The sequence below is a fragment of the Gluconobacter cerinus genome, assembly GCF_002723935.1.
Lineage (GTDB): Bacteria > Pseudomonadota > Alphaproteobacteria > Acetobacterales > Acetobacteraceae > Gluconobacter > Gluconobacter cerinus.
Genome location: NZ_BEWM01000003.1, coordinates 456,054 through 571,396 on the forward strand (window position 1 = coordinate 456,054; position 115,343 = coordinate 571,396).

98 protein-coding genes, 2 tRNA genes and 2 pseudogenes (2 of these 102 cut by a window edge) are annotated in these 115,343 nt (G+C 55.3%); 46 read left to right on the top strand and 56 right to left on the bottom strand.

Translation table 11 applies throughout. From position 1 onward, the window contains the following. Together GCE01_RS09435 and GCE01_RS09440 are read right to left on the bottom strand one after the other, a co-directional pair. Nucleotides 1–771 carry the start of a hypothetical protein gene (locus tag GCE01_RS09435; protein WP_099212620.1) on the bottom strand. 1,104 nt of this gene lie to the left of the window's left edge, so the window shows 771 of its 1,875 coding nt (coding positions 1–771); the start codon lies at nt 769–771; its stop codon lies off the left edge, out of view. Nucleotides 772–782: 11 nt separating this feature from the next. Then, nucleotides 783–1,715: a mitochondrial fission ELM1 family protein gene (locus GCE01_RS09440; protein ID WP_099212621.1), complete on the bottom strand. Its 933-nt coding sequence runs from the start codon at nt 1,713–1,715 to the stop codon at nt 783–785. Here GCE01_RS09440 and GCE01_RS09445 point away from each other — a divergent pair. Beyond that, nucleotides 1,699–2,937 (top strand): DEAD/DEAH box helicase, encoded by a 1,239-nt coding sequence (locus tag GCE01_RS09445; RefSeq protein ID WP_064272880.1) that lies wholly within the window; start codon nt 1,699–1,701, stop codon nt 2,935–2,937. The two genes, GCE01_RS09440 and GCE01_RS09445, sit on opposite strands and share 17 nt — an antisense overlap. On the opposite strand, the gene GCE01_RS09450 is transcribed toward GCE01_RS09445, so the two are convergent. Further along, nucleotides 2,934–4,001 (bottom strand): glycosyltransferase family 4 protein, encoded by a 1,068-nt coding sequence (locus GCE01_RS09450; protein WP_099212622.1) that lies wholly within the window; start codon nt 3,999–4,001, stop codon nt 2,934–2,936. The genes GCE01_RS09445 and GCE01_RS09450 overlap by 4 nt on opposite strands. After that, on the bottom strand, nt 3,998–5,194 hold the full coding sequence (locus tag GCE01_RS09455) for a glycosyltransferase family 4 protein (RefSeq protein ID WP_099212623.1): 1,197 nt from the start codon (nt 5,192–5,194) through the stop codon (nt 3,998–4,000). Before GCE01_RS09455 ends, GCE01_RS09450 begins: the two co-directional genes overlap by 4 nt. Nucleotides 5,195–5,363: 169 nt before the next feature. Between GCE01_RS09455 and argE the strand changes: the two genes are divergently transcribed. After that, a complete protein-coding gene (gene argE / locus GCE01_RS09460) occupies nt 5,364–6,539 on the top strand; it encodes an acetylornithine deacetylase (RefSeq protein WP_099212624.1) in 1,176 nt (391 codons plus the stop codon). After that, nucleotides 6,536–7,585, top strand: coding sequence for a M14 family metallopeptidase (locus GCE01_RS09465; RefSeq protein ID WP_099212625.1), 1,050 nt, complete (start codon nt 6,536–6,538; stop codon nt 7,583–7,585). The genes argE and GCE01_RS09465 overlap by 4 nt, the downstream gene beginning before the upstream one ends. Here the strand turns inward: GCE01_RS09465 and glyA are convergent. After that, nucleotides 7,582–8,886 carry a serine hydroxymethyltransferase gene (glyA, locus tag GCE01_RS09470; RefSeq protein WP_099212626.1) on the bottom strand — a complete coding sequence of 435 codons (1,305 nt, stop codon included), beginning with the start codon at nt 8,884–8,886 and terminating at the stop codon, nt 7,582–7,584. The two genes, GCE01_RS09465 and glyA, sit on opposite strands and share 4 nt — an antisense overlap. Before the next feature lie 92 nt (nt 8,887–8,978). Between glyA and GCE01_RS09475 the strand changes: the two genes are divergently transcribed. The 3 genes from GCE01_RS09475 to GCE01_RS09485 are packed head-to-tail and all read left to right on the top strand — an operon-like array spanning nt 8,979 to nt 11,804. Beyond that, nucleotides 8,979–10,412: an APC family permease gene (locus GCE01_RS09475; RefSeq protein WP_099212627.1), complete on the top strand. Its 1,434-nt coding sequence runs from the start codon at nt 8,979–8,981 to the stop codon at nt 10,410–10,412. 25 nt (nt 10,413–10,437) lie between these two features. After that, nucleotides 10,438–11,436, top strand: coding sequence for a porphobilinogen synthase (gene hemB / locus GCE01_RS09480; protein WP_167386146.1), 999 nt, complete (start codon nt 10,438–10,440; stop codon nt 11,434–11,436). 56 nt (nt 11,437–11,492) lie between these two features. Further along, a complete protein-coding gene (locus GCE01_RS09485; protein ID WP_264786295.1) occupies nt 11,493–11,804 on the top strand; it encodes a YraN family protein in 312 nt (103 codons plus the stop codon). Between the two features lie 2 nt (nt 11,805–11,806). On the opposite strand, the gene GCE01_RS09490 is transcribed toward GCE01_RS09485, so the two are convergent. The 9 genes from GCE01_RS09490 to purB all read right to left on the bottom strand — a co-directional run bounded on the left by GCE01_RS09490 (nt 11,807) and on the right by purB (nt 18,720). Further along, complete coding sequence (locus GCE01_RS09490; RefSeq protein ID WP_099212630.1) at nt 11,807–12,106, bottom strand: hypothetical protein; 300 nt, start codon at nt 12,104–12,106, stop codon at nt 11,807–11,809. A gap of 192 nt (nt 12,107–12,298) precedes the next feature. Beyond that, nucleotides 12,299–12,634, bottom strand: coding sequence for a Grx4 family monothiol glutaredoxin (gene grxD, locus GCE01_RS09495; RefSeq protein ID WP_099212631.1), 336 nt, complete (start codon nt 12,632–12,634; stop codon nt 12,299–12,301). Between the two features lie 88 nt (nt 12,635–12,722). Beyond that, on the bottom strand, nt 12,723–12,953 hold the full coding sequence (locus GCE01_RS09500) for a BolA family protein (RefSeq protein ID WP_046901639.1): 231 nt from the start codon (nt 12,951–12,953) through the stop codon (nt 12,723–12,725). A gap of 3 nt (nt 12,954–12,956) precedes the next feature. After that, nucleotides 12,957–15,161 (bottom strand): phosphoribosylformylglycinamidine synthase subunit PurL, encoded by a 2,205-nt coding sequence (gene purL / locus GCE01_RS09505; RefSeq protein WP_099212632.1) that lies wholly within the window; start codon nt 15,159–15,161, stop codon nt 12,957–12,959. Then, the gene (purQ, locus tag GCE01_RS09510; RefSeq protein ID WP_099212633.1) at nt 15,158–15,859 is read right to left on the bottom strand and encodes a phosphoribosylformylglycinamidine synthase subunit PurQ; all 702 of its coding nucleotides are present in this window, start codon (nt 15,857–15,859) and stop codon (nt 15,158–15,160) included. The genes purL and purQ overlap by 4 nt, the downstream gene beginning before the upstream one ends. Beyond that, complete coding sequence (locus GCE01_RS09515; RefSeq protein WP_064272889.1) at nt 15,856–16,245, bottom strand: Rap1a/Tai family immunity protein; 390 nt, start codon at nt 16,243–16,245, stop codon at nt 15,856–15,858. Before GCE01_RS09515 ends, purQ begins: the two co-directional genes overlap by 4 nt. After that, nucleotides 16,242–16,484 carry a phosphoribosylformylglycinamidine synthase subunit PurS gene (purS, locus tag GCE01_RS09520; RefSeq protein WP_046901643.1) on the bottom strand — a complete coding sequence of 81 codons (243 nt, stop codon included), beginning with the start codon at nt 16,482–16,484 and terminating at the stop codon, nt 16,242–16,244. The genes GCE01_RS09515 and purS overlap by 4 nt, the downstream gene beginning before the upstream one ends. Further along, complete coding sequence (purC, locus tag GCE01_RS09525; RefSeq protein ID WP_046901644.1) at nt 16,484–17,245, bottom strand: phosphoribosylaminoimidazolesuccinocarboxamide synthase; 762 nt, start codon at nt 17,243–17,245, stop codon at nt 16,484–16,486. Before purC ends, purS begins: the two co-directional genes overlap by 1 nt. Nucleotides 17,246–17,388: 143 nt before the next feature. After that, nucleotides 17,389–18,720: an adenylosuccinate lyase gene (gene purB / locus GCE01_RS09530; RefSeq protein ID WP_099212634.1), complete on the bottom strand. Its 1,332-nt coding sequence runs from the start codon at nt 18,718–18,720 to the stop codon at nt 17,389–17,391. A gap of 81 nt (nt 18,721–18,801) precedes the next feature. On the opposite strand from purB, the gene GCE01_RS09535 reads away from it, so the two are divergent. The 3 genes from GCE01_RS09535 to GCE01_RS09545 are packed head-to-tail and all read left to right on the top strand — an operon-like array spanning nt 18,802 to nt 21,740. Beyond that, entirely contained in the window at nt 18,802–19,413 is a 612-nt protein-coding gene (locus tag GCE01_RS09535) for a YjbE family putative metal transport protein (protein ID WP_099212635.1), read from the top strand. Next, a complete protein-coding gene (locus GCE01_RS09540; protein ID WP_099212636.1) occupies nt 19,394–21,268 on the top strand; it encodes a lytic transglycosylase domain-containing protein in 1,875 nt (624 codons plus the stop codon). The genes GCE01_RS09535 and GCE01_RS09540 overlap by 20 nt, the downstream gene beginning before the upstream one ends. Continuing rightward, nucleotides 21,255–21,740, top strand: a complete 486-nt coding sequence (locus GCE01_RS09545; RefSeq protein ID WP_099212637.1) for a CinA family protein — start codon at nt 21,255–21,257, stop codon at nt 21,738–21,740. Before GCE01_RS09540 ends, GCE01_RS09545 begins: the two co-directional genes overlap by 14 nt. Before the next feature lie 61 nt (nt 21,741–21,801). On the opposite strand, the gene GCE01_RS09550 is transcribed toward GCE01_RS09545, so the two are convergent. The 12 genes from GCE01_RS09550 to GCE01_RS09610 form a co-directional block, all read right to left on the bottom strand. After that, the gene (locus GCE01_RS09550) at nt 21,802–22,122 is read right to left on the bottom strand and encodes a hypothetical protein (protein ID WP_046901649.1); all 321 of its coding nucleotides are present in this window, start codon (nt 22,120–22,122) and stop codon (nt 21,802–21,804) included. A gap of 94 nt (nt 22,123–22,216) precedes the next feature. Next, nucleotides 22,217–22,687, bottom strand: a complete 471-nt coding sequence (locus GCE01_RS09555; RefSeq protein WP_046901650.1) for a type II toxin-antitoxin system RatA family toxin — start codon at nt 22,685–22,687, stop codon at nt 22,217–22,219. Further along, nucleotides 22,687–23,655, bottom strand: a complete 969-nt coding sequence (gene lipA, locus GCE01_RS09560) for a lipoyl synthase (RefSeq protein WP_086633185.1) — start codon at nt 23,653–23,655, stop codon at nt 22,687–22,689. The genes GCE01_RS09555 and lipA overlap by 1 nt, the downstream gene beginning before the upstream one ends. A gap of 5 nt (nt 23,656–23,660) precedes the next feature. Then, nucleotides 23,661–25,067 (bottom strand): dihydrolipoyl dehydrogenase, encoded by a 1,407-nt coding sequence (lpdA, locus tag GCE01_RS09565; RefSeq protein WP_099212638.1) that lies wholly within the window; start codon nt 25,065–25,067, stop codon nt 23,661–23,663. Nucleotides 25,068–25,070: 3 nt separating this feature from the next. Continuing rightward, nucleotides 25,071–26,303, bottom strand: a complete 1,233-nt coding sequence (locus GCE01_RS09570) for a pyruvate dehydrogenase complex dihydrolipoamide acetyltransferase (RefSeq protein WP_099212639.1) — start codon at nt 26,301–26,303, stop codon at nt 25,071–25,073. Between the two features lie 6 nt (nt 26,304–26,309). Next, the gene (locus tag GCE01_RS09575) at nt 26,310–27,677 is read right to left on the bottom strand and encodes a pyruvate dehydrogenase complex E1 component subunit beta (protein ID WP_099212640.1); all 1,368 of its coding nucleotides are present in this window, start codon (nt 27,675–27,677) and stop codon (nt 26,310–26,312) included. 5 nt (nt 27,678–27,682) lie between these two features. Continuing rightward, nucleotides 27,683–28,687: a pyruvate dehydrogenase (acetyl-transferring) E1 component subunit alpha gene (gene pdhA, locus GCE01_RS09580; RefSeq protein ID WP_086633189.1), complete on the bottom strand. Its 1,005-nt coding sequence runs from the start codon at nt 28,685–28,687 to the stop codon at nt 27,683–27,685. A 166-nt stretch (nt 28,688–28,853) separates the two neighbouring features. Continuing rightward, nucleotides 28,854–29,777, bottom strand: a complete 924-nt coding sequence (gene trpC, locus GCE01_RS09590; RefSeq protein WP_046901656.1) for an indole-3-glycerol phosphate synthase TrpC — start codon at nt 29,775–29,777, stop codon at nt 28,854–28,856. Beyond that, a complete protein-coding gene (trpD, locus tag GCE01_RS09595; protein ID WP_099212642.1) occupies nt 29,774–30,865 on the bottom strand; it encodes an anthranilate phosphoribosyltransferase in 1,092 nt (363 codons plus the stop codon). The genes trpC and trpD overlap by 4 nt, the downstream gene beginning before the upstream one ends. After that, on the bottom strand, nt 30,862–31,458 hold the full coding sequence (locus GCE01_RS09600; protein WP_099212643.1) for an anthranilate synthase component II: 597 nt from the start codon (nt 31,456–31,458) through the stop codon (nt 30,862–30,864). The genes trpD and GCE01_RS09600 overlap by 4 nt, the downstream gene beginning before the upstream one ends. A gap of 48 nt (nt 31,459–31,506) precedes the next feature. Then, nucleotides 31,507–32,919 carry an anthranilate synthase component I gene (gene trpE, locus GCE01_RS09605; protein WP_099212644.1) on the bottom strand — a complete coding sequence of 471 codons (1,413 nt, stop codon included), beginning with the start codon at nt 32,917–32,919 and terminating at the stop codon, nt 31,507–31,509. After that, complete coding sequence (locus tag GCE01_RS09610; RefSeq protein ID WP_244591157.1) at nt 32,919–34,925, bottom strand: peptidyl-prolyl cis-trans isomerase; 2,007 nt, start codon at nt 34,923–34,925, stop codon at nt 32,919–32,921. Before GCE01_RS09610 ends, trpE begins: the two co-directional genes overlap by 1 nt. 54 nt (nt 34,926–34,979) lie before the next feature. On the opposite strand from GCE01_RS09610, the gene tpiA reads away from it, so the two are divergent. The 4 genes from tpiA to kdsA all read left to right on the top strand — a co-directional run bounded on the left by tpiA (nt 34,980) and on the right by kdsA (nt 38,636). Then, the gene (tpiA, locus tag GCE01_RS09615) at nt 34,980–35,774 is read left to right on the top strand and encodes a triose-phosphate isomerase (RefSeq protein WP_099212646.1); all 795 of its coding nucleotides are present in this window, start codon (nt 34,980–34,982) and stop codon (nt 35,772–35,774) included. Beyond that, nucleotides 35,771–36,121 (top strand): preprotein translocase subunit SecG, encoded by a 351-nt coding sequence (gene secG / locus GCE01_RS09620; protein WP_099212647.1) that lies wholly within the window; start codon nt 35,771–35,773, stop codon nt 36,119–36,121. The genes tpiA and secG overlap by 4 nt, the downstream gene beginning before the upstream one ends. A 62-nt stretch (nt 36,122–36,183) precedes the next feature. Further along, entirely contained in the window at nt 36,184–37,815 is a 1,632-nt protein-coding gene (locus GCE01_RS09625) for a CTP synthase (protein WP_099212648.1), read from the top strand. Continuing rightward, nucleotides 37,812–38,636: a 3-deoxy-8-phosphooctulonate synthase gene (gene kdsA / locus GCE01_RS09630; protein ID WP_099212649.1), complete on the top strand. Its 825-nt coding sequence runs from the start codon at nt 37,812–37,814 to the stop codon at nt 38,634–38,636. The genes GCE01_RS09625 and kdsA overlap by 4 nt, the downstream gene beginning before the upstream one ends. Here kdsA and GCE01_RS09635 read toward each other — a convergent pair. Then, complete coding sequence (locus GCE01_RS09635; RefSeq protein ID WP_244591158.1) at nt 38,624–39,109, bottom strand: DUF3429 domain-containing protein; 486 nt, start codon at nt 39,107–39,109, stop codon at nt 38,624–38,626. The two genes, kdsA and GCE01_RS09635, sit on opposite strands and share 13 nt — an antisense overlap. A gap of 102 nt (nt 39,110–39,211) precedes the next feature. Between GCE01_RS09635 and eno the strand changes: the two genes are divergently transcribed. Both eno and GCE01_RS09645 read left to right on the top strand, forming a co-directional pair. After that, a complete protein-coding gene (gene eno / locus GCE01_RS09640; protein WP_099212650.1) occupies nt 39,212–40,492 on the top strand; it encodes a phosphopyruvate hydratase in 1,281 nt (426 codons plus the stop codon). A gap of 147 nt (nt 40,493–40,639) precedes the next feature. Then, nucleotides 40,640–40,969, top strand: coding sequence for an FtsB family cell division protein (locus GCE01_RS09645; RefSeq protein ID WP_046901667.1), 330 nt, complete (start codon nt 40,640–40,642; stop codon nt 40,967–40,969). Between the two features lie 115 nt (nt 40,970–41,084). Here the strand turns inward: GCE01_RS09645 and rpmG are convergent, their stop codons facing one another. Further along, nucleotides 41,085–41,252, bottom strand: a complete 168-nt coding sequence (gene rpmG, locus GCE01_RS09650) for a 50S ribosomal protein L33 (RefSeq protein ID WP_046901668.1) — start codon at nt 41,250–41,252, stop codon at nt 41,085–41,087. 307 nt (nt 41,253–41,559) lie between these two features. Between rpmG and lexA the strand changes: the two genes are divergently transcribed. After that, nucleotides 41,560–42,285 (top strand): transcriptional repressor LexA, encoded by a 726-nt coding sequence (gene lexA, locus GCE01_RS09655; protein WP_099212651.1) that lies wholly within the window; start codon nt 41,560–41,562, stop codon nt 42,283–42,285. A 52-nt stretch (nt 42,286–42,337) separates the two neighbouring features. Here the strand turns inward: lexA and GCE01_RS09660 are convergent, their stop codons facing one another. The 4 genes from GCE01_RS09660 to GCE01_RS09675 form a co-directional block, all read right to left on the bottom strand. After that, nucleotides 42,338–42,946 carry a hypothetical protein gene (locus GCE01_RS09660; RefSeq protein ID WP_086633198.1) on the bottom strand — a complete coding sequence of 203 codons (609 nt, stop codon included), beginning with the start codon at nt 42,944–42,946 and terminating at the stop codon, nt 42,338–42,340. Nucleotides 42,947–43,047: 101 nt separating this feature from the next. Continuing rightward, entirely contained in the window at nt 43,048–43,650 is a 603-nt protein-coding gene (gene pgsA, locus GCE01_RS09665; RefSeq protein ID WP_086633199.1) for a CDP-diacylglycerol--glycerol-3-phosphate 3-phosphatidyltransferase, read from the bottom strand. A gap of 109 nt (nt 43,651–43,759) precedes the next feature. Further along, entirely contained in the window at nt 43,760–45,679 is a 1,920-nt protein-coding gene (uvrC, locus tag GCE01_RS09670; RefSeq protein WP_099212652.1) for an excinuclease ABC subunit UvrC, read from the bottom strand. Nucleotides 45,680–45,993: 314 nt separating this feature from the next. Next, nucleotides 45,994–47,001, bottom strand: a complete 1,008-nt coding sequence (locus GCE01_RS09675; RefSeq protein ID WP_099212653.1) for a dipeptidase — start codon at nt 46,999–47,001, stop codon at nt 45,994–45,996. Between the two features lie 80 nt (nt 47,002–47,081). On the opposite strand from GCE01_RS09675, the gene GCE01_RS09680 reads away from it, so the two are divergent. Beyond that, nucleotides 47,082–47,879, top strand: coding sequence for an exodeoxyribonuclease III (locus GCE01_RS09680; protein ID WP_174694830.1), 798 nt, complete (start codon nt 47,082–47,084; stop codon nt 47,877–47,879). A gap of 17 nt (nt 47,880–47,896) precedes the next feature. On the opposite strand, the gene GCE01_RS09685 is transcribed toward GCE01_RS09680, so the two are convergent. Next, nucleotides 47,897–48,631, bottom strand: coding sequence for a response regulator transcription factor (locus GCE01_RS09685; RefSeq protein ID WP_086633203.1), 735 nt, complete (start codon nt 48,629–48,631; stop codon nt 47,897–47,899). A 157-nt stretch (nt 48,632–48,788) separates the two neighbouring features. Here GCE01_RS09685 and GCE01_RS09690 point away from each other — a divergent pair, with 157 nt between their 5' ends. Then, nucleotides 48,789–49,298 carry a L,D-transpeptidase family protein gene (locus GCE01_RS09690; protein WP_099212716.1) on the top strand — a complete coding sequence of 170 codons (510 nt, stop codon included), beginning with the start codon at nt 48,789–48,791 and terminating at the stop codon, nt 49,296–49,298. On the opposite strand, the gene GCE01_RS09695 is transcribed toward GCE01_RS09690, so the two are convergent. After that, on the bottom strand, nt 49,295–51,118 hold the full coding sequence (locus tag GCE01_RS09695) for a cation:proton antiporter (RefSeq protein ID WP_046901675.1): 1,824 nt from the start codon (nt 51,116–51,118) through the stop codon (nt 49,295–49,297). The genes GCE01_RS09690 and GCE01_RS09695 overlap by 4 nt on opposite strands. A 97-nt stretch (nt 51,119–51,215) precedes the next feature. Here GCE01_RS09695 and GCE01_RS09700 point away from each other — a divergent pair, with 97 nt between their 5' ends. Continuing rightward, nucleotides 51,216–51,746 carry a GNAT family N-acetyltransferase gene (locus tag GCE01_RS09700; protein WP_099212655.1) on the top strand — a complete coding sequence of 177 codons (531 nt, stop codon included), beginning with the start codon at nt 51,216–51,218 and terminating at the stop codon, nt 51,744–51,746. On the opposite strand, the gene GCE01_RS09705 is transcribed toward GCE01_RS09700, so the two are convergent. The 3 genes from GCE01_RS09705 to GCE01_RS09715 form a co-directional block, all read right to left on the bottom strand. Continuing rightward, a complete protein-coding gene (locus GCE01_RS09705) occupies nt 51,688–53,022 on the bottom strand; it encodes an RsmB/NOP family class I SAM-dependent RNA methyltransferase (protein WP_099212656.1) in 1,335 nt (444 codons plus the stop codon). The genes GCE01_RS09700 and GCE01_RS09705 overlap by 59 nt on opposite strands. 56 nt (nt 53,023–53,078) lie before the next feature. Continuing rightward, nucleotides 53,079–54,572 (bottom strand): IMP dehydrogenase, encoded by a 1,494-nt coding sequence (guaB, locus tag GCE01_RS09710; RefSeq protein ID WP_099212657.1) that lies wholly within the window; start codon nt 54,570–54,572, stop codon nt 53,079–53,081. Nucleotides 54,573–54,722: 150 nt separating this feature from the next. Continuing rightward, nucleotides 54,723–54,796 (bottom strand) — tRNA-Gln (locus GCE01_RS09715). A 158-nt stretch (nt 54,797–54,954) separates the two neighbouring features. On the opposite strand from GCE01_RS09715, the gene GCE01_RS09720 reads away from it, so the two are divergent. From GCE01_RS09720 to GCE01_RS09730, 3 genes are all read left to right on the top strand, one after another. After that, nucleotides 54,955–56,079: a Ppx/GppA phosphatase family protein gene (locus GCE01_RS09720; protein WP_046902098.1), complete on the top strand. Its 1,125-nt coding sequence runs from the start codon at nt 54,955–54,957 to the stop codon at nt 56,077–56,079. After that, nucleotides 56,076–56,876, top strand: coding sequence for an RlmE family RNA methyltransferase (locus GCE01_RS09725; RefSeq protein WP_046901679.1), 801 nt, complete (start codon nt 56,076–56,078; stop codon nt 56,874–56,876). Before GCE01_RS09720 ends, GCE01_RS09725 begins: the two co-directional genes overlap by 4 nt. Nucleotides 56,877–56,961: 85 nt before the next feature. Further along, nucleotides 56,962–58,323 (top strand): sodium:solute symporter, encoded by a 1,362-nt coding sequence (locus GCE01_RS09730; protein WP_099212658.1) that lies wholly within the window; start codon nt 56,962–56,964, stop codon nt 58,321–58,323. On the opposite strand, the gene GCE01_RS09735 is transcribed toward GCE01_RS09730, so the two are convergent. From GCE01_RS09735 to hpnD, 4 genes are all read right to left on the bottom strand, one after another. Next, nucleotides 58,291–58,923 (bottom strand): phosphorylase family protein, encoded by a 633-nt coding sequence (locus GCE01_RS09735; protein WP_099212659.1) that lies wholly within the window; start codon nt 58,921–58,923, stop codon nt 58,291–58,293. The genes GCE01_RS09730 and GCE01_RS09735 overlap by 33 nt on opposite strands. Continuing rightward, nucleotides 58,923–60,911 carry a squalene--hopene cyclase gene (gene shc, locus GCE01_RS09740; RefSeq protein ID WP_099212660.1) on the bottom strand — a complete coding sequence of 663 codons (1,989 nt, stop codon included), beginning with the start codon at nt 60,909–60,911 and terminating at the stop codon, nt 58,923–58,925. The genes GCE01_RS09735 and shc overlap by 1 nt, the downstream gene beginning before the upstream one ends. A 73-nt stretch (nt 60,912–60,984) precedes the next feature. Beyond that, entirely contained in the window at nt 60,985–62,280 is a 1,296-nt protein-coding gene (gene hpnE, locus GCE01_RS09745; RefSeq protein ID WP_099212661.1) for a hydroxysqualene dehydroxylase HpnE, read from the bottom strand. 5 nt (nt 62,281–62,285) lie between these two features. After that, the gene (hpnD, locus tag GCE01_RS09750) at nt 62,286–63,161 is read right to left on the bottom strand and encodes a presqualene diphosphate synthase HpnD (RefSeq protein ID WP_099212662.1); all 876 of its coding nucleotides are present in this window, start codon (nt 63,159–63,161) and stop codon (nt 62,286–62,288) included. 136 nt (nt 63,162–63,297) lie between these two features. Between hpnD and GCE01_RS09755 the strand changes: the two genes are divergently transcribed. Both GCE01_RS09755 and GCE01_RS09760 read left to right on the top strand, forming a co-directional pair. Beyond that, a complete protein-coding gene (locus tag GCE01_RS09755; RefSeq protein WP_064272913.1) occupies nt 63,298–63,741 on the top strand; it encodes a cupin domain-containing protein in 444 nt (147 codons plus the stop codon). Nucleotides 63,742–63,824: 83 nt separating this feature from the next. Then, nucleotides 63,825–65,000 carry a pyridoxal phosphate-dependent aminotransferase gene (locus tag GCE01_RS09760; RefSeq protein ID WP_099212663.1) on the top strand — a complete coding sequence of 392 codons (1,176 nt, stop codon included), beginning with the start codon at nt 63,825–63,827 and terminating at the stop codon, nt 64,998–65,000. A 39-nt stretch (nt 65,001–65,039) separates the two neighbouring features. Here the strand turns inward: GCE01_RS09760 and hpnC are convergent, their stop codons facing one another. From hpnC to hpnA, 3 genes are read right to left on the bottom strand one after another with little or no spacing between them, the layout of a single operon-like run. Then, the gene (hpnC, locus tag GCE01_RS09765) at nt 65,040–65,900 is read right to left on the bottom strand and encodes a squalene synthase HpnC (protein ID WP_099212664.1); all 861 of its coding nucleotides are present in this window, start codon (nt 65,898–65,900) and stop codon (nt 65,040–65,042) included. Then, nucleotides 65,897–67,039 carry a glycosyltransferase gene (locus tag GCE01_RS09770; protein WP_086633216.1) on the bottom strand — a complete coding sequence of 381 codons (1,143 nt, stop codon included), beginning with the start codon at nt 67,037–67,039 and terminating at the stop codon, nt 65,897–65,899. The genes hpnC and GCE01_RS09770 overlap by 4 nt, the downstream gene beginning before the upstream one ends. Continuing rightward, entirely contained in the window at nt 67,039–68,034 is a 996-nt protein-coding gene (hpnA, locus tag GCE01_RS09775) for a hopanoid-associated sugar epimerase (protein WP_099212665.1), read from the bottom strand. The genes GCE01_RS09770 and hpnA overlap by 1 nt, the downstream gene beginning before the upstream one ends. Before the next feature lie 138 nt (nt 68,035–68,172). Here hpnA and GCE01_RS09780 point away from each other — a divergent pair, with 138 nt between their 5' ends. Next, entirely contained in the window at nt 68,173–69,342 is a 1,170-nt protein-coding gene (locus GCE01_RS09780) for a lysylphosphatidylglycerol synthase domain-containing protein (protein WP_099212666.1), read from the top strand. Beyond that, a complete protein-coding gene (locus GCE01_RS09785) occupies nt 69,342–70,220 on the top strand; it encodes a prephenate dehydrogenase/arogenate dehydrogenase family protein (RefSeq protein WP_099212717.1) in 879 nt (292 codons plus the stop codon). The genes GCE01_RS09780 and GCE01_RS09785 overlap by 1 nt, the downstream gene beginning before the upstream one ends. Before the next feature lie 47 nt (nt 70,221–70,267). Here GCE01_RS09785 and pyk read toward each other — a convergent pair whose 3' ends face one another. The 4 genes from pyk to GCE01_RS09805 form a co-directional block, all read right to left on the bottom strand. Next, nucleotides 70,268–71,698, bottom strand: a complete 1,431-nt coding sequence (gene pyk / locus GCE01_RS09790) for a pyruvate kinase (RefSeq protein ID WP_086633219.1) — start codon at nt 71,696–71,698, stop codon at nt 70,268–70,270. Between the two features lie 24 nt (nt 71,699–71,722). After that, entirely contained in the window at nt 71,723–72,655 is a 933-nt protein-coding gene (locus GCE01_RS09795; RefSeq protein ID WP_174694826.1) for an SH3 domain-containing protein, read from the bottom strand. Between the two features lie 79 nt (nt 72,656–72,734). Further along, nucleotides 72,735–73,112, bottom strand: coding sequence for a DsrE family protein (locus GCE01_RS09800; protein ID WP_099212668.1), 378 nt, complete (start codon nt 73,110–73,112; stop codon nt 72,735–72,737). After that, a complete protein-coding gene (locus GCE01_RS09805; RefSeq protein WP_099212669.1) occupies nt 73,109–73,882 on the bottom strand; it encodes a HesA/MoeB/ThiF family protein in 774 nt (257 codons plus the stop codon). The genes GCE01_RS09800 and GCE01_RS09805 overlap by 4 nt, the downstream gene beginning before the upstream one ends. Nucleotides 73,883–73,979: 97 nt before the next feature. On the opposite strand from GCE01_RS09805, the gene GCE01_RS09810 reads away from it, so the two are divergent. Then, nucleotides 73,980–74,513, top strand: coding sequence for a DUF2939 domain-containing protein (locus GCE01_RS09810; protein WP_099212670.1), 534 nt, complete (start codon nt 73,980–73,982; stop codon nt 74,511–74,513). An 11-nt stretch (nt 74,514–74,524) separates the two neighbouring features. On the opposite strand, the gene GCE01_RS09815 is transcribed toward GCE01_RS09810, so the two are convergent. Beyond that, nucleotides 74,525–74,749 (bottom strand): DUF3126 family protein, encoded by a 225-nt coding sequence (locus GCE01_RS09815; RefSeq protein ID WP_046901696.1) that lies wholly within the window; start codon nt 74,747–74,749, stop codon nt 74,525–74,527. A gap of 189 nt (nt 74,750–74,938) precedes the next feature. On the opposite strand from GCE01_RS09815, the gene GCE01_RS09820 reads away from it, so the two are divergent. After that, the gene (locus GCE01_RS09820) at nt 74,939–75,538 is read left to right on the top strand and encodes a hypothetical protein (RefSeq protein ID WP_046901697.1); all 600 of its coding nucleotides are present in this window, start codon (nt 74,939–74,941) and stop codon (nt 75,536–75,538) included. Nucleotides 75,539–75,571: 33 nt separating this feature from the next. On the opposite strand, the gene GCE01_RS09825 is transcribed toward GCE01_RS09820, so the two are convergent. From GCE01_RS09825 to GCE01_RS09850, 6 genes are all read right to left on the bottom strand, one after another. After that, nucleotides 75,572–76,273 carry a pyridoxine 5'-phosphate synthase gene (locus tag GCE01_RS09825; RefSeq protein ID WP_099212671.1) on the bottom strand — a complete coding sequence of 234 codons (702 nt, stop codon included), beginning with the start codon at nt 76,271–76,273 and terminating at the stop codon, nt 75,572–75,574. Beyond that, the gene (gene pdxA, locus GCE01_RS09830) at nt 76,270–77,268 is read right to left on the bottom strand and encodes a 4-hydroxythreonine-4-phosphate dehydrogenase PdxA (RefSeq protein WP_099212672.1); all 999 of its coding nucleotides are present in this window, start codon (nt 77,266–77,268) and stop codon (nt 76,270–76,272) included. The genes GCE01_RS09825 and pdxA overlap by 4 nt, the downstream gene beginning before the upstream one ends. Before the next feature lies 1 nt (nt 77,269). After that, nucleotides 77,270–78,691: a M20/M25/M40 family metallo-hydrolase gene (locus tag GCE01_RS09835; RefSeq protein ID WP_099212673.1), complete on the bottom strand. Its 1,422-nt coding sequence runs from the start codon at nt 78,689–78,691 to the stop codon at nt 77,270–77,272. Nucleotides 78,692–78,695: 4 nt separating this feature from the next. Further along, a complete protein-coding gene (locus GCE01_RS09840; protein ID WP_099212674.1) occupies nt 78,696–81,896 on the bottom strand; it encodes a glycosyltransferase in 3,201 nt (1,066 codons plus the stop codon). Nucleotides 81,897–81,945: 49 nt separating this feature from the next. After that, entirely contained in the window at nt 81,946–82,461 is a 516-nt protein-coding gene (locus GCE01_RS09845; RefSeq protein ID WP_046901702.1) for a protein-export chaperone SecB, read from the bottom strand. A gap of 127 nt (nt 82,462–82,588) precedes the next feature. Further along, a complete protein-coding gene (locus GCE01_RS09850) occupies nt 82,589–82,879 on the bottom strand; it encodes a hypothetical protein (protein WP_086633226.1) in 291 nt (96 codons plus the stop codon). A 165-nt stretch (nt 82,880–83,044) separates the two neighbouring features. Between GCE01_RS09850 and GCE01_RS09855 the strand changes: the two genes are divergently transcribed. From GCE01_RS09855 to GCE01_RS09910, 11 genes and pseudogenes are all read left to right on the top strand, one after another. Then, nucleotides 83,045–83,377, top strand: a complete 333-nt coding sequence (locus GCE01_RS09855) for a lipopolysaccharide assembly protein LapA domain-containing protein (RefSeq protein WP_086633227.1) — start codon at nt 83,045–83,047, stop codon at nt 83,375–83,377. Nucleotides 83,378–83,385: 8 nt separating this feature from the next. Continuing rightward, on the top strand, nt 83,386–84,096 hold the full coding sequence (pyrF, locus tag GCE01_RS09860) for an orotidine-5'-phosphate decarboxylase (RefSeq protein WP_099212675.1): 711 nt from the start codon (nt 83,386–83,388) through the stop codon (nt 84,094–84,096). After that, nucleotides 84,093–84,722 (top strand): phosphoribosylanthranilate isomerase, encoded by a 630-nt coding sequence (locus GCE01_RS09865; protein WP_099212676.1) that lies wholly within the window; start codon nt 84,093–84,095, stop codon nt 84,720–84,722. Before pyrF ends, GCE01_RS09865 begins: the two co-directional genes overlap by 4 nt. A gap of 40 nt (nt 84,723–84,762) precedes the next feature. Then, nucleotides 84,763–84,853: transfer RNA gene (locus tag GCE01_RS09870), tRNA-Ser, on the top strand. A 414-nt stretch (nt 84,854–85,267) separates the two neighbouring features. Beyond that, a pseudogene (locus GCE01_RS09880) lies at nt 85,268–86,023 on the top strand (transposase); the annotation flags it as partial. Nucleotides 86,024–86,254: 231 nt separating this feature from the next. Further along, a complete protein-coding gene (locus tag GCE01_RS09885; protein WP_099212677.1) occupies nt 86,255–87,484 on the top strand; it encodes an acyl-CoA dehydrogenase family protein in 1,230 nt (409 codons plus the stop codon). After that, nucleotides 87,484–88,851 carry an LLM class flavin-dependent oxidoreductase gene (locus GCE01_RS09890; protein WP_099212678.1) on the top strand — a complete coding sequence of 456 codons (1,368 nt, stop codon included), beginning with the start codon at nt 87,484–87,486 and terminating at the stop codon, nt 88,849–88,851. Before GCE01_RS09885 ends, GCE01_RS09890 begins: the two co-directional genes overlap by 1 nt. A 52-nt stretch (nt 88,852–88,903) precedes the next feature. Further along, nucleotides 88,904–91,354, top strand: a complete 2,451-nt coding sequence (locus tag GCE01_RS09895) for a TonB-dependent receptor (RefSeq protein WP_167386147.1) — start codon at nt 88,904–88,906, stop codon at nt 91,352–91,354. Nucleotide 91,355: 1 nt separating this feature from the next. Continuing rightward, the gene (locus GCE01_RS09900; protein ID WP_158092984.1) at nt 91,356–92,651 is read left to right on the top strand and encodes an MFS transporter; all 1,296 of its coding nucleotides are present in this window, start codon (nt 91,356–91,358) and stop codon (nt 92,649–92,651) included. Then, complete coding sequence (locus tag GCE01_RS09905) at nt 92,648–93,541, top strand: TauD/TfdA dioxygenase family protein (protein ID WP_099212679.1); 894 nt, start codon at nt 92,648–92,650, stop codon at nt 93,539–93,541. The genes GCE01_RS09900 and GCE01_RS09905 overlap by 4 nt, the downstream gene beginning before the upstream one ends. 335 nt (nt 93,542–93,876) lie before the next feature. Next, nucleotides 93,877–95,934 (top strand): phosphocholine-specific phospholipase C, encoded by a 2,058-nt coding sequence (locus GCE01_RS09910; protein ID WP_099212680.1) that lies wholly within the window; start codon nt 93,877–93,879, stop codon nt 95,932–95,934. A 68-nt stretch (nt 95,935–96,002) separates the two neighbouring features. Here the strand turns inward: GCE01_RS09910 and GCE01_RS09915 are convergent, their stop codons facing one another. Beyond that, a complete protein-coding gene (locus GCE01_RS09915) occupies nt 96,003–98,420 on the bottom strand; it encodes a TonB-dependent receptor (RefSeq protein WP_244591161.1) in 2,418 nt (805 codons plus the stop codon). Between the two features lie 247 nt (nt 98,421–98,667). On the opposite strand from GCE01_RS09915, the gene GCE01_RS09920 reads away from it, so the two are divergent. The 7 genes and pseudogenes from GCE01_RS09920 to lldD form a co-directional block, all read left to right on the top strand. Continuing rightward, the gene (locus tag GCE01_RS09920; RefSeq protein ID WP_167386148.1) at nt 98,668–99,906 is read left to right on the top strand and encodes a YdcF family protein; all 1,239 of its coding nucleotides are present in this window, start codon (nt 98,668–98,670) and stop codon (nt 99,904–99,906) included. Nucleotides 99,907–101,424: 1,518 nt separating this feature from the next. Further along, nucleotides 101,425–108,873 carry a GH36-type glycosyl hydrolase domain-containing protein gene (locus tag GCE01_RS09925; protein ID WP_244591163.1) on the top strand — a complete coding sequence of 2,483 codons (7,449 nt, stop codon included), beginning with the start codon at nt 101,425–101,427 and terminating at the stop codon, nt 108,871–108,873. A gap of 494 nt (nt 108,874–109,367) precedes the next feature. Continuing rightward, a pseudogene (locus GCE01_RS09930) lies at nt 109,368–110,245 on the top strand (transposase). Nucleotides 110,246–110,461: 216 nt separating this feature from the next. Beyond that, nucleotides 110,462–111,769: a DUF1800 domain-containing protein gene (locus tag GCE01_RS09935; RefSeq protein ID WP_099212683.1), complete on the top strand. Its 1,308-nt coding sequence runs from the start codon at nt 110,462–110,464 to the stop codon at nt 111,767–111,769. Between the two features lie 3 nt (nt 111,770–111,772). Beyond that, on the top strand, nt 111,773–112,981 hold the full coding sequence (locus GCE01_RS09940) for a DUF1501 domain-containing protein (protein ID WP_099212684.1): 1,209 nt from the start codon (nt 111,773–111,775) through the stop codon (nt 112,979–112,981). Between the two features lie 197 nt (nt 112,982–113,178). Further along, entirely contained in the window at nt 113,179–114,201 is a 1,023-nt protein-coding gene (gene mgrA, locus GCE01_RS09950; RefSeq protein ID WP_099212685.1) for an L-glyceraldehyde 3-phosphate reductase, read from the top strand. Nucleotides 114,202–114,848: 647 nt separating this feature from the next. After that, nucleotides 114,849–115,343 carry the 5' portion of an FMN-dependent L-lactate dehydrogenase LldD gene (lldD, locus tag GCE01_RS09955; RefSeq protein WP_099212721.1) on the top strand. It continues 654 nt past the right edge of the window, so the window shows 495 of its 1,149 coding nt (coding positions 1–495); its start codon is at nt 114,849–114,851; its stop codon lies off the right edge, out of view.

Sequence of the window (115,343 nt, forward strand, 5' to 3'; positions counted from 1 at the left end):
GGCGTCATGCGTGACGGACAGGCTTGGGTCACCGTTTCTGCCCCAGACATCCAGCGCGTACTTGACGACGTCATGCCCGCGCGCACCGATCACATGAATGAAAAGCTGCCCCATAAACGGCGGCAGGCTGAAACGTTCACGGATTTGGGCGCTATCGATTGTGATGCCTGCGCCAGACTGGGAAACGGGCTGCTCCCATTGGGCGATGACCTGCCCGGACTGGTCATAAAGACGTAGCCAGTAACGCAGATCCTGCGAACCATAATTGGACCAGTAGTTGGCCGTCACGATCCGCGTGGAGAACTGATCGTCATCCCGGAAAAAAGCAAAATTTGTCGCGAAATTGAGCTTGTCGAGATAGGGGCGACCACGGACGATCATATCATCGGGCAGGCGTGCCGGGGCGAGAGTGTGTAATGTGCGCCCGTTCAGGAGCTTGCCCAGACGACCGCGCATTTTCGCGTCATCGAACGAGAGCGCCAGAATGGTATCTGCCTCAGTGTTGGGCAGTTCCAAAAGGGCTTGCTTCGCCCCACCAAAGCCGTCGGGTTGGCCAACCTGCTCGGTATCATGAACCAGAACGACAGAAGGTTTTAGTCCGGGATAAAGGGCAACCAGCGTTCGGACGGTGTCTTCGGGGTCGTAAATGACGATTGTCTGCCCGGCGAAAGCCTTCTCCATGCGCGTCAGCGCTTCGGCTGCTAGCGGGTGGGCCAGCGCCTTGTAGAGCACGTTTCCACCCTGTGGACCGAAAGTGCGGATATCGAGCATAGAGGGCCCTTTCAGAGCTTCAGTCGTCGGCGCATTTCTCTCGCCACAGTGGGGGTGTCGTCAAGCGGCTGGACAGACCATGATGTCAAGGTCGGGTTGAATATGCGGACGCGCCCTGCTTCCTCAAGGGTTTGCACAAACCTGCCAATGCGGGCTGACTTGCCCGGAAGCGGAAGAACCATCACCGGTGCAGTCGTAGCGGCAGCTTCAGAAATCATGGAAACACTGTCTGTAGTCACGGCAATCATATCTGCGCAGGCAAGCATCCCGAGATAAGGATTGTTATCTCCCTGCCCTTCAAGAATGCGGATACCGGCTGGAACAAGCTTTTCCTTCAACACGGCAAGAGCGGCTGGGTCCGTCCGGCGTGAAGGGGTCAGGACAGCCTGCATTCCATTCCGGTTCACGAAAGCGATCAGTCCTTCTGCCATTTTGACTGCTTCCGCCGCCCCAAGAGAAAAGCGCCCGTTTGTGCCGCCGACCAGAATGGCAAGCAAAGGCCGCTCGTCACGTTTCAGACGATCAGCCCATAAGGCACGGGCATAATCCAGCTTCTGGGGCGTGACGGGGTGCAATGCATTGCGAGAGATCAAAACATTCGGGCCATTAATGCCGTCGTGACTGTTGGCAACAATAAGATTAAATTTTGTGAGGTCAGTTCGGGGATTTTGAAGCTGCACCACGGGCAACCCTTCCCGTTTGGCAACTGCTGCCCCTGCAATGCCTCCCGTTCCACCAATACTGATGATCAGTTTTGTGTCAGGCGCTATGGTGATGGGGGCAATGCGCTTTAAAGGGGACGGCCAGTATCGGGCCGGAATATGATTCCAGGGTTTACGGATCAGAACGGGTTGAAAGTCCCAGTCCATTCCTGCTTTCTCCGCGAGACCGGCACCTTGCGCACGCATCCCGGCGAAGTCTTCGGCGATGATCGTGGCCTTCATGGTTGGACTCCGAAAAAAGACGCTATTTCCCGAAACGGAAGAAATTTGGCAAGAAGCGGATATGACGATGCCTGAAACACCTTCCATTTCCAATTCTGACGGTTTTGCCGAGTTTGGACTGATCCCCCCTCTTCTGGCCACGCTGGAGCAGGTTGGGCACAAACGCCCGAGCGCGATCCAGTCCCAGGCCATACCGCCGCTTCTGGCCGGGCGCGATGTGCTTGTCGCATCCCAGACAGGAAGTGGCAAAACTGCTGCTTTCGTGCTCCCCATGCTGCAGAAGCTGAATGAAGGGGAAGCTGCGCCGGGCCCGCGCGCTTTAATTCTTGAACCCACACGGGAGCTGGCCGCGCAGACTGCGGCGGTCTGCCGTCAGTTAGGGCGTCGCCTGTCTTTGAAAACGCGTGTGATCTGTGGCGGAACACCACGTGATCAGCAGTTGCGCACGATCCGCGATGGCGTTGACATTATTGTGGCCACGCATGGACGGCTGCTGGACCTGGTGATGCAGGGTGAACTGGTTCTGGAGTATTTGACCTACCTCGTGCTGGATGAGGCTGATCGCCTCCTGGATGAAGACTTTTCCGAAAGCATGACGGCGCTGACACCCTATTTCCCCGATGTGCCGCCGCAAACCGTCTTCTGCTCTGCTACGTTGCCGGAGCCGGTCATGGCTCTGGCCAAGCGTGTAACGCGTGATCCGGTACGGGTGGATGTTGCTGCTGAAACCTTCACCCCAAAGAAAATCCGCCAGCGCGCGATGTTTGTAGAAAAAGACGACAAGCCTGAAACTGTCGCACGTATTCTGGAGAGGTTTCCGGGCCGCAGCATGGTCTTCGCCCGCACTAAGGTGAATGTCGATCTGATGGCGAAGGTGCTTCGCCGTCATGACATTAGGGCGGAAACCCTGCACGGTGATCGGACACAGGGCGCACGAAACAAGGCTTTGGACCTGTTTAGACAGGGTCGCGTGCCTGTGTTGGTGACCACGGATATCGCCTCACGGGGGCTGGACATCTCCGATGTTGATCTTGTCATCAACATGGACATGCCGGAAACGCCTGAATCCTATGTTCACCGCATTGGCCGGACGGCCCGTGCCGGCAAGAAGGGCGCTGCGTTCTCTCTCATCAACAGTGATGAGCGTCTGTTCCTGCGCGATATTGAAAAGCACATTGGCTATCGCATTCGTATCGCAACAGAAGACGCACTCGACACTTAAGGGAGATAGCGGTCGAGAATATTTCTCCCCAGTTCCTGCCAGGCCAATGTACTGTCAGGAACTGGAAGGATTGGTGGTGGGTTTTTCAGAAGGCTGGTGATTGCCTCTGCGATAGCCGCTGGCTCCGGCTCACACAGTACCGCCTGTGAATTGTCAGCGAACTGCTCCGTGAGGCCACCCACATTCGTCGCGACGATATAACGCCCTCCTGCCGCGGCCATTGCGCCCACGCCACTTTGAGAGGCTTCCCGATAGGGAAGCAGCAATACGTCCGCCCAGCCAATCAGTTGTGACAGTTCATTTTCCGGAACCCACCGATTTTCGACCTGAACTCCGTTGATCTTCTGAAGCTCGGCTAGTTCAGGGCTATCGGGCCCCTGCCCGATAACGCGACATTCGATAGGAACATCAACCTGCGGGAGTGCCGCAGCCAACAGGTCCAGTCCCTTATAGGGCAGAAGACGTCCAAACATCAGTAGCTTGGGTTTTCCCTGATGGCTGAAAGGCGGAGCGGCGTTCGTCCCGATAAATGGTGGATGGGAAAGCGAGAGGATCCTTTTTCCCTGACACGATGCATCGCCTGAAAGTGTTTTGGCGACGTGCTGGCTAAAGGTGACCAGACTGGATGACTGCCTGATCAAAATGCGTTGAAGAAACATCTGTAACGGGTAACCGTCTCCCGGGTGGGCACGGGCATCGTGAATGATCGTGATGACCGGTACCCCGGCCCGCCGCAGAGCGTGCGCCATGAGAACATCAAGTGGCCCTGGCATTGCACAGATGGCAATATCGGGTCTGTTGCTCAGGATAGCCATGAAAAGACGTGTGATAATCACCGGTGCCTGCAGGAATTTGCAGAACAACCCGAACGCAGAGCGATACGTCCTGAATGTCAGGACATTCGCAGGAGCGTGATGGCTATGAAGGATTTCCGCTTGGTCGGAAAGCGAGAGCTGAACACTGGTTCGGGGAAGTGCAGCAAGCCCATTGGCAAGGTCCACCGCGATTCGTGGCCCCGCGCCTCGTTTTCCCCACTGCCAGACAAAAACTTTCCTGGCTGTCACCCCTGAACTCCTCCCGCCTGTACCGCTTGCAGAAGGCTCTGTCCGTTCAGTCGATCCTCCACACGCTTCATGGCGGCATTTCCCAGGCGTTCCCGAAGAGCGGGATTATCAGCGGCTTCTTGTAATGCCTGTGCTGCGGATTGAACGTCAGGGTTGGCCCAGCTGGTTTGCGGCATGTCGAGAACCCCCCGTGGATCCCGGGCGGGAGAGAGACTGTAAGCGACAGGAAGCCCGCATGAAGTATCCATGAACTCCGCCGTTGCAGACCAGTCCGTGGCGACAACGCAGCACCCCAGCGCCATGGCTTCCGCCACAACCAGTCCGAACCCTTCGCTCCTGTGAAGGGAAAGAACGATATCAGCGCAAGCCATGAGCGCCAGCGTGTCTTCGCTGCTGTAATGCGCTGTATCGAGACGAATATTAGGAGCCCCGCCGATCGCGGCCTGAATGGCGGCCATATCGTCTGGGTAGTTCTCTGTATGGCCAATCTTCAGCAGTAAAATCCGGTCAGAACGGATGCCGAACGCTTCACGAAAGGCCCGAATGGTATCGATGGGGTTCTTCCGAACCATACTGGACGCAAGATTAAACGAAACAAGAACAATGAGGGCATCATCTGGTAGGTTGAATGCCGCCCGGTCTTTCTGAGAGGGTTTTTGACCCGCGAGCCCAACAGGGTGTTCCACCACACGAACCGGGACTTTGAGGGGCGCGATCGCATCCGCGGTAAAGCGGGACGGTACCCAGATTTCATGAACATGTCGCCGGGCGTATGTCCATGTCTTTGGAATGACGGGCAATTCCCATGCCCAATAGCCGATCACTTTCCGGCCGTTCCGAAGAGAGCGCGGCATTCTGAGAAGGACAGAGGGGAGCATTGGCGCATTGACGTGAATGACAAGAGGTGCGCCTGCCCCGACTGCGTCCCCTTCAAGTCGCCGGGTGTCTATATCCCAGGTCGCACAGGGAATGTTCAGCTTGCGCAGAGCCTTCACCATCAGACGGGCGCCTTCGCCCAGTCCTGAACTGCGGCTCAGTTCTCCAGTCACAATAATGCCGGAAGCACGGGATGGATAAGTCTTGCTGATGCTGGGCGCGACGAGGGCTGTTGCCCATGCAAAAAACCGTCGTCTCGGTTCCTGGGGCAGTTTTTGCCAGACCCTGTGAGCAACAGAAAGATCAGGGTGGCTCACGGCATGTCCTTCAAGGCGTGTTTCGTACGGAGAAAAATCTGTTTCAGTTTAAAATCAGCTGCCGTCACGCCTGCTTCTTTACAACATGTTTCCTGCCTTGAGCATCAGCATCATAAAGCCGTTACAAGCTCTATGGCGACTGGCCAGGAACGTGCTTACACTACAATCCATGACCGATCCACGCACCATTCCTCCCCGGGTAGAGACGATTCTTGCGGCATTGGTCTCGTTTGATACGACCAGCCGCCATTCAAATCTTTCGATTATCGAATGGATCGAAGGTTATCTGGCTGCCCATGATGTCTCTTTTACCCGGTATCCGGGTGGAGATGACGGGAAGTGGAACCTGCATGCCGTTATCGGTCCAGAAAAAGCTGGGGGAATGGCATTCGCCGGGCATGTGGATTGTGTTCCGGTTGACGGTCAGGACTGGTCCTCGGATCCTTTTGTTCTCAGGGAAGAGAACGGCCGCCTCTATGGGCGCGGCGCCGCAGACATGAAGGGCTACGTCGCCTGCATGCTGGCCGCAGTGCCCGATTTCAAGGCCATGGATCTCCCCAAGCCCATCCATCTGCTTTTTACCTGCGACGAAGAAATTACCTGTGATGGTGCACGACACCTGATTGAGGACATAAAGCAGGCGCACTTGCTTCCTGACCTTTGCATGGTGGGAGAGCCAACCATGATGACGCCGGTGATCGCTCATAAAGGACGTTTCGCTGTTCGCGTCCGGCTGGTTGGAAAGCCTGGGCATTCGTCCCTGCCTCAAGGCGGAAAAAATGCCTTGCATGCCATGGGGCGAGCCATCGCCATTTGTGCTGATGAAGCTGACAGGCTTTCAATCAAGGGGCGTCGTGTTGACGGGTTTGTGCCGCCTTATACAACCATGCAGGTTGGCCTCGCATCTGGTGGCAGTATCCTCAATATCATTCCTGAGCAGGCCGAATTCGATGTTGAGTGGCGGAATGTTCCCGGCGATGAAGGCTCCGTAGAGTTTGAGAAGTTAAGTGAGGCCCTCTCTCCGCTGGATGAAAGTCTGAGAGAGGATAACCCCGGTGGAGGCATCAGCTACCTGCTGTTGGTGGACCTGCCTCCCTTGGCCCTGTCCGCCGACCATCTCCTGACAGAACTGACGTGCCAGATCACTGGCAGCAACACGACGGGAAAAGTGTCTTATGGAACCGAGGCTGGGATCTACCAGCGTGGAGCCATGGAGAGTATTGTCTGTGGTCCGGGAGATATTGCTCAGGCTCATCGTCCGGACGAGTTTATTGCGAAGGAACAGCTTGAACGCTGTGAAACAGTCATTCGGGATTTTGCACGGAGAGTAAGCGGGGCGGCATGAGTTGTAAGGCAGGACAGAGGCACCATCCGATCCGGCTTCGTCAGCCGCGCCTGACTGAAGACCTGCCCGGAAGCGGCCGTCCGCCTTTCCCACTGACCGTTTGTCTTGATCCACCAGATCTTTCGGCCTGGATTAGTCCCGCATCTGGAGTTCCCGGTGTCATGGTTTTTGACTCCGGCCAAAATGGCCCGGATGTCGTGATTACCGGTATGGTGCATGGGAATGAATATGCTGGTGGCCATGCCCTGGAGAGACTTCGACGTACTGCGCCTGTTCCTGCAATAGGACGGGTCACTCTTATTCTTGCCAATCTGAAGGCGTTTGATCGCTTTGATCGCTCCGCTCCGATGGCTTCGCGCTACAAGGATGAGGATCTCAACCGACTTTGGCATCCATCACGTCTGAACAGTGAGGAGCAGTCCAATGAACTGGAGCGCGCACGTGAGCTTCGCCCATTCATCGAGCGTGCGGATCTGTTGCTGGACCTTCACTCGACACTCTGGCCATCCAATCCGCTTTTCATTGTCCCGCCCAGGCGGCGGTCCAGTGATCTCGCCTGCGCCTTGGCCTCAGAAGCTGGATTGCCGACGCTGGTCCTGACAGATCTTGGGCATCATGGCGGTTCTCGCCTGATTGAACATGCACGTTTTATGGCCGTCGGCGGTACCGGGCGATCCTGTCTGCTGGAAGCCGGGCTACATTGGGAACCACAGACCGTTGATGTCATGGAGAAAGTCAGCCGTCGTTTTCTGGCTGAAGCCCTGAATGTGCATCTACAGGGGGTGGCTCAGGATAAAACGCAGCCAGTGAGGCTTGCGGTGGTGACGGATAATGTTACGGCAAAAAGTGCAGAGTTTAGTTTTGTTGAGCCTTGGGTTGGAAACACCTGTATTCCAAGAGCAGGAACGGTGATTGCCCGGGATGGCCATGACGCTATCTGCACGCCCTACGATGACTGTCTGCTCATCGTGCCCAACCTTCGCCCCAAGCAGGGGCAGCTTGCGGTGCGTCTGGCCAGACGCACCGCAGTCCACCTTAACTCTTAGGCAGAAGCGCGATCATAGATCGGGAAGCGACGGCAGAGCGCCTTCACTTCTTCATGGACACGGTTGGTCGTGTCATTGACGTCGCCCTCTTCCAGAGCTGCCGTCAGAACTTCGTCCATCATGCGGGCAATGGTGCGAAACTCGTCTTCGCCGAAACCACGTGCCGTTGCAGCCGGGCTGCCCAGACGAATGCCAGACGTGACGAACGGCTTTTCCGGATCAAACGGAATGGCGTTCTTGTTGGCTGTGATGCCAGCGCGTTCCAGAATTTCTTCCGCAAGCTTGCCCGTCACCTTCTTCGGGCGAAGATCAACCAGTACCAGATGGCTGTCTGTGCCGCCTGTCACGATATCGAAGCCACGTAGCTGAAGTTCGTCGGCCAGTGCTTTCGCATTGGCTACAACGCGCTTCTGGTAGTCACGGAAGTCATCCTTCAGGGCCTCACCGAAGGCAACGGCTTTGCCAGCGATGACATGCATCAGCGGACCACCCTGAAGGCCTGGGAAGACCGCAGAGTTGATCTTCTTGGCGAGCTCAGCGCTGTTCGTCAGGATGATGCCACCACGCGGCCCACGTAGCGTCTTGTGAGTCGTGGACGTCACGATGTCAGCATACGGTAGCGGGCTCGGATACAGGCCTGCGGCAACCAGACCGGCAAAATGCGCCATGTCCACCATCAGATAAGCGCCAACTTCGTCAGCAATCTTCCGGAAGCGCGGGAAGTCGATCACGCGCGGATAGGCGGAACTGCCTGCGACAATGATCTTCGGCTTATGCTCACGCGCCAGCTCTTCCATCTGATCGTAGTCGATCAGGCCATCCTGCGCGCGCACGCCATACTGAACGGCGTTAAACCACTTGCCGGAATAGTTCGGAGCTGCACCGTGGGTCAGATGTCCGCCAGCCGCGAGGCTCAGGCCCAGAATGGTGTCGCCCGGCTTTGCCATTGCCATGAAGGCTGCCTGATTGGCATTGGCGCCGGAATGCGGCTGCACGTTTGCAAATTCTGCGCCGAACAGCTTCTTAAGGCGCTCGATAGCAAGAGTTTCAACGCGGTCCACGTCAACGCAGCCACCATAGTAGCGCTTGCCAGGAAGGCCTTCAGCGTACTTGTTGGTCAGAACAGAGCCCTGCGCTTCCATCACGGCAAAAGATGCCATGTTCTCGGACGCGATCAGCTCGATACCATCCTGCTGACGGGTCAGTTCGTCATTCAGAATTGCGGCAACTTCGGCATCAGCCTCTTTCAGAGGCGCGTGGAAAAAAGGATTCAGCGTGGACTGGCTGGCGTGTTCCGACATCGTGGTCCATTCTCCAGGGTGAGTTCGCCCCGTCACTACCGCAGAATGCGCGCGTCGGCAAAAACAATCCGTGTTTCCAACGAGGATCTTTCATGACCAATCCGCTCTGGCGGACCAAGCCTGTGTCTTCCGCTGTGTCTGACAATACAGGCCTGAAACGTGTTCTTGGCCCCTGGCACCTCATCGCACTCGGCGTCGGTGTGACCATCGGTGCCGGCCTGTTCTCCCTGACAGGCGTTGCAGCAGGCCAGAATGCAGGCCCTGCCGTTACGTTGTCCTATCTTATCGCCGCCCTCGCCTGTGGATTTGCCGGCCTCTGTTACGGCGAACTGGCTGGCATGATCCCGTCCGGCGGGTCAGCGTATTCCTATGCCTATGCGTCCATGGGCGAGTTGATCGCCTGGATCATTGGCTGGGATCTTGTACTGGAATATACCGTGGGAGCGGCCGCTGTGGCCTCGAGCTGGTCGGGCTATGTGTCTTCCCTGCTATCCGGCTGGGGCATTACGATTGATCCGCGGCTTCTGGCGACGCCCATGACACCCGTGACACTAGCGGACGGGTCAGTGGTCAGTGCCTGGTTCAATTTCCCGGCTGTTTTGGCTATCTGGGTCGTGACTGCTTTGTTGATGCGTGGTGTCAGCCAGTCCGCTGCGGTGAATAATGTCATCGTGGTGATCAAGCTGGCAGTGATCGCTCTGGTGCTGGTGTTCTGCATCCCGCATATCAAGCTGGCCAATTATCATCCGTATATTCCGCCGAATGACGGCACCTTCGGGCATTTCGGCTTCTCTGGCGTGATGCGCGCCGCGGGGATGGCATTCTTTGCCTATCTGGGATTCGATATCGTCTCCACAACCGCGCAGGACAGCAAAAACCCGGCCCGGGATATTCCGGTCGGCATTATCGGAAGCCTGCTGATCTGTGGCGTTGTTTATGCAGTGTTCTCGGCGGTTCTGACGGGCGTTGTGAACTATAAGGTCATGGCGAATGATCCAAGCCCGGTTGCAACAGCGATTGATGCTGCGGGTGCCCCCTGGCTCGCCAGTCTCGTCAAACTGGGGATTACAGTAGGATACGTTTCTGTCCTGTTTGGGCTTCTTCTAGGTCAGGCGCGTGTATTTCTGGCCATGTCGCATGACGGGCTGTTGCCGAAAGTCTTCGCGAAGCTGAACACGCGCACGCATACACCCTGGACGTCCCACCTTTGCTTTGCTGCCCTGACAAGTGTTCTGACTGCAGTGCTGCCGATTGGTGAGTTGGGCAACATGACATCCATTGGAACGCTGCTTGCGTTCATCATTGTCTGCGTCGGCGTTCCACTCTTAAGAATAAAAGAGCCTCAGGCCCCACGCCTTTTCCGTGTGCCAGGTGGGCCGATTATTCCGGTTCTGGGCGTGCTGTCCTGCGGTGCGGTTATGGTGTCTCTGGATCTGCTGACCTGGGTCAGGCTGGTGGTGTGGCTCGTGATCGGGCTGGCGATTTATTTCTGTTACGGAGTACGTCACAGCCTGCTTTCCAGATAGAAAATATAGGAGCATGATTGGGGGCATGACGAACGCATCATTCCCCCTCTTCCGCCCGCGGCGTAATCGCCACGATGCCTTTACACGTCGGCTGGTTCAGGAAAATCGACTGCACGTCGATGACCTGATCTGGCCGATTTTCGTTTGTGAAGGCGAAAACCAGCGCCAGAAAGTGTCCTCCATGCCCGGTGTTGAGCGCGTCAGCCTCGACAATCTGGTGGAGCATGTCCGTCCGGCTGTTGAGCTTGGCATACCGGCGGTTGCCATCTTCCCCATCACGCCCGTCGAACTGCGTGATGCAACCGGCACTGAAGCCCTCAACCCGGACAATCTGATGTGCCGCGCATCACGCGTCATCAAGGAAGCCTTTCCGGAGCTTGGCGTCATTGGTGACGTGGCACTCGATCCCTACACGGATCATGGCCATGACGGTGTTATTAAGGACGGCCGTATCCTCAATGACGAGTCTGTCGAGATCCTGCGTCAGCAGGCGCTCAATCAGGCCCGCGCTGGAAACGACATTATTGCGCCGTCTGACATGATGGATGGTCGTGTGCAGGCGATCCGCGAAACACTTGATGCCAACGGCTTCGAAACTGTCCGCATCATGGCTTACACCGCAAAGTATGCTTCTGCCTTCTACGGGCCATTCCGTGATGCTCTGGGATCAGGTGGCCTTCTGACGGGCGACAAGAAAACCTATCAAATGGACCCGGCCAATTCGGATGAAGCTCTTCGTGAAGTCGAGCAGGATATTCGTGAAGGTGCGGACATGATCATGGTCAAGCCGGGAATGCCGTATCTGGATATTATCCGCCGTATCCGTGACCGTTTCGCTGTGCCGACCTTCGCCTATCAGGTGTCCGGAGAATACGCGATGCTTGCCGGAGCTATACAGAATGGCTGGCTTGAGCGGGATCGGACCATTATGGAGAGCCTTATCGCTTTCAAGCGTGCTGGCTGTAACGGCATTCTGACATATTTTGCGATTGATGCTGCCCGTCTTCTGAAAGAAGACCGCTGATTAATCGCCATGCACGAGGCGTTCAGGCTTATTACGGAGGCCTGAACGCAGAGGAAATCGCAAGGCGCCATATGGTGGAGGCAGGGCTGGAAATTCTGGCTCAAAGGCTCAGAACGCCATATGGCGAAATCGATCTTCTGGTTGCGGATGAAGACTGGCTTATCGCTGTCGAGGTAAAAAGCCGTTCCACACTCAGGGATAGCGTGGAAGCCCTTCGCCCTCGTCAGGCTGCGCGGCTGATGGCAGCCTTCGAGTATGTCCTTGCGACCAGACCAGACTGGTCACGCCCGAACACGCGTTTTGACGTTATTGCTGTCAATCGTGAGGGGCAGGCGCGGCGCATCATGGATGCGCTACGCCTCACATAATATCAGGTGCGACGGCTACGAACGTGGCGATGAGCTGTTGTTGCAGCAGCTGCATGCGGGCGGTAAGCCACGTTACGGATCACAGCGCGATGTCCGCTCCATGCCATTGAGTGGCTTGCGGAGTGACGAGCAAAGTGAACAACCGGACGGTGGTAAACCGGGGTAGCTGTCAGCGCATCAAATGTCAGCTTGCTGGCTTCGTAATCAGTGATGGCTGCACGGGCATGAGCCTTTCCGGCTCCCATGCATAGTCCAACGCCCATAATGCCGAGAGCAATTCGGCTAGCCCACTGTCGCGCCATTGATGTGTTTCCATCCCTGTTTTGATGGAACTACCGTATGACGTAATCAGAGAGTTCGACAACCCCTATGGGAAAAGTTTTAGAAAAAATCAAGGTCTTGCCACTTTTGGACACATCATGGCTGAATTGTGGCATCTGCAAGCCTTGAAAAAGGTTGAATTCCGGCCGTTTCAGCGGCCGGAATTAACGAAATCAGACATTCGCCGTAGCGATTCCTTTTTCGGTCAGCAGAGTCTCAAGTTCACCGCTCTGGTACATGTCCGTCACGATGTCGCAGCCACCTACGAACTCACCTTTGACGTAGAGCTGCGGCACGGTCGGCCACTGTGAGAAATCCTTGATGCCCTGACGAAGCTCAGCGCTTTCAAGAATGTTGCAGGTCTCGAACGGCACGCCGAGGTGGTTCAGGATCTGCACAACGCGTGCAGAGAAGCCGCACTGCGGGAAGAGTTTGTCACCCTTCATGAACAGCATGACCGGGTTTGCGTCGATCAGGTTCTGGATATGCTGGAACACGGTCTCAGACATTGGTTTTTCCTTTTGTCGGCATCAGGGAGAGGCAATGCCCTCCCTGGCTGTCAGCAGTCACTTCAGAAGGGAATGATTCCCCCTGAGTTCAAGGGGTCAGGGTTTTGAGAGCCATCGCATGCAGCTCAGTACCCATGCGGGTTCCGAACGCATCATAAACCAGTTTGTGCTGGCGTACACGAGAAAGCCCTTCGAATGCCGTGCTGACCACGGTGCAGGCGTAGTGATCCCCGTCCCCGGCCAGATCCTGAATTGTGATCTGGGCATCGGGAATAGCGGCGAGGATGGTCCGTTCGATTTCGGATGCTGTCATCGGCATGTGTCAGGCGTCCTCACCCATGAATTTCGGGAAGAATGCTGCGTTGATGTCGCGCAGTCTGCTGGCTTTTAGTGCAATACCATCCGCAAGCTTCAGTTCCTTGCCGCCGGAATGACCCAGTTTGCGGGCGGGAACATGAGCTTTTTCGGCTGCGGCAAGAAGAGCCTGAGCGCTTTTGGTCGCCACAACATAGCACGCCTGATCTTCACCGAACCAGAAGGCATGCAGTGGAATGTTGGATGGGGGTGCATTCAACACGCATCCAACATCTCCAGCCATGACCATCTCAGCCAGTGTCACAAGAAGACCGCCATCTGCAATATCGTGGCAGGCTGCGACCAACCCGGCTTCAATCTGTCCGCGCACAAAGTCACCGTTCCGGCGCTCTGCAACAAGATCAACATGAGGTGGGGCACCGTCTTCGCGATGGCAAATCTCACGGAGCCACAGGGACTGACCGAGTTCACCACGGATTTCGCCGATCAGAACCAGATCATGGTCTGCAGGCATGGAGAGTCCGATGGACCGCGAAGCATCTGCGAGAACACCCAGAGCGCCGATCGCCGGTGTCGGGAGAATAGCCTGGGCCAGACCTGATGGTGAACGTGTCTCGTTATACAATGAGACATTGCCACTCACGACCGGGAAATCCAGCGCACGGCACGCCTCACCCATGCCTTTGATGGCTTGAGCAAACTGAGCCATGATTTCCGGGCGTTCCGGATTGCCGAAGTTCAGGTTGTCCGTCACGGCCAAAGGCTTCGCACCTGTTGCCGTAATGTTGCGCCATGCTTCGGCAACAGCCTGTGCTGCTCCGGTTTTCGGGTCAGCCTGACAGTAACGCGGGGTGCAGTCTGTCGTCAGGGCGAGGCCCAGACGCGTTCCTTCCACGCGCACAATGGCAGCATCTGCTGCACCTGGGCGACGCGCCGTATTGCCGCCGACCGATGCATCGTACTGGTTCCAGATCCATGCGCGGGACGCCAGATCCGGGCAGCCGATCAATGTCAGTAGAGCATGCTCAATCCCTACCGGGTCTGCAGGCGGCTGGATGTGCCCTGGGGCTTTTAGCGGAACAGTCGGGCGATTGTAGATCGGGGCTTCATCGGCCAGCGGTGCTAGCGGAATATCCGCTTCGACCTTTCCGTTGTGCTTGATTGTGATGCGGCCACTATCTGTCAGTTGCCCGACGATCGCGAAATCCAGTTCCCATTTTTCAAAGATGGCCCGGGCCTGCTCGGTGCTTTCAGGCTTGAGAACCATGAGCATACGCTCCTGGCTTTCAGACAGCATCATTTCGTAGGCTGACATGCCGGGTTCGCGCTGAGGAACGGAATCAAGGTCAAGCTCAATACCGACGCCACCCTTCCCTGCCATTTCAACAGCAGAAGACGTCAGGCCAGCCGCACCCATATCCTGAATGGCCACGATCGCATCGGTGGCCATCAGTTCAAGGCACGCCTCGATCAGCAGCTTCTCGATGAACGGGTCACCCACCTGAACGGTTGGGCGCTTGGAGGCGGCCTCATCGTCGAACTCGGCGGAGGACATGGTAGCGCCATGAATACCGTCTCGACCGGTTTTGGAGCCAACATAAACAACCGGATTTCCAATGCCTGCAGCAGCAGAAAGGAAGATCTTGTCCTGCTTGGCAACACCGACTGTCATCGCGTTGACGAGCGGGTTGCCGTCATAGGCCTTGTGGAAGTTGACTTCCCCGCCGACTGTCGGAACGCCGACGCAGTTGCCGTACCCACCTACGCCGCGAACAACACCATCGACGATACGGCGCGTTCCCGGGTTCTTTGGGTCACCGAAGCGCAGGGCATTCAGGTTGGCGACCGGACGCGCGCCCATGGTGAACACGTCACGCAGGATACCGCCCACGCCTGTCGCTGCGCCCTGATAAGGCTCGATGAAGGACGGATGGTTGTGGCTTTCCATCTTGAAGACGGCAGCCAGACCTTCGCCGATATCAACAACACCCGCGTTTTCGCCCGGCCCATGAATGACCCATGGAGCCTTGGTTGGCAGCGTCTTGAGATGGATGCGGGAGGATTTGTAAGAACAGTGCTCGGACCACATGACCGAGAAAATGCCAAGCTCCGTAAAGCTGGGCGTGCGGCCCATGATGCTCAGGAGCTTGTCATATTCCGCAGGTGTCAGGCCGAACGACTGGGCCAGTTTGGCGTCGATTGTAACACTCATCCGACGAGAGCCTCCACCAGGCCTTTGAAGAGCGGCACGCCATCAGTCGCGCCGATTTCCGGGTCAGTCAGGTTTTCAGGGTGCGGCATCAGGCCACACACACGGCCATTTTCACTCAGGATACCAGCGATCGAGCGCGCGCTGCCGTTAGGATTGGAGTGGCGATTGCCGTCTGAGACCTGTCCATCAGCGGCACAATAGCGGAATGCAACCCGGCCCTCTCCTTCGAGACGCTCAAGCGTTTCAGGTGAGGCCGTGTAGTTGCCATCGCCATGCGCAAGCGGTGCACGGAAAATGTCGCCGCTCTTCCATCCTTGCGTGAATGCCGACGTGGCATTTTCAACTTTCAGGTGGCAGTCCTGCGACAGAAAGCGCAGGCCAGCGTTGCGAAGCAGTGCGCCTGGAAGAAGATGCGTTTCCGTCAGGATCTGAAAACCGTTACAGACACCGAGAACATGGCCACCCTTCTCAGCGAAAGCTTTGACTTCGCGCATGATCGGAGAATGAGCAGCCATGGCACCACTGCGCAGATAATCCCCGAAGCTGAAACCCCCTGGCAGAACCACGAGATCCAGATCACCAAGGGATGTGTCCCGGTGCCAGATCATCTTCGGGGTCTGGCCGGAAACCAGCTTCAGGGCGTGCACCATGTCGCGCTCCCGGTTCGTGCCAGGAAATACGACGATACCTGCCTTCATTTCTGAGCCTCCGGAGCCGTATGGCAGGGGTAAGCGTCATGCAGGGCGCGGTAAACGGCCTTGCCGCCCGACTGCGTCAACGCATCATTATGAGCGTGCAGCCAGGAAATCAGCTTGCCGCGGACCTGCGTTGTCGTTTCGCTGACCGGAACACAAAACGCGACAGGCGCGCCAGCGTCATCGGCGTAGCTGTCGTATTTCTTGGACCAGACTTCGCTGTCCATGACGCCTGCGAGATACGCGTCACAGAGAGCGGTGGACTTGCTGGCTGAGCACATGTTGCCCAGAGCTTTTCCGGAGACCTTGGAAACGCGCTGTGCATGAGCAGGAGCCGCGGCTACCGTCACGAGACCGGCAGCCAGAAGAGCAGCGGAGAAGAGCTTCATGCCGCCACCTCGACGCTGAAGTCTTCAATGACTTCGTTAGCCAGAAGAGCGCGTGCCATGGCCTCACCCTCCGCAAGAGCTGCAGCATTGTCCTGCGCTGCAACGTCCAGTTCGATCACGCGGTTAACGCGGACTTCACCAACACCTTTGAAACCCAGAGACTCAAGAGCATGGCCGACGGCTTTGCCCTGCGGGTCAAGAACACCATCTTTCAGAGAAACGAAAACGCGGATTTTCATTATACTGCCTCCGGACCCTTGAGGTCTCCATTACTGGCTTCGGGCAGGATCCCGAGACGCCGTGCAACTTCCTGATAAGCTTCTTCGACCCGGCCCATGTCCCTGCGGAACCGGTCCTTGTCCATTTTCTCGCTGGTTTTGCTGTCCCACAGGCGGCAGTTATCGGGAGAGATTTCGTCAGCGACGATAATCCGCATCTCCTCGCCTTCCCAGAGACGGCCGAATTCCAGCTTGAAATCAATGAGGGTGATGCCAACGCCCATGAAGATGCCCATCAGGAAATCATTGGTCCTGAGAGCCAGCGTATTCATGTCGTCCAGGTCCTGTGGTGAGGCCCAGTCGAACGCGGCAATATGCTCTTCAGAGACCATCGGGTCCCCGAGAGTATCGTTCTTGTAGTAATATTCGATGATTGTGCGCGGCAGACGGGTCCCTTCAGGGATGCCAAGGCGCTTGGCGATCGAGCCCGCCGCAACATTGCGGACCACCACTTCGAGCGGAATGATCTCGACTTCGCGGATCAGCTGCTCACGCATGTTGAGACGGCGAATGAAGTGCGTTGGAATGTTGATGTCGTGCAACTTCATCATCAGGTATTCGCTGATGCGGTTGTTCAGAACACCCTTCCCTGTGATCACGCCACTTTTGGCGCCGTTTCCGGCGGTGGCGTCATCCTTGAAATACTGCACGAGCGTTCCGGGCTCGGGCCCTTCGAAAAGAACCTTGGCTTTGCCTTCATAGAGCTGGCGGCGGCGGGCCATGAGCAATCCTTACTGCGTTGCGCCGTCCCGTTTGTCAGGGATGCGGAAACGGCTGGTCCAGCGACGGTTTTTCGGTTCCATAGCATTGCGGAACCGGAACCGCGAGAGTGCGGGAAAACTATTCCCGCCCCCGTTTGTCCAGATTAACCGAAAATGCGGTTAAAGATGCGATCAACCTGGCTGAGATGCTGCGCCGGATCGAAGGCCCGGTCCAGAACTTCCGCACTGACACGGCCGGCAACTTCCGGATCTGCCTCAAGATTCTCGCGGAACGTGCGGAAGTCAGGGTGGCCCAGCTTCGTCCATGTCTCCATGGCGTTGCGCTGGACGATCCGGTAGGCGTCCTCGCGGGAAATACCAGCGCGGGCCAGAACCAGCAGCACTTCGCCGGAATGAACAACGCCACCAAGGCTTTCCATGTTGGCGATCATCTGGTCCGGATAGACCATCAGCTTTTCCATCATGCCAGCCAGACGCATCAGAGCGAAATCAAGCCCGATCGTGGCGTCAGGGCAGATGTTCCGCTCCACGGCCGAGTGGCTGATGTCACGTTCGTGCCAGAGGGCAACGTTTTCCAGTGCAGGCGTAACATGGGAGCGAATCAGGCGGGCAAGGCCTGTCAGATTTTCGGATAGCACCGGATTCCGCTTGTGCGGCATCGCGGAGCTGCCTTTCTGTCCCTTATGGAAGAACTCTTCCGCTTCGCGCACTTCCGAGCGCTGCAAGTGGCGAACTTCAACAGCCAGACGTTCAATACCGCTGGCAATCACGCCCAGGGTGCAGAAAAAGGCTGCGTGGCGGTCACGTGGGATAACCTGCGTGGAGACGCTTTCGGCAACAAGTCCCAGTTTGTCGGCAACGTATTCTTCAACGGCTGGGTCAATATGAGCATAAGTGCCGACCGCACCGGAAATGGCACAAACAGCGATTTCTTTGCGGGCCTGAAGCAGACGCTCTTTGTTACGCGCGAATTCCGCATAATGGCCAGCCAGTTTCAGGCCGAAGCTGGTAGGTTCCGCGTGAATGGCGTGGCTGCGGCCGATCGTCACGGTCAGCTTGTGCTCGTATGCGCGCGTCTTGAGGGCAGCGAGCACGCGCTCCAGATCTTCAAGAAGAAGGTCGGAAGCCTGTGTCAGCTGAACGGACAGACATGTGTCCAGCACATCCGAAGACGTCATGCCGAGATGAACGAAACGGCTATCGGGGCCAACTTTTTCTGCCAGCCATGTCAGGAACGCAATCACGTCATGGCGCGTTTCCGCCTCGATCTCGTCAATCCGGGCCAGGTCAGCGTCGGAGAATGCGGCCATTGCGGCATCCCCCTTTTCGCGGATCGTTTTGGCTGATTCGGCAGGGATTGCGCCCTGTTCCGCCATGGCTTCACAGGCCAGGGCTTCAATTTCGAACCAGATACGGTAACGGTTGGCGGGCGACCAGATTGCGGTCATCTGGGGGCGGCTATAACGCGGAACCATGAGAACTCCGGAGGCGAGTGGGGCTTTACGGAGGCTGCTTAGACCAAATACGAGGATATTGCACGGACCCCTTTTGGAAGAATGACAACCTTGCTCCCTGATACTTTCGTTCACGGCCTGTTTGCGCTGGCGCAGGTCACCCTCATTGATATCACGCTCGCGGGAGACAACGCTGTTGTCATCGGGATGGCGGTTCGTAGCCTTCAGGGGCGACAGAGGCGTCTGGCCATTCTGATCGGCACGGCGTTTGCAGCTGTCCTGCGAATTGGACTGGCACTGGTCGCAGCCCGTCTACTGGCTATTGTGGGCCTGACGCTTGCAGGCGGCTGTCTGCTCCTCTGGGTCTGCTGGAAAATGTATCGGGAACTCCGGCACAGTGATACGGACGTGGAGGTTGACGCCCCTTCCCGTCTTGGGCCTGCCATTCTCAAGATTGTCATTGCCGATCTTTCCATGAGTCTGGACAATGTCCTTGCTGTCGCAGGGGCTGCTGTTGATCATCCATGGATTCTCATGGGCGGCCTTGCATTCTCTGTGTTGCTGATGGGCGTTGCCGCGTCGTTCATTGCCGGGCTTCTGGCCCGTTACAGCTGGATCGCATGGTGTGGTCTGTTTGTCGTTCTGGGTGTGGCGATTGAGCTTATCATCCGCGGCGGAGGAGAAATCTGGCATCATGTTGTGCTGCCGAACTGATCGACCACTTCTGCTGGCTGCTGCCCTGTTTCTTGGGGCGGCAGCTCCTTTGCCCTCTACACCCTCGGTTCAGGACCGATTGGCTCAGTGGCTGTCACTTGTCGCGCCTTTAGCCACAGACCGACCTGCGGACGACTATGCCGCCTTTCTTCTGCAGACCCCGGTCTGGCCACAACGCGCCAAAATTCTGTGGCGATATCAGAATGCCCTTACGCATACGTCTGATCCTGAAGCTTTAAACCGTCTCTGCCCGGCTCTTCCCCTGACACTCGTCTCGGCGTTCCTGAACTGTCAGGATCATCTCCCCAGTGCAGTGAATGAAGCGCGTAGGCTTTGGGTCTCTGGCGCGGGAACCGCTCAGGAAGAAGGTGCTCTTCTGGCGCGATATGCCACTGTCTTCAGTGCGGATGATCAGTGGCAGCGTTATGCGACTCTTGAAGCCAAGGGTCAGCTTTCAGCCGCTGGACGTCAAATCTCTCGCCTGCCGCCCGAGCGTCAGGCTCTTGCACGCGCGAGACTCGCTGAACGATCCGTCTCCCCGGATGCCGACAGCGCATTTGATGCTCTATCTCCTGCTGAGCGTGCAGATCCCATTTTAATCCGCTATCGCTTGCGGGCTCTTCGGCGCGGAGACCGCCTGGATGACGCTTTGGCGCTCTGGAATGATGCAGGTTCACGTCTGCAAGCTGCGGCTCCTTCTCATGAATGGTCCAGTGAAAGAGCAAGTCTCGCTCGCGCCCTACTCCTCGCAGGTCGTGTGCAGGACGCTTATGCCCTGTCGCAGGACACAACACTGCCGCTCACCGAAATCGACCGTCAGGAAGCGCAAAATCTCTCGGGCTTTATTGCTCTTCGGCTCTTGAATACTCCCGACCAAGCGGAGGAGTTTTTCAAGCCGCTCCAGCAGACTTCCTCACTCGCGATGCAGGCTCGAGGCTGGTACTGGACCGCGCGCGCCCGCCAGGCCGCAGGGCATTCAGGAGACGCGCAGAACGCATTTGAGCATGCGACACGTTTTCCCACGACGTTCCATGGCCAGCTTGCTCAGGCGGCTCTTTCCGGGGAGCAGTCTTTTATTTTGGCGGGGGCGACGTCTCAGGAGTTCGATAGTGCGCTCCAGCAAAGCTTGCACTCTCTTCCATCGGTGGCATCAGGAGACTTGCAGCGACAGGATCTCGTCGAGGCTGCCACCGACCTGATGCAGTCAGGAGATCAGGAACACGCTAAAGACTTCCTTTTGCTTCTTCTGATCGCTAATCCGACGCCGCAAGGTCAGAAAGCTGTGGCAGACCTTGGCTCACGCCTTAATGTTCCTGCCGCTGAAGTCTTTGCCGCTCATGCCTTGTCACGAAAAGGCGTTGCCCTTTATCCGCAGGGTTTTCCTAATCCATGGCCGGAAGCATCGACTGTCCCAGATGGTTTGCTTCCAGCCGTCATCAGGCAGGAAAGCGGGTTCGATTCTGCCGCCATCAGTGGGGCTCATGCCATAGGACTGCTTCAGATCTTACCCGGGGCTGCGACGGATGTTGTGCGACGGGCCCATCTGGGGGGCATGAATGTCTCCGCAGCGGCCCTGCTGGATCCTCAAACCAATCTGACCGTCGGGAATGCTTACGTATCCCAGTTGCTCGCGCGCTTTAATAACGTCATTCCCTATGCCTTGGCTGCTTATAATGCTGGGCCGCATCGGGTGGATCTGTGGCTCAAAGCAAATCCACCTGCCGATCCTTTATCTGAAGATGGCGTTCTCGATTGGATCGAGCGTCTCCCTTATCGGGAAACGCGAATGTACATCGAAAATATCGAAGCTAACATGATGGTTTATCGAGTGAGTGCTTCCAATGTCGGAAACTGATTTTCGATCACTTTGTGAACAAGTGCTCGCGCATCTGGCGGCAAGAAACCTTCGCCTTGTGACTGTGGAAAGTTGCACGGGCGGGATGATCTGCGCGGCCCTTACCGATATTGCAGGGTCGTCCAGCGTGATTGAAGGCGGCCTTGTGACCTATTCCAACGCCCTGAAAAGCAGCGCTGCTGGCGTTTCTGCAGACACTCTTGCTCGATACGGCGCAGTCAGTGAAGAGACGGCACGAGCCATGGCGGAGGGCGCATTGTGGCATGCTGCGGATGCGACAGTAGCGGTTTCTGTCACGGGAATAGCTGGACCAGACGGCGGAAGTGCTGAGAAACCTGTGGGAACTGTTTGCTTCGGGCTGGCTGTTTTTCCCGGAAAGGCAATTTCAGAACGACATTTTTTTTCGGGAGATCGAGCTGCAGTCAGAAATGCTACGGTGAGACATGCTCTTGAAATGATCCTGAGGGCCTGAACAAAAAAAGCCCCCACCGATCTGGTGAGGGCCTTTATGGCAAATTGTGCCAACTGACGATTTACTGACCGTCAGTCGGGGCCGTTGCTGGCATTGTTGATGCCGCTGGCGGTACGGTCGGGACCGGCGCCGTAGGAACAACCGCAGACGTCGGTGCCGTTGCAACCGGAAGTGGAGCCGCTGGAGCCTGTGCCTGAACTGGCGTCTGAGCCTGCTGGAGAGAGCGGGCGTTCAGAGCATCTGTTGCAGACGCTTCATCAGACTTCTGCATGTGCGAAGCCGATTTTTTGCCATGGTGATGTCCATGGTGTTCGGCCATAGCCGGGGAAGCAGCAGCAATCAAAGCCGAGAAGGCAAATGCGCCGAAGGTAAATTTCTTCATTGCGTAATCCTTTCATGACACCATTCGGTGCTTGGGGCTCAAAACGCCACATGCGCCAAATGGTTCATGACGTATTACGAATTCTTTCCTGTGCTCAGGAAAGTCCCGGCTGCGGAGTACGGGTTTGTGGCGTCTGTACGCCATAGATATCACGAGCCCGCTTGATGAAGGCTGAGACCATCAGACGAACGCCTTCATTGAACACAACACCCATCGCATTCTGAAGCAGACGAGACCGGAACTCAAAGTCCACAAAGAAATCCACCAGGCAACCACGAGGGTCAGGTGTGAATGTCCAGACGTTGTTCAGATACCGGAAAGGCCCTTTCTCATAGCGGACGCGGATACGCGAAGGGCATTCCAAGGTCACACGGCTCGTAAAGGTTTCACGGAACGGACCGAACCCGATTGTCAGGTCAGCTACCAGTTCATGCTCCGTCTTGGATTTGATAGTCGCTTTGACGCACCATGGCAGAAACTGCGGATATCTTTCCACATCTGCGACCAGATCAAAAAGTTGCTCCGGCGTGTAGGCAATCAACCGTTGCTCGGCATGTGTCGGCATCAGGGACTTTCTTTCAGACGGCTGTTTCGCGCAGCCTGCAGCTTCGCGAAGTCACTGTCCGCATGATAGGAGGATCGTGTCAGAGGGCTTGCACTGACCTGGAGAAATCCTTTGGAACGGGCAGCCGCAGCATAGCCGTCAAATTCTTCCGGGGTAACAAACTTTTCGACCGATGCATGCTTTACGCTCGGCTGAAGGTACTGTCCCAACGTCAGAAAATCGACGTCAGCGACCCTGAAATCATCCATGACCTGCCATACTTCCATCTTCTCCTCACCAAGGCCAAGCATCAGGCCGGACTTGGTGAAAATGGATGGATCAAGCCTCTTCACACCGTCCAGCAGACGCAGGGACTGATAGTATCGCGCACCCGGACGAATAGTGGGATAGAGACGTGGCACAGTCTCGATATTGTGATTGAAAACGTCCGGTCTGGCTTCCACGACAACCTCAAGAGCGCCTGGCTTCCTCAGGAAGTCAGGAGTCAGGATTTCGATTGTCGTGCTCGCTGAAGCCGTGCGGATGGCTTTGATCACATTGGCAAAATGACGCGCCCCGCCATCGGCGAGATCATCACGGTCCACCGATGTAATCACAACGTGCTTGAGGCCGAGCTTTGCTACAGCTTCTGCCACCCTGCGAGGTTCGTCCTCGTCCAACGCCTTGGGCAAGCCGGTTGTGACGTTGCAGAACGCGCAGGCGCGCGTGCAGATCTCTCCCATGATCATCATGGTGGCATGACGCTGAGACCAGCACTCCCCGATATTCGGGCAAGCAGCCTCTTCGCACACCGTAACCAGATTCGCTTCCCGCATCAGAGCTCGCGTCTCGTGATAGACGGGATGATTGGGCGCCTTGACCCTGATCCAGGACGGTTTGCGCTGGATCGGGTTATCGGGGCGATGCGCCTTCTCCGGATGACGGGGAGAAGGCGCTGACCGATGATCAATGGTGATGCGCTGGGACATGATGCTCAGATATGGAGCGGGCCATCGAAGGCCGCCAGAGTCGCTTCATGCATCGTCTCGGAGATTGTCGGATGCGGGAAAACCGTCTCGATCAGTTCTGCTTCCGTCAGTTCACTGGTCCGGGCGATAACGTAACCCTGGATCATTTCCGTGACTTCGGCACCGATCATGTGAGCACCAAGAAGCTCTCCGGTGGTCGCATCAAACACGGTTTTAACCATGCCTTCCGTCTCACCCATCGCTACGGCCTTGCCATTCGCCATGAACGGGAAGCGACCGACGCGAACCTTGTGACCAGAGGCAATAGCCTTCTCTTCGCTCAGACCTACCGAAGCAATCTGGGGACGAGAGTAAGTGCAGCCCGGAATGTTCAACGCATGAAGAGGCTGCGGCGAACGACCGGCAATCTTCTCGACGCAGAGAATACCTTCATGGCTTGCTTTGTGAGCCAGCCACGGAGCGCCTGCAACGTCACCGATAGCATAAATGCCCGGCTCTGCCGTGCGGCAGAAGCCGTCCGTGATGATATGAGTGCGATCGACCTGGACTTTGGTGCCTTCCAGTCCAAGATCTTCAACGTTCCCGACAATGCCGACAGCGCAGATTACACGATCCACCGTCAGATCAATTGTGCCAGACGCACTGTCAATCGTGGTGGAGACTTCGTTTTCGCCCTTCTGCAGCGCTCCAACCTTTGCGCCGGTGATGATTTTCATCCCCTGCTTCTCGAAGGCCTTGCGGGCAGCGGCGCTGATTTCCGGATCTTCGGCAATCAGAATGCGATCCGCAACTTCAGCAATTGTGACTTCGCTACCCATGTTGCGGTAGAAAGACGCAAATTCAATGCCGATAGCTCCAGAGCCAATGACCAGAAGACGCTTTGGAAGCTCTGCAGGGGTCATGGCTTCACGCGCACCCCAGATCAACTTTCCGTCTGTCTCAAGGCCTGGGAGCTGACGACCGCGCGCGCCCGTTGCCAGGATCACGTTGGGCGACTTGATGACTGCGACTTCAGCGCCGTCTTTGGTGATGGAAACCTTATGTGCTTCCCCTGCCCGTCCAGCCAGTTTTGCACGACCGTCAAAGGTCGTGACCTTGGCCTTCTTCAGCAGGTGAGCAATTCCGCCGCCCATACGGCGTGCAATGCCGCGGGACCGGGCGACAATCTTCGGAAGATCAAAAGAGACATTTTCGGCGGAGAAGCCGAACGTGTTCAGATCATGCAGAAGATGATGAATTTCCGAGGAGCGCAGGAGCGCCTTGGTGGGAATGCAGCCCCAGTTGAGGCAGACACCACCAAAATGCGTGCTCTCCACGATGGCAACGCTCATGCCGAGCTGACTGGCTCGGAGTGCTGCAACGTAACCGCCAGGACCGCCACCAACAACGATCAGATCGAAAGTATCGGACATGGATCAGACCACCAGAGTGTAAGGGTTCTGTATGATGTCGCGCAGGGCGTTCAGCCACTGTGCGCCAAGCGCGCCATCAACGGCACGATGATCAACAGAAAGTGTCGCCGTCATGACGGTTGCAATTGCAAGCTGGTCTCCACGAACCACGGCACGTTTCTCGCCCGACGCAATAGCCAGGATACCAGCCTGCGGCGGATTGATGATCGCGGCGAAATCGCGGACGCCGAACATCCCCATGTTGGAGATCGAGAACGTCCCACCTTGGAATTCTTCCGGCTTCAGCTTTCCTGCGCGGGCACGCTTGGCCAGATCTTTGGCTTCGCGACTGATTTCGCGCAGGGACTTCTGGTCCGCATTCCGAATAATTGGCGTGATAAGGCCATCTGGAATGGATACAGCCATCGAGATGTCCACATTATCGAAATGCAGCGTCTCTGAGTCTGTAAACTGGACGTTCAGACCCTGCACCTTCTTGAGTGCCAGCCCTACGGCCTTGATCATCATGTCGTTTACAGAGAGCTTGAAGCTATTGTCTTCAGCCGTCGCGTTCAGTTTGGAACGAAGCGCAAGCAGAGCATCAAGTTCGATGTCCACAGATACATAAAAATGCGGCACCTGCGTTTTTGATTCCGTCAGGCGTCGCGCGATGACTTTACGCATCGTGGAATTCGGAACGCGCGTTACGGAACCCTCACTAGCAACAGGTGCTGCGGGCGTAGCTTTCGGTGCGGTTGTAGTCGGTTGGCCGCCCTTTTCCACATCGCGCTTTAGAATACGACCGTTTGGTCCCGTTCCGTTGAGCGACGTTAGAGCAATTCCACGCTCTTTCGCCATACGCTTTGCAAGCGGAGAAACAAAAATACGCTCAGAACTCTCTGCCGTAACTGCTGCCTTGGTGACTGGCGTAGGTACATTTACGGGAGCAGCAGGCGCATCAGCGGCAGCTACTGAAGCCGGTGCCTGTGCTGAAGAGGCGGCTGGAACATCTTCGCCTTCTTCGACAAGAATGGCGATAGGTGTGTTAACAGCGACACCTTCCGCGCCTTCCTGAACGAGGATACGGCCGAGAATTCCTTCATCTACCGCTTCGACTTCCATCGTGGCCTTGTCGGTCTCGATTTCAGCGATCACGTCTCCGGCAGAGACCGTGTCTCCTTCGTTTTTAAGCCAGCGGGCCAGCTTGCCCTCAGTCATTGTCGGCGACAGGGCCGGCATCAGAATATCGATTGCCATTGTCGGTCAGTCCCCGAACTGCTTGCGGACCGCTTCCACAACCCAATCGGGTTTCGGAAGTGCCAGTTTTTCAAGATTGGACGCGTAGGGCAGCGGCAGGTCAAGCCCGCAGACGCGCGCCGGAGGCGCATCAAGCCAGTCAAAAGCCTGCTCAACGGCGACCGTGCAGATTTCTGCGCCGATACCCGCAACCGGCCAGCCTTCTTCAACGGAAACAATCCGGCTCGTCTTCTTGACGCTCTTGATGATCGTTTCAGTATCAAGAGGCCGCAGCGTACGAAGGTTGATGACTTCGGCTTCAATGCCATCTTCTGCCAGCTTGGCAGCGGCATCGAGCGCAACGCCGACCATGATGGAGAACGCAACCAGGGTCACGTCTTTACCTTCACGCTCGATCTTGGCTTTCCCGATCGGCAGGATGAAGTCTTCATCGGTAGGGCATGGGAATTTCTGGCCGTACAGAATCTCGTTTTCCAGCACGACGACCGGGTTCGGATCCCGAATAGCCGCGCGCAGAAGACCCTTCGCATCGGCGGCAGACCACGGAGCAACGACCTTTAGGCCAGGAATATGAGCATACCAGCTTGCAAAGCACTGGGAGTGCTGAGCGCCGACGCGTGCCGCGGCACCATTCGGGCCACGGAAGACAATCGGGCAGCCCATCTGTCCGCCGGACATGTAAAGCGTCTTGGCGGCAGAATTAATAATATGATCAATGGCTTGCAGCGAAAAATTCATTGTCATGAACTCAACGATAGGCTTCAGGCCCGTCAGAGCCGCACCCACGGCCATACCAGTGAAGCCGTGCTCGGTGATTGGCATGTCGATCACACGCTTTTCACCAAACTCGTCCAGCAGACCCTGGCTGATCTTGTAAGCGCCCTGATACTGGGCAACTTCCTCGCCCATCAGGAAGACGTCTTCATCACGGCGCAACTCTGCAGCCATCGCGTCCCGAAGAGCCTCACGAACCGTAATGTTTTTCGTTTCGCCCCAGTCTTTCTCGTCGTCGGCCTGCTTGATAGCAGGAGCTTCGACAATGGCAGGTGCAGACGGAGTTTCGACAGCAACTGATGCGCCAACAGCTGGATCGGCTGAACGCGTCACGTTTTCGGCGGCGGCTACGTCTTCGCCATCTTCAAGAAGGACAGCAATAGGCGTGTTGACAGCTACGCTCTCGCTGCCCTCGGGCACGAGAACCTTCCCGAATACACCGTCATCAACGGCTTCGACTTCCATCGTGGCCTTGTCGGTTTCAATCTCGGCGATCACATCGCCAGACTTCACTACATCGCCAGGCTGACGAAGCCAGCGTGCAATTGTACCTTCGGTCATGGTCGGCGACAGGGCCGGCATCAGAATCAGAGATGCCATGGAAATCAGGCCTCCACCAAAATGTCAGTCCAGAGTTCGGATGGATCCGGCTCGGGACAGGTCTGTGCAAATTCAACAGCGTCCGCCACGACGGCTTTCACTTCGGTTTCAATGTCCTTGAAGATGCTTTCTTCTATGCCGTTGCGCAGCATTTCAGCCTTCAGGGTTTCAATCGGATCACGTGTCCGGCGCATTTCTTCAACTTCAGCACGGTCACGGTATTTGGCCGGATCAGACATGGAGTGCCCGCGATAACGGTAGGTTTCCATTTCTAGCAGGAAAGGTCCCTTCCCGGAGCGGCAGTGTTCCATGGCTTCCTGCGCAGCCTGGTGGACGGCAAAAATGTCCATACCGTCGACCTTGCGGCTCGCGATGCCCCAAGGCTCAGCATTGCGAGAAAGGTCTTTGGAGGCAGAGGCACGCTCAATGGACGTGCCCATGCCGTACCTATTGTTCTCGATGACGTAGATGCAGGGAAGTTTGTGCAACGCTGCGAGATTGAAGCTCTCGTAGACCTGTCCCTGAGCTGATGCGCCTTCGCCAAAATAGACGATGGAGACTTCGTCCGTGCCCCGATACATGTTGGCAAAGGCCAAGCCCGTGCCTAGAGCCACCTGCGCACCGACGATGCCATGGCCGCCGTAGAATTCTTTTTCGCGGGAGAACATGTGCATGGAGCCACCCTTGCCGCGTGAATAGCCGCCTGCACGTCCGGTGAGCTCTGCCATCACGCCGCGGGGTGTCATGCCTGCCACGAGCATCTGGCCATGGTCACGGTATGAGGTGATGGATTTATCACCCTGCTTCATATTCAGACCGATGCCGGCCACAACCGCTTCCTGCCCGATGTAAAGATGGCAGAAGCCGCCAATCAGGCCCATTCCGTAAAGCTGGCCAGCTTTTTCCTCAAAACGTCGGATAAGAAGCATGTCCTTGTAGGCTTGCTTCATTGTTTCCGGCGAAAGGGCCGGACCATTGCTCCGGTAGGAAGCGGACGTTGTCTCGCCCATGGCAGGTCTCCTGCAAATGCACAAATCTGGGGAAGCTCTTACCGTCACTCGACCCGGAAGGCCAGAGTGGCCCCAGTTACATCTCCGAAAGGAAAAGCAGGAGGGCGTGAGCTCAATGCGGAATGACAAGGCTGAGAGGGGAAGATCGCCCTCTCAGCAAGAAAAATTAGACGAAACCTAAAAGACGGCGCGCAGCCTGGCCTGGATCTTCTTCACGAAGGAGGCTTTCTCCGACAAGCACGGCACTCGCGCCGACTTCTCCGACTTTCAATAGATCATCCTGGGTTTTAATGCCGCTCTCGGACACAACCAGACGATCAGGTGGAACCATAGGGGCCAAATCAAGCGTTGTCTGAATGTCTGTCTTCAGGGTGCGGAGGTTTCGGTTGTTGATGCCGATCAAAGACGTGTCGAGCGCCAGAGCCCGGTTCAGTTCGTCAGCATCATGCACTTCAACCAGCACATCCATGTCCAGGCCACGCGCAATCCCGATAAGTTCCGATGCCTGAGTTTCTGTCAGGGCGGCCATAATCAGAAGGATACAATCCGCTCCAATCAGACGACTTTCGTGGACCTGCCAGGGATCAAGAATGAAGTCCTTGCGCAGGATTGGAAGGCTGCAGGCCTCGCGAACGGCACGGATATCATCTGTGCTGCCGTGGAAGCATGATCCTTCCGTCAGAACGGACAGGCACGTTGCACCAGCAGCCTGATAAGACAGTGCGATTTCAACAGGATTGAAATTCGGGCGGAGCACGCCAGCGGATGGAGACGCCTTCTTGATTTCCGCGATCAGTCCAACCTGTCGGTCTGCTGTCAGATGCTGGAGGGCTTGACCGAAGCCTCGTGTCGGCGCCGTGACTTCACGCGCGCGCAGCGTGATCTCCTTAAGAGACATGATCTGTGAACGCTGTTCTACATCCACCCGTGTGCGGGCACAGATGCGAGCAAGAACGTCGCTGCGATCGGTTGTCTCGACGGCGGGATCCTTGATGGGCGGCGTGGTCGTCTCCGGAACTTCCGGGTCAGGAAACTGCTCTACCCCTTCAGGTGCATAGGTCATCGCGGGTCGCTGATGCATGAAGGTCATGATAGTCCTGCGTTTGTTTTTATAAGGGTGGAATTTGTCATGGCCGCTCTGTCCAGAGCTGCGCGCGCGGAGCCATCGTCGATGGCACTCGCTGCCAGAACTACATTGTTACGAAAAGCCTGTGCGTTAATTGTGCCGTTCTGCACGACGCTACCTCGGCCTGCCACATGCAAGGCAGCTGCAGCATTCAGAAGTACAGTATCACGATACGGGCCGGGAGCGCCATTGAGGAGTGCGCGCAGGGCGACGGCGTTCTCTTCAGCGTTTCCGCCGCGAACGGCAGAGATTGGCGTTCTAACCATTCCCGCCATCTCGGGCTCGAATGAAAGGGAGAGAACTTTCGCATCTTCAAGGCAGACAATCTGAGCTGGGCCTGCCAGCGTCAGTTCATCGCTGCCGCCCTCATCTGTGGTTCCGTGAAGAGCCCAGACATGCGTGCTGCCAAGATTAGCCAAAGTCCGAACGACAGGTTCGCACCAGCGGGCATCAAAAACACCGATAAGCTGGCGATGAACCTGCGCAGGATTGCACAGGGGGCCAAGTAGATTGAAGAGAGTTCTGAAGCCAAGAGCTTTCCGGATCGGGGCGGCATGACGCATCGCGGGGTGATGAAAAGGTGCCGCCAGAAAAGCCAAATTGTTTTCACGTAGCCGCTCGGACAGAAGCGTCAGGTCATCGGTCGGGGGAATACCCAGAACTTCCAGTACATCCGTGGCGCCGGAGCGGGATGAAAGTGCCCGGTTGCCATGTTTGGCCACAGGAACGCCGAGGCCTGCCAGAACGAATGCAACCGCAGTGGAGACATTGAGCGTCCCTAGCCCATCTCCGCCCGTTCCGCAGACATCCAGGGTGTTATCAGGCACATCAGGCAAGGTCGTCATATATCGTCGGACGGCCTGAACTGCGCCTGTCAGCTCCGCTTCTGTTTCACCGCGAACTTTGAGAGCTGTCAGAAATGCGGCAAGTAAAGGAGCGTCTACGGAGCCAGCCATAATGGCGGAAAATGCGGCATCAGCTTCGTGCGATGCCAGAGATTTGCCATCAGCAACCTTGCGAAGCACGGCTGCAAAATCTGTCTTTCCTGTCATGCCGCTTTAGTAGCTTTGTGCTGAATACCGGCAATGGTCAGAAAATTAGAAAGAAGTTCACGGCCTGCAACCGATGCGATGCTTTCAGGGTGAAACTGTACACCGTGAATGTCATAGTCCCGGTGGCGAATGCCCATAATCACGCCATCTTCCGTAGAAGCGTTGACGATCAGTTCGGGAGGAATGGTCGCGGGATCGAGCGTCAGGCTATGATAGCGCACGACGTGTACGGGGTTCGGTAAGCCTGCAAAAACGCCCGTCCCGTCATGATTTACAGGGCTGATCTTTCCGTGCATCGGCACGGGCGCACGAACGACAGTAGCGCCAAAAACCTGACCGATGGCCTGATGTCCAAGGCATACGCCAAACACGGGAAACTTTCCGGCTGCTGCCCGGATCAGTTCACAGCAGATCCCCGCACCGTCTGGTGCACAAGGACCTGGCGAAATCACAATGGCAGACGGGTTGAGCGCAAGTGCTTCGTCCACGCTCAGCGCGTCATTTCGTCTCACATCACATTCAACACCCAGTGCGCCCAGATGGTGGACGATGTTGAATGTGAAGCTGTCGTAGTTGTCGATGAGCAGGATCATGGCAACAGGATGGCCTTCACGTTTCGTTACGTCAAATGCAACATTGTTTCAGGATTTTGCTGCGTTGGAGACAGCAACTTCGGCCGCCCTGAAAAGAGCCCTCGCCTTGACCTGTGTTTCACGAAATTCGGAGTTGGGATCGCTGTCCGCGACCACACCACAGCCGGCCTGAACATACATCTGGCCATTTTTGAGAACGGCCATACGAAGGCCGATGCAGGTATCCATTTCTCCGTCTGCTCCGAAATATCCGACGCATCCTGAGTATGGTCCCCGGCGGGTTGGTTCCAGCTCATCGATGATCTGCATGGCGCGGATTTTTGGCGCTCCGGTCAGGGTTCCTGCCGGGAATGCCGCGACGAGGGCATCCATAGCCGTCTTGCCTGCTTTGATCTGCCCTGTGACGGTTGAAGAGATGTGCATCACATGGCTGTAGCGTTCGATCACGAACTGATCCGGCACTTCTACTGTGCCAAGTTCGGAAACACGTCCGACATCGTTGCGGCCCAGATCAATGAGCATCAGATGTTCAGCCAGCTCTTTCTTGTCGGCGAGCAGTTCTCTCTCGAGTGCCAGATCATGTTCCCGATCTGTTCCACGAGGGCGTGTCCCGGCTAGCGGACGAACCGTGACTTCCCCTTCCCTCAAGCGAACAAGAATTTCGGGGGAAGATCCGACCAGCGCGTAATCTTCTAGCTCCATCAGGAACAGGAACGGTGCTGGATTGACGCGGCGCAGGCTGCGATAGAGGGCAAGCGGTGAAAGTGGAAACGGTGTCGTAAATCGCTGGCTCGGGACAATCTGGAAGGCATCTCCAGCCGCGATGTAATCCTGTGCCTTGCGGACGTTCGCTTCAAACTGCTCCTGCGTCATATTGCAGGACGGCGGTGCCAACTCACTTCCTGCTGGAAGTGTCTCGCTGGCATTTTCCAGTGGAGCAGCAAGGGCTTCACGCGCGCGATCCAGAAGCGCATGGCCTTCTGCTTCCGTCATTGAGCCCCGGATAGGCACTGCCAGGGTCAGCTCATCACGCACGGAATCAAAGACCGCGAAGAGCTGCGGACGGATCATGATCCCTTCCGGCAGGTCCAGATCGTTGACGGGAGCATTTGGCAGAAATTCCATCTGCCGCACCATATCGTATCCCAGAACGCCGAAGACCCCGCCGATCATGGGAGGCATATCGACCGGCAGCGTCATCTGGCTCTGGTCGATAATGTCCTTCAGGGTCTCCAGCGGGTTGCCCTCCAAGGGCGTCCCATCCAGAACCGCTTCACCGTTACGGCACTTCCAGACCAGATCAGGCAGAAGCGCAATCACGGAATATCGACCACGCGCGGCTCCCCCCTCCACACTCTCCAGAAGCATCCGATACGGATCATCAGAGAGGCGTGACAATCGAAGGTAGGCTGAGACAGGCGTTAGAAGGTCTGCGGCTTCAATGCTGTGAACGATGCTCATCACTGCGCTCCGCCTGCGTTCCCCGGTGACGTGGACGCCACGACCTGATTGAAGAGGTTGGTGTTCAGGTGCGACACCGGCACTGTTTTTTCAAGGCTGGCGTCCAGGGCCGCAGGGATATCAGCCTGAAGAGCCTGAACGTACTGGGCCGACAGCTCCTTTTGCAGAGAAGCAGCATCTGCTTCCGCGCCCGGCTTCTGCCCTGTCACGTTGACGATCCAGAAAGCATCCGGCCCTTCATACATGCCTGTTGTGCCGACCTTCAGGCCGAATGCTGCACGAAGAACATTCTGAGGAAGAGACTGGTCCGGGTGGATGCGTGAAATTGTCACATCCTTGCGAAGGCTGGACGCTTCAGTCTGACCGTCGAGTGCCTTTGCCAGTGTGCTTTTCTTGGCTTCCGTGAACAGGGCCGTGGTGCGTGTGTCAGCGGCATGACGCTGCTGCTCGGCGGTCCAGGCCTGAACGATCTGATCCCGCACATCAGCGAACGGGCGGCGTGTTCCAGGATGGACTTCGTCTACCACTACGGCGAAGGCAGAGCCATCCGGGCCGTTTACAACAACTGGCTGGGCATCTTTCTTCTGAGAGAAGATATGCTGAACGATGGACTGACGCAGGCCTGCGTCGCCCGGGATTGGTGCCGGGGTTCCGTCCTGCATCAGGCCATGGGAATCAAGTGAGCCAGCTGCTGGCACCGCACCAAGGTTGGATGGAATTTTCTCAAGCGTTGTGGAGCCTGCAATCGCGTCCTGAAACTGCTTCAGGCGCGCCTGAAGTGCTTCGGGAGCTTCCTGCTTCTGGACCTGATCGCGCAGTTCAGGCTTAGCCTGCTCGAAAGTGGTCTGATGAGGGGCGACGACATCCGTGATGTTGAATACGACCCAGCCTGCTGCCGTTTTCGTCGGACCACTGATCTGATTGGCGGGCGCTCCAAAAGCTGCCTTGGCGAGTTCGGGGTTAGGAATGTCGCTCTCGCGGACGTGCGGAAGAGCGACAGCCGCGGCATCCGGATAGGCCTTCTGGATCGCGTCCCACGCATTGGTGTTGCGCCATGCCGTAGCCGCAGCATTGGCTTTGCTTTCGTCCTGGAACGTCAGAACCTGGAGCGTGCGTGTTTCCGGCATGTTGTACGTGCGGGACTGAAAATCATACAGCTTGTGTAGAACGTCATCCGGCACTTCAATCGTCTTGGCGACGCTGTCCGCCGTCATTATGACCATCTTGGCATGACGATATTCCGTGGTGCGGAAATCCTGCGGATGATTGTCGTAATAGCGATGAAGCTGCTCGTCGGTTGGGGCCGCTGACACTGCTGTTGAGGTGAACGGAACGCGCAGGACATCCATGACGCGCTGATCTGCATCGAAGGCGAACAGACGGTTCAGAAGGGACACTGGTGCCTGAACGGAAGCGCCCATTCCCTGAAGCAGGGCACGGGAAATGATGTCCTCGCGAATCATCTGGATCAGGCGTTTTTCTGTAATGCCAATGCGGGCCAGTCGGTCATTCAGCATGCTGCGATCAAATTGACCTGCTGCATTGTGAAAAGCCGGGATTGCGAAGATTTCTTCACGGATCAACTCATCTGGCACAACCATGCCGGCACGCTCGCCTGCAAGTTGTACCTCATTTTGGATCACGAGATTGTGAAGAACCTGACGCGCAATCTGCTGCTTCGTGCCGTCCGGCAGATGCGACGGATCAGATAGTCCCATCTGCTGGGCTGCCGCTGGTAGCTGTGCGGAGAGTGCCCGTGCAAGGTCATCCGGCGTGATCGTTCTGTTCCCGATCGTGACGATCGTATTGGAGCTGCTCGTCCCCATATTGGAATAGACGTCTCCTACACCCCACCCGATGAAGGCCAGGAAAATCAGGATTGCGGCGGCACGGCCGGCCCAGGAGTCAACAAGGAGGTGGCGTAGGGTGGTAATCATAGGGTCAGGACGGATCCGGATGGCGGGATGGTGCGGACGGGGAAGGCCCGCTAGAACTTGCCGCACCATAATGTCGTGAGCCGCGCTTGACCAGAAGCTGACAGGCCACCCCCAGGAGGAAGCATGAATGTAACGCCGAAACTCGTCATCGGGAACTGGAAGATGAATGGCTTGCGGGAGGCGTCACTGCAACTTGCAACAGCTGTGGCCGAAGGTGCGCGTTCGCTGCCTGACGATGTACGGATGGTCATTTGCCCACCCTTCACGCAATTGGATCGTGTGGCTGAGGCACTTGAGGGCGCAGGAGCATCATTAATGCTGGGAGCGCAGGACTGTCATACTGCGGTTTCCGGTGCTCACACAGGTGATATTTCGGCTGAAATGCTCGCCGATACAGGCGTGCGTTATGTTCTTCTGGGGCATTCGGAACGTCGGCAGGCCCATGGTGAAAACGACGCTTTGATCAGGCAAAAGGTGCAGGCGGCAGAAGCTGCCGGGCTGATTCCTGTTGTCTGTATCGGGGAAACGATGGCCGAGCGGCAGGATGGTCGTGCGGCAACAGTTCTGGCCAGTCAGATTGACGGTTCTTTGACCGATAATTTCAATGGCGTGCTGGCGTATGAGCCTGTCTGGGCGATTGGAAGTGGCGTTACTCCATCCCGGGAAGAGCTTGAACGGACGCTGCTTTTGTTGCGTGGTCTGTTGCAGTCCCGTCTCAAGATGGATGACATTCGCGTGCCAATCCTGTATGGCGGCTCCGTAACACCGGCCCAGGCGCCGACTATTCTTTCCATCGGGGTGCTTGGCGGAGTGCTGGTTGGTAGTGCCAGCCTGGAGGCCAGAAGCTTCCTGCGCATTGCCGAAGCGGCATCGCTCCGTCTCTCATCCCAACCATTGTCCGGACCATATCGTTCATGACCACTTTTCTGCTTGTCATCAATCTGCTGGTCACACTGGCCCTGATCGGTACGATCCTGATCCAGCGCAGTGAAGGCGGCGGCCTCGGCATCGGTAGCAGCCAGGGCATGGGCTCCTTCATGACTGGCCGCGGCACGGCAACGCTGCTGACGCGTGCGACATCTGTGCTCGCTGGCGTTTTCATGCTGCTCTGCCTCGTTCTGGCCCTTCTGAACCGCGGTGCTTCCTCGGGTGTCGGCGGCCATGATATCCTTGCAGATCCGCCTGCCCCGGCTGCTGCAATGACGGCTCCTGCTGCGCCTGCAACCCCTGCTGCTCCGGCTCCTGCCGGGACGCCTGCTCACTAACTGAATCGGGAAGCATCTCGACGCTTCCCCTCGCCCCCACCTTCGGTGTATGAGGAGCGCCCATGACGCGCTTCGTATTCATCACCGGCGGTGTGGTATCTTCTCTCGGCAAGGGCATCGCTTCTGCGGCTCTTGCTGCTCTCCTCCAGGCACGCGGTTACAAGGTCCGCATGCGTAAGCTGGACCCTTACCTGAACGTGGATCCGGGCACGATGAGCCCGTATCAGCATGGTGAGGTGTTCATTACTGACGACGGGGCCGAAACCGACCTCGACCTTGGTCATTATGAGCGCTTTACGGGCGTCCATGCCCGCCGTGCAGACAACACCACAACAGGTCGCATCTATTCCGATGTCATCGCCCGCGAACGTCGCGGCGACTATCTGGGCGGAACCGTTCAGGTCATTCCGCACATCACGGACGCTATCAAGGATGTCGTGGTGGCTGGGACGGAAGAATATGATTTCGTTCTGGTGGAAATTGGTGGAACGGTTGGCGACATTGAGAGCCTTCCTTTCCTTGAAGCCATTCGTCAGCTTCGCAATGATCTGGGGCACAACCAGACTATGTGTGTGCATCTGACGCTGCTGCCCTACATCCCCTCAGCCGGTGAGTTGAAGACGAAGCCGACGCAGCATTCTGTCAAGGAACTGCAGAATGTCGGCATTCAGCCGCAGGTGCTGCTGTGTCGTTCGGATCGTCCGATTCCGGAAAACGAACGCCGCAAGATCGCGAACTTCTGTAACGTCCGTTCGGAAGCTGTGATTGCGGCGCTGGATGTGGATACGATCTACGCGTGCCCGATTTCGTACCATAACGAAGGCATGGATCGCGAAGTTCTGCGTTACTTCGGTCTGCCGTTCGAAGGTTCGCCGGACCTGACACGCTGGGAAAAAATCGTCCACGCGATTCGGGAGCCTGAGGGCGAGGTCAAGGTTGCTGTCGTCGGCAAGTACACGGCGCTTCTGGATAGCTACAAGTCGCTGGCGGAAGCCCTGCTGCATGGCGGTATCGCGAACAATGTGCGCGTCAAACTCGACTGGATCGAATCGGAAGAGTTCGAGAAGTCAGGTGATATTGCCGAGCGCCTGAAGGATGCGGATGCCATTCTGGTTCCGGGTGGCTTCGGTGAGCGTGGCGCAGAAGGCAAAATTCAGGCCGTCCGCTATGCGCGTGAAAACGGCATTCCTTTTCTTGGTATTTGCTTCGGCATGCAGATGGCCGTGATTGAATGCGCCCGTTCGCTTGCTGGCCTCACGAAAGCGTCTTCCACTGAATTCGGCCCCACAAGTGAGCCGCTGGTTGGTCTCATGACGGAATGGGCAAACGGCAATGAACTGATGCGCCGCCGTGAAGGCGGTGATCTTGGCGGTACGATGCGTCTTGGCGCATTCCCGGCCAAGTTGGCTGCCGGATCACGCGCTGCGGAGATCTATGGCACGACCGATATTCGGGAGCGTCACCGTCATCGCTGGGAAGTGAACCTTCACTACAAGGATCGCCTGGAAAAGAGGGGTCTGCGTTTCTCCGGAATGTCTCCGGACGGCGTTCTTCCGGAAGTGGTGGAATACCCGGATCATCCTTGGTTCATTGGCGTGCAATATCATCCGGAACTGCTGTCCAAGCCGTTTGATCCGCATCCGCTTTTCGCCGGATTTATCGGGGCAGCTCGCAAGCGGGCTGAAAGCAAGTGAGCTTCCAGATTGGAAAGCTCGAGATTGGTCAGGACCGGCCCTTCACGCTGATTGCAGGGCCGTGCCAGATTGAATCCCGAGGTCATGCCGTGGAGATGGCAGATGCTCTCTCCACGTTATGTCGAGAGCTGGATATCGGGCTGATCTACAAGAGCAGCTATGACAAGGCGAACCGTAGTTCCGTGAATGCGGCCCGCGGTGTAGGCATGGAGATGGGGCTGGATATTCTGGCTTCTATCCGTGAACGCTTTGACGTTCCTGTTCTGACGGATGTTCACGCTGCCGAGCAATGTGCTGTCGCTGCGGAAGCGGTGGACGTGCTTCAGATCCCTGCTTTCCTGTGTCGACAAACTGATCTGCTGCTTGCTGCCGGTGAAACGGGTCGTGCCATCAATGTCAAGAAGGGTCAGTTTCTGGCGCCTTGGGATATGGCAAATGTCGCGGCTAAGCTGGCTTCAACCGGTAACGAGCGAATCATGCTCTGTGATCGTGGCACGAGCTTTGGTTACAACACGCTCGTCAGTGATATGCGCGGCCTGCCAATTATGGCTCAGACGGGCTATCCGGTTGTTTTCGATGCCACCCACTCTGTGCAGCAACCGGGGGGGCTAGGGGCCTCTACGGGCGGACAGAGGGAGTTTGTTGAACCCCTCGCCCGCGCTGCCTTGTCTATCGGTGTTGCGGCAGTTTTCATTGAGACACACCAAGACCCGGATCATGCTCCGAGTGATGGTCCAACAATGGTGCCGCTTTCAGAAATGCGGGCCTTGTTGACCCGCCTTAAAGCGTTTGACGCTTTGGCCAAATCCTACAGCGTATAATTCTGTAAAGGTGCCAGGGCTGCCATGAGGAGACTTATGACAGCCCCCACCGTCAGAACGCCTCTTAGGGGCATGTACCCCGGTGGCAGCGCGCCATTCTTCCAGGCCATTCGTTCTACAGCAAACGTTGCCAGAAAACCGATAACCTCAAGCAGGTATCCGGCGCGCAGTCCTCCAAGCAGTCCGACGCACAGTGAAAGCCATGCCCAGAGTGCAGGGCAGACTCCCAGAAGGAGTCTCTGGCGGTCGCGATCTGCTGTTCCCTGAACTGTGATGATATCTGGCCGCTCCATGGCGAGGCCCCAGTGGACTGCACCGAGAAAAGACAGGATGCATGCCCCATAGGCCAGAAGAATAACGGTTAGGTGCGGGAGTGGGGAGAAAAGTCCGGCGAGGAAAATCCACCCTCCAAGGGTCAGGAAAGGTATAAGTCCTGCCAAACCGAGGATCAGGGCGAAGAAAGGAAGACGCATGTCGTCGATTGACCTTGTGTTCTGATTTTGAGACGAGACGTGTGGTCCGTCCCGAACGGTTATGAGCCACCCCCGGTTCACGCATATCCAGGAGAGCTTCCATTGAGCGCCATTGTTGATATCACCGCCCGCGAGATCCTGGACAGCCGTGGTAACCCAACCGTTGAGGTTGAGGTTGAGCTGTCGTCTGGTGCCCGCGGTCGCGCCGCAGTTCCTTCCGGTGCTTCCACTGGTGCCCACGAAGCCGTTGAGCTGCGTGACGGGGACAAGTCCCGTTACAACGGCAAAGGTGTTCTGAAGGCCTGTGGTTTTGTCGAAGACGAAATCCTTGAAGTGTTGCAGGGTGCCGAATCCGAAGATCAGATCGCAATCGACAACGCGATGATCGAGCTGGATGGCACACCGAACAAGTCCCGCATTGGTGCGAATGCAATTCTCGGCGTTTCTCTCGCGGTTGCCAAGGCGACGGCAGAAGAGCTGGAACTGCCGCTCTATCGCTATGTCGGTGGCGTTTTCGCGCACACGCTTCCGGTTCCCATGATGAACATCGTGAATGGTGGCGAACACGCGGATAACCCGATCGACATTCAGGAGTTCATGATCCAGCCAGTTGGTGCGCCGACGTTGGCTGATGCCGTGCGCATGGGGTCTGAAATCTTCGCTGCTCTCAAGAAGGGTCTGTCTGCTGCTGGTCACAACACCAATGTTGGTGATGAGGGCGGGTTTGCTCCGGGGCTGAAGTCTGCTGATGAAGCTCTGAGCTTCATTACGAAGTCTGTTGAGGCTGCTGGGTATCGTCCGGGCGATGACGTGACGTTTGCCCTCGATTGTGCAGCGACCGAGTTCTACAGCAACGGCCGTTACAACCTGAAGGGTGAAGGTAAGGAGTTCGACTCTTCAGGCATGATCTCCTACCTCGAAGATCTCGCCAAGAAGTATCCGATTGTCTCCATTGAAGATGGTCTGGCTGAGGATGACTGGGAAGGCTGGGCTGAGCTGACGTCCCGTCTGGGTGATCGTCTCCAGCTCGTTGGTGATGATCTGTTCGTGACCAATCCTGAGCGTCTTCGTCGCGGCATCAAGGCCAAGACAGCGAACTCCCTGCTCGTGAAGGTCAATCAGATTGGCACACTGACGGAGACGCTGGAAGCAGTCGAAACAGCGCACAAGGCTGGCTACACCTGCGTTATGAGCCATCGTTCTGGTGAGACTGAAGACGCCGTCATTGCAGATCTTGCTGTTGCTACGAACTGTGGTCAGATCAAGACGGGTTCCCTCTCCCGCTCTGACCGTACGGCTAAGTACAACCAGCTGATCCGTATTGAGCAGCAGCTCGGAAGCGCAGCCCGTTATGCAGGTCGCAGCATTCTGAAGTCCGTCTGATCAACGAACGCCGGCCTCCATTTAGGAGGCCGGTTTTATATGCGCGCTAAAATAATCTACTGTCTTGAACAACAGTGATTGTTTCGCAGCCTCTCTCTGAGCTAGATTGTTGGGAAGTTTTCAAGCCAAGGGAGCCTGTTACCCCGCGTGAGACCCGTCAGACTTATCAAACGTGCCATCCGCGCGGTTGCTCCCCCTGTGCTCTTTCTGTCCCTGACCGCTTATTTCGGGTGGAACGCCCTTCACGGCGCTCATGGTATCCGTGCCTATCAGGATCAGCTTGTGCTTCAGCAGCAGGCTATCCAGGCGCAGCAGGATGCCAAGGATGAACAGGCGGTGTGGCACCGTCGCGTGCTGGCTCTGAAAGAGAAAGCTCTTGACGCTGACATTCTGGATGAACGTTCCCGTGCCATGCTCAATCTGACGCGTAACGGTGATATCGTTATCCCCTATGGTCCGCACGACAAACTATTTTAAGAGCCGTTCTCGGCTCTTTTTTTTATGTTCGGGAAAGTCTATTCGTCAGAAATTGAGCCAATAAAAAAGGCGACCCAAAGGCCGCCTTTTTTAACGTCGTATGATCCGCGAGATCTTACTTGATCTTGGCTTCGCGGAAGGTCACGTGCTTGCGGGCAACCGGGTCATACTTACGGACTTCCATCTTGCCCGTAGCAGAACGTGCGTTCTTCTTCGTGACGTAGAAGTAGCCGGTGTCAGCCGACGAGACGAGACGGATCTGAATAACGTTGCTTTTTCCCATGATACCCTCGGGCTTGCGCCGTCCTGATGCCGCTCGCAAGTGCCAAAGCAGCAGGTTGATCTAGTTCGGCGCAACATGCTGATTTGTATGTCCTAGGTCAAGGCTTTCTGAAGAAAATCCAGGGATAAGGTGCATTTTTCCGCAAAAACCGGGGTTTTTAGCCAGATAAAAGCTTTGTTGATGCCTGGTAGATGTTCTTGCAGGTGGACGAACGGGAACCTATAAGGAACAAAAGAGCGTCGCATAAGTTTATGCAGTGTCTCAATCTTCAGATTTTGCCTCCACCGAGGCGCATGGGAGCGCCTGTATGCTGACGCGTAAGCAGCACCAGCTTTTGCTATACATTGACGAACATCTTCGGCGGACGGGCTATTCCCCTTCCTTCGATGAAATGAAGGACGCCCTCGAACTTCGTTCCAAATCAGGAATTCATCGCCTCATCTCCGCCCTTGAAGAGCGTGGCTTTCTGAGACGGCATCACCATCGTGCAAGAGCGCTTGAAGTTCTGCGTTTGCCGCATATGGGGCTTGAGGCCCCGGTTGTGGATGCTGTGGCTAATCCGGCGCCTTTCGTTCCAACAGTTGTTGAGGGTGGTCGTCAGGATCTTCCCGGGACATTTTCTGAGGCGCCCCGCTCTCCCGTTGAGAACACAAGCGTTCAGCTTCCACTTTACGGACGTATTGCTGCCGGCCTCCCTATTGAGGCCTTGCAGGATGATAGCGCACAGATTCAGGTGCCATCGTCCCTGCTCGGCACCGGAGAGCATTATGCTCTTACAGTCGCGGGTGATTCCATGATTGAAGCTGGCATTTTGGACGGAGATGTTGCCATCATCCGGCGCGGCGAAGTGGCGGATAATGGTCAGATCGTTGTTGCGCTGATTGATGATCAGGAAGTGACGCTCAAGAAGCTGCGCCGTCGTGGTTCTACGATTGCTCTGGAAGCCGCTAATCGGGAATACGAGACACGTATTCTGCCTGCTGCGCGCGTGCGCATACAGGGACGGCTGGTCGCCCTTTTCAGGCAGTACTAAGAAAGCCGCCTTGCCGGATTAATGCTCCGGCAAGGCAGATAATTTCTGATGATTATTTATTGGGAACTGACGGCACGCCGCGTACAACGCGGACTTTACCATCCGGAGCAATAAGCGTGCTCGTTCCATCCCCATTCGGGATGATGATGGTTTTGTCAGGGTTTTTGTTCAGGAAACGACCAGCATTATCCGGAACGCTAGTGGGAAGCGTCGGGACAAAGTGACTGCGATCTTCTGACACACCACGCATCGCATCGATTTTTTCACCGACGGACATGGTGTCGCCTGGCTTCATTTGAGGGCCAGAGACGCCGAGAGCACCGGTACCAGCAATGCCACCGCCCATGAAATTCTTGTCGAGCGTTGCACCGCCAAAATACGTAGCCGGATCGCCAAGAGACTTATTAAAGACGCTGTCAGGGTTCACAACATCTTTGAGGGTTGGCAGAGGCTGAGGTGAGCCGGGCCACATGTTCCCGCCTTCTGGCAGGATTGGTGCAGCTGCTACGAATTCACCGCGTGCCCTGCGAAGGTTTTCACTATCGCCATGGGGAGCATTAGGGTTGCTTCCCGACCACAGCGCGGTGTCATTGAAAAACTTGCCCATGCCCGCACAGCCGCTCAGGGCCAGAGGTAATGCCAGTAGAGCGGCCTTACGCATTGTGTACTCCCATAAGGTCGATCCCTGAACTTTACCTGTCATCGATTAAAAGCGCCAGATGACGAGCTGATAACTGCAATAATAATCACAGATAGTCCAGATCAGGAGACGATCTTTGAGGACTTGCGAGGCTCAGAGGCCATCATTCTGGAAAGTCCGGCGGTGAGATAGCCCCACCCACTTAGAACTGTTGGAATAACTGAAACCCAGAGAAGAATACCGCCGATTAGTGTGGCCGGCAGGAATGAAAGGTGAAGCGTAGCCGCAGCTTTATCTCCGCCAATCAGGAAGCCGATCGCAACCATCTGAATTCCGGTCTTCCATTTTGCAAGGCGGGTGGATGGAAGGGTTGCGCGTTGGGAGGCCATGTATTCACGCAAGCCACTGACCAGAATCTCGCGCAGCATGATGATGATGGCAGCGTAGAGCGAATACACTGGAAGTGTGGTCAGGCCAGCGAGTGCGAGCAACAACGCACCGACAAGAAGCTTGTCGGCAATCGGATCCATCATCCGACCTAGTTCGGATAGCATTTGCCATTTCCGTGCCAGAGCACCATCCAGATAATCCGTAATGCAAGCAGCCGTGTACACAACGCAGGCTGCGACGTTACCGAGTGCGGAATGCAGCGCCAGCAGGGCAACCAGAACAGGAATGGCCGCAATACGGAGCAGAGTCAGGACGTTTGGCAGATCAGTCAGCATCACGAAGCAGTCTAGAACAGTTTATCCGTCTCCGGTATGCGCCAATCCGCTCTGAATGTGTGTATTTTTTATGCCAAGCTAGCGTTCAGGGCGTGACCTCACGGAATTGTCAGCTCTGTGTCCGAAGCCATTCGGGATGAAAGTGCCCGTAGATGGCTCTGGCGGTTCCAGAGCTGATTCCGGGTGCAGTTTCAAGCTCTTCGAGACTGGCCTGTCGCACGGTCTTGGCTGACCCAAAGTGATTCAGAAGCGCCTTCTTGCGGGCCCCTCCGATTCCCGGAACATCATCCAGTTCAGATTTCCGAAGTCCTTTGGAGCGCCCTGCCCTGTGTGTCGTAATGGCGAAACGGTGGGCTTCGTCTCTCAGGCGTTGAAGATAATAGAGAACCGGATCTCGAGGTGGGAGCTGGAACGGTGGCTGTGTTTCTGTGAAAAACCATTCGCGTCCAGCATCACGATCCGGGCCCTTGGCGATTGCCACAATGGGAATTCCCGTAACGCCAAGGTCTGCCAATACGTTGCGCACTGCGTTGAACTGACCCAGGCCGCCGTCAATTAGCAGCAGATCTGGCCAGTCTTCCGGTCGCTCGCCATCTTCCCTGTTTTTTCCGAAGCGGCGTTCCATGACTTCCCGCATCATGCCGAAATCATCACCGGGAGTGACCGGGCCCTTGATGGCGTATTTTCTATAGGAGCGCTTTTCAAAACCTTCCGGCCCACCCACAACCATGACGCCATAAGGTGCCTGACCCATGATGTGTGAATTATCGTAGGTTTCGATCCGCTGGGGTGTTTCAGCGAGGCTGAAAACCTTCGCGACGCCCTCCAGGAGTTTGCGCTGTCCGGTATTCTCCGCCAGCTTTCGCTCCAGTGCTTCACGCGCGTTCAGGGTCGCATGGTCTACGACACTTTTCTTTTCGCCGCGTTGAGGACAGACAACCTCGACTTTCTGCTCCCTCTTGATGCTGAGAGCTTCTTCGACGAGCTTCTGTTCTGAGATCTCCTGATTCACCAGGATGACAGGTGGTGGAGGCTTGTTGTCATAGAACTGAATGATGAAGGCGGAGAGCACGTCAGCCGGGGTCTCTTCCTCCGCATGCACGGGGTAGAAGGCACGGTTGCCGTTATTGCGGCTTCCACGAATGAAAAAGACCTGAATGCAGGTTTGCCCTGCGGCCTGCCAGATTGCCACGATGTCGGCGTCGTGAATGGAGGCCGGATTGATGATTCCTGAATTCTGGATGCTGGAAAATCCACGAATACGATCCCGAATGGCTGCAGCCCGCTCATATTCCATGGCTTCGGAGGCGCGTTCCATTTCAATAGCAAGTTCCTGCTGCAGCTCGGTATTTTTACCCGAGAGGAATTGCCGAGCCTGTACGACCAGCTCGCTATAATTTTCTTTGGAAATGCGATCCACACATGGGGCAGCGCAGCGTTTAATCTGAAATAGCAGGCAGGGCCTTGTCCGGCTCTTAAGAACAGCGTCAGAGCAGGAGCGCAGTAGAAAAGTTCTCTGCACAAGGTTTAGAGTCTGGTTCACCGCCCATGCGGAAGCAAAAGGTCCCCAGTAGGTGGCGCCTTTCACGGGTTTTCCACGCTGTTTGGTGATCTGGGGAAATTCGTGATTTTCAGTGAGCATCAGCCACGGATAGCTCTTGTCATCCCGCAACAGGATGTTGAAGCGTGGCTTCATACGCTTGATGTAGTTTGCTTCCAGTAGAAGCGCGTCAGCTTCCGTCCGGGTAATGACAATCTCCATCGAGACCGTCAGAGACACCATACGGCGCAGACGCTCTGGCAACTGGGTCGTGCGCGTATAGGAAGAAACACGTTTCTTGAGGCTTAACGCCTTGCCCACATACAGAACCTCCCCTTTCTCGCCGAGCATGCGATACACGCCAGGGCTGTAGGGAATGGTTTTCAAAGCGTCCCGAATAGCCTCGACGCCCTGCTTTTTCACAACGGGAACAGGAGCTTCTTCAGGTGTCATTGAGGTTTCTGTCTCTGTGGGCGTAGGGTCAGTCATGCCAGTTCTTCAGTCATCCACTGATCCTGTGGACAAGTCTGTGGGTTGCTCCATGACAGAATCATGAAGGCCAAGGTTTCCCGGCCTTGTCATCAGATTGCCTAATTTTTAATCAGTAAACGTAAGATATTGAAAATAATGGAAAATATTTTCCGTTCCGTCAGGGTGCGGAAAAATTTCTAGTTTGCGGTTCGTGTTGAACGGGACATGACAGCTTTCCGAAACATCGTGGATGAGTGCACTCCACATTAAGTCTGAATGGTCCCGTTCTGTTCCCGTTAGGGCGCACTTTTTTGCTGAACAGAGCTGTCTTTTCAGGCTGAAATTGATGCTTGCTCAGCCTTTTCCATCAGGCGCAGCATATTACCACCCCAGATAGCAGTCAGCTCTTCAGGGCTAAACCCGGCCTTGAGGAGCGCCTGTGTCACAGCTGGTGTTTCAGTGGCATCCTGCCAGCCCGGTATACCACCGCCGCCGTCGAAATCTGATGACACACCAACATGGCGAACGCCCACCCGCTCGGCGACATAGGCAACATGGCGCGCGAGGTCTTCTACGGTCCCCCCACCACCCTTACGCAAAAAAGATCCCATGGCGGTAATCTGGATCAGTCCGTCGGTTTCTTTCAGGCGATCGAGTTGCTCGTCGTCGAGGTTGCGAGGATGATCGCAGAGACTTCTGACGCAGGAGTGGCTGGCGAATACCGGCGTGGTGGAAAGTTCTGACGCTTGCATCATGGTGGATTTTGCCGTGTGTGACACATCCACCAGCACACCGTGGCGATTCATCTCGCGAATGGTCTCGCGGCCCAGTTCAGACAGTCCCCCATGAAGTTCAGGACTATCATTCAGGTCTTTTCTCGGAATGGCGGCATCTGCGAGAGCATTATGCCCGTTGTGGGTCAGGGTCAGGTATCGGACGCCATACTCTGCGGCCAGTTGGCCGATCCGGGACGGTACACCACCAAGCGCATGGCCATTTTCAATGGCGGGAACAATAGCGAGCGCTCCTGACTGGAATGCTGAACGGACATCCTCCGCGGTTCGACAGACATTTGCGCTCAGTCCGTCCTGATGTCCGCCGAGGGCGTTGATGACCTTGAGCATCGCCTGAACACGGTGCCAAGCCTCTTCGTGGCCCGCTTCATCGCGTGGTCCCTGCGGAATATAGGCGGCAAGGCAGACAGAGCGAAGTTTGCCCTGATCGCATTTTCTTACATCGACTTTTCGGTCCGTGTGCAGAGACCAGGCATCCGCCTGATCGGGCCATGGAATGTCGATATGGGTATCGAAAGTCAGAAGCGTGTCGTGCAGTTCAGTCATGATCCGTCCTAGATCGGGTGTGAGCGGGTCTGACGCAAGAGGTGCTTGTCAAAGCGCTCAATTCAGACGATCCAATGGTGATGCGTCTGATTACATGGAACATCAACTCCCTCCGGCTTCGTCTGCCGCTGCTGAAGAAGCTCGTTGAGGAGGAAAATCCGGACATCGTCTGCCTGCAGGAGACGAAAGTTCCCGATCCGCTCTTCCCGGCCGAAGCTCTCGTGGAGCTTGGCTTTCCGCATCAGCTCTATCGAGGAATGAAGGGATACAACGGGGTTGCGATCCTGTCCCGCCTGCCCCTCGACTCAGTTACGAATACGCCTGACTGGTGCAGCCGGAGCGATTGTCGGCACATCGCGGCATCGATTCAGACACCTGGCGGGCCAGTGATGCTGCATGATTTCTATGTCCCTGCGGGGGGCGATATCCCGGATCCGGAAGAAAACGAAAAATTTGCCCACAAACTCGCGTTTGTAGAAGAAGCCGCGAAATGGTTCACGGATAGTCCACCAGTGCGCAGCATTGTGGTTGGAGATCTCAATATCGCTCCGTTGGAGCATGATGTCTGGAGCCATCGTCAGCTTCTCAAAATCGTCAGCCATACGCCGCCGGAGACCGAGCGACTTAATACGTGGATGGCGGCAGGGTTTGAGGACGCCATGAGGCGGATTACGCCTGAGCCCACCAAATTGTATACATGGTGGTCCTACAGGAACAAGGACTGGAAAAAGTCAGATCGTGGAAGGCGCCTAGATCATGTCTGGCTTACGCCAGATCTGATGCCAGGCCTTCGAAATATTCGTGTTCTGCGGGATGTTCGCGATTGGGACAGCCCTTCAGATCACGTGCCGGTCGTGCTGGATTTCGATCCAGCCTGACCGGCAGGGCCTGAGTATCAGGCTGTCAGTGATTCGGCCGTAGCAACAGTGCGGCCTTCCGGGTCAAGACGATACCCGCCACCCTCAGTGATCAGCAGGGACGTCTTGGTGGGGTCTGGCTCGATTTTCTGGCGAAGACGATAGATATGCGTCTCAAGCGTATGGGTCGTGACTGCAGCGTTGTAACCCCAGACTTCGTTCAGAAGCACCTGACGGGCGACAGGGCGCTGACCGGCCCGGTAAAGATACTTGAGAATCGCGGCTTCTTTTTCCGTCAGGCGAATGCGGCGATTACGGGCCGTCTCAACCAGAAGTTTGGCCGATGGACGAAACGCGTAAGGGCCAATTTCAAAAACGGCATCTTCGCTGTTTTCAAAGATCCGGAGCTGTGCCCGAAGCCGCGCCAGCAGTTCCCCGATACGGAATGGCTTTGCGACATAGTCGTTTGCGCCTGCATCAAGCCCGCGGACAACATCGCTTTCATCGTCTGAACCGGTCAGAATAATGATCGGCATCCGAACGCCTTCGCGACGGAGTTCCGCGCAGAAGTCGCGGCCGTCTCCGTCAGGAAGGGTGATGTCCAGCAGCATGGCGTCGTAACGGGCACCAGGCTTCTTGAGGAGCTCCCTTGCTGTTGCCACGGAGACTGCTTCCACAGCCTCAAGTTCGCCACCGTGCTGGAGTTGCTCTGTCAGCAGGCTTCGTAGCGTATCGTCATCATCTACCACGAGGATGGGCCGGGGACCTGCCATAATACCTGTCTCGTTTTATCTAGGCGGAAAACGTCACATCCGCATGTGTTCGCGTTAATAGGCCACGCATCCAATTCTGCCTATCCTGCACCGCAGGACCAGCAGCACACTTGCCATCTGAGATATGACAAATACTTATCCGAAAGGGAACAGCAACATGACTAAAGCTATTTTGAGAATCACTGAGGGCCGCGCTTTTCTTCACTTTCGTAATGTAATCATTCCGGCTTTGATCGGGGCTAGTGGTATTCGCCTTGACAAGCGTGAAGGTGATCACGCGACCCCTGTAGGTGAATTACCCCTCCGCCGTATCCTGTATCGCGCAGATCGTGTGGAAAAGCCTGTTTCCGGCGCGGGTTTACCTATCGAGCCAATAGCTGCTTCGGATGGTTGGTGCGATGACGGATCGCACCCGGATTATAACCGTCCGGTGACACTTCCTCACCCTGCATCATGTGAGAAAATGTGCCGGGATGACCATGTCTATGATCTCTGCATTGTGATGGGGTGGAATGACGTCACCATCGAGTCGGGACGTGGGTCTGCAATTTTCCTGCATTTGCCTCCCGCCAGCGGTGTGACGGAAGGCTGTATTGCATTGCAGGAAAAGGACCTGCGTTATGTGCTGGAACAGGGGCTGACAGCAGTTGTCGTGGAAGCGCCTTAAGCTGCCTCTTCCTCTGTGTGTGGAGTGTCAGTCGGTGGTACCATCGAGATCATCAAGTCCCCAGGCATCGGGGTGATGACAGTTGGATCTTCGGCCGAACGAATGAGAATGGCAGAGCGTCTGCTGACAAGGATATCGAGGCGATTGTCGTCCGCTCCAAACCCTGCCGCATTGGCCTCATTGGCTGCACGGGAAACGAAGCGCCAGCCTTGCTCGAACAAGGTATCGAACAGGGTGTAATTCCAGGCGGGTTCTCCCAGAACCTTTCCTCGGGAGTCACGGGAAAGCCCATGATAAAAATCCAGTCGGGCGACACCCGGGCTGATCTGGAACACCCGTTCCCGCCCCATGGCTGGCGCGAGATGTCCGCAGATCATCCCGTTGTAGATGCCGTCTCCGGTCGTTGCGATCAGGTAGTCTGCCGGTCGTTCTTCCAATGCTTCCTGCCCGTGCTGGGACAGCAGTTCAGTTCTTAGAACTGGAATGTCGAGTTGTGCGGCTGCCATCAGCGCACTGGATCTGTTGTCCACGAGAAGAACGGGTATGTTTTCCCTGTGAAGGCAGGCTGCAAGGTCGATAGACCATTTGCTCGCCCCCAGAATGGCAATGGCCGGATCGTTAGAGAGCGTGAGCTTGAGCGCGCGCGCAATTGGGCGAAGCGAAAAGCCATGAAGGATCATGGTGACAGCAATGACGGCAAAGACCGCCGGCATAATGAGGTCAGCTGACTGGTAGCCCGTTTCTTTCAGGCGAATACCAGCGGCGCCGGCAACGGCGGCGGCGACGATGCCTCGTGGGGCAATCCAACCGACGAAGAGGCGTTCTTTCCAAGGCATACTGGTGCCCAGGGTGGAAAAGAAAATTCCAACCGGACGGACGACGAACAGTACGACAAGCGTCAGCATCAGAATGGGAATGGAAAGATGCTTGAGAACGTCGCGATGAAGATCTGCCGTCAGCAGGATGAACAGTACCGACACGACGAGGACCACCATCGATTCCTTGATGCGCCTTAGTTCTGCGACGCCTGGAATGTGGAGGTTGGTCAGTGCCATGCCAAAAATAGTGACCGCGACCAGGCCAGCGCCCTCCATTTCCAGATTGCAGGCCGTGAAAATCAGCAGTGCCATTGAGATGAGCACCGGAGTTTTGAGAATTTCCGGCATCATGTCGCGAGTGAAGAGATAACGGATCAGATAGGCTGGAAGAATGCCTGCCGAAATCGACTCAGTTGCAGCAGCGAGCAGATCAGGAAGTGTGTGCGTGAAAAAGACGCCGGTATGCAGGTCAACGTGCAGAAGCATGAGCTGCAGCACAACCGCTGCGAGAATCGCTCCCAGCGGATCATTGACGATCGCTTCCCATCGCAGGAACGCTGCGACCCGGGGTTGAAGCTTGGCGCTTCGGAGAAGCGGGAGCACCACGGTTGGGCCTGTGACGACAATGATGGCGCCAAACAACATCGACGTGCCCCATTCAAGGTGGGCAACGTAATGGGCCGCCAGCGATCCCAGAACCCAGTTGATGGGTAAGGCCAGCATCGTCAGGCGTGCGACACCTTCCCCGGCCTCACGGAGCTGCCGGATATCCAGAGCCATGCCGCCTTCAAACACGACAATGGCAACCAGGAGGGAGACCAGTGGTCTGAAGACCCAGCCCATCGTCTCTGAGGGGTGCACAATGCCCAGCCCCGGGCCGAACAGAAGCCCAATGGTGAACAGGAGCACGATTGCGGGAAGGCGAAACCGCCAGGCAACCCACTGGGCCAGCATTCCGGCCCCGAAGGTCGAGGCGATGCCGATGAAAATATCATACTGCATGTGTAAGAGCGCGTCGGTCCCGTGCTGATTTTGGAAACCGTATCATAACCCGGATAATGTGTTGGGCCTAACTGCGTGATTTTGAGAGTGTTATCCGATGGTTGAAACGATCCTGACCATTCGTCCGGCACAGTCCCTGGACCGAGAGGGTATCTGGCGCTTGCTGGCACCTGTTCTCAAAGCTGGGGAAACGTACGCTCTGCCGCGAACGTGGGGCCGTCGTCAGGCCCTGGCGTATTGGATGGCCGTCGAGCATCGTGTGTATGTGGCCGAGACAAAGACAGGCCAGATTGTGGGCACATTCTATGTGCAGGACAATCAGAAGGGCGGCGGTCAGCATGTTGCTAATGCTGGTTTTGTGGCAGCGCCGGGATATGGTGCGGGAACGCAAATGGGAACATATGCTCTGAAAGAGGCTCAGGCACTCGGATACAGGGGGATGCAGTTCAACTTTGTCGTTAGCACCAATCTGCGAGCCATTGCGCTTTGGAAGCATCTTGGTTTCAGGGTGGTTGGAACGCTACCCGGTGCGTTCAACCACCCTGAGCAAGGGTATGTGGATGCGCTTGTTATGTGGAAGGAGCTTCTTCCTGTGACGTCTCAACCTTCTGTTCAACCCGCTGAATGACGCAGGCAAAGAAGCCATCCGTTCCGTCACGAAGGGGCGTCAGGGAAAACTGAGCCTTTTCGCGAAGTTCGGCTGGCAGAAGATCGGGTAGGTCTTCCGTAGCTACACGAACAAAATCTGTCCGACGCTTCAGGAATGCATCAATCTGCTGCCCGTTTTCAGCGGCCAAAAGAGAGCACGTCGCATAAATCATCCGGCCGCCTGGTTTAACCAAAGATGCTGCACGATCAAGGATTTCTGACTGTTTGATAACAAGTTCCTGAATGTCTTCAGGTGTCAGTCGCAGGCGTGCATCCGGGTTGCGGCGCCATGTGCCGGTGCCCGAACAGGGTGCATCCACCAGAACGCGATCGAAGCTTGCTGCCCGACGCTTGGCCCATTTGTCGCCTGTGGTGAGCAGGTGTCGCTCAACATTATGCACCCCTGCCCGACGCAGACGTTTTACAGCCCCTTCAAGGCGCTTTTCATGAACGTCACAGGCAACGATATGGCCCTTGTTTTCCATGGTCATGGCAAGGGCAAGAGTCTTGCCGCCAGCGCCGGCGCAGTAATCCAGAACGCGGTGTTCCGGTTTGGCGCCAGCGGCGGCGACAACGAGCTGAGAACCTTCGTCCTGAATTTCTACCAACCCGTCTTTGAAAGCCTGTGCTGCCGTAACTGGCTGACGGCCATCGAGACGCAATCCCCATGGCGAGAGCTTTGTTGGGACGGCGTTCAGTCCCTCGCTCTTCAGCGCACGCAGACCGTCCTCGCGAGTGCCCTTGAGGAGGTTCACGCGAAGATCCAAAGTCGGGGTTCCCAGCATGGCTTCCATTTCGTCAGCCATTCGGGATCCGAAAGTTTCGCGTAGGGCTGGCTCAATCCAGTCCGGATATTCGAGGCGGACTGCTACAGGTTGCTTCTGGGTGGAAAGTTCTTTTCCTTCCAGATGCTTAAGGTTCACATCTTCACGCGGCGTCAGAGGCTTTTGAGCATAACGCTCGCCACTGAACAACATGCGAACTTGATCCATCGTCGTGCCGGTTAGCAGCATGGAGGCGGCACATAGCAGGCGTGGGGAAATTTCGCCCTGGCTGCCTTCCAGGTGCCAGTGCAGACGCCGCCAGCCACGCAGCACATCCCAGGCAAGCGTGGAAATGGCGCGCCGGTCTCCGCCGCCTATATAACGGCGTTCACGGAAAAAAGCGTTGGCGGTAGCGTCTGCGGGACGGCGGGGCGCATTCTGGATCGCACAAAGCAGATCAATGGCGCCGGAAAGGCGAGCTGCGGGGGTCATATCGCCCCCGTAGCCGGTTTGGCCTCTCAAAGCGAGAGGCCAATGCACAGGAAATGTCAGTCCCGGCGATAGTTCGGAGCTTCACGCGTGATTGTCACGTCATGAACATGGCTTTCACGAAGGCCCGCATTTGTGATGCGACGGAACATGGTTCGCACCTGAAGTTCCGAAACCGTGGCAGATCCGGTGTAGCCCATGCCAGCTTTCAGGCCCCCAACAAGCTGGTGCACGACTGGCGCCATGCCACCTTTATAAGGAACCTGCCCTTCGATCCCTTCCGGCACGAGCTTCAGCGTGTCACGGACTTCTGCCTGGAAATAACGATCCGCTGAACCTCGGGCCATGGCACCAAGAGACCCCATGCCACGATACGACTTATAGGAGCGCCCCTGATACAGGAACGTCTCACCCGGGCTCTCATCCGTACCGGCCAGCAGCGAGCCAACCATCACGACGTCAGCACCGGCACCAATGGCCTTTACAATGTCACCGGATGTCCGGATACCGCCATCCGCGATGGCCGGAACATCAAGCTCATGACAGGCTGCTGCCGTCTCCATGACGGCGGAGAACTGCGGAACACCGACGCCTGCAACAACGCGGGTTGTGCAGATGGAGCCAGGGCCAATACCAACCTTGATGCAATCTGCGCCTGCTTCAATAAGTGCGCGCGCTGCCTGTGGGGTCGCGACGTTACCTGCGATGACCTGAAGACCTGGGTGACGCTCCTTCAGTGTCCGGACGGTGCTTAGAACGCCGTGGGAGTGGCCATGAGCGGTATCAACCACAATAACGTCCACACCGGCTTCTACGAGGGCGGCAGCACGGTTCAGGCCATCTTCTCCAACGCCGACAGCCGCGGCACAGCGAAGCCGTCCCTGCGCGTCCTTGATGGCGAGCGGATGCGTTGTCGCCTTGTCCATGTCCTTGACGGTGATGAGGCCGATGCAGCGGCCGCCCTCATCAACGACCAGCAGCTTTTCGATGCGGTGACGATGCAGGAGTGCACGAGCTTCTTCAGGGGCAGCGCCATTGAGAACCGTGACAAGATTGTCCTTCGTCATCAGATCACGGACGCGGGTGTTCAGGTCCGTGGTGAAACGGACGTCACGGTTGGTCAGGATGCCAACCAAAATGCCAGTTCCCTCTTCCACAACCGGAAGGCCGGAGACACCGTGGCGCGCCATGATGGCGTTGACTTCAGCCAGCGTCTGGTCCGGGCCAACGGTGACGGGGTTCACCACCATGCCGGATTCAAAGCGCTTGACGCGACGAACCTGCTCAGCCTGCTCTTCAATGGAAAGGTTCTTGTGAATGACGCCCATGCCACCCTGCTGAGCCATGGCGATCGCCATGCCATCTTCCGTCACCGTGTCCATGGCGGAAGACATCAAGGGAATGTTCAACTCGATGGTGCGTGTGAGGCGTGTACGCGTCGACGTCTGGGCCGGAAGCACGGACGATTCAGCTGGCTCGACGAGAACATCGTCGAACGCCAGTGCTTCACGTATGCGTGCGTTAAAATCAGTTTTGCAGGAAGAGGATGTCATGCCCGCTGGCCCCCGTTGGTCATGCGTCGTGGGACGCTTGAAGTCTGAACCGGGGGCCAAGAGGCCCAGCCGGCCGTTGGCGGGTCCTCATAGACTAATTCCCCCCTGGAGGGGAAGTCTCTTTTTTGCGGTAGATTTTAAGGAATTTGTTGGCTGGGAGACCTGGATTCGAACCAGGGCTGACCGGGTCAGAGCCGGTAGTTCTACCGCTAAACTATCTCCCAAGCGGTGAGTGGGTGTTTACCCATCACGGCTGAGTGACGCAAGGGGGTCTTTCCACTTTTTTTGAAAAAACTGATATTTTTCTTGCGGTAAGACGTTTTCCCGTCTCATGCTGCATATTCAAGGTCCCAGCACGGGCAAAATCGGGAGCCTAAACAAGATGATGAGGCAAGGAACGGAGCAAAGGCTTTCAGGTCAGGCGCAAATTCGCGCGTCTGGTGCCCGTCAGGCCGGTCCGTTCTTTGGGGCCATTGATCTTGGGACGAATAACTGTCGGCTGATGATTGCCGCAGGCACACCGAATGGGTTTCGGGTCGTGGACAGTTTCAACAGGTCTGTCCGGTTAGGGGAAGGTCTGCGTGTCAGCGGCCGACTGGCTGAAGAATCTATGACACGCGCGCTTGATGCTCTGCGCATTTGCGTCGAGCGCATGCGGCAGTGGCCCCTCTCCCACGTTCGCGCTGTGGCCACCGAAGCCTGCCGTCGTGCCGTGAATGGTCGCGAGTTCCTTGAGCGTGTGCAGAGTGAAATCGGCCTGACCATTGATATTATTACGGCGCGTGAGGAAGCAGAGCTCGCGCTGGAGAGCTGTTCTCCCCTCTTCCGGATGCCGTCACGGCCACCTTCTCAATCCGAACGTGGCGTTCTGTTTGATATTGGTGGTGGCTCCACTGAAGTTGCATGGGTGCGTGTTGATCAGGAACGTAAGTCTCAGACACTGATTGGGACAACCAGCATGCCTGTGGGTGTAATCACGCTTCAGGAGATGTTCGGTGAAGGCCATGGCTCGTCCTATGAAGAGATGGTTTCTCACGTGCAGAGCCACCTTGTAGGTTTTGAGAATGTTCACCGCATCCGCCGTGAAGTCGCGCAGGGAAATGCGTGCCTGCTGGGTACGTCTGGTACTGTCACGACCCTAGCCGGTGTCGCTCTGGCCCTGCCCCGTTATAATCGCGCGGCGATTGATGGCCTGACTTTGCCGGGGCAAATCATGCGAAGTGCCATCGACACGCTCCGTAGCCTTTCGCGCGATCATTTGGCGATGCATCCCTGTGTCGGACAGGATCGCGTAAAGTATGTTCTTCCCGGATGTGCAATTTTCGAGGCAATTCATCGGACATGGCCTATAGAAGAGGTCACGATTGCCGATCGGGGGTTGCGTGATGGCATGCTGCTGCGTATGGCCCGCGATCATGGTCAGCGTTTCACTAGAGAACGCCGCAGGACCCATCGACATGTAACGCCCCGTTCGAGGGGCCCTCTCGGGAATTACGCCACGATATGAAGCCGCCCAGATCCCGCTCCGGTTCTTCCAAAAAGGATACGGGACCCAAGCGCATCCCTGGAAAAGCTCTCAAGAGTGCTGCCGCACCAGGTGCAGCTGACGCTACTCAGGACGCCTCTACTTCACAGACGGCCCGTAATAAGGTCGTCACCCTCAGAACAGCCCGTGGGCGCACCACGGCACAGCAGCGCTGGTTGAACCGGCAGCTCAACGATCCCTATGTTGCGGCAGCCCGTAAACAGGGCTGGCGTTCACGTGCAGCCTTTAAGCTGATTGAAATCGATGACCGGTTTCACATCATCAAGCCGGGTGCACGCGTCATCGATCTGGGAGCGGCCCCAGGCGGCTGGTCTCAGGTTGCAGTCAAACGTGGTGCTGGCAACATTGCAGGTGTGGACCTCCTGCCTGTCGATCCTGTCAGCGGTGCCGAGATCATTGAAGGTGATTTTACGGATCCGGAAATGCCTGATCGCCTCAAAGAAATTCTCGGCGGCCCAGCAGACCTCGTCATGTCTGATATGGCTCCCAACACAACGGGCCATGCCGCAACAGACCATATGCGGATTATGGGACTGGCAGAGGGTGCGCTGGATTTTGCAGTTCAGGTTCTGGCTGAAGGTGGAAGCTTCGTGGCCAAGGTCTTTCAGGGTGGCTCTGAAAAACAGATGCTTGAATCCATGAAGAAAGCCTTCTCTTCGGTCAAGCATGTTAAGCCGCCTGCCTCTCGTAAGGAATCAAGCGAACTTTATGTCATTGCCACGGGTTTCCGCCCTGAGCGACTAAGCGACGAAGGCTGATCGTTGAACTGACGAGCGCTTTTTTAAGGGCGCTCGTCAGTTCCGGTGCTTGACCGGATCACGTTCCACCTACAGAACGGACAGGATGATCCAGAGCCTTACTGTCATCCTGCTTTACCTCGTGTCGTTGCCGCTTTTTGCGCTCACTCTGGCGCGGCAACCTCATAAAGATCTTCCGCCTTGGGCTATCTGCCTTTCGTTAGTTGCAACCGAGACGTCCACACTGACGATCGTCAGTGTTCCTGGCGTGGCATACCTGCATGGATATGTTTTTCTGGGGTTGGCAGTCGGGTATCTGCTCGGACGCGTGGCTGTCGCCTGGTGGTTTCTGCCTCTGCATGAGCGGGGTGCGACATCCATCTATCGGTATGTCGGTCAGCGGTTCGGAATACGTCTTCAGAAACTGGTGTCTGGCACGTTCCTGCTGACGCGCCTTCTTGCCGAAGGCGTGCGTTTGTACGCCGGCATGATTCCGGTTTCCCTGTTGTGTGCGAGTATCGGCTATCCCATTCCGGATATTGCCCTCCTTATGGGGATTGTCATTCTCACGCTGGCTTATACGCTGGCGGGCGGTCTGAAAGCTGTCGTCTGGTCCGACACGCTTCAATTGCTTCTTTATCTCGGCGGCAGTGTCGCGTGTGGGGTCGTGCTGTTCAGCCGCTCAGGGACTGATATTTTTCATGTAGCTCCCATGTTTACCGCGGGATTGCCAGCCTTCACGAATCCTTTTTCCGTAGCCGGAGCTGTTGTCGGCGGCGCAATTCTTTCCCTTGCCTCACACGGTACAGACCAACTCATGCTTCAGCGTTGCCTTGCAGCAAAGACGCTCAAAGGCGCGCGGGCAGCGATGATTGGAAGTGTGTTTGTCGTGGCGTTGCTGTTCGCCCTGCTCTCATTTGTCGGGGTGGGGTTAAGAGCACTTTGGCCTGATTATCATGGTGCTCCAGATGCACTCTTCCCGCAGTTTGTTCTGACATTGCCCCCTATTCTGCGCGGACTGCTCGTAGCTGGCATTCTTGCTGCGACAATGGGATCTCTTTCCAGTGCCATGAATTCAATGGCAGCCGCCACAAAAAGCGATTTTTTTCCAAAGAAGAAGCTGTCCCTGCGGACGGCGACGTGTTTCTGGGCCGTTCTGCTTGTTGTGACCGCGCTCTCTTTCTCTCACCCGACTGGCTCTGCCGTCGTGTTCGGGCTCTCAATCGCGTCTTACAGCTATGGTGCAACACTTGGAGTGTTTTTGCTGGCTATGGTCGGACATTCACGAGATGAGGCAAATGGGATTGCCGGTTTTATAACAGCCGTTGTTGTTTTGGCCGGTCTGGCGATGGTCAGAATTGAAGGTCATCCCATCGCCTTCCCTTGGCTGGTGCCCGCAGGCGTTCTGGCGACTTTTGCGGGAGCTAGGGTTTTCTCACAGCTGCGGCGGATGGGCTTCCAGAAATAAGGCCATTGCTTTCTGCGCCATGGCAGCGTCCTTGCCCAGCTCGATGAGCGCAGGAATCTGCGATGGCTGCCTGACGAGAGAGGACAACAGTCCGCCAAGATGGATGGCGCCATCCTTGAGGCCATCCCGTGCAGCTGGCGGTAAGTTTCGTGATGAATCGTCGCAGACGACACGAAGGACTGCGAAAGGCTTGCCGGTTCTGGCTATTGCGCCGCTTTCCATATCGACGGCGATGCAGCCTGTAGTCTCGTAGAGACGGGATTTTTCTTCCGCCGTTTCGATGAGGCTGTCGCTATGAAAAATGCGCCCTTGACGAGCATGGTCTGCCCCGAACTGCTTGCTCAGACCCGCATCGGCCTCGTAACTTGTACCGGTCATGACAACACAATCTGCCACGATAATCGTGCCCGGTTTTACGCTGGTTGATAGTCCGCCAGCGCATCCGAAAGATAGCAGACGTGTTGCTCCAGCGCGCAGAAGCCTCTCGGCTCCTGCCACAGCGCCTGATGCTGTAGCATTGCTCAAAGCAATCGGTGCGTCCGGCAGGAAGCGGCGAATGATGCGCGCTTCCTGCTTCATTCCCACTAGAACACCTAGCATCAGAAACCGTATTCCACGCGACCGGTGTTGCTGGTTCCCAGATTGCGGTAACGCGAAAGAGCCTGAAGCGGGAAGAACTGCTTGTAGCCGTGATAGCGGAGGTAAAATACCTTCGGGAAGCCAACAGCGTTATAGGCGTCTTCCTGCCATTCGCCGTTATCATCCTGCTTTGATGTCAGGAAGTTGATGCCACGCTTGACGGCTTCACTGTCACGGCGGCCCACAGCCATCAAAGCGAGAACAGCCCAGGCGGTCTGTGACGGCAGGCTCTCCTTGTACGTACCTGGAGGCGCGCCTTCATAGGTTGCGCAATCTTCCCCCCATCCGCCATCTGCACGCTGCACGTCTTCCAGCCATGTGACGGCGCGCTTCACCATCGGGTCATCATAGGAGATGCCCGCAATGTTCAGAGCGCAGAGAACAGACCAGGTGCCGTAGATATAGTTCGTGCCCCAGCGACCGAACCAGCAGCCTTCTTTTTCCTGCTCTTTGCGCAGGTAATCCAGTGCCTTGTCGATGACTGGCCGGTCTTCCGGATGGCCAAGCTGACACAGGAAAGAAATGCACCGTGCGGACACATCGGCAGTTGGTGGGTCCAGAAGCGCGCCATGATCCGAGAAGGGAATATGGTTCAGCATTTCGAGATCATTATCGATGTCGAACGCGCCCCACCCACCATTGGTGCTTTGCATTCCAATGATCCATTCCCGTGCGCGTTCAATGGCTTCACGGTTCTCTTCAGGATCAACGCGATGCAGAAGCATGCCGACAACAGCCGTATCATCCACATCCGGGTAGTAATCGTTTTCGTACTGGAAAGCCCAACCACCCGGACGTAGATTGGGTGTGTTGACTGCCCAGTCTCCTTTGACATTCAGGATCTGGCGGTCCCGCAGCCATTCAGCACTTTTCTTGAGCTTCGCGATGGTTTCGTCCCGTTTGGTGGGATGAGCACCGGATGCCGCTTCCATCATGGCAAGCCCTGACAGTCCTGTATCCCACACAGGTGAGACGCAGGGCTGACAGTAAATTTCGTCTTCTTTCTGAACAAGAAGGTCCTGAATGGACTCCCATGCCGTGACCACGCGCGGATCGCTGTCGGGCACGCCAAGCGCGCGATACATCATGACCACGTTGGCCATGGCAGGGTAGATCGCTCCAAGGCCGCCACGACTCAGGCGTGGTTCGATAAAGCTGATGGCAGCCTTGATGGCCTTCTCATGGATGCGGTTAGGGATGAGCGGCAGGACAGGCCGAAGCGCAGAGTCCAGATGTTTGAAAGCCCGTCCCCAGATTGAGCGGTATGGACCCCGGATCCAGTCCTTGACCAGCTCAGGTGGTTTGACGAACAGTTCCTGAATATGAATGCCACGTGGATTGATGGCAGTAGGCTTCATAGCCCCCACTGCCAGCATCGGCGCCAGCACACATCGTGACCAGTACGACATGTTCCAGACTGAGAAGAACGCCTTCCGCGGGAGCAGCATGAGCTCAACCGGCATGACAGGCGTGGCATCCCAAGGCACTTCACCATACAGGGCAAGCTGAATGCGTGTGAACACATTGGACCGGGCGGCCCCGCCGTGGTCCAGGATGGCTTCGCGGGCGCGACGCATATGTGGCGCGTCTATACTGTCCCCGATGGCCTTGAGCGCGAAGTAAGCTTTTACACTTGCGGACAAGTCAAAGCCGCCGCCAAAATAAAGCGGCCAGCCCCCATGTTCGCCCTGAATACGGCGCAGATAAACGCCGATCTTGTCCTGCTTTTCCTGATCAATACGATCAAGATAATGCTCTAGCAGAACGTATTCGGCAGGAATTGTAGCGTCTGCCTCAAGTTCAAAAACCCAGTGTCCGTCGTCTTTCTGGCGATTGCCCAGAGCGGCATGGGCCCCCTCAATGGCGCGGTTGACGTTTTCGGCGTCGACAGGCTTGTGGGAAAGGGTCTCGCTCACACGGTCCTCCTTTTCATCAGGATAGATCAGCATTGTTCAGGTCTCCCGGGACATGCAGCCCTCATTATCGGGAGTTGTGTTACAGCCATGGTTTGGAGAGCACTCATCACGTTTCCGTGTTTTTCACGGCAGAACGGAAACCCAGAGCGCTGACAGCTGCCAGCCCGGATTGAATGGCCCCTTCGATTGTTGAGGGAAGCCCCGTATCCGTCCAGTCTCCCGCCAGCGCCATATTGGCGGTATCTGTCTTCGCTTTGGGGCGACGCCGGTTTTGCTCTGGTGTCGCGGCGAATGTCGCTCGTTTTTCCCGTAGCAGCCGAGCAGGTGGCATCGCGACAGGGAGTGGCTGAGGCAAAATGGGATCCAGTGCGCGCCGGATTTCAGACCAGATCGTGGCAAGCATCTCGTTGCTGTCGCGATCTGCGTAGCGATTAGCGGCGCTAACCGTGACGGAAAGGACGTCGCCTTTCAGAAAGATCCACTCCGAAATACCACCCACGAGACCTACAAAGCCTGCCTGAGCGACGACACCCCTCGCCTCTACGGGCGCGGCAAGTTTGAAATGCGCGTTTGCAATGCTCTCGAACGCGTCTGGCACAACCAGTTCCGGCAATAGGTTCTGGGTAACCGGAGCGGGTGTAGTGACAATGACGTGGTCTTCTGGGCCAAGCTCAATGCGGCCTTCCGTCGTCTCAATGGCAGTCGCGCGGCCATTCTCTCTGATGATGGTACTAACACGGACGCCCGTGCGGACCGTCGCATGATACCGGTTCAGGTATGAAATCGCTGGGTCGACCAGTGTTTCAGATAGGCCAATTTTTGGGAACCAGGGGCAGCAAGCCATACCGCCTTGTGCCAGAGACTTCCGGATGACGTTTCCCAACAGCAGTGCACTACCAGTGTGCAGGTCTGTGTTCAGAACCGAGATGGCGAAAGGCTCCAAAAGGCGCCGGCTTAGCTGACCGGGCTTCAGGCACTCTTCCACAACGGTCGTGTCATCAGCTTTCAGGAAGCGCCCGAGGGATGCCAGTTCGGAAAGCTTCATCCCTGGAACGCGGCGACCGCCGGGTAATGCCCAGAATGGGACTTTTCCTTTGGAAAGCCGAAGTGTCCAAGCCAGATCTTCTGCCAGATCATAGTAAGGAAAGATCGGAATACCGGGGCCTGCCAGTGTGTGACGGGCGCCGAGAATATCCAGATACCGGAATGTCAGGCCGTTGGCCGACAGCAGCAGATGGTTGCCGTTGTCGATCAGGGTATCGAGCGTGCGGTCATGAAAAGAGCGTGCGCGTCCGCCACAGGCAGGGCCCGCTTCGTAAATCGTGACCTGGGCCTGGGCGGCAAGTTCTACGGCAGCAGACAGGCCGGACAGACCTCCGCCAATAATATGAACGTGGCTCATGGGGCTTACTTCACGTATGCCGCCAGAGCGCGGACTGCCCTCCAGCCCTTACTGACTTTTGGAGAAAGCTCCGGATTTTTCCATCCACGCTTTTCGAGTGCGTTCAGGACTGGCTCATAAGACGCTGCCATCATGCGTGCTGGACGCATGGCGGTGCTGTTGCATTCTTTCATTGCACGGCGCGCTTCCCGGAAATGATCATGAGCACGGCGGCTCAGGATACGGGCCACATCATCCAGGCCATGTGCGTACAGAGCTTCTTTCGGATTGGTGGGTACGTTGAAGCGTTCCAGCAGTTCTGACGGAAGGTACAGCCGGTCCCGCGCTGCATCTTCAGCAATGTCGCGCAGAATGTTGGTAAGCTGGAGAGCGCGACCCAGATGTTTGGATACACGGTCAGCAGCGGCGGAAGAGTCGCCGAAGGCACGAACCGAAAGGCGACCTACGGCTGACGCAACGCGATCGCAATACAGATCCAGGGTTTTCTCGTCAGGTGCAACAATGGGGGCACCGCAGTCCATGGCCATACCGTCAATAACAGCATGGAAATCCTTGGCCTGAAGCTGGAACCGGAAAATAGCTGCTACCAGAACACGATCGAGTGCGTCCTGCGTTTCCCCCTGATACAGGCGGTCTATACGTTCATGCCATTCCTGCAGGGCCTGTGCGGGGTCAGCGACATTTGTGTCACCATCCGCAATGTCGTCGACCTGCCGGCAGAACGCATAGATTGCAAACATGGCCTGCCGTCTCGCAGCCGGTAAGACCTTCATACCTCTGGCAAAAGACGTCCCGGAAGCTGTGACAATGTGCGCAACATGGTCAAGATCGGCCTGCGCGCAGGGAAGACCAGAAAAAGCACGCGCCCTGCTGAAAACCATGTCTGTCACCTGTTCTGTTTCAGAAATTCTGCGTTCTAGCCCCAAACCGGGATGTCACAAAGCCGACACGAACGGAATGGGATCCCATACGTTTGTATGATGCCAAATGGCAACACTCTGCCCAAAGGAGTATCTGATGAATTTCCGTTTGTCTCTGATCCTTCTGTCCTGCCTGACTGCGGGTTCAGTTGCCCATGCAGAATCGTCGACAGCCACCGCCCATGCTGATCACCTGCTGAACGCATCCCATTCTTGGAACGGAGTAACCTACACGCCGTATTCCACCTCTCAGCCAGAACTGAGTATGATCCGGCTCACCATTCCGCCTCACACGGCCCTGCCCTGGCATGTCCATCCATTTCCAAACGCTGGTTATGTCCTGCAGGGAACGCTGAAAATTGAAGACCGTGAGAGTGGCAAAACCAGAACCTTTCATCAGGGCGAAGCCTTTGCGGAGTCAGTGAATGATGTGCATCGTGGTGTGTCAGGAGATGTCCCGACCGTTCTTCTGCTGACCTATGCGGGCGTTGAGGGGAAGCCGACCTCTATCCCCGTGGACAAGCAGAAACCGGAATACTGAAATCCGATTTCATTTCGGGCTTTGACAGACAGATCGTTTCGTTTCTAGTATGTTTTCAGACACACTAGGAGCGTGAGCCGAGCATGACCGACTGCCTGTCCCCTGAAGCAAAAGACGATCTTCTCTCACGCGGTTATTCCCGTCGTAGTCTGGGCCGCGTGGCTGCACTGATGAGTGCAGGCATGGCAGTTCGGTCCCTTGTTGGGCGCGCGGAGGCTTCCCCCCTCACCGCGCTGCCGCCCGGTGATGTCACCAAAATGGTCCGCATCGGCAGCAATGAATGCTGGACAGGTCCTTTTCCAGCCGCTGCCAAGGCGGGTGCCGCTGCCGTTTTCGAAGGAAACCGGTATGATCCGAGCGGCCATACCCGCGAAGATCTGATCCGCACAGCCGCCAAGATCGACAACGTTCCAGAAAATTGCATTCTGCCATGGGGCGGTTCGTCCGACCCGCTCTGTCGTACGATCGTGACGTTCTGTTCCCCGACGCGTGGTCTGGTCACCGCTGACCCAAGCTACGAAGCCGGATGGGTGGCTTCTGAGTGGCTCAAGATTCCGTTGGCCAAGGTGCCGCTGGACGCATCGAACGGTTATAAAACCGATGTGAAGGCGATGCTGAAGGCTAATCCGAATGCCGGCGTCTACTACATCTGCTCACCGAACAACCCGACCGGCACCATCACGCCGCTGGAAGATATTCGCTGGCTCGTTGCGAACAAGCCGAAAGACTCCATTGTTCTGGTTGATGAAGCCTACATCCATTTCTCTGACGCCCCGAGCGCCGTTTCGCTCGTTGCTGAAGGACGCGATGTAGTTGTCCTGCGGACCTTCTCGAAGATGTTCGCGATGGCTGGCCTGCGACTTGGCTTCAGCATGGCTCCTCCGGCCCTGCATGAGAAGATGATGCGCTATGATGGTGTGAACCAGACTCACATGCTGCCGATCCCTGCGGTCATCTGCGGTACGAAGAGCCTGACCATGGCGTCGGATATTGCGGCACGCCGTCGTGAGATGGATGCGGCACGCGCCATGACCTATGAGCACCTTCAGAAGAAGGGCATCAGCTTCATTCCGTCTGATGCGAATATGTTCGTTATTGACTGGAAGCGCCCTGCTGCACCGATCAAGGATGCTTTCCTGAAGGAAAACATTATCATTGGTCGCTCTTGGCCGATCTGGCCGAATGCCTCCCGTATTACGGTCGGCTCCATGAGCGACATGAAAAAGTTCTGTGCAGCGCTCGACCGTATTATCGGCTGATCTGCCTGAGGGAAGGTCTGAAGCCTTCCCTCATCCTATTTAGTTCGACGGAAAGTATCGCATAGCCAGAAGCAATGCCTTTACGCCGTCTGATTTCGTAAGGGACACACGTTCTGCGACAGGGTCCTGACGCCTTAGTTTGCGCGTCAGAATATGCGAGAGCTCTACGATAACAGCAGCTTCAAGCCGCATCCGGCGATCCTTGATCAGCATCGGTAGTCCGCGGGCTTCGCGATTCAGCGTGTCTACGCCATCCAGCATTCTATCAAAAACGCTGCGCAGACCTGGTTTGCTTCGAACAAGCCGAAGATCGTCGATTGTTACGCCTTCTTCTTCGAGCCAGGGAAGCGGAATGTAGCATCGATCCAGCGTTTTCAGATCTTCAGACGCATCTTGAAGATGGTTGATGATTTGCAATGCGGAGCACAAAGCGTCTGATGGCGCCAGGGTCTCCTGCCCTTCTGCGTGTAGCAGCAGAAGAAAGCGCCCAACCGGGTTGGCCGAATACCGGCAGTAATGCAGGAGTTCCTGCCAGCTCTCATAACGTGTCTTTTCTGCATCCATACAGAATGCTTCAAGAAGATCCGTTGCCGTCTCCAGAGGAACGCCTGTTTTGAGAAGCACCTCTCTTAATTTTACGGCTGTCTGTGCATCTGCTCTTTGAGGCGCCTGAATTTCCCCCCGAATGACGGCAGCCATCCCTTTCAGCCGCGCAATTTTCTGCTGCGGCGTCAGGTCAGGAGTGTCCACCATGTCATCGGCGACGCGGGCAAAATTATAATATGTGTGAACATATGGGCGCAGGCGCCGGGAAATCAGTAGAGAGCCGACGGGAAAATTTTCGTCAGTTTTGCCTTTGGCGGAGGTGACGTCTTTCGTCCCCCAGATGTCTTCTGTCACGATGCCTCATCCGTATAGGAACGATTTTTCCAGCGTACGCCGACGCCTCTATGGTGGTCTATGGCAGAACCAACGGTGGCAGCCATATAAAAAGCCGCAACGAATGGCAGCGGTAATGCTCGCCATAACGGAAGACCGAACCGCTTCAAAGTCGGCAGGAAGGTTGCGCAAGACACGAGATAGGTCAGAAGTCCGACTTTCCTCGTACGCCCCTTGCCAAAAAGTGCCAGACCGACAGGGAGAAGCCAGATCAGCGTCATTCCTAGAATGGTCGCCAGCAAAAGTAATGGAGACTGGCGAAGCTGGACGTAAGCTGTCCGGGCAATCATTTCCCAGATGTCTTTGGCTCCCCGATAGGGACGAACTGACCATGCAAGCTCGCTATGACCCAAATAGAGCCTGCCCCCCGATCGTTTGACATGCGCTGCGAGCGTGCAGTCATCAATCAGCGCGCCACGGATGGCTTCGATGCCACCGATCCGCTCCAGAGCGCGTCGACGGAGAAGGATTGTTCCCCCTGCGGCTCCTGCAATGCGTGACCGTTCACTGGCCGTCCATGCAAACGGATAGAGCATGGCGAAGAAATAGACGAAAGCCGGAACAAGAAACCGCTCGGCTGAACTTTCGCAGTTAAGGGCAACCATCTCTGAAACCATGTCGAGATCGTCTTCACGCGCCTTGGCCAGAAGGGTGGCCAGGTGCTGGGGCGCATGCATGATGTCGGCATCGGTAAACAGAATGTAGCCGTAAGGCCCAATATGGTTCAGGGCCTTTTGGGCGCCCTGGTTAACTGCCCACAGCTTGCCACTCCATCCGGGTGGTCGTGGGGCACCAGTAAGAACAATAAGCCGGTTATGAGGATCGGGAACGGCGCGTGCCAGATCTCCCGTTCCGTCCGTGCTGTTGTCATCTACGAGAATGACAGAAAGTTTGCCGTCGTAGTCCTGCTGCAAAAGAGATGTCAGACACGACTGGATAGACTCAGCTTCGTCACGCGCCGGCACCACGATTGCAACATCCGGGGCGCATGGGGGCGACGAACCTGCTTTGAGAGTTGGGCCACCCTGCCAGAATTTTCCATGGAAGAGTGAAAGATAAATCCAAGCCCCAAGACTGGTAAGTGCGCTTCCAAACAGCATTATTTCATACGTCCATGCAGGCGGAACCATGAAATCGCATCCGCGATCGCATCCCGTGCAGGGCGCGGCGCATAGCCCAGTTCTCTTTGAGCCTTGAGCGATGAGAAGAACATGAGCTTCCGGGACATGGCGAGTGTTTCGCGCGTCACGCGGGGCTCAATCCCGAATCCTCGTGCGAGCCATTCAGAAACGACCGCGACTGGATAGAGCCAGGATTGCTTGAGCTTGACCCGAGGCGGCTTGACGCAGGCAATTTCGCTGGTGAGCCTAAAGAGGTCTCCCAGCATCATGTTCTCGCCACCGAGAATATATTTTTCGCCAATTTTTCCGCGTTCCAGAGCCAGAACATGGCCTTCTGCGACATCGTCTACGTGAACGATGTTCAATCCGGTCTCGACGTATGCGGGCATCCGGCCGGAGGCGCAGTCAAGAATCATCTGCCCGGTGGGGGTTGGCTTGATATCGCGCGGACCAATCGGCGTGGACGGATTGACGATAATCGCTGGAAGACCTTTTTCCCGGACCAGCTTCAGCACTTCTTGTTCCGCACGATACTTGGACAGTTTGTACGTGCCAATGACACTGGTTTCCGTGACGTATGTTTCCTCGTCAGCAGGTGTGCCGTCTTTGCTCAGCCCAAGCGCCGCTACGGAAGAGCAGTAAACGATCTTTTCTACCCCGGCCTCAAGAGCTGCGAGCATCAGGTTCCGTGTGCCGTCTACGTTCGCTTTCATCATGACCGAAGGGTCCGGGACCCAGAGTCGGTAATCGGCAGCGACGTGAAAGAGGATCTTCACACCTTTGAGAGCGGCAGGAAGGGTCGTCGGATCAGACAGATCCCCGATGGCAAGTTCCGCGTCGAGCTCTGCAATGTTGGAACGGTCCGAGTTTTCCCGAACGAACAAACGCAGGCGGTGCCCACGTTCCCGGAGTACGCGGGCAACAGCAGAACCAACGAACCCGGTAGCCCCTGTAACGAGTGTGACATCGTTCATGGTGGCAATCTTCTCCTCGGCTCATCAGCAACAGGTTGAAATTTTTCGGCCACCATACTGCCGGTGGCTTTCGGGGGAAAGCATCTGCAAGGCTGGAATATTGCAGAGCTGTGAGTTAGAGCGTGTTGCGAACGGTATGTGACGAAGACGTTGAAAAAAACTCTCCCTATTATTCTCTCCCTTCTGGGTGTGGCTCTTTTCACATTCATTGCCGCCAAGGCAGGCATCCAGCCAGTCATGGAAGCTCTTGGAAAAGTTGGCGTCGGAGGTTTCTTCCTTCTGGTGCTGATCCAGCTTGTTCTGGATGTCGGTCTCGGCCTCGCCTGGAAGGCAGCCGTACCGCAGATTGGTCTGGCACGATTGACCGGCGCGCGATTTGTCCGCGATGCAGCCGGTGCCTGCCTGCCCTTTTCCCAGCTTGGCGGAATGGTCCTCGGCGTTCGTGCAACCCTGGCAGGGCATCAGGCTCGGGACGTTGATGGCGAAGATCTTCACTGGCCGGAAGGTGTGGCGGCCAATCTGGTCGACATCACAACAGAGGTTCTGGGGCAGATCGCCTTCATTCTTGTTGCGATTCTCTGCCTCGTTGGTCATCAGGGAGCCGCGCGGTTTATCTGGCCTCTGATGGGCGGCATGGTGCTGCTCTCTCTCGGCATTGCCGGTTTCATCTGGACGCAGCACCGCGGCGGATCGATGGTACGCAAGGCCGCCATGTTCTTCGGGCGTCATATCGCCTCTGACTGGCGAGAAAGCCTCATCGGAAATACAGACATTTTTCAGGCGCGGCTGGAATCGCTTTGGGGGCGCCCGGATCGCATTATGCTGGGCGCGATCGTGCATTTCAGTTGCTGGGTCGGTGGTGCAGCAGCCACATGGACGGCTCTGGAGCTGTTAGGTGCTCACGTCGGGTTTTTGTCTGCTCTCGCCATTGAAGGCGTGGTGTGTGGGATCATGTCAGCAGGCTTCCTTGTTCCGGCGGCTCTTGGTGTGCAGGAAGCCGCCTATGTGGCGCTCGGCCTCATTTTCGGAATAGACTCACAGATCTCCCTCAGCCTGTCTCTGCTCCGCCGTGGGCGTGATATCCTGATCGGTATCCCCGTTCTTCTTGGATGGCAGGTTGTAGAGATGAATCGTCTTCGCAAAGAACGGGCTACCCTTGCCGGCACTCCTGACGACACCGTTACGTCGGTGCTGAAAAAAGCCAGAACGTCTGCGATGGCTGGGGCTGCGGGAAAAGACGGATCATCTCATCAAAAAGCTGAAAAAGAGGACGACGCCGCTTTCGCAACCGCGCCGCGCGTTCTGTGATGCCCCTTTTCCGTTCCCTGGCCGTTATTGGTCCCGGTCTGATCGGTTCCTCTGTCCTGCGGCGGGGGAAAGAAATGGGCACGCTAGCGGATACGCTGATCGCGGCTGATATTAGCCCTGCCGTTCTTGATCGCGTCCGCGAGCTTGGATTTGCAGACGTTGTTACAGACGATATGGCGCTGGCAGCGCAGGCTGACTGCGTGATGATCTGTGTTCCCGTCGGTGCAGTAGAGGCGACAGCGCGCGCTATTCTGCCTCACATGCGACCGGGAGCAATCCTCACGGATGTTGCATCTGTACGCGGAAAACTCGGCCCTACGATACAGGCACTCCTGCCCGCCGGTGTAGACTATGTCCCGGGTCACCCCATGGCTGGAACCGAGCACTCAGGGCCGGACGCTGGTTTTGCAACGCTTTTTGAGAACCGCTGGTCGCTGCTCGTGCCGCCAGAGGGCGCAAATGAGCTTGCTATAGGAAAGATCCAGAAGCTGTGGGAGCTTTGTGGCGCTCGCACAAAAATTCTTCCTGATGACAAGCATGACCGTATCTGCGCCATGGTAAGTCACCTTCCCCATCTGCTGGCTTTTACGATCTGCGATACGGCGGATAATCTTTCCGAAGAAATCCGCGCAGCCGTTCTGGACTATGCCGCCTCAGGTTTCCGTGATTTCACGCGTATTGCGGCTTCTGATCCCGTCATGTGGCGAGACATCTTCATCGCCAACAAGGATGTCTTGTTAGAGACCTTGGATCGCTTCGTTGCAGATGCTCAGGGTATGGCGCAGGCGATACGTGCAGGGGATGAGGACGCAATTACAAGCCGGATTGAGCGAGGTCGAGCAATCCGGCGGACACTGATCGAAAATCGACAGGCTTGAATATTTTCCCTTCCTGAAAAATAGCAGGAAGGGAAAATTCTTTAAAATCAGGCCGTTGTGATGCGAAGCGTATTTGTGCTTCCAGCCACGCCGTAAGGAAGCCCTGCCAGAACGATAACGTGGTCCCCGCTGCGACAAAGCTTCATGGACAGCGCCATGGCAGCCGTCGGAGCTGCCAATTCCTCAATGCTCTGAGCAATGTGCTCTTTCTCTACGACCTGAGGGAAGACACCCCATACGACACAGAGACGGCGAGCCACTTCCTGATGAGGTGTAACGGCCAGAATCGGGCAATGAGGACGTTCACGAGCCATGCGCAGGGCGCCACCACCGCCTTGTGTCCGAACGCCAATGGTCCGGGCATTCAGCGCGGTGCTAACTTGCCAGGCGGCCTGAACAATTGCGTCCTGAACCGTTCCTTCCGGCTTTGGGCGGGAGCGGTCCATGCGCAGACGCCATTCGACGTCCTGCTCAACACGAGACGCAATACGCGCCATGATGGACACTGCTTCGATCGGATATTTGCCAGCAGCACTTTCAGCCGAAAGCATCACAGCATCGGCGCCATCATAGACAGCGTTGGATACGTCGGAAACTTCGGCGCGTGTTGGCGTTGGGCTTTCGATCATGCTTTCCAGCATCTGCGTCGCCACGATAACCGGACGGCACTGACGACGCGCTTCAGCAATAGCGCGCTTCTGGGCGACTGGTACTTCTTCCGGAGGCAGTTCAACACCAAGATCGCCACGCGCCACCATGATCGCGTCTGAGAGACGAACGATCCGCTCCAGGTCATCCATTGCCTGTGGCTTTTCGAGCTTCGTCACAATTGCTGCGCGGCCTTTGGCAATATTGCGTGCTTCTTCGACGTCTTCAGGGCGCTGTACGAAAGAAAGCGCAATGAAATCCACACCGAGAGAAAGCGCGAAGTCAAAGTCCTTGCGATCTTTCTCGGTCAAAGCCGGAATAGGAAGCGTCACGTCAGGGACATTTACGCCCTTGCGTTCAGACAGCTTGCCGCCAATAACCACTTCCGTTTCCAGAGCGCCTTCAATGACGTTGACAACGCGCAGCTTGAGCTTGCCGTCATCGAGCAGGAGGTGGCTGCCTGGCTTGGCGGCAGAAATGATTTCAGGGTGTGGAAGGCAGACGCGGTCTACCGTGCCGGGTGTTCTGTCCAGATCCAAACGGAACGGCTTTCCTTCTTCAAGGATAACCGGACCATTTTCAAAAACACCTACGCGCAGTTTCGGCCCTTGAAGATCGGCAAGAATGGCGAGTGGTCGACCAACTTTTGCTTCTGCTGCCCGGATCGCCGCATGACGCTCGCCGTGGTCTTCATGGGCGCCGTGGGAGAAGTTGAGACGGAAGACATTTACCCCTGCTTCAGCCAGAGCAAAGATCATCTCAGGCGAGGACGATGCCGGGCCAAGAGTTGCGACGATCCGCGTACGGCGATGATGGGAGCTGGATGTCATGTGTTGGCGTCCTCGCAAGAAAAATCAGTTGGATTGAATCGTCTCTCCTGGGAGAAGTCCCCAGAACAGACGACGTGGCAGCCATCCCTCGTAGCCTTTGACGACGACGTGGCACCATTGAGAACTTTGTGGGCAGGCTTTGATGTTGCCCACGGTTCCCGGCTGGAGGACAGCAACCACGCTACTGTCTTCCTCCGGATGGCTCATGAGGAGAACATCACTTTTATGCGCGCGGGCTTCGTCCTGCGTCTCGACGTGACCCAGAACGCGTGCATCTGCGCGGCCGATGTGGTCTCCGTCCTTGGCGGAAGCCTCTCCCGTCTGAGCTTTCACGCCTTCAGGCGGCAAGCCCGGAATAACGAAAGTTCGGCTGCCGTACAGCGTTGCCTGATGGACCCATCCCTTCTGGCCGTCGGAGTCTTCGACAAGTCGCCAGACATCGAATTCACGCTCGATCTGAACAGGGAGGCCACGGCGATGATAGACCCAGTCGATGGGATAGCGATCACCCGGGCCACGCCGCATATAGACCTTGTCCGCACGTAGAGCAGCGTATCTGGGGAGAGGTAGCCCCGTGTTGCTCCCTTTATCGGTCGGGTCGGTGGGCGGCACATCTGGCGTTGCTGCTGCGGTTGCGGGCTGGCTCGCGGCCGCAGCGGCTGCTGCCGCCCCGGCTCCGGCCGCCGTTACAGGCGCGATATGCTTGCCCGAACCGTGATGCGATGCGTGATGAGTCGTCTTGACGGCCCCTGCATTGTCATTTTTGGCTTTTGCCGATTTCTTTTTCGCATGGGCTGTCTTGGCAGCGGCAGAGGTGTCGGCTTTAGCCGTGTGCTCATGCTTGTGATGGCGCGCTTCTGCGGGGTGAATGGCCAGCAAAGCTGTGCCAGTCGTGACAGCCAGCAGAAACTGACGGCAGCGCAGTGTTCGGGACAGAGGGGTGACAAGCGTTCTCATGACCGCATCCCTGCCAAGGGTGAAGGGTTTCGGCAAGTCACCAAATCACAAAACTTCCGAATTGTCCGTATGTGGAAACTCATAGTGCCGTGATCGGGCGGTCTCCCGCCTGCTCCAGAAAGGTTACGATACCCCGGACAGAAACGGTTTCGACAAGGGCGTCTGGTTCGAGGCCGGCGAGAGCCAGGCCTGTTTCACATGCCATCAGTGTTACATCGAATTCGATCAAGGCGTCCCGCAACTCACGAAAACCCGGCACACCACGAGCGGCGAGTTCATCATCAGGAATAACGCCTGCAAGACCTGACCAGTCTTTCGCCAGCGCGTGAACACTTTTGCCGCCAGCAAAAATTGTAACTGCACGCCCCAAAGAGAGCATTCCAGCCGCAACGATAAAAGCATAGTGCGCGCGTTGCCAGGAATCGTCTGCCAGCGTCAGAAAAACAGGAGGTTTCACGCTGGTGTGCCTTCGTTATGGGTGTGGACTGGACAGGAGGGATCCCGGGCCAGAGCAAAACTCCGCATGGTTGCGCCCAGAGCATCCCAGATCATGAGGCGTGTTTCATTGCGCCCTTCAAGCTGCATAAGTTCGCGCATTACCTCAACAGCCATCAAACTCCCCATGACGCCTGTTGCCGCACCGAGTACCCCGGATTGGCCACATGTCGGGGCCTCGGTCTGTGCGGCTTCGGGGAACAGGCAGCGATAGCAGGGGCCGCCAGTCTGAGGTCTGAAAACGGCCAATTGCCCGGAAAATCCCTGAACGGCGCCAGAGACAAGTGTTCGGCCATATTTTACGCAGGCATCTGAGACAGCGAGGCGCGTCTCAAAATTGTCAGTGCCGTCGCAAATGAGGTCGTAGTGCGGAACAAGCTCGTCCAGCGTCTCTGCTGTTGCACGGGTGCAGTACGCCGTGACGCGAGATAACGGATTGAGCGCTGCAAGCCGTTCTGCGCCCGCTTCAGCTTTAGGGCGGCCAATGTCCTGTGTTGTGTAGAGAACCTGACGCTGAAGGTTGCTGAGCTCCAGATGATCGTGATCCATCAGGCCAATATGCCCGACACCAGAGGCGCCCAGTTGCTGCGCCAGAGGAGCACCTAGCCCTCCTGCCCCAACAATCAGGACCGAGGCCTGCCTGACCCGAGCCTGCCCCGTGGCGCCAACCTGCGGAAGTAAAATATGACGGGAATATCGCTCAAGTTCGGCATCAGAAAAATCAAGGTTCATCAGTACAAGATAATTGCTGACTTTTCAGACGGAAAGACGTTAGATTCACGGATGTCCACCTTCCCCTGATTTTCAGGGCCTGTGCGGAGGCTTGAGCGTGAAAAATTCTTTTTGGAAAATATCATACCGAGCCCGGCAGGGACTGGGTGTTACAGCCGGTGCGGTGCTGGCAGCTTACGCTGTTTCTCCGTTTCTGGCGCTGTGGGACATTGACCGTGCCATGAAAGGCAACAATCCCGCCAGATTGATTCCGCATGTGGACTGGAGTTCCCTGACGCATTCTCTCAAGGAGCAGTTCAGACCGCCCGTCCCTGCTTCAGACGATGATCTTCCGGATTTTGGGAGTTCATTTGCGGGCAATGCCATATCGAATGCCATCGATACAGAGCTTTCGCCCGCCACCCTCATGTCAACGGCGCATCAATTGATGCCAGCAAGGTCTTCCAGTTATTCTTCGGGAGGGGGCTGGCCAGTGCTTGGTGGCCTGCATGCTCATTTCGTAAGCCTGAACAAATTCGAGGCACAAGTTGACCAGCCCGGGCAGACGCCGTTCGTTCTGCACATGAAGTTCGAGCACTGGGGCTGGAAAATCACGCGATTTGAATTGCCGCAGTCTGCCCCTCGGCCCTAAATAAGGGCTGTTCAGGCCGGAGGAAGATCTTCCTCAAGAACTGTGATGTGAATGGCGTATGAGACTTCGCCTTCATCTTCGTCACGATGAACCGTGCCGATAACTTCACCTGAAACGGCAAGTTCAACACTCATTCCCTTACGTGCAGGCTTAACGACTGCGAGCTTCGGCGAGCCCAGAAGACGCTGCAGCGTCGTTTGAAGGCGTGTCACTTCGGAAAGGGTCATATCGGCCATGAGTGGCACTCCTGTGTTTGGCAAGGTCTTGCCCTGTAGCTCATCGTTACCCTTAAAGGAACCCGTCTCCCCTACCCTGAATGGGTTTCGTGTTGTAGAAATCGGGCTCTTTCTATTTTGCCCTGTCCATTCGGTCCTGTCCGGATTGGTTTAGGGCAGTCCATCCTGACCCCGCGCAAAGGAGACAGAATGCGCCCCTTCCTCTTCCGTACACTCGGAGCTCTCGCCACAACGGCAGCTCTTTCCGGATGCGGTTATTTTGATTCCCGTAATGCTCACAAAGCCCAGTTCGAGATGGTCGGCATGACCGGATATGATCTTCAGGCCTGCGCCGGTCTTCCAGGAAGCACCAAGAAGCTGAACGATACCACCGAGATCTGGCAGTATGATGGTACGCAGAGCACACCTACCATTTCTTCTGACTCAGGTCTGATTCCTGCACAGTCCATTATCAGCATTTATCAGTCTGCTTTTGGCGGCGGCGGCACAACTTGCCGTATGGTCCTTCGACTGGACCATGATCGTGTTTCCGAAGTGCATTATACGGGAAATGACGACGAATATATCGGCACTGACGGTATCTGCTCCATCATCACCCGTGGCTGTGCCCGCCAGAGAGAGTCGACGATGCATCGCGTAAATGCAGGTCCATTCGGTCCGGTCTCGGCCTTCCACCCACCGGCAACACCGGCACAGAGCACCTCGGCTACATACTCCGACCAGTCCGGAAAATATGTGCCGAAATTCACCGACGACAAAACACAGTCGGTTATTCAGCCAGCCAAGTAAGAACGAAAAAGCCGGGATTTATCCCGGCTTTTTTTATGGGCAGTTGATCAGATATTTCATTTTACGAACGGCTGGGCCCAAGCCATCGAAAACCGCCTGGCTGATCAGGAAATGCCCGATATTCAGTTCGGCTAGTCCTGGAAGTTTGGCTACAGGCGTCACGTTGTCATAAGTCAGACCGTGACCGGCATGGAGTTCCAGTCCGCAGTCTGTGACGATTCCAGCGGCATGCTGAAGGCGCTCAAGTTCTCCAGGCTGGTTGTGGGCATAAGCGCCTGTGTGAAGCTCCACAACCGCTGCGCCAAGCTCCGCCGAAGCTTCGATCTGGCGCTGATCCGGATCAATGAACAGAGAGACCCGAATACCCGCGTCTTTCAGGCGCGCAATCCGCGGGGCCAGTACTTCGCGATGTCCTACGACGTCCAGACCGCCTTCCGTCGTCACTTCCGTACGTTTTTCCGGAACCAGACAGCATGCGTGCGGCTTCAACAGGCAAGCGATCCGAACCATTTCCTGCGTTGCTGCCATCTCGAAATTCAACGGTGCTGCGAGTGCTTTGAGGCGCGGCATGTCTGCATCACGGATGTGTCGACGATCTTCCCGAAGATGCGCGGTAATGCCGTCTCCTCCCCATTTAAGGGCAAGCTTCGCGGCTTCTACAGGGTCTGGGTAAGCATCGCCGCGTGCATTTCGCAGGGTGGCAACATGATCGATATTAACACCAAGACGAATCATCGGTTGTCTCCCTTTTTATGACGGGACATGGAATCTGCCAGTCTGAGTGCTGCGAGAAGGCTGGATGGGTCAACCTGACTGTCTGAACGTCCTACCGGGCCCGCAATATCGAAGGCAGTGCCGTGATCTGGAGACGTCCTGATAATCGGCAAGCCAATGGTGACGTTCACGCCCTCAGCCATATCAAGCGTTTTCAGGGGAATAAGAGCCTGATCATGATACATACAGATCGCTGCGTCATAGCCCGGCCTCGCTGTTGCGCTGAACATTGTGTCTGGTGGGAACGGACCCATTACGGTCAGTCCTTGGGACTTCAATATGGCTATAGCTGGGCCGATGATGGTTTTTTCTTCCGTGCCCATCATGCCCTCTTCGCCAGCATGGGGGTTTAGGCCAGCGATCGCCAGGCGCGGCTGAGTGATACCAAAGTCACTCTGTAAAGCCTTGTGCGTGGCGAGCGTGACCGCAACAATCCGCTCAGTAGTCAGGCTCTCGATCGCCTGGCGTAGAGACACATGGATCGTCACTGGCACAACCCTAAGATGAGGGGACGCCAGCATCATGACTTCCTGCCCATCGCAATGACAGAGCGCTGCCAGAAATTCTGTGTGCCCAGGAAAGGAAAATCCTGCTGAGGCCAGAATATGCTTGGCAATTGGGTTGGTCGTGATGCCTGCCGCCTGCCCGCTCTGAACATATCGTACGGCCTGTTCAATGCTCGCAATGACTGCAGAAGCATTGCGTGAATCCGGCGTTCCAGGGACGACGGGAGCCAAACATTCAACTGGTACAACAGGCAAGGCATCGGAAAACACGTCTTGAGCATCTTCCGGCCCTTCAATCAGCTTGAAGGGTATCGCGTCGTTGAGAAGCGCTGGGTCACCAAGCCAGAAGAAAGTTGGCCCCGTTTCTCGCAGGGCCGTCCAAGCCAGGGCGGCCAGCTCCGGCCCTATCCCAGCCGGATCACCGAGGGTCAGGGCAATCGGAGCGTTCATGTCAGCCTGCGTCTGCGAGGGAAGCGATGATACGCGCCCAGGACCTCACACCTTTGTGGAAAGAGTCTAGGCCATATTGCTCATTGGGAGAGTGAATGCGGTCATCAGACTGTGCAAAGCCGACCATGAGCGCATCCAGTCCTAACGCGTCCCGTACTTCGCCAGCCACTGGGATGGACCCACCGCAGCCGATCGTAGCGGCAGGGATGCCCCATTCGTCAGTTAGAGCTTTCAGTGTGGGAGCAAGAAAGCGACTGTCACGGGAAACTTCAAAGCCGGGTGAGCCGCCATGCGCTGTAAATGTAACCTTGGCGTCTGCTGGCAGGGCAGCATTCACATGCGCGCGGAAGGTTTCGCGGATTTTGTCTGGTTCCTGCCCCGGCACAAGCCGGAAGGACACTTTCGCCATTGCTTTTGCGGGAAGGACTGTCTTGAAGCCCTCGCCTTCGTATCCGCCAGAAATACCGTTAATTTCGCAACTTGGGCGGCACCAGGTCTGCTCAATGGCGGTATAGTCCTTTTCCCCGGCCGCGACGGATAGGCCAGCTTCTTCCAGTAGGGCCGCATCATCTGGAAACAGTGTTTTCCATTGTGCGCGTGTCTCTGGGGACGGGTCCTGAATGCCGTCGTAGAACCCAGGAAGGGTTACACGTCCGTCAGCATCGCGGAGTGAAGCCAAAATCTGACACAACAGGGCAATAGGATTGGCTGCAGCGTTGCCGTAGATGCCTGAATGCAGGTCATGAGAGGCACATTCGATGATGATTTCTTCCGCCATCATGCCTCGGAGTGAAGTCGTAATGCCGGGGGTCTGCCGGTCGGCCATCGACGTGTCACATACCAGAGCGACATCGGCCTTCAGCTCGGCAGCGTTCTCCTGAAGGAATGGCAGGAGATTGCTTCCTCCGCACTCTTCCTCACCTTCCAGGAGCACACTAACCTGCACCGGGATGGACCCGTGGACAGTTTTCCACGCCCGGCAAGCCTCTAGGAAGGTCATGACCTGGCCTTTATCATCGCTTGCCCCACGTGCCACGATGACCTTGCGTCCAGACGGTTCTTCTACAAGCCGTGGTTCGAATGGAGGTGCCTTCCAGAGATTTTCCGGGTCAGTCGGTTGCACGTCATAATGGCCGTAGAACAGGACATGCGGCTTGCCTGCCTGGGTAGTATCATGAGCCACGACCATCGGGTGTCCGGGGGCTGCCCAGCGAACTTCACGTATATCCGCGGTGAGACCCATGCTTGCCATATCTGCCTGAAGCCACTCCGCTGCTTCACGGCAATCTGCAGCGTGTGATGGCTGTGTGGAGATGCTTGGAATTCTCAGGAGGCTGAAAAGCCGCTCGACAGAGGCATCAAGCGTCGTGTCGATATGTGAGAGGACAGCGTCCAGAGCGGAGGTGTGAGAAGTGGTCGTCATTAGGTCAAAGTTCCGAAAGCGGTAATGAAATTCCGACGCGCGGGGCGAGCGTCTTTGCCGACGCTACGTCACCGTGATCTTCGTCATCAGAGATTGGCGCGGGTGTCGGGGTGTCAGATATTTTACGGGGTTGCAGCCGGATCGGAGCAGGCGCAATGGGCCCTGCAGGTTTGTTCTGCCGGATCATGCGTGGCGGATGGGTTTGAGCCGGCAGAGCGTCCTGGCCGCTTGCCAATGCCAGAATGGCATTGAGCTGCTGGTCGAAGCGGATTGCTTTCGACGTCTCGGAAACTGTGTGACGAGACTGATTGCTGATTTCGTTCCAAAGTGCCTGATCTTGATACAGGCGCACGATTGCATCAGCAAACCTGTCGGGATCACAGAAACCGCCAGATACGCAATCTTTCCCATCTTCCCAATTCAACTGGGCTCGTGTTGTTTCTGTCAGTACTGCCGGTAAACCTGCAGCCGCAGCTTCAAGAATTTCCTTGGCAGAAGCGCTCATGACGCGTGATGGATCAACCAGGATGCGGCGAGAACGATACAGAGCGCTCATATTCACAAGGGACGGCAACGGCTCGACAAGCGAGGCACGTGTGTAGGGTGTTAGATCGACATCATCCCCAATCTGGCCCGCGATCAGAACTGTTGCGTCTGGCGGAAGCCGTCCCTCGAGTTTCTGAATAACGTCGAGCATGAACCAGTTCAGGCCGTCATGTACTGCATTTCCAGCATCAAGTACGGGTAAGGCAAACAGAATGCCGGAGCGTTCACTGAAGCCCGGCGTACTCGCGAGAGGGGTAACTGGCAGTTGGTCCAACTGCCTGACATTGCCGTAGCCAAGTTGACGGAGACTGTCTGCTTCCGCCTCATGGCTGGTGACCAGGACCTGACACATCCAGGCATCTGCAAGTTCCTGATCGAGGTCATCGAGCATCTGCTCACGGTCATCAACTGCTCCGACCCGTTTGCGGAGATATGTTTCTTCCGCGCCTGTTCCATCCAGGTCCAGAACGATGTTTAGTTCAGGCAGAGTAGCGGCATGTGCGCGAAGAACTGTAGCGGTACGTCGCAGCGCGCTGCTGCCACTTACCCAGATCATGTCAAAAGATCCGCTGCGGTCGCGTAGGAAATCAGACAGCTCGGTAATATCGCTGTCGTTCATGATTTCGATGTCGGCCGGAAAATCCAGAGCGGTCGTTACAGTATCCGTGACGTCTCCGTCGATTGGAAAGACCGTAACGTGGTGTCCCTTCTGGCTTAGCGCGAGAACAAGATCCTGCCGTCGTAGATGGGGAGATCCCAGTGAGCGATGTGGCAGTCTGTCGCACAGAAAAAGAACGGTTGACACGCCAGATGCAAAACGTGCCTTGAACAGTGAACTGCCCTGCATGGGGTGTCTGGAAAGAAGGGACGAGAAGCGCCGCCGCAACCAGTTCTGATTGCGTGTCAGGAAATCGGCTGGAAGTGCGGTTGGGGGTCTGGTTCGATCAAGGATTGACGGGTCATAAACGATTTTCCCGCCGTGTTGACGTAAGGCCAAGCAGAGGGAAAGCAGTCGTGCTTCCGAGCCGATGCAATTCTGATCAATGCTGCCGCATTCTGCGAGTTTCTGCCGACGACAAAACAGCATGCCAACCGAAATGGCGTCTACCTGACGGCAGAACCCGATTGTGGGTTCGTTTGCCTTGGCGCCGGTGCCAAAGCGCAGTGTAGAGGCATCACGCCATACCACTGTTCCAGCTTCCAGCACGCGCCCATCGAGACCGAGGGACTGTCCACCAACGGCCCAGATATCAGGTGTCTTAAAGGCCTGAAGGGCGGCTCTAATGGTCCCCGGAAAGGGCTGCGTTCCCGGTTCTATCAGGAGTACAATTGGAGCGCGCGCTGCTTCTACGCCCAGATTGACCTGTTCGCTGCTGCTTGCGCGGAACGACGGACGCAGAACGCGGATCCCTTTGACAAAACGCTCGATCTGCGCGGTCTCATCCGTTGATCCGGCGTCAACGATAATGACATCGAGAGTGCCTGCGCCGTTGGCATGCAGGGCCGCGAGACTGGAAAGTGTGTCCAGAAACTGGTTGGCCACCGGGATGATGACACTGACTTCCGCCGGGCGAATAAGGCGGAAATCAAGGGGCGCTCTGACGATGGACGGAATAAGTGTTTCGGCGCGTCGCAGGTCCAGATTCTGGTACTGCTGTGCGGTGGCATCCGGGATGTCTTCTTCTACACCAAGGGTGCTCTGTGATTGTACCCAGAGCGCAAAAATGTCTCTGAAATGCCGTTCCCTGAGTTTTCTTTGAACGCCAGGGTGGTGAGCAAACGCCTGGAGATCTACCCCCGTTTGCGGGACACGCATTTCCCGTGCGCCAAACCGGATGAAATGCTCGTACCCGTTCCGGAAGCCACCGTCCGCTACGATCGCGGCGACATCTGGATACAGCTGAGCATAGTGCGCTTCGCTGAACCATTGGTTCGGACTATACGCGACGGGATTTGAGTTTGTCAGATAGTGATGAAGAGCGTTGAGAAAGAGGCCCTGCTCTACTGCTTTTGCGACATCGGGATATGTAGCGAGATACCACTCCGGGTCGAAATACCAGGAACTACGGCATAGACCTGCTTCAGATGACATCAGGAACTGCCGAAAGTCTCCCTTTCCGTAATCGTATGACAAGCCTCGGCTCAGGCTCGCCATCCGGAAGACAGAAGTTTCGAAAAAGGGATGTGCCTGTCTGTGCTCGTGTTCGCCGTCGGTCAGGTAATGATCATATCCGTTGCTGAACCCCTGAGAGATCAGGACAGGCAAACTGACGTCTGGATTGCGGCTAAAGTAGTCCGTTTCTGAAAACAGCCAGTGCGGCGAGCGGCTGCGAAAGCCACTTTCACAATAGTGCAGAAAGCCACAGCTGAAGACGCCGTAACTGATCCCGTCTCGAACGTCCGGATTTTGACGAAGATACCATTCCTCATCAAAGAACCGGTTTGGTGAAAGGCCTTTGCTGGCGCCTTTTTCAAGCCAGTGAGTTTCCATCGCCTCATTGCTGAGGTTCAGCGGCAGACCGTCATCGCTCAGAAGCTTTTCTTCGCGCAGAACGTGAGCATAGCGTGTCCGGTACCATTCCGCATCAAAGCGTCCCCACACGGGGGGACGGCTACCGGAAAAAGCCGGGGAAGCTAGGATGTAGTCTTTCAGGCTCATGCGGACCGTTTCCTCTGCGCGAAACTCTTACTTCAGTGCCAGCAGTATTTCAGTTCTGTTGAGTGCGGCGGCTTTGCCAGAGATCATGGAAGTTGATCGGTTGGATATTGCCCACAGGGAAGCCTGCTTCCCGGATCGTATTAAGCAGGATCATTCTTGCGGACGGGAACAGATACCCAGGAGCATTGACCAGCAGCAGAGGTTCGACATCTGCCTGTGTGACCAGACCAGAAAGCGCAAAGAGACCCGCATAAGCGATCTGAAGCTCATAAAGCGTACGGGCATTGTGTGTGGCTGACTGCGGGGCGTCCAGACCCTGAGCACGGATCACCAGCGTGACTTCGAAATTCGGGTGCCCTCCCGGAAGCTGCCGGGCTGTCACGTCGACTGTCATGCCGATATGGGGCTCGCCTGAAATATCGCGATAGATGTCAGGCGTATTCTGTACGTCGATGGACAGTGTGCGAAGGTATTGAGAGCCAAGGACGAGTGTAGGGGCAGCAGCCGGGCTTGCAGAAACGCCCGAAGCGCCCTGAAGTGTGTCTGCGTGATCGTGATCGTTCATCCTGACCTTACCTTGTAAGCTATGCACGGTGTCCTGCGTAGTCGTCTGAAAGCGCAGCAACATGTCTGAAATAGTCTTGTGTCATGAGGGCGGCATTTTGGCTACCCGGCAACACTTTCTGCTGATCTCAAATGAACCTGCCACGTAGCATTCCCAAAGCTGGCAACGGCGCCCATCGTTTGGGTAATTCGGCCCGGCGTATGCGCTCGATATGATAGACGGGCGGTGGTTGCTGCTCACTGATAAGAAATCGCGAGTAAGTCCTCACCTGAGCCATGCGCCACTGGCAGTCAGCTTCAGCGGCCTTTTGGGATAGATGAATATCTGCGACGACTTTGCGCTTTCCCTGTGAAGCAATGACAGCCCAGAGAAGATCAGCTTTTGGAAGTGTCGGTCGGAGGGGGATGACTTCGGACACAGCTCTCCCTTTCAGTGAGGCGCTGAGAATGTTATCGCCTTAAAGGAACGTCAGCATCGGTGCTTGGTTATGTTCCAGACGCAAGCACATCATGAGTGCTGACAGGAAATCAATCCTCCCGTGGTGCGGTTCTTGCCTCACGGGCAGCACGAATAGGACATTCCTATGCTGAGACTTCTTTTTATTGTCATCTTTCTGGCCGTATTGATCGTATTCGCCCTGAGCAACACGGACCTTGAGCCGATCTGGCTGATTTCTTTTGGCTGGCATCTGTCCGTGGGTACGCTCGCGCTGGGCATCGGTGTCGTGGGACTGATCTTCGGGTTTCTCACGGGCTGGGTGGGTGAGTTTCGTCAACGCTCCCGAGCTCGTCGCTCCGAAGCGCACGTCCGCACTCTGGAAAGCCAGCTTGTTGAGCTGCACCAGCGCCTTGATCGCCTCCAGACCCCGCCTGTTGCTGCCACGACAACAGTGTCCTCACCTGAAAACCGGATCTGACTTCACCCATGACCAAGCGCACCCGGCTGATTGCCGCTTTTGATACAAACAGTCGAACGCAGGCAGAAGAGTGGTCTTCAAGTCTTGGGCATGCTGTTGATGCCATCAAGCTTGGCCTCGAATTTACGTATGCCTGTGGTCTGGATGCCGTTAAGTCCGTGTCTGCCGGGCATGAGTTGTTTCTGGACCTCAAACTGCATGATATTCCCAATACTGTAGCTTCGGGACTGTCCGCATTGGCGCCATTGCGCCCTGTCCTGACAACAATTCACGCCTGTGGCGGCACCGAGATGATCTCACGGTCCCGCGAAGCCTTGGAGCAGGCTTTTCCGAATGACGAAAAGCGCCCCAAACTGCTAGCCGTAACTGTTCTGACGAGCATGGATGAAGCTGGACTTAGAGAAACCGGCGTTGAGGCTACGCCACGGGAACAGGTTCTGCGTCTTGGTAAACTGGCCATTCGTGCCGGCGCGGATGGCCTTGTATGCTCGGCACATGAGATTACTCTTTTGCGAGACGCTTTGGGCGATGATCCGGTTTTGGTTGTTCCCGGCATTCGGCCAGAGGGTAGCGCTTCCAACGACCAGAAGCGCATCATGACGCCCACTCAGGCAGCAAAAGCAGGAGCGGACTGGATTGTTGTAGGTCGCCCGATCACGCGTTCGCCCAATCCCGCAAAAGCTGCGGCAGCTATTATGGCTGAGCTTGCGAGCGTATGACGAAAGTTAAAATCTGCGGTGTGCGAGATGTCGCGACCATGCAGCTTTGCGCCAGTTTAGGCGTCGACTGGGTTGGCTTCGTCTTTCATCCGGCATCACCGCGATACGTTTTGCCGGAACAGGCCCGCCGGTTGCATGAGAGTGTGTCAGGCGGTCTTACACCCTCTCGTGTCGGGTTGTTCGTCAAAGCCGATGACAAAACAATTGAGCACACTCTGCAAACAGTGCCGCTCAATGTTTTGCAGATTTACGATTCAGTTGAGCGTGCAAAAGAAATCAGAAGTCGATTTGGACTTCCCGTCTGGTTGGCACGCGGGATGAAGTCCGCTTCGGATCTTCCTGTTCGCGCTGAGGTTGACGGATATGTCATTGAAGCCCCGCGGCAGGATGGAGACGATCGTCCGGGCGGCCTTGGGCGCACATTCGATTGGGCCTTGACCCAGGAATGGAAGGCTCCAGCCTTCTGGATGTTGGCAGGTGGCCTGACGCCTTCCAATGTTCAAAACGCTATTAATGCCAGTTCAGCGCCCGCTGTGGATGTGTCTTCGGGTGTTGAAAGCCGTGTGGGTGAAAAATCTCACAAATTAATTGAACAATTCGTCGAAAAAGCCCGCATAAGGGGTTGATCTTCAAACAGACCTTTCGTAAACACCACCTCGCTCGACAGGAGAGATGGCCGAGCGGCTTAAGGCGCACGCTTGGAAAGCGTGTGTACGTTAATAGCGTACCGTGGGTTCGAATCCCACTCTCTCCGCCAACTATACCCCCACTATTAGTGACCGTTATTGACCAAGGGCAGCCATTTCTGCCCTTTTCGTTCATCGGGTTTGTCCATTAATGATGAGAACAAAACACGAACTTTAATCGTGATAGGGGATACCTATGGGGGTATCGTTTGAGGCGTGGGAGTATCGGTGCTGACAGACGTAGCAATCCGCAAATCTTTCCCGCGGGAATCTTAGTATAAACTCAGCGATGCGCAGGGTTTGCACCTTATTGTTCGCCCGAATGGCGCTAAGATCTGGTGACTGGAATATCGGTTCGGCGGAAAAGAGAAGACACCCTCGTCCAGTGTCTATCATAAGGACGGCTGGAGGTTCGAAAAACCCCTTGGTTTTAAGGTTGCCTCTGTAATTCTGTTTTCCTCCGCGTACATTGGAGAGAGGATCGCATGAAGCAGGTGGACTTCTTTGATGTTGTAGAGCAGCTGGCTCGCCTGCGTGGGTTTGTGATTAACTCGAAGCCTTTTCCCGGACTGTGGATTTTGAAGTGTTCCGCCCGCCCTGACCTGAAAGGGTCTTTGGCCCATGTGGATGGGGGAAAAGCGGACGGTCGCAGTTTGACCCGGTGTTGATGTTCAAAATTCTGGTGATCCACGCGCTGAACAATTTGTCCGACGAACGAACGGAATATTTGATCAACGATTGCCTATCCTTTACGCGTTTGCTGATGCTTGGGCTGTCGGACCGCGTGCCGGACGCCAAACGGCCTGGCTGTTCCGTGAGCGATTCAGTTGAGCCGGTGCTATCGACATGCTGTTCAACCGGTTTGATGCGATCCTGCAGGACACCATTGATCTACCGATGTCAGGTCAGATCTTGAATGCGACATTGGTTGCAGTTCCAAAGCAGCGCAAGACAAACGCTGAGAAGACGGATCTCCGGTAAGGCCGGCTCCCACAGGACTGGCAGAACAAACCCTCAAAGCTGTCTCATAAAAACAGCCATGCGCGCTGGATGCTGAAGTTCATCAAAGCGACAGGATGATGGAACATGTCGTGCAACGGATTTTGCCATTCCCGTTCATTGGTTACAAATCGCATATTTCTGTTGGCCGGAAGTTCAGGTTAACCCGGGAATGGACAGCGACCGATACGGCAGCCAGTGATGGCGCCAGGCTACGCGAGCCAAAGACCCCTGTCACAAACCGAAATTTTCAATCATCTACAATATTTTAACCATATAAAATAGTTAAAATATTTAATAACTATGAGTTTGACACAACAAAAGAATCACCACACAGTTTATTTGATATTCAATAATAACGAAACGGTATAGTTTTATGTTTGTCGTGTTGGCCAACTCCTGTCCTCCGATGATGCCGGGCTCTCCCCTGCTTTCACTCCCTTTGTTCGGACCGCACGCCACAGGTAGACACCATGACCTACATATCCGCTCCTCTTCCTAATCTCTCCCTTCTCTGGGGACGGGATGCGCGTGAAAATACTCCGCTTCACGAGCGGTTTTCTGCCGTTTTCGAGAAAATTCGGAAGCAGGCTCTTCAGGCCGAACTGAACCGCGAACTTCCTTTCGAGCAGATCCGCCTTCTCAAGGAGAGTGGTTTCACGGCGCTCCGCGTTCCCGTAGCGCATGGTGGCCTTGGTGCCAGTCTTGAGGATCTGTTTTCTCTTATTACAGCGTTGGCCAAGGCCGATTCAAACGTTGCGCAGGCGCTCCGAGCCCATTTCGGCTTCGTTGAGCATCTCCTGTTCGAACCCGATGGCCCCTATCGTACGAAATGGCTCGATCGGCTTGGAGCCGGACAGACCGCAGGGGCCGCAGCGGCTGAAGGCCCGGCGTCCAAGCGTGATCTTTTCAGCACGACCCTGTCCCAAAGAGATGGCCATTGGGTCATTAACGGCTCGAAGTTCTTCACGACCGGTTCGCTCTATGCCGACTGGCTGACTGTTACCGGCACAACGGAAGATGGCCAGACCGTCAAAACACTGGCTGCCCGCAATGATCCCGGCCTGGAAATTGTGGATGACTGGGACGGTGTTGGGCAACGCCTGACCGCCAGCGGCACGGCACATTTCCGTGACGTCCATACCGAAGACGCCGATCTGCGTTACGGCAACACGGCCTTCCCGTATTCCCAGGCATTTTTCCAGCTCTATCATCTGGCTACTGTTGCCGGGATTGCGCGCTCTGCTGCAACGGACGTCGCGGATGCCGTGCGTCGCCGCAAACGCACCTTCAGCCACGGGAATGCAGACCTTCCCGCAGAAGATCCGCAAATACTCGAAGTTGTCGGTCATGTCTTCAGTGGCGCCTATATCGCCGGTGCAGCTGTGGAACGCGCTGCCCGCGCCATTCAGGCCGTTGCGGATAGTCCTGCCTCGGAAATCGAACTTGCGGTTGCGCGTGCCGAACTCGAAGTCTGGCAGGTACAGGATCGAATTTTGCCGCTGGTTCTGGAAGCCACGACGGCTTTGTTCGACGCGCTAAGCGGTGGTGCAACCTTGCGCGTCGTCGGATTGGATCGACATTGGCGCAACGTTCGCACGCTGGGTAATCACAACCCCCGCGTCTATCGCACACGCGTGGTTGGGGACTACGCTGTCAATGGAACCCTGCCCCCCGCTCAGTGGCGCGTGGGGGTGGCGTAATGGGACAGCACATCATCCTCAACGGCTTTACGATGGCCACGGTCTCGCACCTGAATTACGGCCTGTGGCGCCATCCCGCTGACCAGACACATCGTTATAAGGACATCAGCTACTGGACTGAGCTGGCACGCACACTCGATGACGCTGGGTTCGATGCCCTGTTTATCGCGGATGCCCTCGGCCAGATTGATGTTTACGGCGGTCGTCCAGACGCTGCCCTGAAGCACGGTATCCAGTCCCCGCTGATTGATCCGCTTCTGTTGGTGTCCGCCATGGCCGCCGCGACGACGACGCTTGGTTTTGGCATCACGCTGTCCACGACTTACGAGCACCCTTATCTGCTCGCCCGCAAGCTGACGACGCTCGACCATCTGACGAAGGGCCGTCTGGGCTGGAACATTGTGACGTCGCAGCAGGAAAGTGCGGCTCGCAATCTTGGATTAGACCATCAGATACCCCATGACGAACGCTACGACCGTGCGGACGAGTTCATGAGTGTTGTCTACAAGTTGTGGCTGAAATCCTGGGAAGATGGTGCTGTCATTCGAGGCCAAACGGCTTCAGGTGAGTGGATCTACACCGATCCGGCAAAAGTTCACCCTATACGGCATGATGGCCAGTACTACCGCGTTCCAGACGGCCATACGGCAGAGCCCAGCGCGCAACGGGTTCCCGTTCTGCTTCAGGCAGGCGCTTCAGCCCGGGGTGGCGCATTCGCGGCGCGACATGCTGAAGTCATTTTCATCGTTGGTGCCGGCGCAGAAGGGACACGAAAGAATGTCCGGCGTATTCGTGAGGACGCTGCTCGCGAAGGTCGCGATCCAGGCAGCCTGCGCTTCATTTGCGCCGCAGCAGTCGTAGTCGCGGAGACTGAGGAAGACGCTATTCGCAAATTTGCGGAATACAAAGCCTTCTACGATGCCACCGGATCGCTCATCCACTACTCCTCAATGACGGGTGTGGACTTCTCGAAGAACCAGACAGACGAGGTCCTGACCTATCGTCCGACAGAAGCTAGCCAGTCTGTCCTTGAACAGTTTGACCCTGCCATCAGCGGTCGTTCATGGACTATTGCAGAAGCCACAAGCCCGGCAGAAGGCTTTGGCCGTGCCAAAACTTTCGTCGGGACAGGTGAAACCGTCGCGGATCAGATTGAGCAGTGGCTCGAGGAATCCGAGACCGACGGCCTCAATCTGATCCAGCTCGTTAATCCGGACAGCTACAAAGACTTCATCCGCCTCGTTCTGCCGGAACTGAAGCGTCGTGGCCGTATCAAGCCCAAGGACGGCAAGACGCTGCGTGAAAGGCTTTTCCCGCAGAATACGTCCGCACACCCAGCTCCCGACCATCCGGCCTGGCGCTGTTGACCCTCCCAAGACCTGAAAATTCCCGTTTCCTGTATCTTGTGAGTGTATCTCCATGCCCGCATTTTCATTTTCCAGCCGTAGCGCCAGTGGCTCCGTTTCTCTGATTGCCCTGCTGACCCTCTCGGTTAATACCTACGCTTTCGCTGATACTGCTTCTCCGGCCACCAAGATGGGCACAAATCCGCGTCACGGCACGCCTGCACTGCCTGCTCATAAATCGGCTGCATCCCGCGCCATCAGCGCCAAAGCAACCGAGAGCATTGGAGTGGAAGGACACCGGCAGGCTAACTGGGTGTCCAATCCGGTTTCTGCTGTTACCATTCGCGAATATGCCGCCGGGACCAATCCGCTCAAGGCCCTCACCCGACTACCTGGCGTTCTGTTCAATTCCGGTGATCCGCAGGGCGTGAACACCTGGCAGAACTCCTTCCTGATGCACGGCTTCGATCAGAGCCAGATCGGCATGACGCTGGATGGGATTCCGCTTGGAGACCAGCAATTCAGCAACGTTAACGGCCTGAGCCCGACCTCCGCTATTTCATCTGAAAATATTGAGCGTATGGATGTTTCGGCGTCTACCGGTTCGGAGAGCGTGGCCAGTACGTCCAATCTGGGCGGTACGGTGCAGTTTATTTCACGCGATCCGTCTCACAAACGTGGGGGCAGTGTGAACCAGACCTTCGGGAGTAATGCGACCTACCGGACGTTTGTGCGTCTCGAAAGCGGCGATCTGAACCGTCAGGGAACGCGCTTCTATGTCTCTTATGCCCGCAACGACACCACCAAATGGCGTGGTGGGCAGGACCAGTTCATGCAGCAGGTCAACGCCAAGGTTTTGCACCCTATCGGCCAGGACAGCCGCATTACAGCCTACTTCAACTACACCGATATGCAGATGCAGAACTATCAGGACTACAGCCTGGATATGTTCAATAATGGTGGCTACGCGATCGATAACTTCATCGGGCAGCCCGGCGGCTATGAAAAGGCATATCGTCTCGCTCTGGCCCAACGTGGGCTTCCGGGAGGGCAGGTTCCTGCAGCCTATGCCAACCTCAAGAGCCCTTACACCGCGTCTTATTACGAGGGCGCCCAGATGCAGCATTCCTATGTTGGGGGTGTATCGGCCGACCTTGCCCTGACTGATCGCTTGCGCTGGCAGAGTACGGTCTATGGGCATCGCTCCTATCAGCGCGGTTCAGTCGCAAGCCCTCTGATCTCGTCCCCTAACGGAGCGCCTCTGATCGATCAGGTTACCCAGCCCGATACGAACCGCTTCGGCTTCACGACGTCCCTGTCCTATCGCATCGCGCATAACGTGCTGAATGCAGGTCTTTGGTATGAAAATACCCATTTCGACATTAGTAAGCCGCTTTACCAGCAGCCGCTGCTGCAGGACGTCCTCGACGGGACCGCAACACCCGTCAACGGGCTCGACAACCTCAAGAACCCTTTCCAGAATGGCTACCGACAGGTCTTTAATACCAACACGTTTGTCGCTTATTTCCAGGATACCTATCACGTTACCAGCACCATCGCGCTCCATGCTGGTTTCCGATCCGTCCTGAACACGACCCGCGTCGGCGCGCTGGCCAACTGGGAAACTTACACCCGCACGACCGCTATCGCTGGTGGAGACTCACTTACGTCCAGCAAGCCTTTCCTGCCGCATTTCAGTGGGGAATGGCGTTTCGCTCCGGGCCATCAGCTCTATTTCGATATCGCGGAGAACGTGAAGGTTTATCCCGTCTCGGGTTATAACAGCGGATCCTCGCCGTTTTCGACCTCACAGGCCGCCTATCAGGCCTCCAAAAGTACGCTGCGTCCCGAAACGGACTGGAATTTTGCAGGAGGCTATCGTTATACGGGCCGCCTCGTCAGCGGTTCGCTCTACGGCTATCACACGATCTTTTCCAACCGGCTGCAGCGCATCTCCACCGGTCCAACAACCCAGCCGTACACCACCATCCAGAACGTCGGTGGTGTGACGATGACCGGTGTGGATGGTGCCGTCACGCTTACACCCGTTAAGGGGCTGAGCCTGACCAACAGCATCAGCTACAACCACGCCGTCTATGACAACAACATTACTCAGACCGTCAACGGATCGCGGGTGACTTACAATATCCGCGGCCAGCAGGTCGTGGCCTATCCGCGTCTCATGTATCACGCTGACCTGTCCTACACCTGGCATGATCTTCAGGCGCATATTGAAGCCCAGTATGTCGGCAAGCGGAATCTTAGCTACACTGGCGACACGAAGGTCCCGTCCTACTGGCTGACTAATTTCGGTGCACGTTACGACCTGAGCAAACAGTTGCACCGCTTGTCTCACACGGGCTTTCTCCAGCACCTCTCGGTAGACCTGAACGTCTATAACCTGACGAACGTAAAATACATCTCCACCATGGGGCAGAACGGTTACCCTATGGCTGGTGATTACCAGTCTGTCGTCCTCGGTGCGCCACGCCAGTATTTCGGCGCTGTTCATGCGGATTTCTGACATGCAGACGACATTTCCTGCCGCTCCGCTTCTGCCAGCCAGCCGCTTGCCCCGGAGCTTTACCCTCCAGTATGCCGGCCTTCTGGTCTTCATGATCGGGGATGGCGTCGAGGTCGGCTATCTGTCGCCGTTTCTGGTCCAGACAGGGCAGACGGAGCACTTCGTAGCTCTTCTCTTCACAGCCTACGGACTCTTCGCTGCTTTGGCGGCCTGGTTCTCGGGATTGCTGTGCGACATCTTTGGTAGTCGCGCCGTCATGACGGCTGGTCTGTTATTCTGGATCGTGCCGCAACTTCTGTTTCTTGGCGTTGCTATTCCGGCTCATTCTTCAGCCTTGCTACTCTTAACCTACGGGTTGCGAGGAGCGGGATATCCGCTGTTTTCCTATGGACTGCTGACCCTGCTCGTCACCACGATCCGTCAGGACCGGTTGGGTCGTGCTGTCGGTCTGTTCTGGTTCTGCTTTACCTGCGGTCTGCCCACGGTTGGTTCTATCGTGGCGCAACTCCTGCTTCCCGTTTACGGCCAGTACATTACACTCTGGATCGCCCTTCTCGGGGTGGGAGCAGGTGGCCTTCTTGCCGTCCTGCCGCTGCCTACTACGCCACGCGCAGAGAAAGGCAGCCTGAAAGACATAGGCCCTACCCTGCGCGAAACGGTTCGTCAGATCCGTCACAATCCGGGCGTCGGTCTGGCGTGCATCGTGCGGGCGGTCAATTCCAGCGCTACGCATGGCCTGATCGTCTTCATGCCGTTCTTTTTCACGGGCCGTCTGGGCTTGTCCCAAGATGTATGGATACGCTTTCTCGAAATCATCTTCGCCAGCAACATCGTCTTTAACCTGCTGATCGGTTTCGCCAGCGACTATATTTCATGGCGGCAGACCATCATCTGGTTTGGCGGTATCGGGAGTGCCGTGAGTTGCGTTGGTTTGTATTGGATCCCGCTGCTGTACGCCCACAGTAGCCTGCTCGCGGTTTATGGCTCTGCCGCAGTTTTTGGCATGACGCTTGCCGGATATGTGCCGCTTTCGGCTCTGACACCGTCTCTTCTGCCGGATCACAAAGGTATCGCCATGTCCCTGCTGAACCTTGGTGCAGGGAGTAGCGTCTGGATCGGGCCTTTCATTGTTTACCTTTTTGAAGGCGCTGTCGGCACGCAGGGAATTATTCTCATCTATGCCGCACTGTTCCTGGCTAGCGCAATCCTGACCTTTTTCATTACGCCTCCGTCTCTCACGCGACCTGACCGCACCAGTAGTCAGGCACTCCCCCAATCCGAAGGAGTTCCCTCATGACACAGCTTACGATCGAAAAGGTCACATCCCGTATCGGCGCCGTCGTCCATGGGATTAACGCCCGCGAACTTCTGCCTGAAGCACACAAAGCATTCATCCATGATGCTCTGCTGCGCCATAAAGTGATCTTCCTGCGCGACCAGTTCCTTGATGATGCCCAGCATGAAATGTTCAGTCGTGTCTTCGGAGATCCAATCCTTCACCCGACCATCCCGGCAGCCGCAGGGACGCCCTATACGTTCGAACTGAACTCCCACAACGGTCGTTCCACGGATTCCTGGCACACAGACGTCACTTTCGTGCCTGCTTATCCCAAAGCCTCGATCCTGCGCGCTATCACGATCCCGCCTTATGGCGGCAGCACACTTTGGGCGAACACAGCCACGGCCTATGACGATCTCCCCGCGCCGCTGCAGCAGCTTGCCGACACACTTTGGGCCGTTCATGGCAACGACTACGATACCAATTTCTACAAATACGACACGCGCCACGAGGAAATTGCGGACTTCCGCGCTCGTTTCATTTCACGCCTTTACGAGACAGAGCACCCGGTCGTGCGCGTTCATCCTGAGACCGGTGAGCGCACCCTTATTCTGGGCCATTTCTTCAAGGAAATTCGCGGCATCCCCACGCAGCATGCCAACCGGCTGCTGGAGATCTTCCAGTCTTACATTACGCAGATTGACAACACCGTTCGTTGGAACTGGAAACCGGGTGACGTTGCCATCTGGGACAACCGCGCTACCCAGCACTATGCCACAGCCGATTTCGATACTCATCCCCGGCTCCTGCGTCGTATCACCGTGCGTGGCGATATCCCTCTCAGCATTACCGGAGAAAAGAGCCGTCTGCTCAAAGGTCCCGATAATGGCCAGGATCTGGATCATTAATTCTAGGGGCGGGTAAGCCGACAAATAATATAAAATCAGGACGACGTGCGTGGGAAGAAGGGCGTGGCGTCAGCACTGTCACACGATAAAAGTAATATTTTCAGAATACCTCCCAATAAGGAGTGAATATTCCCTATCTTGTATTAAAAATTCCTAGTGAGTGAGGTCACAGGTTCTATTCCGATGTCGATTGTCCGCAGGTGGATGTTTTTTGCCGGAAGAACACAATCGTATGCGCAAAGATGTTCGCCTGCGGCCTTTTAGGGAGCTTATAAAATTCACATTACTTCCTGACGAAACCCAATAAAATTTAAAAAATTTATTGGAAAGAGAGCATGCCTCAAGATCGTCGTGCGTTTTTAAAGCTTTTGGGAACTGGGTTTGCCGCAACCGCTCTTCAAAGCAGTATTCGGAACGCAATGGCTTTGCCTGCTAACAACAGAACAGGATCTATAAAGGATGTGGACCACATTGTTATCCTGATGCAGGAAAACCGCTCTTTCGATCATTATTACGGTACGCTTTCGGGGGTTCGAGGCTTTGGAGATCCACGCACTGCGCGGCTACCCAACGGAAAACCTGTTTGGCGGCAACCACATGGCGATGGAGAGCTCCTTCCCTTCAGGCCCAAACAGGAAAATCTTGGGCTAAGCTTTATTGGAGATACCCCTCACGACTGGAACACAACACATCGTGCCTGGAATGAAGGACGATGGGATGACTGGATCGCGCATAAAACCACTACGACGATGATCCATTTCAATCGGACGGATATTCCCTTTCATTACGCACTCGCAGACGCTTTTACAATCTGCGATGCCTATTACTGTTCCGTCATGGGTCCTACCTACCCTAATCGTAATTACATGTTCACCGGATGGACCGGTAATGACGGTAAAGGTCATGGCCCCCAACTTGAAACCGATGCCTTGGTCTGTGATTGGCCAACTTATCCTGAGCGGCTGGAAGCAGCAGGACTATCCTGGAAAATCTATCAGGATAGTGGATCGGGGCTGACGGCGGAAAATGGCTGGGGAGATGACCCGGATCATTACATCGGCAATTCTGCCAACAACACTCTTCTTCGCTTTGTCAAATATCAGACCGCCCTTCCTCACGAGCCGCTCGCTCTGAAGGCTCGCACCGGAACTAATATTGCCGTTTCAGGGACTTTGTTCGACGACCTGCAAAAGGATGTCACGGCCGGTACCCTGCCTCAGGTTTCCTGGCTGATGTGTCCCAATGCCTACGATGAGCATCCAAACTGGCCAGCCAATTATGGCGCCTGGTTCATATCACGTGTCATCGACACTTTGACCTCCAATCCGGAAGTGTGGAGCCGGACGGCTTTGTTCCTGACTTACGATGAAAATGATGGCTTCTTCGATCATATTGTCCCTCCTGCCCCACCCGTAAGCCCGGCTCATGGTCAGTCTACAATTTCTGTTGACCATGAGATTTTTGCTGGCAGCGCAACTCACGACGCAGGACCTTATGGACTGGGCCCGCGAGTACCGATGCTGGTGATCTCGCCATGGAGCAAAGGAGGATGGGTCAATTCAGAAGTTTTCGATCATACGTCCCTCATCCGATTTATCGAGCGTCGTTTTGGTGACGAACATCCGGAGCTGATTGAGGCGCAGATTACACCTTGGCGCCGCGCGATATGCGGAGACCTCACATCTGCTTTTGATTTTTCAAACCCGAACAGCTCTTTGTCATCGCTTCCTCTCACAGCTTCATATGAGCCGCCAGATCGTGTCGCTCACACCAACTCGGTCGTGAAACTGCCGCTCGAACAAATCATGCCTCGTCAGGAAGCTGGCACACGACGGGCACGGGCGCTTCCCTATGATCTCCACGTTACGACATGGCTTCTCCCGTCGGAGCATCAGTTAAAATTGAAATTCCAAAATTCAGGCAGCGCAACAGCCGTTTTTCACGTCCGGGATCAATCAGGGATGACGCGCCCGAGGTTCTATACCGTTGAGCCGGGGAAAAGCCTTGAGGATCACTGGCCGATATCGAAACCTGGCCATTATGACATCGATATTCATGGCCCTAATGGTTTTTTTCGTCAGTTTTCAGGGCAAGTGACTGATCAAAAACAAGCCTTCAGGCTGACAAGCGTGTCCAAACCCGCATCACAACGTTTGCTTCTGATTTTCGATGCCGCGTTGGCGGATTTCTCGGTGGAAGATGGGTATAGTCAGCGCAAGACATCGCATACCGTGAATGCCACTCCCGCCCAAATCGAAATTGACACAACAGACGCGCATGGATGGTACGATCTAACCATAAGAAGTAATGGAATGATCTGTCGTCTTTGCGGTCATATTGAAAATGGCCATCACAGCATAACTGATCCTGCGATTGGTCAACAGACCGTCTGAAATAGTCAGAGCCCGAAAGCGTACAGCTGCTTTCGGGCTCACAAGTTTGCAACTAAATCATCGGGTAGTTAGAAGTCTGCCGCGAGCGTCACAACTGCAGTGAATGCTGAGCCGACCACGTAAGTTGGTGTTGAAGCACTGACAGTATTTCCAAAAATACCTTTCTGTTTTACAGCGGTCAGTCCAAAGCCACTGATAGATGACAGGTAATTCACGCCTCCCATATTGACGAGGTTGAGCATGATTTTCGGATGAACGCGCGTGTTGAAGGACGGGAGAGTGCGACCAAGATTCAGGTCCGCAGTCATATACCCAGGAATTTTCTGATCGTTCATCAGTGTTGAATACTGTGCGCCCTGATAACGCAGGTTGAAGTTACCAAAATAGACGCCGTCGTCATATGTCAGGCCAATAGCGCCGCTCCATTTCGGGGCACCAGGATCCTGCTTTCCCTTTGTGGGCAGGTAATCTGTGCCGGCATCAACATTGTTGCCAATGCGGGTATGGAGAAACTGGCCAGAGGCATAAGCACTGATGTGATGCCATGGGCGTGTTCCGATTTCCCCTTGGAATCCCCATGCCTCTTCACCGCCAGCGGCAATCTGCGTGCTGATAAGGACGCTGGTTCCTGGCAGGTAAGATGAGCTACCGATCTGGTGATTGGTCAAGTTGTAGTGGAACCATGACGCAGAAACATTGATGGGCCCATTATGTCTGTAACCTACCTCCTGTCCAATGAAGTACTCTGCACCAAGATTTTTTGACGGTGTGCTCGAAGGGGTTGCTGACGTCATTGAAAACTGTGGAACGTAAGGGCTCCAACCGGCCGGCAATCTGTAGGATGTCGTCGCATTCATGTAGACTTGATCGTTCTTGGTGATGTGGTAACTGGCCAGCAACTGAGGGGTAGGTTCAAAATAGTTCTTCCCAGCCTTGTAGGGATCAGCACCAGGAAGGTTCTGTGTGGCACTGACGGACGCCATGGAGGCCTTGAACCCGGCGTCTATAAGGAGCTTGTCTCCAAGCAGGCTAAGTTTGTCGTCCAGCCCGATTGCATTGACCTGTTGAACGGTATTTTCCTGATAACCCGTAATGGCCACACCGTTAACCGTCAGATATTTTTGGCTATAGCTCCAGTCTCCAGACGGAGACAACGCATATTGATGCTGGTATTCGGTATGGTTCCCGTATGAATACCAATAAAACAGTGAAAGTGTGTTATGCTTTGTCTTCCAGTCAAGATTGGTTGTGAAGCCGCTGGTGTTTTGCTTCCAGGGATGCACGCTCTCGACGGTGACTTTACCGGATTGACCCTCATATCCGTCCAAGGTCCCATACTGCTGGGTACCAAGATAACCGCCTGCAATGGGGATGGTTGATCCGTAGTTATTGGGGCCTCTCTGGAACGTCGTATAGGGCTCGATGTGGAGCGTCAGTTCGTCAGAGAGTTTGAAATCATTATGCATTGCGCCGAATACGACGTTGGTAAAGCGTTCGTTTATTTTATAATAATTCGTATCTCCCGCAGTGTAAGTTCCAGTATAATTGAAGCTTGTTCCATACTGCTTCCACTGAGACAGGCTCGGGTTTCTGTAAATATTCTGATGTGAACGTGTGTAACCAAAAACGATGTCTGTGCTGCTTCCCGGGGCCCACCGCTTCTCAACGTTGGCATCCACATGATAGCGCTCGATCTTGCCCGGCCCCCTCCATACGTTAGCAGCTGAGTGAGAGAAGGACGCAAATGCGCGGACGTCACTGTGCCCGATTTCACCTGTGTTCAAGCGGAGAAACTGCTTTTGCAAGCTGTGCGTTCCGCCTGACAGGTCAATATATCCCCCGAATTTATCGGTGGGACGAATTTCCTGCATCGAAACTATTGCTCCGTCCGCATTGTAGAGCGGAGCAGTAAGGTCAACCGATCCTTGCGTGACCTTGACTGAAGCAAGGTTCTCGTTGTCGACCATGGATGTCGCCCACGGCGCATAGCTGAAGGCATCTGAAACGGGTACACCTTCGAACAGAAACCCGATCTGAGACTGGTCAAGGCCCCGGATATGCATGGTTTCAGTCTCAGTATTGATAGGGCCTTCGTTCCCAGCCTGAACGCCTGGCAGACTGGCAATTAGCTGCGTGGGAGAGATAGTGGGAACCTGTTTGGAAATATAGGCGCGTGACACCTCACTGACCGAAACAGGCGCGCTTTGCCTGACCAGAAGGCCCCCTCCCACATTATGCTGCTGAGCACGTACATTGAATTCTTCGGCCTTGGACCGCGATTCAATCTGATGTGTGGGGACACGCCGACTGGATGGTGTCTCCGCTTTTGGATGGGGTACCACTTTATGATGCGAAAGAATTTTTGTTGGGGCCCCGGCAAACGCGTCCCCATCAATAACGGTGAGACCACAGGTCACCATGATGCAGGAGGAAAGAAGCCGCCGTCGGAAGAGGCTATGGGAGGCCTTTGAACGTTTAGTGGTCATCGTTATCCTGGAGAGATCAATGTCTCAGAGAGCGAGCGTCGTGGGCGCCCACGACATCGTTCGTAATGAACGGGCAATCTTTTACGGGAGGCGTAAATCTCTGTGTGTGATGCTTTTATGATGGTCTTATGATGCTTTGTTGAAATCCACCTTCTGTCTCACAGAGTGGGTTTCAATAAGTTCAGTTGCCTCGTAGGGTTTCTGAATCATGGTAAATTAACGTGTTCTGCTGTCGGAGATGCCCGCTTTGAAACGATATCTTCTTCAAGCAGGCAAACCTGCTTTGGCTTTATTCAGCATTTTGATTACCCTGCTTTTTTGTGCCCTTGCAGGTATCTACCTGACAGTCACTCCACCTGTGCAGCCAGCTCTTGATCACGACAGTAAAATTCAGGCGCTGCAGGACGCAATATTCCCTCGCCTTACGGGTATCATGACGAATGCGGCATGGGAAAAAGAAGTATTTTCTTCTCCAGATATTGTCGCGTTATTTCATGAGCGCCATCAAAGATTGAGAGATAACTTAAACTGTACGCCACATCCCGTTTGCATGGTCCAATCATGGGAAATTACCCAACATGAACGAGAAGTTTTTGGGGCGATTTTGCAAAGAATCCCCAAGCATTCCCAGTTGCAATATGATGAAATGCAGTGGAACCGGGACGCAGACGCCATCAATTACATTCTGTCGGTGTATGGTGAAGGGCGTGCCCCTCGGTATCCAAAAATAGACGCCGCCTCTGTGGACGTAACAGCAAAAGATTTTTTTAATCTTATTATGGGAATACAAACCAAAATTTTAAGTGACCAATCTCAGCACCAAGGTATCGCTTACCCATTTTTTAAAGAAGCCCTATTGAATGCCGTCTTTCTTTTAGACGCGAATGATAGAATGGACGCCGTTCGCTTCTCTGGTTTGTGGAACACCTGGAATGCGCCATCTTTGGTTTTTGCACGCCGTTTGAACTGGAAAAGCTACCCATACACAGCCATTATTGTCCCCGGCGAAGGCCCCGAAGATCCACATACGCAACTCTCGGCGTTAGGAAAATTCCGTCTCACACTGGCGGTTGAGAGCTTTAATCGACAGCTGGCTCCTTTCATAATTGTCTCTGGTGGGGCAGCGCATCCCGCCCATACGAATTTCGTGGAAGCGGATGAAATGAGACACTTTCTGATTGAGCGTTTTCATATTCCCGAAAGAAGCATTGTCACTGAGCCTTATGCGCGTCACACAACAACGAACCTACGCAACGCTTCGCGGTACCTGAAAATTCTTGGAGCACCAGAGAATAAACCCGCACTGATCGTGACGGATCCGAGTCAAAGTGATTATATTTCAAGCACAGTTTTCTTTAGCCGAAATATGACTGAGCTGAAGTGTGAGCCAGGAGAGATCGGTCACAGGCTTTCACCGTTTGCGACGATTTTTATTTCTAACAGAGGGTGTAATAAAACAGATCCTCAGGATCCATTGGATCCGTAATTTATAATAAATATATTATTATAGTTTATGTCGGAGAATTTTTTTAACTCATTGTCTATTATCTTGTACTATAATGTCTCTTCGGCGGGGAAATGTATTCAGAAATTTTTACTTCTGAGACCTCCCTTCAACACTAAAAATTTCCATGTCACACAACGTTATTTCCACTCTTGAAAGAGTAAAGTCGGAAACGACAACCGTCGTTCGAAGGCGAATAAATGCTATGCGTCGAATTAAAGAAATATTTTTATGACGATGGTAACTAACTTTCAAATCGGGCGTTATGTTTTGGATTGGTTCTGTTTTTATAAATATACTAAGCGCACGCATTAAATTGCGTATAATATATTTATAAAAACAAAGATGAAAAAGACTAATTTTTTAGAAACCTCTCAGAAAATTTACCTGATGATAAGTGGATAATTTCCGCCTAAAGGATCAATGAAAATGGCCATTTTTACTAAAAAAAATGCGGCCACGTCGTTCCGCTTTCATGATGAAAGGGTTATCTGCTCTGATCTCTTTAGCGAAGATCGACTTTTACAGCATGCCCGCAGTTTGTCTGAAAGTCATGGAAACATTCATTTTCCAAAACGCAATAATACATTGCCAGACCGACTGAGTGAGAACGCTGAATTTCTTCTGGAATCAAATATTTCATTATCAAAAGCCGCTGAAAGGGGTGAGCAAATTACACCCGCTGGAGGATGGTTGATTGATAATTATTATCTGATGAATACTCAGATTCAAACTATTAAATTCGACCTTCCTCCGCATTATTATAAAGAGCTTCCTGAGCTATCCAGCGGGCCTTTCTCTGGTCTGCCAAGGGTTTTTGAAATAGCCTGGGCTCTTGTAGCTCATACAGACAGCCGGATTAATCCAAACACAATATGCGATTTTTTAAGTGCATATCAGGAAGATAGAGCTCTTCTCATTAGAGAACTTTGGGCTATTCCCACCCAGATCAGAATAGTTTTGATTGAGAACCTTCGGCGAGTAGCAGATAAAGTTTGCCAGAATCTACAAGCGCAAAAACAGGCTGATAATCTTGCCAACACTTTGTTTTCAGATGCTTATTATAATAACACAAAAATTCTTGAAGCGGTTACCAAAGTAAATACTGAAACATTATCATCCGCTTTTATTGTGCAATTTTCGCACCGCTTGAGAGGGCATGATCCACAGAAAGATCCTGCATCTTTATGGATGGAGGCAATATTACAGGAAAAAGGTACAAATATTGAAAAAATTGTTCATGAAGAATTGCAGGAACAAGGTGCATTAAATGCCACTGTAAGAAATATTATTACAAGTATGCGTTTGATAGCAACTCTAGATTGGAACGGTATTGTTGAGAAAACAAGCCCCGTAAGCCAAATATTTTATCGTCATATGGGCTTTTCGGATATGGATCCTCCTACCCGGAATTTATATAGCAAAGCTGTTGAGGCCCTTGCGAAAGGGTCAAGTTATACAGAGTGTGAGATCGCACAGAAGGTCACTTCTCTTGCTGCAATGCAAAAAGATCTCCCAAATTCTGATCTTCGCAGATCAGATCCTGGTTACTACCTTTTAGCAGAAGGTCGGGAGTGGCTTGAAGCAGAGTTAAAGTTCCATGCTCCCTTACGTGTAAAAATCGGAGAGGGTTGTCGCCGCCTAGGCATAACCGGTTACAGTTTGGCTGTAACAGTGCTGACTTTACTCGCCCTGACCGCTTTTCTTTCTGCCATGAATGGTCAGTTGTCAGGTCGCGCCGCGTTTGCGCTGATTGTTCTGGGATTTATTCCTGCCACTGATGCGGTAGTCGCCGGTGTAAATCGCTTTCTGATGTGGGTCATCAAAGTATCCGAACTCCCTGCGCTTGAACTCAGAGGGGGAGTCACCGCATCGCTGCGGACTATGGTTGTTGTCCCTACCCTTCTGACAAAAAGATCTTCCATTGTAGAAATGGTAAATCGTTTAGAGAAACATTACCTTTCCAGTCGAGATGGTGAGATCTACTTCGCCTTACTTACAGATTGGACAGACTCTCCAACCGAGAACCGGAAAAGCGATCATGATCTTCTGGATGTGGCTATCCAAGAAATGGGGAAGCTAAATCGGACTTATGGAGCGGGCTCTGCTGGTACAAGATTTCTTCTCCTCCATCGCAGGCGTCTTTGGAGCATTAGTGAAGGAAAATGGATCGGATGGGAGCGAAAACGCGGTAAGTTGCATGAATTAAACCGTCTTCTGCGCGGCGCAACAGATACCAGCTTTCTTGATCTGCCCGATCAGACGATTCCTCAAGATGTTCGGTATGTTGTTACCGTAGATTCCGATACACGTCTTCCGCATGAGGTTGTCAGGCGCCTTGTCGGTAAGATTGCCCATCCGCTCAATAATGCCCGTTTTGATCCAGAAAAAGGCCGCGTCACGGAGGGATATGCGGTTCTCCAGCCACGTGTGACGCCTTCATTGCCCGAAGCTCGGCAAAGCACCCTATTTCAAAGAGTGTTCTCAAGTCCCAACGGGATAGAACCTTACACAGCTGCAGTATCTGACCTGTATCAGGATATGTTTGCAGAGGGGTCTTTTGCAGGCAAAGGCATTTATGAAATCGATACTTTTGAAGCAGCCTTAGCTGGCCGGGTTCCTGATGGAACGCTTCTGAGTCACGATCTTTTTGAAGGTGTTTTTGCCCGTGCCGGCCTCGTAACCGATATTGAAGTTATCGAGGAATACCCAACGGACTATTTGGTGTCTGTTGCCCGTCTTAATCGTTGGGTCCGTGGAGATTGGCAGCTTCTTCCGTGGATCTTTTCATGGATGGGCCATTTTCCAACCATACGTATAAAAACCCGCCCCCTTACGGGCATTGCGCGCTGGAAGATGCTGGATAATCTGCGTCGCAGCCTTTCTGCGCCAATGGCAGTCAGCGCCCTCTTTGCCGGCTGGTTTCTTGAGTTCCATAATGCCGCGGTCTGGAGCCTTTGCATTGTTTTAACAATTGCCGTGCCTGCAGCGTTGCCTCTTCTGGTTGATATTATCAGGCGCAGAAGAGGAGAAACATTTCGCAGCTATTTTTCCCTTCTGACAATTGACCTCAAACGGACGGTTCTCACCACAGCTCTCTGTTTTGTGTTCCTGGCCGATCAGGCCTGCCTGATGGGGGACGCGATTAGCCGAACATTGGGGCGTGTTTTCGTTACTCGCAAGCACCTTCTCCAGTGGGTTACGGCCGCTCAGGCTGCGGAAGCTCCACGTGAGCGGATGCAGGGATATTTCCGTCAGATGAGTGGAGCCGTTTTAACTGGTCTTCTCGCGGCGGGCGTTATGGTCGTGGCCGGTCTCTGGGTGTGGCTCATCATCCTACCATTCGCTGTGGCTTGGTGCCTGTCACCCGCAATCGCGTGGATGGCCAGTCAGTACCGAGCGTCTGCTCGCAGGCTTGAAGCTACTGAGGCTGAGACGGTTTTTATGCGTATGCAGGCCCGGCGGACATGGCGGTATTTTGAGACATTCGTCACTGCTGCGGATCATATGCTTCCGCCGGACAATTTTCAGGAATCCCCTGCCCCTCTCGTTGCCCATCGAACCTCTCCAACCAACATGGGACTTTACCTCCTGTCTATTGTCGCGGCATGTGATTTTGGGTGGATTGGCGTAGCAGACGCAACATCCCGTTTGAGTGCCACCCTTGAGACAATGCTGCAGCTGCCGCGTTTCAGAGGGCATTTTTACAATTGGTACAGCACCTCTGATCTGTCTGCGCTTTCTCCTATTTATGTTTCGACAGTGGATAGTGGCAATCTCGCTGGCCATTTGATGACGTTGGCGGGTGCCTGCGAAGAGTGGGTTCAGAAAGGAAGAAAATCTGACATTTGGCGTGAAGGTATAAGAGACGCCCTGAATCTGGCGCTTGAAGAAGCGACATCGGGAAACGGTATCTTTCGGTCATCCGAACTCGCACAACTTATGGAAGCCCTTCTCCAAGACATGAAGGACGGCCACGCCAGCCAGATCACACTTACATATAGAGTACAGATGCTCGTCAGTCAGGCAGAGGAACTGGCGCATCTTCAACAAAGACGTGCCATGGCCGGAAGTGCAGGCAAAGGCATTCCCACTACAGGTGCCGAGGACCTCCTATTCTGGCTGCACGCGGCACAGAACTGCCTGCGGAGTGAACGGAAAGATCTCGAGGATAACCCTTCCCTCCATGATGAACTCCGTAAAATTGCACAAATCTCAAGAACCATGGCTTTGGACATGGAGTTCGGCTTTTTGAGAAATGCAGATCGAAAACTGCTCTCGATCGGGTTTGCCGTGAATGAAGGCACTCTCGACGATAACTGCTATGACCTTTTGGCATCCGAAGCGCGGCTCGCTGTCTTCTTTGCTATTGCAAAAGGCGACATTCCTGCCTGGGAGTGGTTTCGTCTGGGGAGGCCTCTCGCTGCGGTGGCCCATGGCGAAGCTCTGGTTTCCTGGTCTGGGTCGATGTTCGAGTACCTCATGCCGTCCCTGATCATGGCCGCACCGTTCGATAGTCTTTTAGAAGAGACCAGCCGGCAGATTGTCCACCGTCAGATTGAATATGGCCAGTTCTGCGGTGTGCCATGGGGTATTTCGGAATCTGCCTATAATGCGCGCGATCTGGAATATAATTATCAGTATTCCGACTTTGGTGTCCCCGGACTGGGGATGAAGAGAGGACTGGCCCAAAATCTTGTTATTGCACCTTACGCCACAGCTTTGGCTTCGATGGTTGACGCGCGTCTGGCAACAGAAAACTTCCGGGCCTTGCAGGCTGCAGGCGCTCAGGGAACCTACGGATTTTACGAGGCGCTGGATTATACAAAGGCGCGACTGCAATCGAACCAGACCGTTGCAATCATTCACTCTTACATGGCCCATCACCAAGGCATGTCCATTCTTGCAATAGCGGATACGGTCCTTAAAGGCCTCATGCGAACCCGCTTCCATGCAGAACCCATTATCGGAGCGGCAGAACTGCTCTTGCAGGAGCGTGCACCAACAGGTGGAGCTATTACCACCCCGCTGAAGGAAGAAGAGTTCGCCCCTCCTGCGCTGACCGTACAGATGCAGGCCGGTGGCCGCCATTTACAGACCGCGGACACGAGCGCCCCTGTTACCCATCTGCTTTCGAATGGACGATACAGCGTAATGCTGACGGCCGCTGCGTCAGGATATAGCAAGTGGGGTGATCAGGCTGTTACGAGATGGAGGCAGGATCCCACGCTCGATAACTGGGGGGCATACATCTACCTTCAGGCGTCCGGAGACAGTCACTTCTGGAGCGCAGGATTCCAACCATCTGGAGCTAAAGCTGAGAGCTACGATGTAGAGTTCAGGGAAGACCGCGCAACATATACGCGTCAGGACAACAAGCTGACGACGACAATGGAAGTCTTGGTTTCAGCCGAAGATGATGCAGAACTTCGTCGTATTTCAGTTCAGAACTCCAATTCTTCAACGGTTGAGATCAACGTAACGTCTTATGTCGAGCTGGCGTTATGCCCGCCTGGTATGGATCTCAGTCATCCTGCTTTCGCAAAAATGTTTGTCCAGACGGAGTATCTCTCTTCTTACAGGGCAATTGTTGCCACACGGCGGAAAAGAAATCCGTCTGATGCAGAGATCTGGGCAGCGCACCTGATCATTGGCGGCGATAACCTTTCCATTGAGACGGATCGTGCCCGATTTATCGGTCGTGGCAGGGATTTGCGGGAGCCGATTGCCGTTATTGAAGCGGGCCCTCTCTCTGGATCAGTGGGGACGGTATTGGATCCCGTTTTCGCTGCGCGGTGCAAGCTCACAATTCCCGCGCGCTCCACTCGGCATGTATCATTTTGGACGATTGTTGCGTCAACACGCGAAACGCTCATCCAAAGCATCGAGCGTCATCACGGTGGAGCGGATCTCGATCGTGCCCTGACCCTCGCATGGACCCATGCTCAGGTTCATTTACGCCATCTCGATATCCAGCCTGTACAGGCAGACCTCTTTCAGAAGCTTGCCGGCTATCTTCTGTTTCCAAATTCCATTCTTCGCTCGTCTGCGGCCCGTATAAAACGAGGCGCTGGCAAACAGGCAGATCTCTGGGGACAGGGCGTTTCCGGCGATTTACCACTCCTGTTGTTGGTCATCACAGAAAGTGAAGATTTCGACCTCGCCCGGACCCTTCTCACAGCACATGAGTACCTGAATTTCAAAGGTCTTGCTTTTGATTTTGTTATTCTGAACGACCATCCGACGTCTTATGCGCAGGATCTACAGCACGCACTGGAAGCCCTTGTTCGATCCTCCGGGCAGACGGGTACAGTCCGTATTCTTCGCGGCGCGCTTATGTCAGAAACAGTCAGAGACCTTCTGTTCTCCGTGGCTTATGTGGTGCTGACGGGTAAGGGAGGAAACCTGCAACATCAATTAACCCGTATTGAAGTCATGCAGGGCGCAAAAATCTTGCAGGCAGCCATACGTCCCTGCCGCCCATACCGTGGAGCAGCGGAAACTCCCATTCTCCCTCAGCTTGAACTGCCAAATGGATATGGAGGCTTCACGTCTGACGGGAGGGAGTATGCTGTCATCATCCGTGGGAAAGCGCGTCCCCCTGCCCCTTGGGTCAACGTTATCTCCAGTCCTCATTTCGGGTTTCAGGTCTCCGCAGAAGGCAGCGGTTATACCTGGTCGGAGAACAGCAAGGAGAACCAGTTGACGCCTTGGTCTAACGACCCGGTCATGAATCCAACTGGGGAAGCTTTCTATTTGTGCGACGAGGAAAAACGGCAGTTCTGGTCTCCTTTGGCAGCCGTTTGCCCAGATGACAGTGCTGTTTATGTTTGCCGACATGGACGCGGATACAGTCAGTTTGATCGGCACACCAACGATATCGCTTCTACCTTGCTACAATATGTGCCGCTTGAAGATCCGGTAAAAATTTCCAGATTGAAACTGACCAACACATCTTCCCGGCCCCGGACTTTGAGGGTCACGACCTATACCGAGTGGGTGCTGGGACAGTCCCGCAGTACGACTGCCCCTTTTGTATTTACAGAGCAGGATAATGACACTGGCGCGCTGTTTGTCAGGAACAAGTGGGGCGAGACGTTTGGTGACCGGGTCGCCTTTGCGGATATGTCGGCTCAGCAGACATCAAGCACGGATGACAGATGCACATTCCTGGGTCGAAATGGCACTCTTTCTGCCCCTCAAGCCATTGTCCGGGGCGGCCCGCTTGAAGGTATTGTCGGGGCCGGAATTGATCCGTGTGCCGCCTTGCAGACTGTCATTACGCTTGAACCCGGAGAAAGCACCGAAATTGTCTTTCTGCTAGGTCAGGGGCAAAATTCAGACCATGCTCGTCAGATTGTTCGGCGATACAGAAATGCCAATCTGGATGCTGTTCTGGATGAAGTGCATCGCAGGTGGGAGGCGATTACAGGAGCCGTACAGGTTCATACGCCTGATCGCGCCATGGATATCATGCTGAACGGCTGGCTGCTGTATCAGTCCCTTTCCAGTCGCATCTGGGCACGGGCAGGCTTTTATCAGGCCAGCGGTGCTTATGGATTTCGAGATCAGTTGCAAGACGGGATGTCGCTCGTTCTGGCCGCTCCTCAACTGGTGCGGGAGCACCTTCTGCGGGCGGCATCCCGACAGTTTCCAGAGGGAGACGTTCAACACTGGTGGCTCCCTCAGAAAGGAAATGGAGTTCGCACAAGGATTTCTGATGATTGTGCGTGGCTTGCCTACACAGTCGCACACTATGTTCGAGTCAGCGGTGACGCGACCGTTCTGGATGAAGAAATTCCATTCCTGGAGGCGGCAGTTTTGGCTGAGGGGGAGCATGAGCGTTTCCTCCAGCCTGACGTGACGGACAGAACGGCGTCGCTCTATGCTCACTGCGTCCTTGCTCTCGATCACAGTCTGCAGAGAGGAGTTCACCGTCTCCCGCTGATGGGAACCGGGGACTGGAATGATGGGATGAACCGAGTGGGCGAAGCAGGACGCGGAGAAAGTGTCTGGCTGGGATGGTTCGTGCACGCCACTTTGGCAGCCTTCCTGCCGCTCGCTCAGGCCCGACAGGACACAGAACATGTGGCGAAGTGGACGCGGATCATGAAGGAGCTTGAACACGCGTTGGAAGCAGCATGGGACGGATCTTGGTACCGGCGTGCCTATTTCGATGACGGCAGCCCTTTAGGCAGCCATGCAAACCCTGAGGGACGCATTGATGCCATAGCTCAGTCCTGGGCTGTAATTTCAGGAGCAGGATCTCCCGAGCGAGCAAAACAGGCCATGAACGCTGTTCAGGACCAGCTTGTCGATCTGAACCGGGAAATCATCATGGTTTTGACCCCACCCTTTGATACCTCAGAGCCTGACCCGGGTTATATTCGGGGCTATCCGCCGGGTATCCGAGAAAATGGCGGCCAATATACGCACGCAGCTCTATGGACAGTTATGGCAACTGCCCTTCTTGGAGACGGCGATGTGGCGCATGAGATGTTTTCAACGCTCAATCCTATTCACCACTCCCGCGATCAGGACGCGGCAGACCGCTACAAGGTTGAGCCATACGTCGTCGTCGCAGATGTTTATTCTTCCAGTCCTCATGTCGGCCGCGGAGGATGGTCCTGGTACACGGGATCGGCGGGTTGGATGCAACGCGTCGGGGTTGAGACGTTACTGGGCGTTCAGATCGAAGGAAATCGACTGTCGCTCAATCCCCGCATTCCTGCAAGGTGGTCGTCATATGAAGTTCGGGTGCGCTGGAAAACATCAGAATATCATATCCAGATAAAAAATCCTGATGGTGTCTGTGAAGGAGATCTCTTTATGCTGATCGATGAAGAATTCACAGCATTCACTCAGCCGATTTACATGAAAGATGACAGCCTTACACACAGCATAAAAATCGTTCTCAGGAGAGAAAACGATTTCGGTTTATCTAATTAAATATTTTTTATGGTCTGTGGGATTTTATATTAATCTCATCCATGAGGTGGAAAAATAAAAATGAAGCATACAAAGTCTGAGTATTGAAATCGGCATAAAAGGGGAAGAGGTATTTAGAGCGCCATTTCCTTTGTCTAAATGCAGTCCTGACAGAAGGTCTATCACAATAAGCGCCGGGAAGAGGAAAATCCTAATAAAAGATATTCGCCCGAAAAGGTTCTCCTGAGCCTAAGCCCGACCATCCTCCTGTTCTTCCGGAAACACCTGAAAATCCAACAAAGTTAAGCTTTGTATTTTTCGGGCCGGAATAAGAAGAAGTCTGAAGCGACGAGTAAGCATATGGAGCAGATCAAACCATTTTCTTTGGTTGCACATAATAGCACCGGGGATGATACCGTTTTCTATAAAAATAAACCTGGAGGTTTCGCAAAACCCTCTGGTTTTGAGGCTGCCTTTGTGATTCCATTTCCCTTGCGTTGATTGGGGTATGGGTCATGAGGCAGTCCGGTTTTTTTTTGATGTTGAAGAGCGCTTGGCCCGCTTGAGCAGGCTTGGTGATCAGCTTGAAGCGTTTTCCCGGACTGTGGATTTTGAAGTGTTCTGCCCTGATCCTGAGAAGGCTCTGGCGTATTCTGACGGAAGCAAGTGCGGACGTCCTCGGTTTGATCTGGTGCTAATGTTCAAAATTCTGGTCATCCAGACGCTGAACAATTTGTCCGACGAACGGACGGAGTATCTGATCAACGACCGTCTGTCGTCCATGCGCTTTCTGGGATCGGGGCTGTCGGACCGGGTACCGGATGCCAAAACGGTCTAGCTGTTTCGTAAGCGTCTGACCCAAACGGGGGCCTTTGAAAGACTGTTTGACCGATTTGACGCGACCCTGCGCAATGCCGGTTACCTTCCGATGTCCGGCCAGATCCTGAATGCAACACTGGTGGCTGCTCTAAAGCCGCGCAATACCAACACTGAGAAAGTGGTTCTCTGGGCAGGACGTATTCCGGAAGACTGGCAGGACAAGCCGGCAAAGCTGTCGCACAAGGATCGTCATGCGCGCTGGACGCTGAAAGTCACGAAAGCAAAATGGCAGGATGACGGAACGATACCCTCCACAGATCTCGCTATCCCGTTCTTTGGATACAAATCCCACGTCTTCATCGACCGGAAGTTTCGGTTCATCCAGAAATCAAATGCTGGAAAGTCAGTGATACGCTCGCGTGTCGAGCATGTTTTTGCCGACCAGCAGTCTCAGACGGGGCTGTTCATCCGAACAATCGGCACCACCCGGACCACAATGAGGATCGGACTGGCCAATATCGTCTATAATATGCGCCGCTTCCTCTTCCTGGAGCGGATCGACGCGAGCGCGTAGCAATTTTGCGAATGAAAACTCCAGATCTGCGATAAACGCAGAGCGAAAATCAGCTCCAGAAACCAGAAATCAGGACACAACTTTATCAACAAACGGTGCTTCGATCCCTCTAGCTCGAAAAAAAGACATCAGTCGTCATCCAGATTTCGCCACATATGGCGAACATTCTTAGATAAAGTCCAGCCACTCCCGTCCACCGGACATCGCGAGGATGCCATGCGACTTGTCAGTGCCATAAACAGATTCGGCTGGGGCCAACGAGAGAGCGGCTCTTCCGACATACCTCTCCGGGAATGGCTTTCCCGTCAGCTCGATGCACCTGACACGGCCATGTTCAGGACTGTCGGTCCATGCTCGGACGGACTGATCGCCCTGCGGGAACAGCGCAAGGCCAAGCTACAGGGCGACCCTCTGGTCAAACCGATCTTTCAAACGGAAGTCACAACCCAGCTCGACAATCTGCTTGTAACGGACCAGCCTTTCCGAGAACGGCTTGCATGGTTCTGGTTTAATCATTTCACGGTTAGCCTGCGTCAGGGCGGCACAAGGGCAGTCATTGGCGCCTATATGCGTGAGGCCATTCGCCCACATGTAACCGGGCGCTTCTCGGACATGCTCCTCGCCGTGATGCGTCACCCGGCCATGCTGATGTATCTGGACAGTGCATCGTCCATCGGCCCCACCAGCCCGGCAGGGCGTAAAAGCCATCACGGACTCAATGAAAATCTTGCCCGTGAATGTCTGGAACTGCACACGGTCTCGTCGGCCTCTGGCTACACCCAAACAGACGTCACGTCCTTCGCAGCCATACTGACTGGCTGGAGCATCGACATGAAGGCCGAACAGCCCGGCTTTGTGTTTCGGGAAAAGGCCCATGAACCGGGCGAAAAAACCGTCATGGGTCATACCTTCCCCGAAGGCGAAGACGGCGGCGTGCAGGCCCTGCACTTTCTCGGCACACATCCTGCAACGTACCGCCATATCGCAACCCAGATGGTCGGACACTTCATGTCCGACACGCCTTCGCCACAGGATATCAACCACATTACATCTGTTCTTCGGGACAGTGACGGAGATCTGCGGGAAGCCTCTCTCGCCTTGGCAGACCTTCACGATACAAACCGTTCTGGCAGCAAGTTCCGCTCCCCCATGGACTATGCCACAGCCGTCATGCGAGCCCTATCTTTGGGAGGCGAACCCAGCCATCCGGACGATTCACATTCCCCCGCCCATCAGCTTTACTCAGCCTTTGCTTCATTGGGGCAACCGTTATGGACGGCCCCCTTACCCAACGGCTGGAGTGATAATGCGGCAGACTGGAGCGCGCCTGCGGACATGCTGGCCCGCACGGACTGGGCCTGGCGAATGGCGGCTCATGTCCGGTCGGGAGACCCGATGGAGATCGCCCATATCGCCATCGGCCCGGCGCTCCGACCACAGACACAACTCGCCATGCATCATGCCGGCTCCCGTCAGGATTCACTGGCTCTGCTTTTCTCTTCACCCGAATTCCAGAGGCGTTGACCCATGATGATCCATCGTCGCACTGCCCTGCTGGGTCTGGCTGCAAGCTGGACACTCGGGCGTTCCTCTCTCGCGTTTGCCGGTTCACCTGGCGGTCCGGATGATCCACGCTTTGTGGTCATTATCCTTCGTGGCGCACTCGATGGCCTGTCGGCTGTCACCCCATACGGAGATGCCGATCTCAGAACACATCGCCGGGACCTTGTTCTTCCTGAACCTGGACAGGAGGGCGGCCTCCTTGATCTGGGTGGCTTCTATGGTCTGCATCCGTCTCTTCAGACGCTTCATAGCCTCTATGGCGAAGGCCAGATGCTGCCTATCCATGCCGTAGCAGGCCACTACCGCAGCCGCTCCCACTTTGAAGCGCAGGACTATCTGGAAAGCGGTGCCGATAACCGCCTGAGCAGCGGCTGGCTGAACCGGGCCGTTTCCGCCCTTCAGGGAAAGGCCAACAGACCGGATGGGTATGGACTAGCCATGGGGCTAACGGTTCCACTTCTCCTGCGCGGGTCTGCCAAGGTCGGAAGCTACGCACCAGCAGGAAGCCAACATCCGGACGAGGATCTTTACAACCAGATCGTGGCCCTGAACGCGTCCGACCCCATCACGGGCCCCGCTTTCAGGAATGGCCTGAAAGCCCGGGGTTTTTCGGACGCCACCATGACGGGAATGAAAAACGCCTTTGAGACCGGGAAACCCTACAAACCCGATGCCTTCACGCAGCTTTCAGCCGCCGCAGGGCAAATGCTGGCCACCCCCCATGGCCCCCGGATCGCCGCATTGGAAATTGGAGGATGGGACACGCATGCCGCTCAGCTTGGACGACTGGGAAACCCCCTTACCCAGCTTGATCGCGGAATTGGAGCGCTGCGTCAAAGCCTTGGATACAGCTGGAAACGCACAGTAGTCCTTGCCCTGACAGAGTTTGGCAGAACCGTCCGCATGAACGGAACAGGCGGAACGGACCACGGTACCGGCACTGTCACATTCCTTGCCGGAGGTGCCGTTGCGGGAGGAAAGGTTGGCGGCACATGGCCCGGCCTGCGCCCCAACCAGCTCTTTGAAAACCGGGACCTTGCACCGACGACAGACCTGCGCGCTGTAGCCACAGGTGTGCTGTGCGACCATCTCCACATGCCGCCGCAAGCGATTGGCACGGTGTTTCCGGGGCCGAAGACTGATGCCCAGAAAGGCCTGATCGTGTCCACCTGACCAAATACTGGCCAAGTTACGCGCCTACCAGGACCTCAGGATGGAAGCGTTTATTCTATCTGGATATCCTCATCAGAGCGAATGTGATCTATTCGCCAGGCATGTCTTGCCGCATCTGAACCATGGGCCATTGTCCCGATTTGACTGTCCATCGCCGCCATAATTCCGTACGCAATCAGCAAAGTTAGGAACTTCTCATGAGTTGGACACCAAACCCATCCCGTTATGAAGCGGCAGAATTTCGTCGTTGTGGCCGTTCGGGCCTTGATCTGCCGCCAATTTCTCTCGGCCTGTGGCATAATTTTGGAGGTGTCGACGTTTTTGAGACGGGGAGAGCCGTTATCAGGCGTGCCTTTGATCGAGGGGTTACTCACTTCGATCTGGCTAACAACTATGGCCCTCCTTATGGTTCTGCCGAAGAAAATTTTGGCACGATCCTAAAAAAGGATTTTGCGGCCCACCGTGACGAAATGATCATCTCGTCAAAAGCTGGTTGGGATATGTGGCCCGGCCCGTATGGAAATGGCGGATCACGTAAATATCTGTTGGCGTCGCTTGACCAAAGTCTTCAAAGAATGGGGCTTGAGTACGTCGATATTTTTTACTCACATCGTCCAACGCCTGATGTGCCTCTTGAAGAAACGATGGGCGCTCTGGTGCAGATGCATCGTCAGGGTAAAGCGCTTTACGTCGGTATTTCGTCCTATGGGCCGGAGCGAACAAAGCAGGCAGCAGCTATTCTGAAATCTGAAGGCGTGCCGTTACTCATCCATCAGCCGTCATATTCGATGTTAAACCGCTGGGTTGAAGTTGAACTGCTCGATACGCTTGAGAGCCTTGGAGTGGGCTGCATAGCCTTCTCTCCCCTCGCCCAAGGTCTCCTGACTAACAAGTATCTGAATGGTACGCCGGAGAACTCACGTGCGACGGCAGGTGATTCTTTTGCGCGTGCGATGCTCTCAGATGAAAACATCGCCCATGTTCGCGCTCTGAATGATATTGCCCAAAAGCGCGGTCAATCCTTGGCACAGATGGCCATAGCGTGGATCTTGCGCGACCCGCGTGTCACGTCTGCGCTTATCGGTGCCCGTAATGTTCAGCAACTTGATGATTCATTGGACGCTCTGAAAAATTCAGCATTCCAAGCGGAAGAACTCAAACTTATCGATCAATATGCACGCGAAGGAAATATCGATCTCTGGCGTAATCTTTCGGATTGATACCTAAAAATCGTTTGATTTTTTAGGTATTGCGGCGCAGGTGGCCAAGAGCATGACTATTGGCCACCTGTCTGAGAATTTCGCACAGGCCTGTTGCTTGTCCTACGATTAGATAGCTCTGGCATGTAACGTCTTCGGTAAGAAAACTCCGGGTCGTTTCTACAGTTCGCGATGTAGTGGAGCAACTTAAACCCCCGTATATCTTATGAGAGGCACTTTCCGTCGGCTTAAAAACGCTGATCTAGCCTGATTGGGTGTGCCGGTTCCGCGGCTATTGTCAGCTACATGGATAACAGTGTGCTCTCGTTTTTCTGACATTATGCTCGCGGCTCTTGCTCCAGAACCATTGATATGCGCCGCATTGGGGGCTCCAAAAAATCTCAATTTTAATGATGTTAATCACATCTCCTTGACGCTGATTTAACACCGTGCCGGATAATCCGTGTAAGTCATTAAAATATATCATTTTATTTATGCGGATGTAATTTTGCATATCGAAAATATATGGATAGCGCGTTTTTATACGAATGGATGTTAAGACTCTTTTCTTCCAGACAATGCGTTAGGCAGTCCGTAAAAAAACCGGATTTATGGAATTTTGGAAGAAGCGGCTGCGGAACGGCAAAAGCCGCAACGGGGGAGTTGCAATGATTATTTCAGCAGCGACAGATTATCGAAAAGCCGCCGCTCGGAAACTTCCACCTTTCCTGTTCCATTACATTGATGGCGGATCGTATGCCGAGCATACACTCAGACGAAATACTACAGACCTCGCCGATCTTGCTTTAAGGCAGCGTATTTTACGCAATGTCTCCGATCTGGATACGTCTATCGAATTGTTTGGACGTAAGCTGGCTTTTCCAGCTGCGCTAGCCCCGGTGGGCTTGACTGGCATGTATGCTCGCCGAGGCGAGGTTCAGGCAGCTCGGGCAGCAAGTCGCAAGGGTATTCCGTTTACGCTGTCCACCGTATCGGTGTGTCCGATTGCGGAAGTACAGGCAGCAGTTCGAGAGCCCATCTGGTTTCAGCTTTACGTTCTCAAGGATCGCGGCTTCATGCGTGACGCTCTGGAACGTGCAAAGGCAGCGGGGGTGACCACTCTTGTCTTCACTGTGGACATGCCTACTCCAGGAGCACGTTAC

Bases quoted from the DNA above. Each gene is read 5' to 3' on its own strand.
- GCE01_RS09445 (WP_064272880.1), top strand. From the start codon at position 1,699: ATGATCGTGGCCTTCATGGTTGGACTCCGAAAAAAGACGCTATTTCCC.
- GCE01_RS09440 (WP_099212621.1), bottom strand. From the start codon at position 1,715: ATGAAGGCCACGATCATCGCCGAAGACTTCGCCGGGATGCGTGCGCAA.
- argE (WP_099212624.1), top strand. From the start codon at position 5,364: ATGACCGATCCACGCACCATTCCTCCCCGGGTAGAGACGATTCTTGCG.
- GCE01_RS09465 (WP_099212625.1), top strand. From the start codon at position 6,536: ATGAGTTGTAAGGCAGGACAGAGGCACCATCCGATCCGGCTTCGTCAG.
- glyA (WP_099212626.1), bottom strand. From the start codon at position 8,886: ATGTCGGAACACGCCAGCCAGTCCACGCTGAATCCTTTTTTCCACGCG.
- GCE01_RS09475 (WP_099212627.1), top strand. From the start codon at position 8,979: ATGACCAATCCGCTCTGGCGGACCAAGCCTGTGTCTTCCGCTGTGTCT.
- hemB (WP_167386146.1), top strand. From the start codon at position 10,438: ATGACGAACGCATCATTCCCCCTCTTCCGCCCGCGGCGTAATCGCCAC.
- GCE01_RS09490 (WP_099212630.1), bottom strand. From the start codon at position 12,106: ATGGCGCGACAGTGGGCTAGCCGAATTGCTCTCGGCATTATGGGCGTT.
- grxD (WP_099212631.1), bottom strand. From the start codon at position 12,634: ATGTCTGAGACCGTGTTCCAGCATATCCAGAACCTGATCGACGCAAAC.
- GCE01_RS09500 (WP_046901639.1), bottom strand. From the start codon at position 12,953: ATGCCGATGACAGCATCCGAAATCGAACGGACCATCCTCGCCGCTATT.
- purL (WP_099212632.1), bottom strand. From the start codon at position 15,161: ATGAGTGTTACAATCGACGCCAAACTGGCCCAGTCGTTCGGCCTGACA.
- purQ (WP_099212633.1), bottom strand. From the start codon at position 15,859: ATGAAGGCAGGTATCGTCGTATTTCCTGGCACGAACCGGGAGCGCGAC.
- GCE01_RS09515 (WP_064272889.1), bottom strand. From the start codon at position 16,245: ATGAAGCTCTTCTCCGCTGCTCTTCTGGCTGCCGGTCTCGTGACGGTA.
- purS (WP_046901643.1), bottom strand. From the start codon at position 16,484: ATGAAAATCCGCGTTTTCGTTTCTCTGAAAGATGGTGTTCTTGACCCG.
- purC (WP_046901644.1), bottom strand. From the start codon at position 17,245: ATGGCCCGCCGCCGCCAGCTCTATGAAGGCAAAGCCAAGGTTCTTTTC.
- purB (WP_099212634.1), bottom strand. From the start codon at position 18,720: ATGGTTCCGCGTTATAGCCGCCCCCAGATGACCGCAATCTGGTCGCCC.
- GCE01_RS09535 (WP_099212635.1), top strand. From the start codon at position 18,802: ATGACAACCTTGCTCCCTGATACTTTCGTTCACGGCCTGTTTGCGCTG.
- GCE01_RS09540 (WP_099212636.1), top strand. From the start codon at position 19,394: ATGTTGTGCTGCCGAACTGATCGACCACTTCTGCTGGCTGCTGCCCTG.
- GCE01_RS09545 (WP_099212637.1), top strand. From the start codon at position 21,255: ATGTCGGAAACTGATTTTCGATCACTTTGTGAACAAGTGCTCGCGCAT.
- GCE01_RS09550 (WP_046901649.1), bottom strand. From the start codon at position 22,122: ATGAAGAAATTTACCTTCGGCGCATTTGCCTTCTCGGCTTTGATTGCT.
- GCE01_RS09555 (WP_046901650.1), bottom strand. From the start codon at position 22,687: ATGCCGACACATGCCGAGCAACGGTTGATTGCCTACACGCCGGAGCAA.
- lipA (WP_086633185.1), bottom strand. From the start codon at position 23,655: ATGTCCCAGCGCATCACCATTGATCATCGGTCAGCGCCTTCTCCCCGT.
- lpdA (WP_099212638.1), bottom strand. From the start codon at position 25,067: ATGTCCGATACTTTCGATCTGATCGTTGTTGGTGGCGGTCCTGGCGGT.
- GCE01_RS09570 (WP_099212639.1), bottom strand. From the start codon at position 26,303: ATGGCAATCGATATTCTGATGCCGGCCCTGTCGCCGACAATGACTGAG.
- GCE01_RS09575 (WP_099212640.1), bottom strand. From the start codon at position 27,677: ATGGCATCTCTGATTCTGATGCCGGCCCTGTCGCCGACCATGACCGAA.
- pdhA (WP_086633189.1), bottom strand. From the start codon at position 28,687: ATGGGCGAGACAACGTCCGCTTCCTACCGGAGCAATGGTCCGGCCCTT.
- trpC (WP_046901656.1), bottom strand. From the start codon at position 29,777: ATGACCTTCATGCATCAGCGACCCGCGATGACCTATGCACCTGAAGGG.
- trpD (WP_099212642.1), bottom strand. From the start codon at position 30,865: ATGACAGGAAAGACAGATTTTGCAGCCGTGCTTCGCAAGGTTGCTGAT.
- GCE01_RS09600 (WP_099212643.1), bottom strand. From the start codon at position 31,458: ATGATCCTGCTCATCGACAACTACGACAGCTTCACATTCAACATCGTC.
- trpE (WP_099212644.1), bottom strand. From the start codon at position 32,919: ATGAGCATCGTTCACAGCATTGAAGCCGCAGACCTTCTAACGCCTGTC.
- GCE01_RS09610 (WP_244591157.1), bottom strand. From the start codon at position 34,925: ATGGTGCGGCAAGTTCTAGCGGGCCTTCCCCGTCCGCACCATCCCGCC.
- tpiA (WP_099212646.1), top strand. From the start codon at position 34,980: ATGAATGTAACGCCGAAACTCGTCATCGGGAACTGGAAGATGAATGGC.
- secG (WP_099212647.1), top strand. From the start codon at position 35,771: ATGACCACTTTTCTGCTTGTCATCAATCTGCTGGTCACACTGGCCCTG.
- GCE01_RS09625 (WP_099212648.1), top strand. From the start codon at position 36,184: ATGACGCGCTTCGTATTCATCACCGGCGGTGTGGTATCTTCTCTCGGC.
- GCE01_RS09635 (WP_244591158.1), bottom strand. From the start codon at position 39,109: ATGCGTCTTCCTTTCTTCGCCCTGATCCTCGGTTTGGCAGGACTTATA.
- rpmG (WP_046901668.1), bottom strand. From the start codon at position 41,252: ATGGGAAAAAGCAACGTTATTCAGATCCGTCTCGTCTCGTCGGCTGAC.
- lexA (WP_099212651.1), top strand. From the start codon at position 41,560: ATGCTGACGCGTAAGCAGCACCAGCTTTTGCTATACATTGACGAACAT.
- GCE01_RS09660 (WP_086633198.1), bottom strand. From the start codon at position 42,946: ATGCGTAAGGCCGCTCTACTGGCATTACCTCTGGCCCTGAGCGGCTGT.
- pgsA (WP_086633199.1), bottom strand. From the start codon at position 43,650: ATGCTGACTGATCTGCCAAACGTCCTGACTCTGCTCCGTATTGCGGCC.
- uvrC (WP_099212652.1), bottom strand. From the start codon at position 45,679: ATGACTGACCCTACGCCCACAGAGACAGAAACCTCAATGACACCTGAA.
- GCE01_RS09675 (WP_099212653.1), bottom strand. From the start codon at position 47,001: ATGACTGAACTGCACGACACGCTTCTGACTTTCGATACCCATATCGAC.
- GCE01_RS09680 (WP_174694830.1), top strand. From the start codon at position 47,082: ATGCGTCTGATTACATGGAACATCAACTCCCTCCGGCTTCGTCTGCCG.
- GCE01_RS09685 (WP_086633203.1), bottom strand. From the start codon at position 48,631: ATGGCAGGTCCCCGGCCCATCCTCGTGGTAGATGATGACGATACGCTA.
- GCE01_RS09690 (WP_099212716.1), top strand. From the start codon at position 48,789: ATGACTAAAGCTATTTTGAGAATCACTGAGGGCCGCGCTTTTCTTCAC.
- GCE01_RS09695 (WP_046901675.1), bottom strand. From the start codon at position 51,118: ATGCAGTATGATATTTTCATCGGCATCGCCTCGACCTTCGGGGCCGGA.
- GCE01_RS09700 (WP_099212655.1), top strand. From the start codon at position 51,216: ATGGTTGAAACGATCCTGACCATTCGTCCGGCACAGTCCCTGGACCGA.
- GCE01_RS09705 (WP_099212656.1), bottom strand. From the start codon at position 53,022: ATGACCCCCGCAGCTCGCCTTTCCGGCGCCATTGATCTGCTTTGTGCG.
- guaB (WP_099212657.1), bottom strand. From the start codon at position 54,572: ATGACATCCTCTTCCTGCAAAACTGATTTTAACGCACGCATACGTGAA.
- GCE01_RS09720 (WP_046902098.1), top strand. From the start codon at position 54,955: ATGATGAGGCAAGGAACGGAGCAAAGGCTTTCAGGTCAGGCGCAAATT.
- GCE01_RS09725 (WP_046901679.1), top strand. From the start codon at position 56,076: ATGAAGCCGCCCAGATCCCGCTCCGGTTCTTCCAAAAAGGATACGGGA.
- GCE01_RS09730 (WP_099212658.1), top strand. From the start codon at position 56,962: ATGATCCAGAGCCTTACTGTCATCCTGCTTTACCTCGTGTCGTTGCCG.
- GCE01_RS09735 (WP_099212659.1), bottom strand. From the start codon at position 58,923: ATGCTAGGTGTTCTAGTGGGAATGAAGCAGGAAGCGCGCATCATTCGC.
- shc (WP_099212660.1), bottom strand. From the start codon at position 60,911: ATGCTGATCTATCCTGATGAAAAGGAGGACCGTGTGAGCGAGACCCTT.
- hpnE (WP_099212661.1), bottom strand. From the start codon at position 62,280: ATGAGCCACGTTCATATTATTGGCGGAGGTCTGTCCGGCCTGTCTGCT.
- hpnD (WP_099212662.1), bottom strand. From the start codon at position 63,161: ATGGTTTTCAGCAGGGCGCGTGCTTTTTCTGGTCTTCCCTGCGCGCAG.
- GCE01_RS09755 (WP_064272913.1), top strand. From the start codon at position 63,298: ATGAATTTCCGTTTGTCTCTGATCCTTCTGTCCTGCCTGACTGCGGGT.
- GCE01_RS09760 (WP_099212663.1), top strand. From the start codon at position 63,825: ATGACCGACTGCCTGTCCCCTGAAGCAAAAGACGATCTTCTCTCACGC.
- GCE01_RS09770 (WP_086633216.1), bottom strand. From the start codon at position 67,039: ATGCTGTTTGGAAGCGCACTTACCAGTCTTGGGGCTTGGATTTATCTT.
- hpnA (WP_099212665.1), bottom strand. From the start codon at position 68,034: ATGAACGATGTCACACTCGTTACAGGGGCTACCGGGTTCGTTGGTTCT.
- GCE01_RS09785 (WP_099212717.1), top strand. From the start codon at position 69,342: ATGCCCCTTTTCCGTTCCCTGGCCGTTATTGGTCCCGGTCTGATCGGT.
- pyk (WP_086633219.1), bottom strand. From the start codon at position 71,698: ATGACATCCAGCTCCCATCATCGCCGTACGCGGATCGTCGCAACTCTT.
- GCE01_RS09795 (WP_174694826.1), bottom strand. From the start codon at position 72,655: ATGAGAACGCTTGTCACCCCTCTGTCCCGAACACTGCGCTGCCGTCAG.
- GCE01_RS09805 (WP_099212669.1), bottom strand. From the start codon at position 73,882: ATGAACCTTGATTTTTCTGATGCCGAACTTGAGCGATATTCCCGTCAT.
- GCE01_RS09815 (WP_046901696.1), bottom strand. From the start codon at position 74,749: ATGGCCGATATGACCCTTTCCGAAGTGACACGCCTTCAAACGACGCTG.
- GCE01_RS09820 (WP_046901697.1), top strand. From the start codon at position 74,939: ATGCGCCCCTTCCTCTTCCGTACACTCGGAGCTCTCGCCACAACGGCA.
- GCE01_RS09825 (WP_099212671.1), bottom strand. From the start codon at position 76,273: ATGATTCGTCTTGGTGTTAATATCGATCATGTTGCCACCCTGCGAAAT.
- pdxA (WP_099212672.1), bottom strand. From the start codon at position 77,268: ATGAACGCTCCGATTGCCCTGACCCTCGGTGATCCGGCTGGGATAGGG.
- GCE01_RS09835 (WP_099212673.1), bottom strand. From the start codon at position 78,691: ATGACGACCACTTCTCACACCTCCGCTCTGGACGCTGTCCTCTCACAT.
- GCE01_RS09840 (WP_099212674.1), bottom strand. From the start codon at position 81,896: ATGAGCCTGAAAGACTACATCCTAGCTTCCCCGGCTTTTTCCGGTAGC.
- GCE01_RS09845 (WP_046901702.1), bottom strand. From the start codon at position 82,461: ATGAACGATCACGATCACGCAGACACACTTCAGGGCGCTTCGGGCGTT.
- GCE01_RS09855 (WP_086633227.1), top strand. From the start codon at position 83,045: ATGCTGAGACTTCTTTTTATTGTCATCTTTCTGGCCGTATTGATCGTA.
- pyrF (WP_099212675.1), top strand. From the start codon at position 83,386: ATGACCAAGCGCACCCGGCTGATTGCCGCTTTTGATACAAACAGTCGA.
- GCE01_RS09865 (WP_099212676.1), top strand. From the start codon at position 84,093: ATGACGAAAGTTAAAATCTGCGGTGTGCGAGATGTCGCGACCATGCAG.
- GCE01_RS09885 (WP_099212677.1), top strand. From the start codon at position 86,255: ATGACCTACATATCCGCTCCTCTTCCTAATCTCTCCCTTCTCTGGGGA.
- GCE01_RS09890 (WP_099212678.1), top strand. From the start codon at position 87,484: ATGGGACAGCACATCATCCTCAACGGCTTTACGATGGCCACGGTCTCG.
- GCE01_RS09895 (WP_167386147.1), top strand. From the start codon at position 88,904: ATGCCCGCATTTTCATTTTCCAGCCGTAGCGCCAGTGGCTCCGTTTCT.
- GCE01_RS09900 (WP_158092984.1), top strand. From the start codon at position 91,356: ATGCAGACGACATTTCCTGCCGCTCCGCTTCTGCCAGCCAGCCGCTTG.
- GCE01_RS09905 (WP_099212679.1), top strand. From the start codon at position 92,648: ATGACACAGCTTACGATCGAAAAGGTCACATCCCGTATCGGCGCCGTC.
- GCE01_RS09910 (WP_099212680.1), top strand. From the start codon at position 93,877: ATGCCTCAAGATCGTCGTGCGTTTTTAAAGCTTTTGGGAACTGGGTTT.
- GCE01_RS09915 (WP_244591161.1), bottom strand. From the start codon at position 98,420: ATGACCACTAAACGTTCAAAGGCCTCCCATAGCCTCTTCCGACGGCGG.
- GCE01_RS09925 (WP_244591163.1), top strand. From the start codon at position 101,425: ATGCAAAAAGATCTCCCAAATTCTGATCTTCGCAGATCAGATCCTGGT.
- GCE01_RS09935 (WP_099212683.1), top strand. From the start codon at position 110,462: ATGCGACTTGTCAGTGCCATAAACAGATTCGGCTGGGGCCAACGAGAG.
- GCE01_RS09940 (WP_099212684.1), top strand. From the start codon at position 111,773: ATGATGATCCATCGTCGCACTGCCCTGCTGGGTCTGGCTGCAAGCTGG.
- mgrA (WP_099212685.1), top strand. From the start codon at position 113,179: ATGAGTTGGACACCAAACCCATCCCGTTATGAAGCGGCAGAATTTCGT.